The 115,343-nt window shown below is 64.1% G+C and carries 92 protein-coding genes, 1 tRNA gene and 1 other RNA gene (1 of these 94 running past the window's edge); 49 read left to right on the plus strand and 45 right to left on the minus strand.

Annotated elements, in window-relative coordinates:
* Positions 1-358 precede the first annotated feature (358 nt).
* The 6 genes from AC07NV_RS09045 to AC07NV_RS09070 all read left to right on the plus strand — a co-directional run bounded on the left by AC07NV_RS09045 (position 359) and on the right by AC07NV_RS09070 (position 8,212).
* A complete protein-coding gene (locus AC07NV_RS09045) occupies positions 359-2,704 on the plus strand; it encodes a bifunctional diguanylate cyclase/phosphodiesterase (RefSeq protein WP_495166019.1) in 2,346 nt (781 codons plus the stop codon).
* A 267-nt stretch (positions 2,705-2,971) separates the two neighbouring features.
* The gene (locus AC07NV_RS09050; RefSeq protein WP_495166020.1) at positions 2,972-3,517 is read left to right on the plus strand and encodes a Csu type fimbrial protein; all 546 of its coding nucleotides are present in this window, start codon (positions 2,972-2,974) and stop codon (positions 3,515-3,517) included.
* An 18-nt stretch (positions 3,518-3,535) separates the two neighbouring features.
* Positions 3,536-4,087, plus strand: a complete 552-nt coding sequence (locus AC07NV_RS09055) for a Csu type fimbrial protein (protein ID WP_495166021.1) — start codon at positions 3,536-3,538, stop codon at positions 4,085-4,087.
* Between the two features lie 22 nt (positions 4,088-4,109).
* Positions 4,110-4,859: a fimbrial biogenesis chaperone gene (locus AC07NV_RS09060; RefSeq protein WP_495166022.1), complete on the plus strand. Its 750-nt coding sequence runs from the start codon at positions 4,110-4,112 to the stop codon at positions 4,857-4,859.
* Positions 4,860-4,865: 6 nt separating this feature from the next.
* Positions 4,866-7,226 (plus strand): fimbria/pilus outer membrane usher protein, encoded by a 2,361-nt coding sequence (locus AC07NV_RS09065; protein ID WP_495166023.1) that lies wholly within the window; start codon positions 4,866-4,868, stop codon positions 7,224-7,226.
* A complete protein-coding gene (locus tag AC07NV_RS09070; RefSeq protein ID WP_495166024.1) occupies positions 7,214-8,212 on the plus strand; it encodes a Csu type fimbrial protein in 999 nt (332 codons plus the stop codon). The genes AC07NV_RS09065 and AC07NV_RS09070 overlap by 13 nt, the downstream gene beginning before the upstream one ends.
* 54 nt (positions 8,213-8,266) lie before the next feature.
* Here the strand turns inward: AC07NV_RS09070 and AC07NV_RS09075 are convergent, their stop codons facing one another.
* The 7 genes from AC07NV_RS09075 to AC07NV_RS09105 form a co-directional block, all read right to left on the minus strand.
* Entirely contained in the window at positions 8,267-9,571 is a 1,305-nt protein-coding gene (locus AC07NV_RS09075; protein WP_495166025.1) for a dicarboxylate/amino acid:cation symporter, read from the minus strand.
* On the minus strand, positions 9,568-11,970 hold the full coding sequence (locus tag AC07NV_RS09080; RefSeq protein WP_495166026.1) for a TonB-dependent receptor plug domain-containing protein: 2,403 nt from the start codon (positions 11,968-11,970) through the stop codon (positions 9,568-9,570). The genes AC07NV_RS09075 and AC07NV_RS09080 overlap by 4 nt, the downstream gene beginning before the upstream one ends.
* 56 nt (positions 11,971-12,026) lie before the next feature.
* Positions 12,027-12,659, minus strand: coding sequence for a peroxiredoxin (locus AC07NV_RS09085; RefSeq protein WP_495166027.1), 633 nt, complete (start codon positions 12,657-12,659; stop codon positions 12,027-12,029).
* Positions 12,660-12,858: 199 nt separating this feature from the next.
* Positions 12,859-14,076: a dipeptidase gene (locus AC07NV_RS09090; RefSeq protein WP_495166028.1), complete on the minus strand. Its 1,218-nt coding sequence runs from the start codon at positions 14,074-14,076 to the stop codon at positions 12,859-12,861.
* A 110-nt stretch (positions 14,077-14,186) separates the two neighbouring features.
* A complete protein-coding gene (gene epsC, locus AC07NV_RS09095) occupies positions 14,187-15,119 on the minus strand; it encodes a serine O-acetyltransferase EpsC (protein WP_495166029.1) in 933 nt (310 codons plus the stop codon).
* Entirely contained in the window at positions 15,116-15,250 is a 135-nt protein-coding gene (locus AC07NV_RS09100) for a hypothetical protein (RefSeq protein ID WP_495166030.1), read from the minus strand. Before AC07NV_RS09100 ends, epsC begins: the two co-directional genes overlap by 4 nt.
* A gap of 216 nt (positions 15,251-15,466) precedes the next feature.
* Positions 15,467-16,546, minus strand: a complete 1,080-nt coding sequence (locus AC07NV_RS09105) for an aminotransferase class I/II-fold pyridoxal phosphate-dependent enzyme (RefSeq protein WP_495166693.1) — start codon at positions 16,544-16,546, stop codon at positions 15,467-15,469.
* A 351-nt stretch (positions 16,547-16,897) separates the two neighbouring features.
* Here AC07NV_RS09105 and AC07NV_RS09110 point away from each other — a divergent pair, with 351 nt between their 5' ends.
* Positions 16,898-19,609 (plus strand): TonB-dependent receptor plug domain-containing protein, encoded by a 2,712-nt coding sequence (locus AC07NV_RS09110; RefSeq protein ID WP_495166031.1) that lies wholly within the window; start codon positions 16,898-16,900, stop codon positions 19,607-19,609.
* An 805-nt stretch (positions 19,610-20,414) separates the two neighbouring features.
* On the opposite strand, the gene AC07NV_RS09115 is transcribed toward AC07NV_RS09110, so the two are convergent.
* The 12 genes from AC07NV_RS09115 to AC07NV_RS09170 form a co-directional block, all read right to left on the minus strand.
* Positions 20,415-21,698, minus strand: coding sequence for a peptide MFS transporter (locus AC07NV_RS09115; RefSeq protein WP_495166032.1), 1,284 nt, complete (start codon positions 21,696-21,698; stop codon positions 20,415-20,417).
* Complete coding sequence (locus AC07NV_RS09120; RefSeq protein ID WP_495166033.1) at positions 21,695-22,705, minus strand: dipeptide epimerase; 1,011 nt, start codon at positions 22,703-22,705, stop codon at positions 21,695-21,697. The genes AC07NV_RS09115 and AC07NV_RS09120 overlap by 4 nt, the downstream gene beginning before the upstream one ends.
* Positions 22,705-24,690 (minus strand): serine hydrolase domain-containing protein, encoded by a 1,986-nt coding sequence (locus tag AC07NV_RS09125; RefSeq protein ID WP_495166034.1) that lies wholly within the window; start codon positions 24,688-24,690, stop codon positions 22,705-22,707. The genes AC07NV_RS09120 and AC07NV_RS09125 overlap by 1 nt, the downstream gene beginning before the upstream one ends.
* 2 nt (positions 24,691-24,692) lie before the next feature.
* Complete coding sequence (locus AC07NV_RS09130) at positions 24,693-25,988, minus strand: amidohydrolase family protein (RefSeq protein ID WP_495166035.1); 1,296 nt, start codon at positions 25,986-25,988, stop codon at positions 24,693-24,695.
* A gap of 29 nt (positions 25,989-26,017) precedes the next feature.
* Complete coding sequence (locus AC07NV_RS09135) at positions 26,018-27,028, minus strand: dipeptide epimerase (RefSeq protein ID WP_495166036.1); 1,011 nt, start codon at positions 27,026-27,028, stop codon at positions 26,018-26,020.
* Between the two features lie 26 nt (positions 27,029-27,054).
* Positions 27,055-28,494, minus strand: coding sequence for a serine hydrolase domain-containing protein (locus AC07NV_RS09140; protein WP_495166037.1), 1,440 nt, complete (start codon positions 28,492-28,494; stop codon positions 27,055-27,057).
* A 19-nt stretch (positions 28,495-28,513) separates the two neighbouring features.
* Complete coding sequence (locus tag AC07NV_RS09145) at positions 28,514-30,142, minus strand: N-acyl-D-amino-acid deacylase family protein (protein WP_495166038.1); 1,629 nt, start codon at positions 30,140-30,142, stop codon at positions 28,514-28,516.
* 41 nt (positions 30,143-30,183) lie between these two features.
* The gene (locus tag AC07NV_RS09150) at positions 30,184-31,263 is read right to left on the minus strand and encodes an alpha/beta fold hydrolase (protein WP_495166039.1); all 1,080 of its coding nucleotides are present in this window, start codon (positions 31,261-31,263) and stop codon (positions 30,184-30,186) included.
* On the minus strand, positions 31,260-32,429 hold the full coding sequence (locus AC07NV_RS09155; protein WP_495166040.1) for a YkvI family membrane protein: 1,170 nt from the start codon (positions 32,427-32,429) through the stop codon (positions 31,260-31,262). The genes AC07NV_RS09150 and AC07NV_RS09155 overlap by 4 nt, the downstream gene beginning before the upstream one ends.
* Entirely contained in the window at positions 32,426-33,472 is a 1,047-nt protein-coding gene (locus tag AC07NV_RS09160) for an N-acetyltransferase DgcN family protein (protein ID WP_495166041.1), read from the minus strand. Before AC07NV_RS09160 ends, AC07NV_RS09155 begins: the two co-directional genes overlap by 4 nt.
* Before the next feature lie 181 nt (positions 33,473-33,653).
* Positions 33,654-35,630 (minus strand): serine hydrolase domain-containing protein, encoded by a 1,977-nt coding sequence (locus AC07NV_RS09165; RefSeq protein ID WP_495166042.1) that lies wholly within the window; start codon positions 35,628-35,630, stop codon positions 33,654-33,656.
* A 241-nt stretch (positions 35,631-35,871) separates the two neighbouring features.
* Positions 35,872-36,534, minus strand: coding sequence for a helix-turn-helix domain-containing protein (locus AC07NV_RS09170; RefSeq protein ID WP_495166043.1), 663 nt, complete (start codon positions 36,532-36,534; stop codon positions 35,872-35,874).
* 304 nt (positions 36,535-36,838) lie between these two features.
* Between AC07NV_RS09170 and paoA the strand changes: the two genes are divergently transcribed.
* From paoA to paoC, 3 genes are read left to right on the plus strand one after another with little or no spacing between them, the layout of a single operon-like run.
* Positions 36,839-37,474 (plus strand): aldehyde dehydrogenase iron-sulfur subunit PaoA, encoded by a 636-nt coding sequence (paoA, locus tag AC07NV_RS09175; protein ID WP_495166694.1) that lies wholly within the window; start codon positions 36,839-36,841, stop codon positions 37,472-37,474.
* Positions 37,471-38,421 carry an FAD binding domain-containing protein gene (locus AC07NV_RS09180; RefSeq protein WP_495166044.1) on the plus strand — a complete coding sequence of 317 codons (951 nt, stop codon included), beginning with the start codon at positions 37,471-37,473 and terminating at the stop codon, positions 38,419-38,421. Before paoA ends, AC07NV_RS09180 begins: the two co-directional genes overlap by 4 nt.
* Positions 38,422-38,424: 3 nt before the next feature.
* Entirely contained in the window at positions 38,425-40,632 is a 2,208-nt protein-coding gene (gene paoC, locus AC07NV_RS09185; RefSeq protein ID WP_495166045.1) for an aldehyde oxidoreductase molybdenum-binding subunit PaoC, read from the plus strand.
* Between the two features lie 25 nt (positions 40,633-40,657).
* Here paoC and AC07NV_RS09190 read toward each other — a convergent pair whose 3' ends face one another.
* A complete protein-coding gene (locus tag AC07NV_RS09190) occupies positions 40,658-41,272 on the minus strand; it encodes a nucleotidyltransferase family protein (RefSeq protein ID WP_495166046.1) in 615 nt (204 codons plus the stop codon).
* A gap of 15 nt (positions 41,273-41,287) precedes the next feature.
* On the opposite strand from AC07NV_RS09190, the gene AC07NV_RS09195 reads away from it, so the two are divergent.
* Positions 41,288-42,265: an XdhC family protein gene (locus tag AC07NV_RS09195; RefSeq protein ID WP_495166047.1), complete on the plus strand. Its 978-nt coding sequence runs from the start codon at positions 41,288-41,290 to the stop codon at positions 42,263-42,265.
* Between the two features lie 13 nt (positions 42,266-42,278).
* Here the strand turns inward: AC07NV_RS09195 and AC07NV_RS09200 are convergent, their stop codons facing one another.
* On the minus strand, positions 42,279-44,054 hold the full coding sequence (locus AC07NV_RS09200; RefSeq protein ID WP_495166048.1) for a hypothetical protein: 1,776 nt from the start codon (positions 44,052-44,054) through the stop codon (positions 42,279-42,281).
* 246 nt (positions 44,055-44,300) lie between these two features.
* Between AC07NV_RS09200 and AC07NV_RS09205 the strand changes: the two genes are divergently transcribed.
* A complete protein-coding gene (locus AC07NV_RS09205; RefSeq protein WP_495166049.1) occupies positions 44,301-45,362 on the plus strand; it encodes a L,D-transpeptidase family protein in 1,062 nt (353 codons plus the stop codon).
* A 12-nt stretch (positions 45,363-45,374) separates the two neighbouring features.
* Here AC07NV_RS09205 and AC07NV_RS09210 read toward each other — a convergent pair whose 3' ends face one another.
* On the minus strand, positions 45,375-46,010 hold the full coding sequence (locus tag AC07NV_RS09210; protein WP_495166050.1) for a cation efflux transmembrane domain-containing protein: 636 nt from the start codon (positions 46,008-46,010) through the stop codon (positions 45,375-45,377).
* Positions 46,011-46,077: 67 nt separating this feature from the next.
* Between AC07NV_RS09210 and AC07NV_RS09215 the strand changes: the two genes are divergently transcribed.
* Positions 46,078-46,488 carry a MerR family transcriptional regulator gene (locus tag AC07NV_RS09215; RefSeq protein ID WP_495166051.1) on the plus strand — a complete coding sequence of 137 codons (411 nt, stop codon included), beginning with the start codon at positions 46,078-46,080 and terminating at the stop codon, positions 46,486-46,488.
* Positions 46,489-46,543: 55 nt separating this feature from the next.
* Here the strand turns inward: AC07NV_RS09215 and ssrA are convergent.
* Both ssrA and mscL read right to left on the minus strand, forming a co-directional pair.
* Positions 46,544-46,899, minus strand: a transfer-messenger RNA (tmRNA) gene (gene ssrA, locus AC07NV_RS09220).
* Positions 46,900-46,924: 25 nt separating this feature from the next.
* Positions 46,925-47,347, minus strand: coding sequence for a large conductance mechanosensitive channel protein MscL (gene mscL / locus AC07NV_RS09225; RefSeq protein WP_495166052.1), 423 nt, complete (start codon positions 47,345-47,347; stop codon positions 46,925-46,927).
* Between the two features lie 137 nt (positions 47,348-47,484).
* Between mscL and AC07NV_RS09230 the strand changes: the two genes are divergently transcribed.
* Genes AC07NV_RS09230 through AC07NV_RS09245 form a run of 4 tightly spaced genes read left to right on the plus strand, consistent with a single transcriptional unit; the run spans position 47,485 to position 50,190 of the window.
* Positions 47,485-48,087 (plus strand): LemA family protein, encoded by a 603-nt coding sequence (locus tag AC07NV_RS09230; RefSeq protein WP_495166695.1) that lies wholly within the window; start codon positions 47,485-47,487, stop codon positions 48,085-48,087.
* Position 48,088: 1 nt separating this feature from the next.
* Complete coding sequence (locus AC07NV_RS09235; protein ID WP_495166053.1) at positions 48,089-48,931, plus strand: TPM domain-containing protein; 843 nt, start codon at positions 48,089-48,091, stop codon at positions 48,929-48,931.
* 12 nt (positions 48,932-48,943) lie between these two features.
* Positions 48,944-49,630 carry a TPM domain-containing protein gene (locus AC07NV_RS09240; protein WP_495166054.1) on the plus strand — a complete coding sequence of 229 codons (687 nt, stop codon included), beginning with the start codon at positions 48,944-48,946 and terminating at the stop codon, positions 49,628-49,630.
* 11 nt (positions 49,631-49,641) lie between these two features.
* A complete protein-coding gene (locus tag AC07NV_RS09245) occupies positions 49,642-50,190 on the plus strand; it encodes an NUDIX hydrolase (protein WP_495166055.1) in 549 nt (182 codons plus the stop codon).
* Position 50,191: 1 nt separating this feature from the next.
* Here AC07NV_RS09245 and AC07NV_RS09250 read toward each other — a convergent pair whose 3' ends face one another.
* From AC07NV_RS09250 to carA, 4 genes are all read right to left on the minus strand, one after another.
* On the minus strand, positions 50,192-50,827 hold the full coding sequence (locus tag AC07NV_RS09250; RefSeq protein WP_495166056.1) for a rhomboid family intramembrane serine protease: 636 nt from the start codon (positions 50,825-50,827) through the stop codon (positions 50,192-50,194).
* Between the two features lie 13 nt (positions 50,828-50,840).
* Entirely contained in the window at positions 50,841-51,317 is a 477-nt protein-coding gene (gene greA / locus AC07NV_RS09255) for a transcription elongation factor GreA (protein ID WP_495166057.1), read from the minus strand.
* A 95-nt stretch (positions 51,318-51,412) separates the two neighbouring features.
* Positions 51,413-54,733: a carbamoyl-phosphate synthase large subunit gene (carB, locus tag AC07NV_RS09260; RefSeq protein ID WP_495166058.1), complete on the minus strand. Its 3,321-nt coding sequence runs from the start codon at positions 54,731-54,733 to the stop codon at positions 51,413-51,415.
* 292 nt (positions 54,734-55,025) lie between these two features.
* Positions 55,026-56,210, minus strand: a complete 1,185-nt coding sequence (gene carA / locus AC07NV_RS09265) for a glutamine-hydrolyzing carbamoyl-phosphate synthase small subunit (RefSeq protein ID WP_495166059.1) — start codon at positions 56,208-56,210, stop codon at positions 55,026-55,028.
* Positions 56,211-56,341: 131 nt separating this feature from the next.
* On the opposite strand from carA, the gene AC07NV_RS09270 reads away from it, so the two are divergent.
* The 7 genes from AC07NV_RS09270 to AC07NV_RS09300 all read left to right on the plus strand — a co-directional run bounded on the left by AC07NV_RS09270 (position 56,342) and on the right by AC07NV_RS09300 (position 63,842).
* Entirely contained in the window at positions 56,342-56,794 is a 453-nt protein-coding gene (locus tag AC07NV_RS09270) for a GatB/YqeY domain-containing protein (RefSeq protein WP_495166060.1), read from the plus strand.
* Positions 56,795-56,918: 124 nt separating this feature from the next.
* Positions 56,919-57,329, plus strand: coding sequence for a GIY-YIG nuclease family protein (locus AC07NV_RS09275; RefSeq protein WP_495166061.1), 411 nt, complete (start codon positions 56,919-56,921; stop codon positions 57,327-57,329).
* A complete protein-coding gene (dnaG, locus tag AC07NV_RS09280) occupies positions 57,326-59,227 on the plus strand; it encodes a DNA primase (RefSeq protein WP_495166062.1) in 1,902 nt (633 codons plus the stop codon). The genes AC07NV_RS09275 and dnaG overlap by 4 nt, the downstream gene beginning before the upstream one ends.
* A gap of 29 nt (positions 59,228-59,256) precedes the next feature.
* Positions 59,257-61,281, plus strand: coding sequence for an RNA polymerase sigma factor RpoD (gene rpoD, locus AC07NV_RS09285; protein ID WP_495166063.1), 2,025 nt, complete (start codon positions 59,257-59,259; stop codon positions 61,279-61,281).
* Between the two features lie 375 nt (positions 61,282-61,656).
* Complete coding sequence (locus tag AC07NV_RS09290; RefSeq protein WP_495166064.1) at positions 61,657-61,953, plus strand: PspC domain-containing protein; 297 nt, start codon at positions 61,657-61,659, stop codon at positions 61,951-61,953.
* Between the two features lie 274 nt (positions 61,954-62,227).
* Complete coding sequence (locus AC07NV_RS09295) at positions 62,228-62,899, plus strand: DUF6975 family protein (protein ID WP_495166065.1); 672 nt, start codon at positions 62,228-62,230, stop codon at positions 62,897-62,899.
* Positions 62,900-62,996: 97 nt separating this feature from the next.
* Positions 62,997-63,842: an AAA family ATPase gene (locus AC07NV_RS09300; RefSeq protein WP_447761464.1), complete on the plus strand. Its 846-nt coding sequence runs from the start codon at positions 62,997-62,999 to the stop codon at positions 63,840-63,842.
* A 12-nt stretch (positions 63,843-63,854) separates the two neighbouring features.
* Here the strand turns inward: AC07NV_RS09300 and AC07NV_RS09305 are convergent, their stop codons facing one another.
* On the minus strand, positions 63,855-65,252 hold the full coding sequence (locus AC07NV_RS09305) for a methyl-accepting chemotaxis protein (protein WP_495166066.1): 1,398 nt from the start codon (positions 65,250-65,252) through the stop codon (positions 63,855-63,857).
* A gap of 602 nt (positions 65,253-65,854) precedes the next feature.
* On the opposite strand from AC07NV_RS09305, the gene AC07NV_RS09310 reads away from it, so the two are divergent.
* From AC07NV_RS09310 to AC07NV_RS09320, 3 genes are all read left to right on the plus strand, one after another.
* A complete protein-coding gene (locus AC07NV_RS09310) occupies positions 65,855-67,033 on the plus strand; it encodes a vWA domain-containing protein (protein ID WP_495166067.1) in 1,179 nt (392 codons plus the stop codon).
* Between the two features lie 152 nt (positions 67,034-67,185).
* Positions 67,186-67,992 (plus strand): lipid II flippase Amj family protein, encoded by an 807-nt coding sequence (locus tag AC07NV_RS09315; protein ID WP_495166068.1) that lies wholly within the window; start codon positions 67,186-67,188, stop codon positions 67,990-67,992.
* Complete coding sequence (locus tag AC07NV_RS09320) at positions 67,985-68,839, plus strand: DUF817 domain-containing protein (RefSeq protein ID WP_495166069.1); 855 nt, start codon at positions 67,985-67,987, stop codon at positions 68,837-68,839. Before AC07NV_RS09315 ends, AC07NV_RS09320 begins: the two co-directional genes overlap by 8 nt.
* A gap of 44 nt (positions 68,840-68,883) precedes the next feature.
* On the opposite strand, the gene AC07NV_RS09325 is transcribed toward AC07NV_RS09320, so the two are convergent.
* Genes AC07NV_RS09325 through AC07NV_RS09335 form a run of 3 tightly spaced genes read right to left on the minus strand, consistent with a single transcriptional unit; the run spans position 68,884 to position 71,893 of the window.
* Positions 68,884-70,128 (minus strand): M24 family metallopeptidase, encoded by a 1,245-nt coding sequence (locus AC07NV_RS09325; protein ID WP_495166070.1) that lies wholly within the window; start codon positions 70,126-70,128, stop codon positions 68,884-68,886.
* Between the two features lie 14 nt (positions 70,129-70,142).
* Complete coding sequence (locus tag AC07NV_RS09330; RefSeq protein ID WP_495166071.1) at positions 70,143-71,348, minus strand: exo-beta-N-acetylmuramidase NamZ family protein; 1,206 nt, start codon at positions 71,346-71,348, stop codon at positions 70,143-70,145.
* Positions 71,345-71,893, minus strand: a complete 549-nt coding sequence (locus AC07NV_RS09335; RefSeq protein ID WP_495166072.1) for a DOMON-like domain-containing protein — start codon at positions 71,891-71,893, stop codon at positions 71,345-71,347. Before AC07NV_RS09335 ends, AC07NV_RS09330 begins: the two co-directional genes overlap by 4 nt.
* Before the next feature lie 41 nt (positions 71,894-71,934).
* Between AC07NV_RS09335 and tyrS the strand changes: the two genes are divergently transcribed.
* Both tyrS and AC07NV_RS09345 read left to right on the plus strand, forming a co-directional pair.
* Positions 71,935-73,161: a tyrosine--tRNA ligase gene (gene tyrS, locus AC07NV_RS09340; RefSeq protein WP_495166073.1), complete on the plus strand. Its 1,227-nt coding sequence runs from the start codon at positions 71,935-71,937 to the stop codon at positions 73,159-73,161.
* Positions 73,162-73,234: 73 nt separating this feature from the next.
* Complete coding sequence (locus tag AC07NV_RS09345) at positions 73,235-73,576, plus strand: PilZ domain-containing protein (protein WP_495166074.1); 342 nt, start codon at positions 73,235-73,237, stop codon at positions 73,574-73,576.
* A gap of 25 nt (positions 73,577-73,601) precedes the next feature.
* On the opposite strand, the gene recG is transcribed toward AC07NV_RS09345, so the two are convergent.
* Complete coding sequence (gene recG / locus AC07NV_RS09350; RefSeq protein ID WP_495166075.1) at positions 73,602-75,668, minus strand: ATP-dependent DNA helicase RecG; 2,067 nt, start codon at positions 75,666-75,668, stop codon at positions 73,602-73,604.
* 204 nt (positions 75,669-75,872) lie between these two features.
* Here recG and AC07NV_RS09355 point away from each other — a divergent pair, with 204 nt between their 5' ends.
* A complete protein-coding gene (locus tag AC07NV_RS09355) occupies positions 75,873-76,133 on the plus strand; it encodes a succinate dehydrogenase assembly factor 2 (RefSeq protein ID WP_495166076.1) in 261 nt (86 codons plus the stop codon).
* On the plus strand, positions 76,130-79,621 hold the full coding sequence (mfd, locus tag AC07NV_RS09360; protein WP_495166077.1) for a transcription-repair coupling factor: 3,492 nt from the start codon (positions 76,130-76,132) through the stop codon (positions 79,619-79,621). Before AC07NV_RS09355 ends, mfd begins: the two co-directional genes overlap by 4 nt.
* A gap of 86 nt (positions 79,622-79,707) precedes the next feature.
* On the opposite strand, the gene AC07NV_RS09365 is transcribed toward mfd, so the two are convergent.
* Positions 79,708-80,907 (minus strand): GGDEF domain-containing phosphodiesterase, encoded by a 1,200-nt coding sequence (locus AC07NV_RS09365; protein WP_495166078.1) that lies wholly within the window; start codon positions 80,905-80,907, stop codon positions 79,708-79,710.
* Between the two features lie 59 nt (positions 80,908-80,966).
* On the opposite strand from AC07NV_RS09365, the gene moaA reads away from it, so the two are divergent.
* The 3 genes from moaA to AC07NV_RS09380 all read left to right on the plus strand — a co-directional run bounded on the left by moaA (position 80,967) and on the right by AC07NV_RS09380 (position 82,934).
* On the plus strand, positions 80,967-81,983 hold the full coding sequence (moaA, locus tag AC07NV_RS09370) for a GTP 3',8-cyclase MoaA (protein ID WP_495166079.1): 1,017 nt from the start codon (positions 80,967-80,969) through the stop codon (positions 81,981-81,983).
* Between the two features lie 44 nt (positions 81,984-82,027).
* Entirely contained in the window at positions 82,028-82,798 is a 771-nt protein-coding gene (locus tag AC07NV_RS09375; RefSeq protein ID WP_495166080.1) for an NAD kinase, read from the plus strand.
* 61 nt (positions 82,799-82,859) lie between these two features.
* Positions 82,860-82,934, plus strand: a tRNA-Asn gene (locus AC07NV_RS09380).
* 516 nt (positions 82,935-83,450) lie between these two features.
* Here AC07NV_RS09380 and AC07NV_RS09385 read toward each other — a convergent pair.
* From AC07NV_RS09385 to AC07NV_RS09405, 5 genes are all read right to left on the minus strand, one after another.
* Entirely contained in the window at positions 83,451-84,347 is an 897-nt protein-coding gene (locus AC07NV_RS09385; protein WP_495166081.1) for a DUF4189 domain-containing protein, read from the minus strand.
* A gap of 73 nt (positions 84,348-84,420) precedes the next feature.
* A complete protein-coding gene (locus tag AC07NV_RS09390) occupies positions 84,421-85,107 on the minus strand; it encodes a hypothetical protein (RefSeq protein WP_495166082.1) in 687 nt (228 codons plus the stop codon).
* 103 nt (positions 85,108-85,210) lie between these two features.
* Entirely contained in the window at positions 85,211-87,631 is a 2,421-nt protein-coding gene (locus tag AC07NV_RS09395; RefSeq protein WP_495166083.1) for an ABC transporter permease, read from the minus strand.
* 2 nt (positions 87,632-87,633) lie between these two features.
* Positions 87,634-88,314: an ABC transporter ATP-binding protein gene (locus tag AC07NV_RS09400; protein ID WP_495166084.1), complete on the minus strand. Its 681-nt coding sequence runs from the start codon at positions 88,312-88,314 to the stop codon at positions 87,634-87,636.
* Positions 88,315-88,323: 9 nt separating this feature from the next.
* Entirely contained in the window at positions 88,324-89,571 is a 1,248-nt protein-coding gene (locus AC07NV_RS09405; protein ID WP_495166085.1) for an efflux RND transporter periplasmic adaptor subunit, read from the minus strand.
* Positions 89,572-89,785: 214 nt separating this feature from the next.
* Between AC07NV_RS09405 and AC07NV_RS09410 the strand changes: the two genes are divergently transcribed.
* Both AC07NV_RS09410 and AC07NV_RS09415 read left to right on the plus strand, forming a co-directional pair.
* Positions 89,786-90,325 (plus strand): response regulator transcription factor, encoded by a 540-nt coding sequence (locus tag AC07NV_RS09410; RefSeq protein WP_495166086.1) that lies wholly within the window; start codon positions 89,786-89,788, stop codon positions 90,323-90,325.
* Complete coding sequence (locus tag AC07NV_RS09415) at positions 90,315-91,634, plus strand: sensor histidine kinase (protein WP_495166087.1); 1,320 nt, start codon at positions 90,315-90,317, stop codon at positions 91,632-91,634. The genes AC07NV_RS09410 and AC07NV_RS09415 overlap by 11 nt, the downstream gene beginning before the upstream one ends.
* A gap of 150 nt (positions 91,635-91,784) precedes the next feature.
* On the opposite strand, the gene AC07NV_RS09420 is transcribed toward AC07NV_RS09415, so the two are convergent.
* From AC07NV_RS09420 to AC07NV_RS09435, 4 genes are read right to left on the minus strand one after another with little or no spacing between them, the layout of a single operon-like run.
* Positions 91,785-92,744: an ABC transporter ATP-binding protein gene (locus tag AC07NV_RS09420; RefSeq protein ID WP_495166088.1), complete on the minus strand. Its 960-nt coding sequence runs from the start codon at positions 92,742-92,744 to the stop codon at positions 91,785-91,787.
* Complete coding sequence (locus tag AC07NV_RS09425; RefSeq protein WP_495166089.1) at positions 92,741-93,775, minus strand: FecCD family ABC transporter permease; 1,035 nt, start codon at positions 93,773-93,775, stop codon at positions 92,741-92,743. Before AC07NV_RS09425 ends, AC07NV_RS09420 begins: the two co-directional genes overlap by 4 nt.
* Positions 93,772-95,007, minus strand: a complete 1,236-nt coding sequence (locus AC07NV_RS09430) for an ABC transporter substrate-binding protein (protein ID WP_495166090.1) — start codon at positions 95,005-95,007, stop codon at positions 93,772-93,774. Before AC07NV_RS09430 ends, AC07NV_RS09425 begins: the two co-directional genes overlap by 4 nt.
* Positions 95,004-97,094, minus strand: a complete 2,091-nt coding sequence (locus tag AC07NV_RS09435) for a TonB-dependent siderophore receptor (RefSeq protein WP_495166091.1) — start codon at positions 97,092-97,094, stop codon at positions 95,004-95,006. Before AC07NV_RS09435 ends, AC07NV_RS09430 begins: the two co-directional genes overlap by 4 nt.
* Before the next feature lie 460 nt (positions 97,095-97,554).
* Between AC07NV_RS09435 and AC07NV_RS09440 the strand changes: the two genes are divergently transcribed.
* The 6 genes from AC07NV_RS09440 (at position 97,555) to AC07NV_RS09465 (ending at position 106,204) form a co-directional block, all read left to right on the plus strand.
* The gene (locus AC07NV_RS09440) at positions 97,555-98,721 is read left to right on the plus strand and encodes an acyl-CoA dehydrogenase family protein (protein WP_495166092.1); all 1,167 of its coding nucleotides are present in this window, start codon (positions 97,555-97,557) and stop codon (positions 98,719-98,721) included.
* 31 nt (positions 98,722-98,752) lie between these two features.
* Positions 98,753-100,972, plus strand: a complete 2,220-nt coding sequence (locus AC07NV_RS09445) for a peroxisomal multifunctional enzyme type 2 (protein WP_495166093.1) — start codon at positions 98,753-98,755, stop codon at positions 100,970-100,972.
* 30 nt (positions 100,973-101,002) lie between these two features.
* Positions 101,003-101,500: a DUF4442 domain-containing protein gene (locus tag AC07NV_RS09450; protein WP_495166094.1), complete on the plus strand. Its 498-nt coding sequence runs from the start codon at positions 101,003-101,005 to the stop codon at positions 101,498-101,500.
* 53 nt (positions 101,501-101,553) lie between these two features.
* Positions 101,554-103,104, plus strand: coding sequence for a long-chain-fatty-acid--CoA ligase (locus AC07NV_RS09455; protein WP_495166095.1), 1,551 nt, complete (start codon positions 101,554-101,556; stop codon positions 103,102-103,104).
* A gap of 33 nt (positions 103,105-103,137) precedes the next feature.
* Positions 103,138-103,917, plus strand: a complete 780-nt coding sequence (locus AC07NV_RS09460) for an enoyl-CoA hydratase-related protein (RefSeq protein WP_495166096.1) — start codon at positions 103,138-103,140, stop codon at positions 103,915-103,917.
* Positions 103,918-104,047: 130 nt separating this feature from the next.
* Positions 104,048-106,204, plus strand: a complete 2,157-nt coding sequence (locus AC07NV_RS09465; protein WP_495166097.1) for a TonB-dependent receptor — start codon at positions 104,048-104,050, stop codon at positions 106,202-106,204.
* 50 nt (positions 106,205-106,254) lie between these two features.
* Here the strand turns inward: AC07NV_RS09465 and AC07NV_RS09470 are convergent, their stop codons facing one another.
* On the minus strand, positions 106,255-107,397 hold the full coding sequence (locus tag AC07NV_RS09470) for a CaiB/BaiF CoA transferase family protein (RefSeq protein ID WP_495166098.1): 1,143 nt from the start codon (positions 107,395-107,397) through the stop codon (positions 106,255-106,257).
* Between the two features lie 93 nt (positions 107,398-107,490).
* On the opposite strand from AC07NV_RS09470, the gene AC07NV_RS09475 reads away from it, so the two are divergent.
* From AC07NV_RS09475 to AC07NV_RS09500, 6 genes are all read left to right on the plus strand, one after another.
* A complete protein-coding gene (locus AC07NV_RS09475; RefSeq protein WP_495166099.1) occupies positions 107,491-108,384 on the plus strand; it encodes a LysR family transcriptional regulator in 894 nt (297 codons plus the stop codon).
* Between the two features lie 137 nt (positions 108,385-108,521).
* On the plus strand, positions 108,522-109,712 hold the full coding sequence (locus tag AC07NV_RS09480) for a lipid-transfer protein (protein ID WP_495166100.1): 1,191 nt from the start codon (positions 108,522-108,524) through the stop codon (positions 109,710-109,712).
* Positions 109,713-109,849: 137 nt separating this feature from the next.
* Positions 109,850-109,975 carry a hypothetical protein gene (locus AC07NV_RS09485; RefSeq protein WP_495166101.1) on the plus strand — a complete coding sequence of 42 codons (126 nt, stop codon included), beginning with the start codon at positions 109,850-109,852 and terminating at the stop codon, positions 109,973-109,975.
* A gap of 113 nt (positions 109,976-110,088) precedes the next feature.
* On the plus strand, positions 110,089-110,532 hold the full coding sequence (locus AC07NV_RS09490) for a hypothetical protein (protein WP_495166102.1): 444 nt from the start codon (positions 110,089-110,091) through the stop codon (positions 110,530-110,532).
* A 157-nt stretch (positions 110,533-110,689) separates the two neighbouring features.
* Positions 110,690-111,028 carry a hypothetical protein gene (locus AC07NV_RS09495; RefSeq protein WP_495166103.1) on the plus strand — a complete coding sequence of 113 codons (339 nt, stop codon included), beginning with the start codon at positions 110,690-110,692 and terminating at the stop codon, positions 111,026-111,028.
* Between the two features lie 84 nt (positions 111,029-111,112).
* Positions 111,113-112,033 (plus strand): M14 family metallopeptidase, encoded by a 921-nt coding sequence (locus tag AC07NV_RS09500; protein WP_495166104.1) that lies wholly within the window; start codon positions 111,113-111,115, stop codon positions 112,031-112,033.
* Between the two features lie 31 nt (positions 112,034-112,064).
* Here the strand turns inward: AC07NV_RS09500 and AC07NV_RS09505 are convergent, their stop codons facing one another.
* Positions 112,065-114,836, minus strand: coding sequence for a M13 family metallopeptidase (locus tag AC07NV_RS09505; protein ID WP_495166105.1), 2,772 nt, complete (start codon positions 114,834-114,836; stop codon positions 112,065-112,067).
* Positions 114,837-115,054: 218 nt separating this feature from the next.
* Here AC07NV_RS09505 and AC07NV_RS09510 point away from each other — a divergent pair, with 218 nt between their 5' ends.
* Positions 115,055-115,343: the 5' portion of an RNA polymerase sigma factor gene (locus AC07NV_RS09510; RefSeq protein WP_495166106.1), read on the plus strand. The gene runs 287 nt beyond the window's last position; 289 of the gene's 576 nt are visible here — the first part of the coding sequence; the start codon lies at positions 115,055-115,057; its stop codon lies beyond the right edge, outside the window.

Genomic DNA, 115,343 nt, shown 5'->3' on the forward strand with positions numbered 1-115,343 from the left:
TCAAGACCACCGAGCACGCCAGGACCCGCAACACGCGCCATCAAAGCTGACAATAATATGGAAAATGTCGTCATGCGGGGACAATCTCGCCAGCAGCGCCGCCCTGCGGATGGTTTGCCAAAATCCCTTGCATTCGTGGTGCGTTCAACCCCGACCTCCATTTGCTTAGTAAGCTAACTATATAGCTTGCATGTGCTCCAGGCAAGTGCCGAGGTGAACGGCCGACCGTGGCGAGGGGCTTCGTATCGAGACGGGAGGATCGAAACTTTGAATAGCGGATAAGACAATTTGAATATCCACTAAGGCAATATTTATACTTTGCGCGCAAAAGATGCAGTGGGGACCGGGGGGAACATATATGTTCAACGTTCTCGAATGCGTGGTCCATCAGCATGACCTGCGCCTCGTCTTGATCGCCGCGCTCGTCTGCATCCTTGGAAATATCTGTCTTTTCGTTGTACTTAACCGGTCGACGCACTGCGTCGACGTCCGCCGGCGCCATTGGCTGGTCGTCGCTGCGATTGCGGAAGGCGTCGGCGTGTGGGCGACCCACTTCGTCGCAATGCTCGCCTACCGGGGTTCGATGCCGATCCTGTTCGACGAGGGCCTCACCCTCCTCTCGGTCGCCATAGCGATCGGTTTTTTCTGGTGCAGCGTCCGCTGGCTCGGCCAAACACCCACCCCGGCGCGCTGCGCGGCCGCGGCGGCGGGTGCCGCAATCGGCGTTGCGGCGATGCATTTCACTGGCATGGCATCGATTATCGCGCCCGCACGGGTATCATATGCATGGACGCCTATCATCATCTCGGTGCTTCTGTCGTCGCTGTGCTTCTTCGCGGCGTTCCTAGCCTTCGCTCATTCCGCGGGCTGGAAGCGAGTCGCCCTGCCCGCGAGCTTTGCCGTTCTGGCCATCGTCGTCATGCATTTCACCGCAATGTCAGCCACGACGCTGATTCCCGATCCGACGCGCGGCGGCGCTTTTTCTGCAGCGGGCGGCCGCAACTGGCTCGTGCCCGCCATCGTTCTTGCCAACCTCATACTGATAGTGCTCGCCCTCACCGGATCACTTATCGACCGCTGGCTTACCGACGCGCACGGGCTCGCCGATGCAACGCTCGAGGCGCTGGCGATTACCCGCGATGACCAGATCATCGAAGTGAACGGGCGACTTTGCTCGCTCCTTGGTGTCAGCAGCGGGGCGATCATTGGCAGCAAACCATCCGACTGGTTCGTCGCAAGCGATGGCACGTCATTCGAGCCCCCGGACGGCCACTCCACCGAGGCGCGCCTGCGCAGCAGCAGCGATGACGACCATATATTGGAGATTGCGACGCAGACGATCGAGTATCGCGGCCGTCGCTGCAAGGTGCTCGCAATCCGCGACCTGTCCGACCGGAAGCGCGCGCAACGGGCGATCGAGCATCTGGCGTCACACGATGCCCTGACCGATCTGTCGAACCGGGCCCACTTCGTCCGGGCACTCGACACCGCGATCGCGAAAAACGAGCCCTTCTCGCTGCTCGCTCTCGACCTCGACCGGTTCAAGGCGGTGAACGACATATTCGGCCACGGCGCCGGCGACGAAATCCTGTGCCGTATCGCCGACATTCTCCGGTCGGCGGTGCGCGCCGACGACATCGTTGCCCGTGTCGGCGGCGACGAGTTCCTCATCATCCAGACCTCGGTTTCGGAACCGGACGAAGCCCGCAAGCTGGCCGGGCGCATCCTTGACATGCTGGCGATCGAAATGGACGTATCCCGCGATCCCATGGCGGTCGGGGTCAGCATCGGCGTTGCCCTGTTCCCGCAAGATGGGTCCCATGCCGAGGTGCTTCAACGCAATGCCGACACCGCGCTCTATCGCGCCAAGAATAATGGACGGGGAAGCGCAGCCTTTTTCGACCAGGAGATGGACGAGCTGGCGCAGGACCGCCGCGCGCTCGAACATGATCTGAAGCACGCCATCGCCCGCAATCAGCTGTATGTCGTGTACCAGCCGCTGGTTGCGACGGCCTTCGCTTCTGTCATCGGCTATGAGGCGCTGCTGCGCTGGGACCATCCCGAACGCGGCGAGATCATCCCCGACGACTTCATCCCGGTCGCAGAGGAAATCGGCGCCATCGTCCAGATCGGCGAGTGGGTGTTGCGCGAAGCCTGCAAGACGGCGGCACTGTGGCCAAAGAACATCTCGATCGCGGTCAATGTGTCGACGATCCAGCTTCAGGTACCAAACCTACCAGCCGTTGTTCGCGACGCGCTGTCGCAATCGGGGCTCGAGGCGAATCGGCTCGAACTTGAAATTACCGAGACGGCTTTCCTGCGAAACCGGCACAGCGCGTTGAAGGCTCTGCACGAAATCCGCGCACTCGGGGTACGGATCGCAATGGACGATTTCGGTACCGGCTACTCGTCGCTCAGCAATCTCAAGGCTTTCCCCTTCGACAAGATCAAGATCGACAAGAGCTTCGTCGCCTCGATTTCGGACGATGAGGCGGCGCGGTCGATCGTTCGCGCGATCGTCGGCCTCGGCCGAAGCTTCAATATGCGGATCGTCGCCGAAGGGGTCGAGACCGAAGCGCAGCGCCAGATGCTCCTCGACGAAGGCTGCCCACAGGCACAGGGCTATTTCTTTGGCCATCCCGCCAGTGATCCGTTTCAGTCACTGGAAACACCTGACGTCGATAGGCGCGATGCCGAAATGTAGCTCCTTGCCTGTCTGGCCAGATCCCGGCCCGACTTGCCTATACGGCCACAAATCCACTTAGAATACTAAATATGCACATATCAGAAATTCAATCAGTGATGTACAAACAAATAATCATTATATTTCATAGAACACTGTCCAACAATGCAACAACTTCTCCCATATTTCGATTTTTTGAGGCATGTTATTAACCTTATTCCATTATTAGACAACCACCCGGAAAACATAGTTACGTTTGAAGTACATAGTAGTAATTCAGGAGTTACCATGTCACAGAAAATGTTCATCCCGTTCGCCTGTCTTTCGACTGTCCTTTTCTCCGCTGCCCCGGCGCACGCCGACGTTACCGGGACCATCGACGCGACGATCACGCTTGAAGCGGGCTGCATCATCAACGGCCAGAATTATAGCAACGGTGCCGCGGGCGCCGATTTCGGCACGTTGAACTTCGGCACCCAGAACACGCTCTTCACGCAGGCCGATGCGCAGGTGTTGAACGGCGCGACCGGGTTCACGATCCAATGCAGCAACGGCGTCGCTCCCACCTTGTCCTTCGACTCGGGTCAAAATGACGGATCGGGTGCAGGAGCAGGTGTCCACGCAATGAAGCATCAGACCGCGGCCGGGCAGTTCGTGACCTATAATCTCTATTCGGACGCGGGTCGCTCGGCGATCATTCCCGTTGGCGGAGACATTCTTCTGCCCAGTGACGGGTCGACGCAGACCGTCAATGTCTATGGCCGTGCGTTCGGCGAGCCCGGCCTTACCGCTGGTGTCTACACCGATATCGTTACGGTCGTCGTCGAACTTTAACCTCGGCCGGATGCCGCCATGGGCCGCGCCGCTCATTCAAAAGCCCCCGCGCTTTTCGCCGCAACGCTGGTGTTCCTGACGGGTGGATTTCCCAGCGCGCGCGCTGAAACGACGGCACAATTCGACGTCACGGCTACTATTGTCGCGGGTTGCCTAGTCGATGGATTGGGGAGCAGCGGCAACGCCGGAACGATCGGACGGCTTGATTTCGGCGTCGATTCGACTTTCTCGACCGCTACGCACACCGCGACGACAACGACGGGACAAGCGATCCACCTTCGCTGTACGCCCGGGGTTAATGTGATGATGAGCATCGACGGCGGTGGCCATGCGGCCGCCGGTGCGCGGCACCTCCAGCGCAGCGCTGATACTTCGGCGCGCATCGCCTACGCGCTATGCCGCGACGCCGCCTGTACCCTGCCCGTCGCGATCGGGGGGTCGGCCGCGATCCCCGTCAGCAGCGCAAACAGCGAGGATGTGCGCCTCCCGATCTTTGGCTCGCTCATACTGCCGGGAACACTGCCACCCGGAACCTACACCGATACGCTGACGGTCACTTTGACTTGGTGACCGCGATTTCAGGAGTGGCTCTATGAAACGTCCTTTTCTGCCTTTCGCTCTCCTGATCGTCGCGCTTGTCCTGCTCTTCGCTGCACCGCACCCCGTGGCGGCGCAGTCCGCGCCCGGCTCGATCCTGATCTGGCCGGTCAATCCGGTGATCGAGGGTGACGCCCGCGCCGCCGCGCTATGGCTCGAAAATCCGGGCAAAACGCCCGTTACGCTGCAGGTGCGTGTTTATAACTGGGCACAGCTGGACGGCCGCGATGTCTATGCCCCGCAGGACGAGGTTTTGGGAACGCCGCCAATCGTCAGCATCCAGCCCGGCGAGCGACAGCTTGTCCGCCTGACACGTACAACCCCGCCGCCGGCCGTCGCCGAAAAACCCTATCGCGTCATCGTCGACGAAATTCCAACAAGCGATGGTATCGCGGCGCCCGGCGCGGCGGTCAGTTTTCGCATGCGCTATTCGCTCCCGCTTTTCTCTTACGCGAAGACCGAAGCCCGCAAGAGCAAACCGCCGGTACCGGCCCCCGCGCTCGCCTGGCGCACCGGTTCGGGCTTCCTGGAAATTCGCAACAATGGCGCAGGACACGCACGCCTTACCGACGTCGCCTTCGCAGGAAGCACTGGCAGATCAGCCGTAGCCGATGGCTTGTTCGGCTATGTCCTTCCCGGAGCGACGATGCGCTGGCCCTTGCCGCCCGGAACAACGGTGTCGGGCAACCTCGTCGCTGCGGTAAACGGCCAGCCGAGCGCGTCCATCGAACGCTTCCCGGAATGATATGGCATGGTACGCGGGACCTTATCTCTGGCACGCTTTCATTGGGCATGGGCGCCGATCGCTGCGCTGGTCGGCCCGGCGGTTGCGCACGCCGCCGACAGCAGCGGCACAAACGGCACACATTACGCCGGATATGCCGGCCTGCCTCCGCCGCCTCAGCACGCCGATCTGGCGTCCGATCAGCGGCTCGAACTCGAACTTTTCGTCAACGGTATGCGGACTGGGGTCATCGCGCCGGTCGTCAAGCAGGGCAATCGGTTTCAGCTTCGCGCCGAGGAGTTGCGCCGTGCGGGACTGTCGTTCCAAACACCCAGCGAAGCGCTTTTCCTCGACGAACTCGACGGGGTGCGCGCCGATTATGACGCACCGGGCCAGCAATTGCACCTGACGGTGGCGCCGGAATATCTGCCCACACAGCGCATTGGCGCCGATCGCCGCGATTTCCAGCCCGCGAAATACGATACGGGCGCGCTTCTCAATTACGACGCTTACGTCAGCGGCGGCGGGGACGCAAAGTCCCAGGCGTCGCTATGGCACGAGGCCCGCGTCTTCGGCTCCGCCGGCATTTTTTCGACGACGGGCGTGCTGCGTACGGGGAGCGGCAACCACTATACCCGCTTCGACAGCTATTGGCGCTGGTCTGACGAACGGACGATGACGACGATCGAGGCGGGTGACGTTATCACACGGACGCTGCCGTGGGCGCCCGCAGTTCGACTGGGCGGCATCCAGGTGTCGCGCGACTTTTCGGTGCGCCCCGATATCATCACCTATCCGCTGCCCGAATTCGCCGGCAGCGCCGCGCTGCCCTCGACGGTCGAACTGTTGGTCAACGGCCAGCGGGTAGCGGGAAGTCAGGTCAACCCCGGCCCCTTCGCGCTCGACACGCTGCCGCCGATCAACGGCTATGGTGAGGCCAATCTGATCGTCACCGACATGCATGGCCGCAGCGTCGCGGCCACATTGCCCTTCTATGTCAGCAACGCGCTCCTGCGTCCCGGCCTGACCGATTATTCCCTAGCCGTCGGAGCCTTTCGCCGAAACTATGCCATTCGCAACTTCGACTATGACGGGATCGCGGCAAGCGCATCGGCGCGCCATGGCGTGACCCCCGGGCTGACCCTCGAGGTGCGGGCAGAAATCGCCGACGACATGCGCCTTGCGGGCGGAGGCACCGTCGCCAAACTCGGCAATTTTGGGACCGTGAGCGCAGCCTATAGCCGAAGCTTCGGCGATGAGGGCAACGGTGGCCAGTTGACGCTCGGCTATGAATATCAGGCACGCGGCTTTTCAGTCACACTGCGCCATGTCCGGCAGGACAGCGATTATGTCGACCTCGGGCTGCTCGACCGTCCGAATCGCGGCGGCTGGGAACGGCTGACCGCCGCAACCGCCAGTATATCGCTCGCAGAAGCTGGGACGCTCGGCATCGGCTATTTCGAATTCCGGAAAGAGCACGGCCGCGACGCTCGCCTTGCCAATATCGCCTGGGCGATCCCGCTGTGGCGCGAAAGTCGGCTGCACGCGACGCTGTCCCGCGAGTTTGTCGAGCGCAACTGGTCGGGCGCTATGACGTTGAGTGTTCCGCTCGGCGGCGGAATGCTGAGCGGAGGCGTCGCGCAGAGCGAAAACGGACGCACCGGCGTGCGTGCCGACTATTCGCGGTCGGTTCCCAGCGAAGGAGGTTTTGGCTGGAACGCAAGCGCGGTCAGCGAAGGCGGAGACAGCCCCTTCCTGCGCGGCGATGTCGTCTGGCGCACCCGGCCCATGCAGCTCCGCGCTGGCGCCTATGGCCGCGACGACGTCACCGGCTGGCTCGGCGCAAGCGGGTCGCTCGTCATCATGGACGACGCAGTGTTTGCCGCCAACCGCGTTTCCGACGCCTTCGCGGTTGTCAGCACGGGCGAGGCAGGTGTCCCGGTACGCTATGAAAATCAGCTGATTGGCGAGACGGATCGCAGCGGCCGGCTGCTCATTCCTGCAGCAAGCGCATATTATCTGGCGCTCTACGACATCGACACGCTGTCGCTGCCTGCCAATGTGAAGACCCCCGTCGTCCGTCAGCGCGTCGCGATCGCCGCCGGCCGCGGCCTTGTCGTGCGCTTTCCCGTCGAACATCTGACCGCGGCACGGGCGACGATCAGGAACGCAGACGGCGAGCCATTGCCCGCCGGTGCGCCGGCGACGATCAACGGCACGGCGACAACCTATGTCGGCTGGGATGGTCTGCTCTTTATCGAAAGCATTGCGGCCCGGAATGACGTGGAAGTCAGCCTTCCCGACGGCACGACCTGTCACGCCCGCTTTGCCGCTAACCCGAAATCCGACGACATTATCGATCTGGGGACCCTTACATGCAAATCCTGACCCGCATCGCATGGGCTCTCGCCACGCTGGCCGCTTCAACGCTCGTCCCCGGCGCCGCCAACGCCGCCTGCACCACCGCGACAACCAGCACCGATCTCGGGAGTCTCAGTTCCTATACGGTCGCGACGACGCCGCAGCAGGGCAGCGGTTCGGCAGGTCTTTCATGCGACATCCTGCTCGCCGCATTGACCGCCCATTATGTTGCGCTGCGCGTCGACGCCTCGACCTTCCAGCTAACCGGACCGGGCGGACAGACGATCCCCTATGTCGCGTCGCTGACCCCGAACGGTACGCCGCTGACGATCGGCAATTTCGAGAATTTGTCGTCGCTCAGCCTGGTCAGCCTGTTTGCGGGTTCGAACAGCAGCGTTCCGATCTATTTCCGGACCCCCTCGACGCCGGGCCTGCAGGCCGGCACCTACACGGGTTTTCTCGACCTCCGCTGGTATCATTCGGTCTGTACGCTGGGTGTCGCAGTCTGCCTCAGCTATTCGAACAGCCCAGGTCTTGTGCGGCCGCTGCTCGGCACGCCCTCCAACTGGGGCAGCGGGACCGCGGTGCGGGTCAATGTCCAATTGACCATACTCAACGACTGCATCATCACCGCGCCCAATGCCACATTCGGTTCGGCGCCGCTGGTGGGCAGCTTCAATCCCGTCACCCGGACCATCCTCATCCGCTGCAGCGCGGGGGCGGCCTATACGGTCGGGCTGAACGACGGGAACAACCCTGACAACGGCGTGCGGCGCATGCGCAGCGGCGCCAATTATCTGCGCTACGAAGTCTACAAGACAGTTTCATCGACCGACCGCTGGGGTTCGATCGGCACCGCCCGTCGCAGCAGCGCCAGCGCCGACACCAACGCCGGCATTTATGATTCGGCGACAACGCAGGGCTATACCTATCGCGCAGCTATCCTTCCGGGCCAGACGACGCCGCCCGCGGGCAGCTATAGCGACACGATCAATCTCGAGGTCGCCTTCTGAGCAACGACGAGTGCGATCGATCAAGGGCACCGACCCGGACCGATTGGCTAATGCTCAGGCAAGAAGGGGTTCCTCGCTTCGCCGATCCCCCCTGACCTCCTCGAGAAGCCCGGCGCGCTTTGCGACAATCGTCGGGACGAGCGCCTGCCCCGCGACATTGACTGCGGTTCGGCCCATGTCGAGGATCGGGTCGATGGCAAGCAGCAGGCCGACGCCCTCCAGCGGAAGCCCCAGCGTCGAGAGCGTCAGCGTCAGCATGACGGTGGCGCCGGTCAGCCCCGCCGTCGCTGCCGACCCCAGCACCGATACCAGAACGATTAGCAGATAATCGTCGATCCCGAGCGCGATTCCATAGAATTGCGCCACGAAGATCGCGGCGATGGCAGGATAAATGGCCGCGCAGCCGTCCATCTTGGTCGTCGCGCCGAGGGGAACGGCAAAGGCCGCGTAGGCCGCAGGAACGCCAAGTCGGCGTTCCGCCACCTCCTGCGTTACGGGCAAGGTCCCGATCGACGAGCGTGATACGAAACCCAGTTCGATCGCTGGCCAGGCCGCGCGGAAGAAGCGCAACGGCGACAGGCCGTTCGCCCAGAGCAGTGCGGGATAAACAACCGCCACGACAAGGAACAGCCCCGTATAGATGGCGACGGCGAACTGGCCGAGCGAGCCGAGCGCGTCCCAGCCGTAACGCGCAATCGCGTCACCGATCAGCGCCGCAGTCCCGATCGGCGTCAGGCGGATCACCCACAACAGCAGCCGCTTGAAGATGGCGAGCACCGACGCGTTAAAGGCAAGGAACGCCTCGCCCGCAGCGCCGACGCGCACCGCCGCGGTACCGACCGCGATGGCGAGTATGATGATCTGCAGCACGTTGAAGGACAGCGCGGTGGATGGCGCGCCGTCCGCGAGCTTGGTCGAGACGGTAAGGCCGAGAAAGTTGGCGGGAATGAGCCCTTTCAGGAAATCGAGCCAGCTCCCCGCCGTCGACGGCACCGCGGCCGCCGACGGATCGATCCCGGTGCGGAAACCGGGTTCGAGGATGATGCCGAGCGCGATCCCGATCAGTACCGCAATCAGCGCAGTTGCCGCAAACCAGAGCAACGTCTGCACGACGAGCCGCGCCGCATTCGCCAGATCCTTGAGCGCGGCAATCGACGCGACGATCGCCGTGAACACGAGCGGCGGAACAAGCGCGCGCAGCAATTGGATGAAGATCGAACCGATCGTCTGCAAGCCTTCGCCCAGCGCGCTTCCCTCGCCCAGGCCTCGCGCCCAGAAACCGAGCGCCACGCCCAGCGCCAGGCCGATCAGCACCTGGACGCCGAACGACGGCGAGCGAAGCGACCGGACTGCCGTCACCAGGTCAGCCCGACGCGCGCATAGAGATATCGGCCGTTAAAGCCGAAAGGAGAGTAGTAGGGAAAGCCGACGACACCGGTGCTGTTGAGCGCGGCGGGCGTAGCGTCGGGATAGACGTCGAACAGGTTGCTGGCACCAACCGCCACCTGCGCGCCCTTCGTCGGCGCATAGCGCAGCTCGAGGTCGGTGACGACATGCTTGCCGGTCAGGATGTCGCCAGAACCGTTCGCCGCTGTGCCCGGCTGATTGACCTCGCCATAATAGGTCGCCCGCAGCGTCGCGCCGAGTGCATCGCCCGACCAGTCGATCGCACCCGTCACTTTTTCGCGCGGCGTGCCTTCCTCGATCGTGGCGAGACGGTTCCGCCCGAAGAGCGGCGGAGCGGGGTTGAGAACCGCGGTCGTGGTCGGAATGCGCAGCACATCGACGTCGTTGAAGTTGGCGGCAACGGTGAAGTCGAACGTCCCGACGCTGTCGGTCCGCGCCTTGTAATTCGCGACGACATCGACCCCGCGTGTCCGCGTCTTGAGCCCGTTGATAAAGAAGCGCGCCGCCGGCACGTTGAACGGCGCGAGGATCGTCGCGACCTGCGGGCTGAAGCTCGCCTGGATATTCTCCGAAAGCGCGAGCTGGTCGCGGATCTTGATCTGATAAGCGTCGACCGTCAGGCTGAAGCCGCCTGCACGGATAACCGTGCCGACCGAGAAGTTGGTCGACTTCTCCGGCTCGAGCGGCAGGCCACCGAGCGCTATCGCGACGGGGCTCACCGACGGGAACTGCCCAGTCAGCACAGGCGAACCGTTCTGAATCACCGAGGAGACCGAAGTAAAATACTGCTGCTGCAGCGACGGCGCGCGAAAGCCCGTCGATGCCGTGCCGCGCAGCGCGAACCAGTCGGTCGGGTCGAAGCGCAGCGACACCTTGCCGTTGGCGGTCGATCCAAAGTCCGAATAATCCTCGACGCGCCCAGCGAGGCCGAGAAGCAGCGACGGGGTGAGCTTCGCCTCGACATCGACATAGGCACTGGCGTTGCGGCGGCTCTTCTCGATCGCATTCAAAGGCGAGAAGCCGCCGAAGCCCTGTGCGCCCGGCGCCTGACCCGGGATCGCGCCGGTCAACGGATAATCATAGGATGCGCGTTCGCCCGCGGTGATCTTGTAGCCCTCGCGGCGGCCCTCGACGCCAAAGGCGACGTTCAGCTCTTCGAACACATCGAACCGGCGCGACACATCGAGTCCCAAGACCCACTGGTCATAGGCGACCGCGCCGTCGTAGAAGTTGGTCGGCGAATTATTGCCATAGGCGTAGTTCGCTGAATTCAGCGTCCGGAACTCGATGCGGTTGCGCCCATAGCTGAGGTTCAGGTCGACATTCCATTCCCCGATGTCGCCGCGCAGCCCGATCGCCGAATTGAGATCGCGCGACTTGGTGTTGATCAGCGGCAGGAAGCCGTCGGGCCAGATCTGCGACACCGCCGCCGCGGCCGCGGGAAGCCGCGGGAATGCCGCGCTCTTGCTGTCGCGGTTCTGATAGCCCGCCCAACCGTAAAGCTCGATTCCGTCGGCAACCGGCGTCCCGGCGTTGACCCACAGCGAATATTGTTCGACCTCGGGATCGCCGAAGCGCCCCGTAACGCGGTTCGGGGTCACGCGCGGGTCGAAATCTGCGCGATTGGTCGGCTTGCGATCGACATATTCACCCGAGATGGTGACATATCCTTCGTCGCCGAGCGCGATCCCCTGCCAGCCCGAAACGGTGAGTACGGGCTCGCCGGTAACCCTCCGGCTCCCGCGCGCGGTGTCGATATCGGTCGCATGGAAGCCATAGGTCGCGGATACGCCGCCGCCTTCGCGCGCTTCGCGCAACCGGATGTTGATCACCCCCGCGATCGCGTCCGACCCATATTGCGCCGCCGCACCGTCGCGCAACACCTCGATACGCTCGAGCGCCGAGGTCGGAATGGTGTTGAGATCGACAGCCGCCGAGCCGCGCCCAACCGACCCGTTGACGTTGAGCAGCGCCGACGTGTGACCGCGCGTACCGTTGATGAGCACCAGCGTCTGGTCCGGTGAAAGACCGCGCAACGTTGCGGGGCGGATCGCGTCGGTGCCATCGACCGCCGACGGGCGTTTGAAGTCGATCGATGGCGCGATCGTCGCGAGCGCCTGCCCCAGCTCGGTCGATCCCTGACGGCGAAGCGCCTCGCCGCTCAGCACATCGACGGGCGCCGGCGAGTCGAGCCGCGAGCGCCCCTGCGCGCGCGTTCCTGTCACGATGATCTCGTCGCCACCCGTGCTGTCGGCCGCGGCGACATCATTTTCCTCCTGCGCAGAGGCGGGTGCTGCCGTCACGACGGCAATGGCCAACAGGCTGGTGGAGACAAGACTGAAACGAAGCATGAGAGGTCCTCCTGAACGATAATTTTGTTTTGATTCCGATATTGAAAAAGGGCAGCTCAGCCAGGCTGCTTCACCGTCCGCAGATAAGGCTTCACGGTTGTCCAGCCGTCGGGGAACAGGGTCCGCGCTGCGGCGTCGTCGACCGCGGGAACGATGATGACATCGTCACCGTGCCACCAGTCGGCGGGGGTTGCGACCTTGTGCTTGTCGGTCAGTTGCAGGCTGTCGATCGTGCGCAAGATCTCGGCAAAATTGCGTCCCGTCGAGGCGGGATAGGTCAAGGTGAGCCGCAGCTTTTTAGCACCGTCGATGACGAGCACGGTGCGGACCGTGTTCGTATCCGACGCGTTCGGATGGATGAGGTCGAGCAGGTTGGAGACACTGCGATCGTCATCGGCGATCAGCGGAAAATTGAGTGCCGTTCCTTGCGTCTCGGCAATGTCGCCGGCCCAGGCATGGTGGCTCTCGACCGGATCGACCGAGAGGCCGACGAGCCTCACCCCGCGCTTCTCGAACTCGGGTTTCAGGCGCGCGGCGGTTCCGAGTTCGGTGGTGCAGACCGGGGTAAAATCCTTCGGGTGCGAGAAGAGCACGACCCAGTCATCTCCAGCCCAATCGTAAAAGTGAAAGGATCCCTCGGTCGATTCCTGCGTGAAGTCGGGGACGATATCGAAAAGCTTGAGCGACATGGGCGTTCTCCTGCGGCGCGGACAGTCAGCCGCGCGCGATATGGGGTTTCAGGATGGCAACGGCCGGTCGCCGGGGGTGCGGTAGAGGGGCCGTGGATGATCTAGCAGCCGCGCCCCCAGGGGCGCCGCTCAAGATTTCTTATTGAAACGGAAGAAAAACTATCATCTCAACTGATGAGATTGAGTTTGTTTCGCCGCATCACTTTCGCCCGCCCTCGGCCGCACCCAGCACGCGAAGAAAATTGCCGCCCCAGATCGCGCCGACCTGCGCCTCGCTGTACCCGCGGCGCAGCAGTTCGCGCGTCACATTGGGTGCCTCGGCGGCGCTGTCGAAGCCAATCACCCCGGCGCCATGATCGAAGTCGGTGCCGATACCGACGTGCTGCCAGCCAATACGCTTGGCTATATAATCGATATGGTCGACGAAATCGGCGATGCTCGCCTTCGAGCGCGCGGCGGAAATTTCGTCAAGGTAGGTGCCACGTCTGGCCTCGGGCAGCGCCTCGCTGCCGTCATAGGTCGAGGCATAATCGGCCGTAAGGCCATATTTTGCACGGATCGCCGCGAAACGCGCAAGGCTCGCGCGGTCCGGTAGCGTCAGATAGGAGGTGAAGGGCGTCACCTGTACGACCCCGCCCTTGGCCTTGATCGCATCGAGTTCGGCGTCACTGAGGTTGCGGCCGTTGTCGACGAGCGCGCGCGCCGCCGAATGGGTGGCGGCAACGGGGACGCGGCTGAGCGCGACTGTCTGGAGCAGTGCTTCAGTCGAAAGCTGCGACACGTCGATCAGCACGCCGAGGTCGTTGAGCTTTGCCACCGCCTCGCGACCGATCGGCGACAGCCCGCCATGCTCACGCGCCGGCTCGCCGGGTTGCGGTCGTGAGGAATCCGCAAAATCATTATGTCCGGCATGATTGAACGCAAAAACCCGCACGCCTTCGCCATAAAGCCGGTCGATCTGTGCCAGATCCTTGCCGATCGATCGCGCATTCTGAAAGCCGATGAGGACCGCGATCTTGCCCTCGCCGTTCAACCGGCCGACATCGGCGGCGCTGAGCGCAAGGCCGACCCGATCGGGGGCGGACGCGGCGAAGGTCTTGATGCGGGCCAGCTTCTCATCGGCCTCGCGCCGCGCCACGGCGATGCCGGCCGCGTCGCGCGGCCCGGGTCCCACCGCCACAGCCAGCACGATCGCATCGACGACGCCCTTCTCGAGGTGCGGCAGGTCGGCCCGCGAGCCGCCATCGGCAAGATAATAGCGTTTCGGTGTCGAGGGCAGCAGGACATCGGCGTGGCTGTCGAGCACCAATATGCGATCATGGATCGCGGCGGCCTCGGCGCCGGTCTGCGCCTGCACCATCGCCGGCATCGCGAACAAGGTGCCCGCCAGCAGCGCGGCTTTCCATTGTCCTGTCATGTAAAATCTCCTGTGACACCCGTCTGGCCGCGGTCGGCATCGAGGAGTGGAGGTCCGGTTCGGCCGCTTCGCGCCTCCCGGTCGACCGGGCACAGCGCCGCGTGGACCGCTTACGCGCCGCTGATACTGTTCTGCTCGCGCGCCTGAATGACACGGCTTTTCGCGGGAACATTGTGAGTCAGCCAGACGTTGCCGCCGATCTCCGACCCGGCACCGATGGTCACGCGGCCAAGGATGGTCGCACCGGCGTAGATCACGACATCATCCTCGACGATCGGGTGGCGCGGAATGTTGCGCACCATCACCCCCGCGTCGTCGGCGGAAAAGCTCCGCGCGCCGAGCGTCACGCCCTGATAGAGGCGCACGTTGCGCCCGAGGATCGCCGTCTCGCCGATCACGACCCCGGTGCCATGATCGATGAAGAAACTGTCGCCGATCTCCGCACCCGGATGAATGTCGATCCCCGTCTTGTCATGCGCCACCTCGGCGATGATGCGCGCGACAAGTCTGGCACCGTCGACGTGCAACTGGTGCGCGAGCCGGTGATGGATGATCGCGAGCATCGAGGGATAACAGATCAGTACCTCGTCGACACTGCGCGCGGCAGGGTCCCCTCGCCACGCCGCCTCGACGTCGGTGTCGAGCAGGCGGCGCAACGCGGGCAATCTCCGGGTGAAGGTGCTGACGATTTCACTCGCGCGCGCATCGACCGCATGGATTGTCTCGGCGGCCATCGCATAGATCAGCTCGAGCCGGACCTGTCCGTACAGTCGCGCGAGCGTCGTCTGCAGCGTCTGTTCGACAAAGACATGCTCGTTATGCGGACGCACGAAATCGGGACCGAGGCGCAGCGGATAGAGCGCACCGCACAGCGCACCGACGATTTTCCCGAGGTCGCCGCGCGACGGGAAGCCTTCGCTGCCATATTCGGCATTGTGCCCATAGGCGTCGCGCCACTCGCGGCGGATCTCGGCCAGTTCGGATGCGACCGCGGCGACGCCGTCGGTCAGTTCCGGCTGCGGGGCGTCGGCGGTGTCGATCACAGGCCGAGGCGCCGCCAGAATTCCTGCGCGGTCACGCCGCCGCCCTCGACCGGCGGTGACCAGGACGGATGAGGCAACGGCGGTTGCGCAGCGGAGCGTCGGCGGATCGGGGGGCGGGGTCGGTTTCGCATCTCGTATCTCCTTTTCACAGAAGCACGAATCCGACACGGGCCAGTCTTCGTGCGCTTTAGCCGTTGGTGACGCGGAGCAAGCTGACAGACATCAAAAGCCGCGAGATCCGAAGACCTGCCTTTTATCTACTTATTTGATTGAGATATGTCGTGCCAAGCTTTCTTGGCATCGCGAAAGGAAATATTTGGGCCGGGTCGCAAAACCCTGAGGGTGGTCTATGCGCTTCCCTCTACCGTCAGGGCGTCACGAAACCGGGCAAGCCGGGCGACCGCTTCGTCGAGGACCGCCGCATCCTTCGCAAAGCAAAGGCGCAGGATATGCCGCGGCCCCTCGCCTTCGAACAATGCCGATACGGGGATCGAGGCGACGCCTGCCTCGCGCACCGCTCGCTCGCTGAACGTCCGGTCGTCGAGCGCGACGCCCGATGCCGCAAGATCGATGCAGAGGAACCAGGTCGCCTCACTTGGCAGAATGACAAAACCGGCACCGGTCAGGCCGCGCGCCAGCCGCTCGCGCGCGGCCCGCCATGTGGCGCGTTGCGCCGCGAACCAGTCGTCGGGCCGGTCGAGCCCCTCAGCGACCGCCCATTGCAACGCTGGCGGCGTCGTAAAGGTCAGAAACTGATGCGCGCGCCCGATAGCGCGTGCGAGATCGAGCGAAGCGCACAGCCAGCCGACCTTCCATCCGGTGAGGCCGAAGATCTTGCCCGCCGACCCGATCTTTACCGTACGGTCCGCCATCCCGGGCATCGACTGGAGCGACCTGTGGCGTACTCCGTCGAACCGCACATCCTCCCACACCTCGTCGCATAGGGCGATCAGATCGTGGCACCGGCACGCATCGGCGATCATCGCCAGTTCGGCCTCGCTCGCGACCTTGCCGGCCGGATTGAGCGGATCATTGAACATCAGCAGGCGGGTGCGCGGCGTGATGGCCCGCTCGAGCGCCTCCGCATCATATCGCCAGTCGGGCGGGCTCAGCCCGACTGACACCGGCGTGCCCCCTGCTCGGCGGATGATGGGCGCATAGCTATCGTACGCCGGCTGGAAGAGAATGACTTCGTCGCCGGGTCGAACCAACGCGAAGAGCGACGCTGCGAGCGCCTCGGTCGCACCTGACGTGACGACGACTTGGTCACGCACAAGTTGCAGCCCCTGCCGCCGCAGATAGAAACGGCAGATCGCATCGCGCAGCTCAGCAACGCCGAAGGCGGGTGGATATTGGTTCGATTTCTCGCGCAAGGCGAGTGATTTCTCCGCCCCTGCGATGATCGCTATGGGGTCGACTGTAAAGATTGCTCAAGCTCGATAGCCGGAATCGCCGGACTGCGCTGCCGCCGACTTTCGGCGCGGCGACAACGAGTGCATTTCGGCGTCTGCAGCCTCGCTCGCCCCTCACAAAAAGATCGAATTGAAAAATTCCTTCAAGCCACTTGATTTGCTGGAAAATTGAGTCAATTCGAGAAACTCACCATAGAATAAGTTTCTATAATTGAAAATTTTGTCTCTGTTGGGGTTGATTTTTCCGATCAATCCGACTTTATAGAAATTCGCAAAGGCGAAGGCCGGTCGGGCCTGAAGGTGAAAACACAAAAAAACACCGGGCAGGCAGCAGAGCTTCGCCGTCCATTGGTAAAGGGGATATCTATGAAGGTCGTTCAATCCTGCTGGCTTGCCGGCACCGCACTCTCGATGCTGGCCAGTCTGAGCCCGGCCTATGCGCAATCGGGCGATCCGGCGGCCGAGACCGTTTCGGATAGCGAGATCATCGTCACCGGTTCGCGCATTCAGCGCTCGGGCTTCGATGCGCCGACGCCGACGACCGTGATCGGCGAGGCCGAACTGGCGCTGGGCAACCGTCCGAGCATCGCGCAGGTCCTGAACGACACCCCCCAATTCCGTCCCACCTCGAGCCCGACGACGACAACCGGCAACACGTCCAGCGGCGTTTCGACCGCCGACATGCGCGGACTTGGCGCCGTGCGCACGCTCACACTGCTCGACGGGCACCGCTTCTCGGGCGCCGCCGATCTCAACACCGTGCCGCAGAGCCTCGTCAAGCGTATCGACGTTGTCACCGGCGGCGCATCGGCCGCCTGGGGCTCGGGCGCTGTCGCAGGCGTCGTCAACATCATCCTCGACGACGATTTCACCGGCTGGCGCATGGGCGCCCAGACCGGCGTCTCGTCGCGCGGCGATGGCGCGCGCTATGGCGCCGACATCGCATGGGGCACGGACTTCGCAGGCGGCCGCGGTCATTTCATGGTCGCGGGCGACTATATGAATGAACGCGGCATCCTCAACCGCAAGAGCCGCCCCCAGCTCGAATCGGGGGTGTTCCTGCGCCCCGACAACCGGCTGGAACTGGTCAACGACCCCAATTCCACGCAGCTCTATAACGGCGGATCGATTCTGGGCCTCACCGGAGCTCCGTATAATCTGGTCTTCAATCCCGACGGGAACATCGGCCGATTCCCCTTCGGCAGCGTGACCCAGGGCGTTACGACCGTCGGCGGCGGCGGTCAGAACATCTTCGACTATGTCGCGGTCAGCACGCCCTATGAACGCATCAACGGCTTCGCGCGTGCCGATTTTGAAGTGACCGACTCGCTCAAGATCTGGGCCAATTTCAGCTACCACCGCATGACCGGCAACTATGGCTTCTTCCCGGAAACCCCGACGGCCGTGATCATGCCCGACAACGCCTTCCTGACGGCGGCGAACCGCGCCCAACTCGCCGCCGGCGGCGTCACCGGTCCGTTCATCCTCGGCCGCGTCCTCGACGATGTCGGCGCCGACAAGATCATGACGTTCAAGTTCAACCGCCGGAACCTCGAAGGCGCGATCGGCCTCGAAGGCAGCTTCGGCAACGGCTGGAAATATAACGCCTATTACGATCATGGCGAAGTCCGGATCAACCAGGGCCTCAACAACCAGCGGATCAAGTCGCGCTTCAACAACGGCGTCGACGCGGTCCTCGTGGGCAACACGCCAACCTGCCGCATCAACGCCGATGCTGACCAGACCAACAATGACCCCAATTGCGTGCCGATCAACCTGTTCGGCAATGGCAGCATCTCGGACAAGGCGGCGGCGTGGGCCTTTGGCGGATCGCATCTGATCGCCACCACCAAGCTCGACACGGTGGGCGCCAGCCTGTCGGGTCAGCCCTTCTCGACCTGGGCCGGCCCGGTCGATATCGCGATCGGCACCGACGCCCGCTGGGAAAAGCAGATCACCAACTATGTCGATCCGCTGTCGCTGGCGAACGCACTGGGGACGCTCAACTCGTCGGCGACCAACGGCAGCTTCAACGTCAAGGAAGCATTTGCGGAAGTGAACGTCCCGCTGCTCGACATCGCAGACGCCGTGAAGCTCGAAATCAACGGTGCCGCCCGCTATTCGGACTACAGCACCAGCGGCGGTATCTGGTCGTGGAAGACCGGCGGCACCCTGCGCGTCGTCAACGACCTGCTGCTGCGCGCCGTCTACTCGCGTGACATTCGTTCGCCCAGCATCACCGAGTATTTCCTCAACCGCTCGACCAATATCGGCAATGTCATTGACCCCTATCCCAATGCCGGCGGTGTCGTGAACCGGCCACAGAATAATGTGGTGGTCTATGGCGGCGGCAACCGGAACCTGACGCCCGAAATCGCCCACACGCTGACGCTCGGCGGCTCCTATTCGCCGCACTATATCCCGGGCTTCCGCCTGTCGGTCGACTATTATGACATCGACATCGACAATGTGATCACGACGGTAACCGCGCAGGATCTGCTCAACCAGTGCCGCGCCAACCTGCCGAACGATCCGACCTGCGGCGGTGTGGTGACGCGCAAGGTGAACGGCGACATCGAATCGATGACGAACACCTTCCGGAACCTCGCCAACTATCAGACGCAGGGCCTGGATATCGAAGCCTCGTACCGGATGGCACTGGGTAGCGGCAACCTGAGCTTCCGCGCGCTCGCCAACCATGTCTTCAACCTGAAGATCAACGGGACCGATGTTTCGGGCATCGTCGGCGGCGAAACCGCTTTCTCCACGCCGAAATGGCGCGGCAGCGCCACGGTAGCGTTCGACAATGACGATTTCGGCGCCAATGTGCGTGTCCGCTATGTCGATGGCGGCCTCTACAGCACGCAAAAGGGGCCGACCGGCGCGATGATCGTGAACAACAAGAACGGCAGCCGGACCTATGTCGACCTCGGACTGCAGTTCAAGGCGGGCGCGTTCACCCTGTTCGGCAACGTCAACAATGCCTTCGACGTCAAACCGCCGTTCACCCCCTATATCACCCCGAATTATGACGTCATCGGCCGTTATGTTTCGGGCGGCGTGAAGCTCAACTTCTAAGCCTCCAGTACAGGTAGTCCCGGAGAGGCAGCGGTATCGATGATATCGCTGCCTCTTTTTTTGCGCTGGCCTCGTCAGAAGGCGGCCCTGGATGAAAGCTGCGCCCGGCCGTGCCGGCGCTTAAAGCCGCAAAAGCCCCGCATATGCGCTCCGATTCTGTGTCGTTTGCGGCTTTAAGGCTTGTCTTCGCCGGGCTCGGAACCGGCTTAAAGCGACAAAATATACCGATGTGCACCGCCAAACTGTCTCCTTTGTCGCTTTAAGAGAAGTTTGCCGAAGTCGGCGATTTCAAAGAGCGGGCCAGAGCGATTTTTGTCGATCCGTCTGCGTCTGCTTTGGGGTAATGAAGAGCCATTGCCTTCTTTCGTCATCTTGGGTTGGATCCGGCCGATGCAGGGAGCGCGTCATCATTCCAAAGTTCAGGAAAGTTCAGCCCTGTACACGCCCCTGACGTGGACCGCGCGACCTGCTGGACGCGCCGGGCACGCCCCGCCGTAACCGCGGCAGTGACCGCTGTTATCCACCAAATGAAAGAGCCGGATGAAGGCTGACACAGCCGGATAATGTAGGAAAGGCCTATTTGAAGGCGACTGCTTTGGGGTGGGAAGCTGCCACTTGTGCACCCCGGCGAAAGCCGGGGCCCATGCGGAAACACGCGAGGTCCGCGTCAGGCTTCTGGACCCCGGCTTTCGCCGGGGCACACATCTCTATCGGCAGCAATCGGTCGACAGCGGACGCCCGGCAAATGCCGTTGCCGGCATATCCCGCGCAATCGCACTTGAGCCGGCCTTCATCGACGCGCGCGTCAGTCGCCCCGAGCGCCCCACGTCGGATCGACCCGCCGCACCGCGCGGTCGAGCGAGCGCAGCAACAGGGCGGCGGCCAGCGCGATCAGGGCGAGCATCGCGAAGAAGGGGCCTTGATCCATATGGCTCCACAGCATTCCGACGAGACCCGCCGACAGGCTGCCCGCAAAGGTTGCCAGAAACCACGTCGCAACCGTCGTCGCGCCGAGCCGTGGTGGCGCGAGCCGGGCAAAGAGTCCAAGGCCCGTCGGCAGGATCAGCAGTTCGCCGAAGGTGAAGACCGCAAAGAACATCACAAACCACAGCCAGGGCGCTTTCGCATCGCCGCTGCCCCATTCGACCGCGGCGAGCAGCATATAGGCGGCGGCGACGACCAAGGCGCCCAGCGCCATGCGGCGCGCCGGCGACGTATCTTTCCCGGCATCGGCGCGGCGATGCCAATAGGCGAGCAGCGGCGGCGTCATCAGCATGACGAGCAGCGGGTTGAGCGACTGGAACCAGGTCATCGGGATGGTGAAACCGCCAAGACCGCGGTCGAGGCCGGTATCGGCCCACAGCGCGACCGTATTGCCGACCTGCTCATAAGCGCCGCGGAACACGGTGACCGACAGTGCGACCGCCAGCAGCACCAGGAACGTGCCCTTGTGATCCGCCCAGCGCATCGGCGGCATGTCCGCCGTCGGCACGCGCGGCGGTTCGGGCGGCAGATAGCGCTGGCCGCAAAGATAGATGATGAGCCCGGCGAACATGCCGATCCCGGCAGCGCCAAAGCCATAGTGCCAGCCGTAGAGCTCGCCCAAGGTGCCGCAGATCAGCGGCGCGAGGAAACCGCCGATGTTGATGCCGACATAATAGACATTATACGCCCAGCCGCGCCGCGGATCGCCGGCCTTGTACAGGTCGTTGATCTGGCTCGGCAGGCTGGGAAGGAACAATCCGTTGCCGATCGCGATGGTCGCGAGCGCGAAATAAAACAGCGGCTCGAACGCCATCATGAAATGGCCGATCGCCATGATGGTGGCGCCGAGTACGACCGCGCGCCGCTTTCCGAGCAGGCGGTCGGCGATCACCCCGCCGACGATGGGCGTGAAATAGGCACAGGCGGTATAGGCGCCATAGACGAAGCTGCTATGCCCCTGCGTCAGCAGCAGCTCCTTGGTCATGTAATAGACCAGCAGCGCGCGCATCCCGTAGTAGGAGAATTGCTCCCACATATTGGTCAGGAACAATATGGTCAGCCCGCGCGGCTGACCGAACCATGTCGGCGCGCTCGCTTGCGTCATGCGTTGACGACCGCCCGCGCACCCCAAACCGCTTCGTCGCACCAGATCGTGCCATCACGATACACGACGCCGGGTGTCCGGTCCTGTTTCAGGAAGCTTGGTCCGTCGAGATCGACGAGATCGCAAAGCTGGCCGACGACAAAGCCCGGTGCGGCGCCGAGGCTGCTGCACACCATGCAACCGACCATCACGCCCAGCCCGGCTTCGCGCGCCGCGGCGGCGATCATCAGGCCTTCGGTCAGCCCGCCACACTTGTCGAGCTTGATATTAAACACGGCAAAGCGGCCCTTCAGCCCGGCAACATCGCCGAGCGTGAGCGCGCTTTGGTCGGCAGCGAGCGGAATCGGCGCGTCATAACCGTCGAGATCGGCCTCGCGCCCGCGCGCCAAGGGCTGTTCGATCAGCGACACGTCGGCGGCCACCATCGCGGCGACCAGCGCATCGAGATCGCCGATCGAAAAACCCTGGTTGGCATCGACGCCCAGCCACACGTCGGGCCGCGCCGCGCGGATCGCCTTGACGCGCGCGATATCGAGATCGAGTTCGCCGGTGAGCTTGACCTTGATCGAATTCGCGTCGCGATACGCTTTGGCATCGCCCGCCATCTTCGCGGGCTCGTCGGCGCCGACCGTGAAGGTCGTGCGCAGCGGCCGCGGCGCATCGAGCCCGGCGAGCGCCCAGACGGGCTTGCCCGCCCGTTTCGATTCCAGTTCCCACAAGGCCGCGTCGACCGCATTGCGTGCGCCGCCTGCAGGGAGGATCGATCGCAGCTCTTCGCGCGAGGGATGCGCCTCGATCGCGGCCCGGGCGTTCGCCAGCGCCGCAAGCATCTGTTCGAGGTCGTCGCCGACATAATAGACGCCGGTCGCTTCGCCCCGCCCGACATGGGCGCCGTCGTCGAGAGTGACGATGACGGCGTTCCGGCTGTCGAACACATGGCCCGAGATCCGGAACGGCGCGGCCAGTCGGAGCGGCTCGACCGAGACGCCCAGTTTCAGACGCGACATCAGTAATTCACCGTCATCGCTATCAGGCCGAAGGTCCATGCAACATAGAAGGGCATGAGAACGGCAAACAGCACAAGCAGCGCCCAGAGTGTCCGGAACCAGCCGCGCTTTTCCTGAGCGGCGGTGCGCAGGTTCAACGCCGCGAGTAGCGTTCCGCCAACGAGGATGATCAATCCGGCGATCTGGAGGAACCACAGCCACGGATCGTAGGAAGGCAGCGCCTTCAGCGTCGAGAGGCTGACGAGCCAGGCCGCGATCAACGCGAGTAGCAGCCCGGCAGCGACGCGGACGCCGCGATAGACGCGGAGCGAACGGCGCGAGAGCGTGAGCGGCGCCTTGTAATGGCGGCGGATCAGCGCCGAAACCGGCCACTGGAGCAAGGTAATCAACAGGACGCCGAGGCTGACATAGAGCGCGGGGATGATCCATGCCGAGGACTTCGACGCCGGTGCGCGATCGAACACCATGAAGGGCGAGATACCGTCGATGCTCCAGCGCACGACCTTGCCATCGACCACCTTCGCGGCGAGCCGGCCGTGACCGTCGGCATTATGCCAGACGAAGGGCGAGGTCTCGACCCACTTCGCCGGCTTTCCGCTGAGGTCGCGCCCGGCCGGAAGGATCAGTTCGCCCTTGGCGTTGACGCTGATCTTCACCTGACTGAGGAGCGAGGCGAGCGCGTAGAAATTCGTCTCTGCGCGGCGGCTGTTGAGCCAGTTTCCGACCAGCATTTTTGCGTGTTCGGCCGAGGTCTTTGCGTCGACGCGGGTGCCCGGCATTTCGTTGCCCGGAAGATAGCGATCGGCAAAATCCTCGAACAGCACGCGGCGAACGGGACCGACCGAAGCCGCCTCGCCCGTCGCGTTGAACGACATGTAAAGGCCGATATTCTCTTTGGTGAACAGGTGGAGCGCAGTGTGGAAGGCCTGCGTGTCGCCCAGATGTCCAATCACCTGACGGCCGTTGATGTTGGTTTCAAAGAAACCGAGCTCCATCCGGTTGAGCGGCGGCAGGATCGTCAGCGGCGTGTCGTGCATCATCCGTGCGGTTTCGGGCTTCATCAGACCGGCGCCCTGATTGAGGTGCGCGATCATGAACTTCGCCATATCGGCGCCGGTCGACGACAGGCCACCCGCCGGCGACGGACCGACGATTTCGAACTTGTACGGCCCGGTCGAAAGCTGGCGATAGCCCGTCGCCATCCACGGCGCAAACGCCTTGGGCAGCGGCTGGCGGAACGTCGACTGCGCCATGCCGAGCGGCTGGAAAATCCGCTGTTCGACATAATCGTCGAACGACATTTTCGATACACGCTCGACGATATAGCCCGCGAGCGCGGTGCCATAGTTCGAATAGGACGGGGTCGAGCCCGCTTCGTAAATACGGCTGGGAATGCCGCCTTTCACCAGATCGCCCAGCGGAATCTGGAATTTCGGATCGTCGAACATGGTCAGCTTGCCATGTTCCTCGAACCCCGACGTATGCGTCATCAACTGGCGCATCGTGACCGGCTTGCCATTCTTCAGCGGGATCTTGAAATCGAGGTAGATATTGACGTCGGCGTCGAGATCGATCTTTCCGGCCTCGACCTGCTGCATCACCGCGGTCCAGGTGAACAGCTTCGACACCGAACCGGGGCGGAAGAGCGTGCGCGCGGGATCGACCGGCGTGCGCTTGGCGGCATCGGCATAGCCGAAACCGCGCTGCGTCAGCACCTGCCCGTCCTTGACGACGACAACCACCGCACCGGCGAGATCGCCTCTGCGCAGCGCGAAGGGCATCATGCCGTCGAGCCAGTTGTCGACGTCCTGCTTCGTCAGATTTGCCGACGTCGGGAACACGGCGGGCGCGGACGACGCGGATTTTTGCGTCTCGGATGCCGGGGCGGGCGCCGTGATCGGCGCCAGCGGCGTGGCCGGCTTCGACGCCGCCGTCCCGACCATCATGATCAACGGCAACAGCGCAAACAGCTTGATCGACCGCATCTTCATTCTCCTGTCGTCCGCACCACGACGCCGCGTGCCATGACGAAGCCCATCGTTTCGAGGCTGCGCACATCGGTCAAAGGATCGCCCTTTACCGCCACGATGTCCGCCGACTTGCCGGCGGCGAGCGTGCCGATTTCCGTTTCGAGGCCGGTATGCGCGGCGCCCCAGACGGTGGCGGCCTTGATCGTCTCGAGCGGGGTCAGCCCCGCCTTGACCATCAGCGCAAATTCGCGGGCATTTTCGCCGTGCGCCGACACCGCGCTATCGGTCCCGAACGCGATGCGAACGCCGCTCTGATGCGCGCGGCGCAAGGCGTCGACCATGAGCGGCCCGACCGTCCGCGCCTTGGCGCGAACCGGCGCGGGCATCCAGTCGGCGGTTTCGGCCTGACGCACCACGGTGTCGCCCGCCAGCAAGGTCGGAACCAGATAGCTGCCCTTCGCCTTGAACAGCCGGATCGATTCCGCGTCCAGATAGGTACCATGTTCGACCGAATCGACGCCCGCGCGCAGCGCGGCGTTGACTCCGTCGGTGCCGTGGGCGTGCGCCGCAACCTTGCGCCCCAGCCGGTGCGCGGTGTCGACGATCGCGACCAGTTCGGCATCGCTCATCTGCTGGCCGAGCCCGGCCGCAGTGTTCGACATCACGCCGCCCGTCGAGGCGGTCTTGATGACGTCGGCGCCCTGCTGCACCGCCAGCCGCACCGCGCGCGCGCAGTCGTCTGCGCCCGAACACAAAGTCGGCGAGCGGAACAGGTCGATGATTTCCTGACGATAGCCGTGGACGTCGCCGTGCCCGCCATGCGCGGCGACGCCGCCTGCGGCGATGATCCGCGGCCCGATAACCTTGCCCGTCGCGGTGGCATCGCGCAGCGCGTTGATCGCTTGCGGATCGGACCCGAGGTCGACGACGGTCGTGAACCCGGCGCGCACCGTGCGCTTGGCAAAGACGACGCCGTCGAACGCCTGATCGACCGTCGACTTGGTCACCGCGTCGAGCCGGCTCGTCGGGCTCGATTCAAAGGTCAGATGGACATGGCTGTCGATGAAGCCGGGCATCACGAACTGGTCGCGCAGGTCGACAATCCGGCCCTCGCCGACAAAACCGTCGCGAATGGCCGCGATCTTGCCGCCTTCGACGACGATCGTCTTGTTGGTTTCCACCCGGCCGCTTGCCGGATCGGCGAGCAGCCGGCCGGCGTGGATATAGGTGGCGGTCGATGCCGATTTGTCCTGCGCCGCAACCGGCTGCACCAGCGCCACCAGCGCGAGGCCCGCGAATATCGTCTTTTTCATCTTGTCTCTCCCCTGTCCCGTTGCCGCTATCAGCCGACTTCGCGGCCCCAGATCGCTTCTCCGCACCATGCATTGCCATCGACATATTCGATCGACGGCGTGCGATCGGCGGCGAGGAAGATCGGCCCGTCGAGATCGACGATGTCGCAAAGCTGTCCGAGCACGAACGCGGGCGCCATGCTGAGGCTGGAGCCGACCATATTGCCGACCATCACGCCCAGGCCGAGTTCGCGGGCGCGTTTGGCGATTGCCAGCCCCTCGGTCAGCCCGCCGCATTTGTCGAGCTTGATGTTCACGACGTCGAAGCGGCCGACGAGCCCTTCCACATCGCCGAGCGTCAGGACGCTTTCGTCCGCCGCAATCGGGATCGGGCACTGGTAACCGGTCAGATCGGCTTCGCGTCCCCGCGCCAGCGGCTGTTCGAGCAATTTGACGTCCGCTGTAACCAGCGCCGCGACGAGCGCGTCGAGGTCACCGATCGCGAGACCCTGATTGGCGTCGACGCCGATCCAGCATTCGGGCCGCGCCGCGCGAACCGCCTGCACGCGCGCGATATCGAGGTCGAGGTCGCCGGTGAGCTTGAGCTTGAGCGCGCGCGCCTGCGCATAATCGCGGGCGCCCTGTGCCATCACGTCGGGATCGTCGGCGCCAAGCGTAAATGTGGTCCGAAGCGGGCGGGGTTCGGCGAGCCCGGCCAGTTCGCATACGGACACACCGCTGCGCCGTGCCTCCAGCTCCCACAAAGCGGCGTCGATCGCATTGCGCCCGCCGCCGGCGGGGAGCAGGCCTTGCAACTGCTCGCGCGTCACTCCGGCCGTCACCGCGTCGCGAATGCTTTCGATCGCGGCCGTCATCGCGGGAACATCGTCGTTCAGATAATAGACCCCCGACGCCTCGCCGCGCCCGACATGTTCGCCGTCCGAAAGCGTGACAACGACGACGGGTGCATCGGTGAAGACATGGCCCGAGATGCGGAAAGGCTTGGCCAGCGGAAAGGATTCGACCGCGAGATCGAGCGAGAGAGGAATATTGTTGGTCATTAAAATCTGTCCTTTATGAGCCGCGATCAGGGCGCGGTTGCCGCAGGTGCCAACGCGTTGGCGATCTGCGACAGATATTTGTTCCAGTCGAATGCCTGGCCCTCGGGTGTCCAGCCGAGGCGGACGATCACCGCATCCTGCGACGGGATCGCCGCCACGATCTGGAAGCTATGTCCCCGCGCCATCACGGTATCTTCAGGCAGGTCCGGGTAGAGTTTCCGGCGTTCGCCCTCGGCTTCGGCATGGTTCAGCCAGAGCTGCGCGCCATAGACCGGCCGCGGCGCGGCCTTGGTCGGCGCAACCGCAAAATCGAGCCATTCCTTGGAAAGCAATTGCTTGCCCCCCGCCTTGCCCTTGTTGAGGTGAAGCAGCCCGTAGCGCGCCCAGTCGCGCGCCGTCGCATAGGCATAGGAGCTGCCGACCTGCACGCCCGCTTCGTCGGGTTCGATCAGCGCGCTGGTCATGCCCGTGGGCTCGAACAGCCGCTTCTGCGCAAAGCGCGTCATGCCCTCCAGCGTCCCGCCGGTCGCGTGGAACACGATGCGCGACAGGATGTTGGTCGTGCCGGACGAATAGCTCCAATTCTTGCCGGGCTCGTCCTTCAGCGGCAGCGACGCCGCGAGCGCGCCCATGTCGCCGGCCCCGAACAGCATCTTGATCGAGTCATTGCCCGGGACATAGCTTTCGCTGAAGGCGAGGCCGCTCGACATCGTCAGCAGCTGGCGCAGCGTGATCTTGCCGCGCGGATCGCCCGCCCCCTGCCACTCGGGAACCGGCGCGGGTTCGTCGAGTTTGATCACGCCGTCATCGACCAGCATGCCGACCAATGTTCCCATGATGCTCTTGGACGCCGACCAGCCGAGCAGTTCGGTGTTGCGGTCGAAGCCGGGCGCATAGCGTTCGGCGACTATCGCCCCGCCCTGCACCACGACGATCGCCCGCGTGTCGGGATAGCCGCCCTTATTCTGCTCATCGAAGGCCGCCGTCACCGCCTTGTCGAGCGCGGCCCGGTCGAGCTTCGCTTCGGCGGCGGCTTCAAGCTTGCGGACCGGGGCGTCGCCGATTGGCCAAGGCTTCGCTGCGTTCCCCCGCGTGGGCTTGAGCCGTGCCGCCTGCGCGTCGAGCGCAGCGGTCGAAACATCACCGGTCAGCAGCGTGCAACCGGCCAAGGGCCGGTACAGCGCCGTGCGCGTCGCGGCGCCCGGCGCCGAAGCGGTAACGGTCCGCGCCTTGCGGTCGACCGCCAGCACGATCGTTTTCGTGAACGGTGCGAACCCATGGATATCGTCGCGCAGCACATCCGCCTCGGCACGCCCCGCCACAAAGATGCTCGCACAGGCGACCTGCGCCGACACCGCCGTCCCGAGATCGGCCGGGGTGGCAATCGAGGGAGCGGCGGCAAAGGCGGGGGCCGAGGCAGCGAGCGCAAGGCTCGTGCCCCAGAAGATCGAAACAGGCCGGATCATATTCCGTGTTTTCCTTGCCTTAAACGCCGCAGCTATGACGCAGTACGGCGCCGGCCTTGGCGCCGGTGTGCTTGCCGTTCGCAATTGTGACGACGCCGTTGACGATCACCGTTTCGATCCCCGTCGGCGACGCGGTGGGCTTTTCCCAGCTCGCAACATCGTCGAGCTTGTCGAGGTCGAACACGACGATATCGGCGCGCATCCCGTCGCGGATCAACCCGCGGTCGGTCAGCCCCATGCGCTGCGCGGGCCAGCCGGTCATCTTGCGCACCGCGTCCTCGAGCGACAGCACCGGGCGGCGTTTCACATATTCGGCGATGATGCGCGGGAAGGTGCCATAGGCGCGCGGGTGCGGGAGCCCCAGGGCGTCCATTTCGCCCGCTTTCTCCGACGCGGCCGCATCGCTTCCGATGCTGACCCACGGCTGTTTGAGCGCCGTCTCGATGTCCTGCTCGCTCATCATGAAATAGAGCGCGACCGAGCGGTTGGGCAGGCCTTCGAGCAGGATATCCCACGCCACATCGGCCGGATCGCGGTTCAGCGCCTTGCCGATCTCGGCGAGGCTCTTGCCATGATAGGGCTTGTATTTTTCGCTGAACCCGTTGGCGAGCCGGACGTTGGCGAAGCCGCCCGAGGCGTGGACGAGGTTCGACCAGCCGGGCATCGATCCCGCGGCGACCTCCTTCTTCATCCGCTCGCGCACCTTGGGATCGCGCAGCCGTTCGATGCCCTTCTGGACGCCGTCGGCCCACACCCAGCTCGGTGCGATGATCTCGAGACCGGTGCCGCCGGCGGTATAGGGATAAAGATCTGCCGCGACATCGACCCCGCGCGCGCGCGCCGCGTTGACCGCCGCCAGTGCCTGCGGCATCAGCTTGCCCCAGCCGGGCGCATAGGCGCCCTTGAGGTGGAAGATCTCGACCTTCACGCCGCCCTTTTCGCCGATCTCGATCGCTTCCTCGACCGCCTTGACCAGGCCTTCGCTCTCGTCGCGCATATGCGTGGCGTAAAAACCGTCGCACTGCGCCGCGACCTTCGCCAGCGTCACGAGGTCCGAGGTGGTCTGGAAGCTGCTCGGCGGATAGATGAGCGCACTGGTGATGCCGAACGCGCCATTCTCCATCGCGATCTTGACCTCGCGGCCCATGGCCTCGAGCTGCGCGGCGGTCGGCTGCCCGGCGCCGTCGCCCATCACCTTCACGCGCGCCTGCGTCGCCGAATAATAGGTGCCGTAATTGACCGAGATGCCCTGCTGTTCGAGCGTCTTGAAGTGCGCCGGAATCTCTGCCGCCTCCGCGGGCGGACCGCCTTCGCCGGCGATGACCGTGGTCACCCCCATCAGCAGCTTGTTCTCGGCCGCGCCATTTTTGAGCAACACGCGGCCCGACTGATCCATCATGTCGATGAAGCCGGGCGAGACATAGCGGCCCTTGGCGTCGATCTCCTTGGTGCCATGGCCCAAAACCCGGCCAATGCGGACCACCCGGCCATCCTTGACCGCGACATCGGCGCTGACCCACGGGCTGCCGGCGCCGTCGAGGACGCGCCCGCCGCGGATCACAATGTCATATTCGGGCGCCGGCGTGTTCGCGACGAGCAGCATCGGCAGCATCGACAAGGCACCAAAAAGGATCTTCCGCTTCATCATTCTTCTCCCTGTCGGCAGCCGGGGGCTGACGACTTTTGCTATCATTTCTTTGCGGCGGCCTGCGCATCGGCGCGCACCGTATCGACGACCTCATGCACAGCGGCGATCACGACTTCGGGACGATCGACCTGGATATAATGGGTCGCGTCGGGCACGATCTGCTGGCGCCCGCGGGTCGAAAAGGCCGCCTGCTCGGTGTGGAGCGTCTTCCACTCCTGCTTGAAGCGCGCGCCATCTTCGGCCTTCATGCTCAATCCCTTCAGTTGCTCGGGCGTCATCGGCGCCATCGCGGTCAGCACGATCAGCGGCCGGTTGCCGAAGCTGTGAACCGCGCGCGCCTGATCCATGGTGCGGTCGAAGCCGTCGAGTTCGGAGGCCGAACCGCGTATCGACGTGCTGGCATAGGCGGCCGATTTGACCAGCGCGTCGCCGAGCCTCTTGGTTTCGGCCGGGGTCCGGAGCTTCGGCTTTTCGCCGCGTGCAATGACGAAGCGGACGATGCCGGTCCACGCCAAGGCTTTTGCCGTGTGGATCAGCGTCGACGCGCGCTTGGGATGAACGTCGATGCTCACCACTTTCCCGAGCCGCGCAATCTGGTCGGGGTGCGACGGATCGACCATCACCAGCCCGGCGACCTGCTCGCCATATTTGCCGACATAGGTCCGCGTGTAGGGGCCGCCGATCGAGTGGCCGACGAGCACCAGCGGATCGGATATTCCCGCCCCCTTGAGCAGCTTGTGCAGATCCTCGGCCACCGCGGCGGCGTCCTGCGGCGTATCCTTGGCGTCGCTCCACATGATCCCGGCGCGGTCATAGGCACAGGTACGCGTGAACCCCGCAATCTCGTCGTGGACCAAGGTCCAGTCGGTCGTCCCGCCAGTGCCCAGCCCCGATTCCAGGATGACCGTCGGCGATCCGGTGCCGCGGCAATCGATGTGCATCTTGCGGCCGCCGATATCGACCAGCTTTCCGGGGGGAGGATATTTTTCCCGCGCATTCTTGCGTCCCAGCGCCTCGTAGATCGACCCGATCGCGATCAGCAACACCAGCAGCGCCAGAAGCCCCAGCAATATCCGCTTCGTCCAGCGCCGAACCCGCGCCCAACCCGTCACTTTTGTCATTTCGCGTTCCCCTGAACGGCGTGCTGAAGATCTTGTTCCCCGTTGCGAGCGCGGCCGCGAACCAGGCGGAACAGCCCGACGGTCAGAAGCGGCACGACATAAACGGCAAGAAAGGCGTATGAGAGGATCCGGTAACCGCTGGCGATCAGCGTCACGAGGCCGAAGCGATCGGCAAGGAACATGCAGCAGATAAGCAGCGCGGCCGCAATGCCGGCCCGTGCCCGCTTGCCGAGCGGCGCGCGGCCCCGCGCCCGGCCCGCAGCATCGACGCGCTCGTTGATCGCGTGCACCGACCCGGCGCCGCTTTCGAGCAACGCCGCAAAGATCATGAACTGGAACAGCAGGTGAAACAGCGGCATCTCGAGTTGCCGCAGCATGAAATCCGACGGCAGCGTCTCGTTCATGATGCCGGGATAGAAGGCGATCATCGCGACGAAGAAGAGGATGGCGGGGGCCATGGCGAGCGGCCCCGCGATCAAGCCTGCGACCACGGCATCGCGCTGGCTGGTCAGATGGCGGATCACCGGCAGGATCACGACGGCGCCGATGACATTGTATCCGGTATAGGTCAGCCCGCCGAGGATCCAGCCGTCCGACGGCGCCGGAATGGCAAAGCGTGCCGAGATCGCGTCACCGAAACTGCTCAGCGCAAAGACCATGAACAGCGCGTAGACAGCATAGAGCAGGAAGGAGACATATTTGAACAGGCCCTCGACCGATGCGTTGCCGAAGGTCACGAACAATGCGATCGATGCTGCGAGGAAGGCGGTTCCCGCGAGCGGCGGCCAGCCGAATATCGACGCGCCGATCTCGCCCGCCGCGGCGCCGAACACCGCGAGAACGAGCGTCACGAGCAGGACGTAACTGATTTCGAACAGGATCCAGCCGCGCCCGAGCAGCTTCTCGAAGAAGCTGCGATAGTCGAAGGCGCCGATCGCCCGCGCAAAGGCGAAGGTCGTGGCGCAAATAATGCTCCACAACAGCATCGCCAGCAGCATCGCCGCCAATCCGCCCCATGGCCCGCTCGGCAGGAAGAATTCCGCAAGCTCGCGTCCGGTGGCGTAGCCGCCACCGATCACGACGGCCTTGAAGGCGAAACCGGGCAACAGGAAACGCTGAAACCACGAGGATCCAGCCGCAGTCGCCGGGGCGGCCGCTGCACTCATGCGAGGCAGCTATCCACCAGACGGGCAAAGGCTTCGCCGCCGCGGATCGGGTCGGCAACCGGCAATCCCAACCTGCGGCTTTCTGCCGCCATCAGCGCGTTGGCCTCGTCTTCCCCCAGATGCGAGGTGTTGAACGAAAGGCCCGCGCAGCGGATCGCGGGGTTGGTCCGGGAGCCCAGCCGCAGGTTGAGGTCGATCGTGTCCTCGATGCTCGGCACCGCATAGCCGGGAGTCCCCAGCATTTGCTCGCGTCCGGGCTGATGGCACACCACAATCACATCGGGCTGGCTGCCGTGGAGCAGACCCAGCGACACCGCAGCATAAGCGGGGTGCAAAAGCGAGCCCTGTCCTTCGACCACATCCCAGTGCGCGGGATCGGCGTCTGGACTGAGCGCTTCCGCCGCACCCGCTTCGAAATCGGAGACCACCGCGTCCATCGGAATGCCGCCGCCCGCAATCATGATGCCGGTCTGGCCGCTTGCCCGGAAATCGACGTCGACCCCGCGATCGGCAAAGGCCCGCGAAATCGCCAGCGCGGTATATTTCTTGCCCAGCGCGCAATCGGTACCGACCGTCAAAAGCCGCTTGCCCGGCCGCTTGCGCCCGGTGCCGACCAGCAGCCCGCGCGGCGGATCGCGAACGTCGATCAGCTGGCGGCCAAGCCGCTCTGCCAGCGCCGCGAGACCCGGAACATCCGACAGCCGGACATGCATCCCGCTGACGATATCCAGCCCCGCCTCCAGCGCCTCGGTCAGTGCGGGAACCCAGCTCGCAGGAATGACGCCCCCGCTGTTGGCAACACCGATCAGCAGCGAACGCGCACCTTTCGCAACCGCATCGGCGGGCGTCAGGGCCGGCAGCCCGGTGCTGACCGTCGCGGCCGGCAGCGCATATTCGCCGACGCACTTTTCCGGCGCCCAGTCGCGAAGACCATAAGCCGTCTTCGCAAAGCCGCCTTCGGTCGTGTCACCGAGAAACAGCAGATAGGGCTGGGGCAATTGCAGTGCGCCAGCGGCAGTATCGAGGGATGTTTGAATGTTCACGTCTCTCACCAAAATCGGAAGGAGGAACGATCACCGCGCTATTGCGGCAACAGAATTCGGCCCCTTCGCTGTTGACCTGTACAGGACATTATTTTCTAATTTGGATAAATGCAACAAGAATGGAGAATTTTCTTCGATGGGCGGCGGGCGCGCACCGGATGCCGCGCCCGCCTCGCACGGATCAGAACTGGGTTCCGAAACCGATCAGGTGGAAACCCACGCCAATCCACAGGAGAACGACCGCACATATCAGCAGCACGAGGCTCCAGAATTTCGCGAACCGGCCGCGCTTGCCCGTCCAGACATGCCGGATATTCCAGAGCGCACTGCCCAGCAGACCGAAGAAAGCGATCGGGGTGGCGATCTGGAGCGCGATCAGCACGCCGTCGAGTTCGCCGCTGAGCGACGAAAAATCGGCCAGCAGCTTGGTCGCGAAGAGGAACCATCCGAGCATGACCGCGACGGCAAGCGCCGCAAAGCCGCGCGTTAGGCGGTAGCTTTTCCGTGCCGCGGGCGCGAGATCGGACTTCACACCATAGCGGCGGCGCGCCAACGCCGAGGCGGGCCAGGCAATCGCGGTGAGCAAGAGCGCGCCGAGGCTGACCAGCAGGGCCGGCGTGAGCCAGGCGCTCGACAGATGCCAAGGCACGCGATCGAACGCGATATAGGGCGACCCCGAATCGACGCTGAAACGCACGACGCGGCCATTTTCCACCTTGGCGGCGAGGCGCAGTTTGCCCCCCTGCTCGCGCCACACGAACGGCGCGATTTCCACCCATTTGCGCGGCTGTCCGCCGATACCCGACACGGCATTGAGCCGGATACCGCCGTCGCTGTCCAACGAGACTTTCGTCTGCCCGACCAGTTCCATCGCCTTGAGGAAGCTCGATTCCAACCGCCGCGTCTTGTTATAGGTGCCGACCATCATGCGCGCATGCTCGCGCGCGGTGGCGGCATCGACGCGGCCGTCGCGCTGTTCGGAAGGGAAATAGCGGTCGGCAAAGGCTTCGAACAGATAGGCGCGGATCGGGCCCGACACATTCTGTGTCCCGGCGGCGTTCATCGACATATAGATGCCGACCTTCTCTTCGGGGAATATCCAGAGCTGGCTGTGGAAATTGAGGCTGTCGCCGGCGTGCGACAACGCCTTTCGACCGTTGATATTCTGCTCATAGAAACCGAGCGCCATGCCGTTGAGCGGCGGGATCAGCCGCAGGATCGTGCCCTGCATCTGCATCGCGGTCGCGGGCTTCATGAGCACGCCGCCATCGGCGAGGTGCGCGATCATGAAGCGCCCCATGTCGGCACCCGATGCGGTCATCGCGCCCGATGGCGCGAGGCTGCTGAGCTCGAACCGCCCCGGCTGGCCCGAGCCCAGCATATATCCGCTCGCCATCAGCGGCCGGAGCGCCGCGGGAAGCGGCTGGCGGAAGGTCGATCGTGTCATGCCGGCGGGCGCAAAGATGTGCCGCTCGACATAATCATTATAAGGGAGCCCCGACACGCGTTCGACGATATAACCCGCCAGCGAGGTGCCGTAGTTCGAATAGGCCGGGGTCGTGCCGGGTGCGTAGATGCGATGCGGCACCTGCCGCTTGAGCGCATCGCCGAGCGACGGGATCTTCTTCGGGTCATAGCTGTTGAGCCCGCGCTGCACTTCGTCGAAGCCGCCGGTGTGCGTCATCAGATTGCGCATCGTGACCGGTCTGCCGGCGAAGGCCGGAATCTTGAAATCGAGATAGGCATTGATATCGCGGTCGAGATCGATCTTACCCTGCTCGACGAGTTGCATCACCGCGGTCCAGGTAATCAGCTTCGACACCGATGCCTGCCGGAAAAGCGTGGTTTCGGGATCGACCGGGCGGCGCGTCGCGACATCGGCATAGCCGAAGCCGCGCTGCGTCAGAACCTTGCCGTCCTTGACCACGACGACGACAGCGCCCGCCGCATCGCCGCGCTTGAGCGCATAGGGCATATAGCCATCGAGCCAGGCGTCGACGTCGCTTTTGACCATCGCGGGCGCAGGCAACGGCGCGGCGCGGTCGGGGGTCGTCACCACGGGCGCGGCGGCCGGGGGCGCTGCCGACGTGGCGGCCGGCGCCATAAGCGCGGCACCAATGGCGGCACCAAGCCACCCGCAGATATTCACGAACCGCATTCGCCTTCACCCTCCCGATATGGCGACCGCTGAGGGTCGCGCGTCAGAAATTTCTCATTCTGAAATATTTTCAATTATGAACATAGACATCCTGTTTGGAAATTTGTCAACGGTAGCCACGCGCCAACGGGCCCCGGCCGCGCGCCGCGATAACGGCCCGAGCGACGAAGCAATTTTCCAGAAATGTCGGAAGGTGAAACCCGGCAGGCCCAATCGCACCGCGACCGGGCCAGGCGCGGCTTTAAACGTCGATAGGGTGCAGTGCCGACTTCAGGTCGGCATCGGCCGCCGAACACACGGACAATATCCGGCATGGTCCATCGCCAACCGCGACGTAACCATGTCCCATCGACGCGTCAAAATAGACCGAGTCACCCGTTTTAAGGAGCGACGGCGCGTAAATATCGCTGTGAAACTCACACTCGCCTTCGAGAACGAGCACATATTCCTCGCCCGAATGCCGCATCAACTCGCCGAAATCGTCGATCGAACGCACCTTGATTTCGATAATCATCGGATTCAGGAGTTTGTTGAGCAGATCCGCTGACGGATAGGTGTAGTTATAGGTGGCGGTCTGGATCGAAGGCCCCTCGCCAAGCGGCGTGATGCTACGCCGTCCGCTGGCCGTATGCGTCGCTACGGGCAGCGATGCCGCGGCAGCGAACAGGTCTGTAATATCGATTTCCAGCCCGCGGCTGAGCCGCAGCAATTTTTCGTAGCTGAGCGACATCTTGCCTGTTTCAATCTTTGATAAGGTTGAAACAGGGATTCCCGTGCGCTCGCTGACCTCGGCGAGAGTCCACCCCTTCTCGGTCCGGAGTTCTCTCAGAAATATGCCGGGATTGCTGTCAACGGCGGTCCGTCGGTCGCTACCGGGCGCGCTCGCGTGGCGAGGTGCCGTCATCTGCATCCTTTCAATCAATTTTCTCTTCTAGCACATATTTGCTCATTTATCCTTTCGATCAAGCTGAACCGCATAAGGAGTCGTGACAATCGAGGAGAAATTTGTTGATTGGGTGCCTGCAGGTCAACGAGATCCCGCTCGACGAGGCGCTCTATTCCGAGACCGGGTGATATGATAGCAAGGCCCGCTAATCCGAAACTTTCTCGCCGAAGCGGCCCGGATAACCGCCGCACGGCATCGACTGCCTGTTCTTCCCGACGGTGCCTGCGCGCGCCTGAAACAGTAAGAGAATCGGAGATATATGATGCAGACTCCAGCGGATTTCGAACTGTCGCGGCGCGGTGTCATCGTCGGCGGGGCGGCGTCGGTCGCGGCCGTCACGATGGTGCCGGTAACTGCCGCCGAATCCCGTCAGGCGGCGCCTCCGCCCAACGCCAAGGTCTCGTTCGAAGTCAACGGAACAGCCCACGAGCTCACACTCGACACCCGCACCTCGCTTCTCGACGCGCTACGCGAACATCTGCACCTGACCGGAACCAAGAAGGGGTGCGATCATGGCCAGTGTGGCGCTTGCACGGTCATCGTCGATGGTCGGCGGATCAACAGCTGCCTCACGCTGGCGGTCATGCACGACGGCGACAGCATCACGACGATCGAGGGGCTCGGCACCCCCGACAAGATGCACGCGATGCAGACCGCGTTCGTCGAGCATGACGGTTATCAGTGCGGCTATTGCACGCCCGGGCAAATCTGCTCGGCCGTCGCCGTCCTGGGCGAGATAAAGGCTGGCATCCCGAGCCACGTCACTGCCGATATCACGGCCGCGCCAAAGGTCACCCCCACCGAGCTGCGCGAACGGATGAGCGGCAATATCTGCCGCTGCGGCGCCTATTCCAACATTATCGATGCCATCGTCGATGTGGCGGGAGCGAAGGCATGAAAAGCTTCACCTACGAGCGCGTCGACACCCCGGCCGCGGCAACCGCGGCCTTTGCCAAGGCGCCCGGCGCCCGCTTCATTGCGGGCGGGACGAACCTTCTCGACCTCATGAAGCTCGAAATCGAGACACCGGTGCATCTGATCGACGTCAGCCGCCTCGCGCTCGACAAGATCGAACCGACGAGCGCTGGTGGCCTGCGTATCGGCGCGATGGTCCGCAACACCGACCTTGCCAGCGATGCCCGCGTGCGGCGCGACTATGGCTTGCTGTCGCGCGCGCTGGTTGCCGGAGCGTCGGGCCAGCTGCGCAACAAGGCGACAACCGCGGGCAATCTACTCCAGCGAACGCGCTGCCCCTATTTCTATGACACCAACCAGCCGTGCAACAAGCGCAGCCCCGGCAGCGGCTGCGCTGCGATCGGCGGTTTCAGCCGCCTCCACGCGGTGGTCGGCGCAAGCGATGCGTGCATTGCGACGCATCCGAGCGACATGGCGGTCGCGATGCGCGCGCTCGACGCGGCAGTCGAAACGGTCGACGCCGCGGGCAAGACACGCAGCGTCCCGATCGCCGATTTCTACCGCGCGCCGGGCAAGACCCCGCATCTCGAAACAGTGCTGGCGCCGGGCGAACTGATCACCGCGGTGACGCTGCCCAAACCGGTGGGCGGCACACATATCTATCACAAGGTCCGCGACCGCGCCTCCTATGCCTTCGCCCTCATCTCGGTCGGCGCGATCGTCCAGCCGGACGGCACCGGGCGCGTCGCGCTCGGCGGCGTCGGCCACAAGCCCTGGCGGGTCGAGGCAGCCGATGCCGAACTGCCGCGCGGTGCCAAGGCGGTCACCGCCAAGCTGCTCGCCGGCGCGAAGACGAGCCATGAAAATGCCTATAAGCTGCCGCTGGTCGAGCGCACGCTCGCCAGTGTGCTGGCGCAAGCGAAAGGCTGAACGATGAAATTCGACACGCCCGCAACGACCAATCCGATCGACCAGATGAAGGTCGTCGGCAAACCCACCAACCGCATCGACGGTCCGCTCAAGACCACGGGCACCGCGCCCTACGCCTATGAGCGCCACGATGTCGCGGCAAATCAGGCCTATGGCTATGTCGTCGGCTCGGCGATTGCCAAGGGCCGGATCGCGTCGATGAACCTCGACGTCGCCAAAGCGGCGCCGGGCGTCATCGCGATCGTCACCGCCGACAATGCCGGCAAGCTCGCCAAGGGCGATTTCAACACCGCGAAGCTGCTGGGCGGCCCCGAGGTCGAGCATTATCATCAGGCGGTGGCGCTGGTCGTCGCCGAAAGTTTCGAGCAGGCGCGCGCAGCCGCATCGCTGGTTCGCATCGAATATGCGCGTGGCAAGGGCGCCTATGACCTGTCGGCGGCGCTCGGCACCGCGATCAAGCCCAAGGCCTCGTTCGGCACCGAGGCCGACACAAGCGTCGGCGATTTCGCTTCGGCCTTCGCCGCAGCGCCCGTCAAACTCGACGCGCACTATACGACACCCGATCACAGCCATGCGATGATGGAACCGCATGCATCGATCGCACAATGGGAGGGCGACAAGCTCACGCTCTGGACGTCGAACCAGATGATCGCCTGGTCGGTCGGCGACATGGCCAAGACGCTCGGCATCCCCAAGGAGAATATCCGTCTCGATTCCCCCTATATCGGTGGCGGTTTCGGCGGAAAATTGTTCAACCGCGCCGATGCGCTGCTAGCGGCACTCGGCGCCAAAGCGGCGGGCCGTCCGGTCAAGGTCGCCCTGTCCCGCCCGTTGATGATCAACAACACGACCCATCGCCCGGCAACGATCCAGCGCGTCCGGCTCGGCGCGACCGCCGACGGCAAACTCACCGCAATCGGACATGAAAGCTGGTCGGGCGACCTGCCCGGCGGCGGCCCCGAAACGGCGGTGGCGCAGACGCGCCTGCTTTACGCCGGCGAAAACCGCATGACCGCAATGCGTCTCGCCGTGCTCGACCTTCCCGAAGGCAATGCGATGCGCGCGCCGGGCGAGGCGCCCGGTCTGATGGCGCTGGAGGTCGCGGTCGACGAACTGGCCTGGAAGCTGGGCATGGACCCGATCGCCTTCCGCGTCCTCAACGACACGCAGGTCGATCCCGAAAAGCCGAGCCGCCCCTTTTCGCAGCGCCGGCTCAACGAATGTCTGCAAACCGGCGCCGACAAGTTCGGCTGGGCCAGGCGCAACCCGAAACCGGGGCTGACCCGCGACGGGCGCTGGCTGGTCGGGATGGGTGTCGCCGCGGCCTTTCGCAACAACCTCAACGGCCCCTCGGCGGCGCGCGTCCGTCTGGACAAATCGGGGATCGTGACGGTCGAGACCGATATGACCGACATCGGCACCGGCACCTATACGATCATCGCACAGACCTCCGCCGAGATGATGGGACTGCCGCTCGACAAGATCGTCGTGAAGCTCGGCGACTCGGCCTTTCCCGTATCCGCGGGTTCGGGCGGCCAGTGGGGCGCGAACAGTTCGACCGCCGGTGTTTATGCCGCGTGCGTGAAGCTGCGCGAGGCGGTGGCGCAGAAGCTCGGCATGAATACCGCCGATGCGGTGTTCGCGGGCGGCAAAGTCGCGTCGGGGCGCCGCAGTGCCGCGCTTGCCGATGCGGCGAAGGATGGCGAGCTCGTCGCCGAGGACATGATGGAATATGGCGACCTCGCCGAAAAATATCAGCAATCGACCTTTGGCGCGCATTTTGCCGAAGTGGCAGTCGATGCGGCGACCGGCGAGATCCGCGTCCGCCGCATGCTCGCCGTGTGCGCCGCGGGCCGCATCCTCAACCCCAAGGCGGCGCGCAGCCAGGTGATCGGTGCGATGACGATGGGCGCCGGGTCGGCGCTGATGGAGGAACTCGCGGTCGACAAGAGGTTCGGCTTCTTCGTCAATCACGACCTCGCGGGGTACGAGGTTCCTGTCCATGCCGACATCCCGCATCAGGAGGTCGTCTTCCTCGACGAGACCGACCCGACGACGTCGCCAATGAAGGCGAAGGGCGTCGGCGAGCTCGGCATTTGCGGCGTTGCCGCCGCGATCGCCAACGCCGTCTATAATGCGACCGGCATCCGCGTGCGCAACTACCCGATCACGCTCGACAAGCTGCTCGACAAATTGCCGGACATGGCATGACGGGATCGCTTTCCCGCATGCGCGGTCACGCGCCGGGAAGATCCTCCGGCCGGTCGATGTCGACAAGCTCGTCCGGCCCGGCAGGCACCAGCACCGCGCCCGCGAGCAGCGCCTTGCCGCCGCGATCGCCCTCACCCGCTTGCAGCCGGTCGAACAGCGATCGCGCGAACAGGGCGGGCGGCATCGCAGCATCGCCATTCGTCGACGCGACGACCGGCGCATCGACCGGATCGAACCGCGCCAGCAATTCCTTCAGATGGCCGATCGTCACAAAGGGCATGTCGGCGAGGCAGATCAGCGCCGCGGTTTGCGCCCCGCGCGCCGCCTCGGCGATGCCGCATGCCAGCGACCGGGACATGCCGAGTTCCTCGTCGGGATTTGCTACAATCTCGAAGCCTTGCGCCGCAAGCCGCTGTGCGAGGGAGCTCTCGTCATCCGGACAGACAGCGATCCGGCGCCCTGGCATCATCTCTGTGATCCTTGCCGCCGCGTGGAGCGCCAGCGGCTCGCCAGCGACCGGTGCAAGCAGCTTGTCGGCCACGCCAAAGCGCCGCGACCGGCCCGCAGCCAGCAGGATCGCGCAGATGTCCCCCGCCTCGATCATCGCACCATCTTCTCCTTCGAATGTCCGTGCGAGCATGAACGCAATGCCGTCATGATAGCAACCACGCCCGCCGACATATTGCGCTTCGCTCTCGCGCGGGCGGAGGAAGGCGTCGACACCATATTGGTGACGCTGACCGGGATCGAGGGCTCGTCGCCGCGCGCGATCGGGGCGCAGATGGCGGTCGCCGCCGACGGACGATATGTCGGCTCCTTCTCGGGCGGCTGCATCGAGGCGGCGGTGGTGGCGGAGGCGATCAGCACCCTCAGCGACGGACGGGCCCGGCTGGTCCGCTTCGGCGCCGGGTCGCCGTATCTCGATATTCGATTGCCGTGCGGCGGCGGGATCGACCTGCTCTTCAATCCGCGTCCCGATCGCCGCGCACTCGCCGAAGCCCTGTCACGCCACGATCGCCGCGAGGTGGCAGTGTTGCGGTTGTCCGAAGATGGAATCGCAACAAATACTGAAACGGATTTGCACCGGAGCACAGGTTGGCGGGGAGCCGATTTCTACCTCTGCTACGCGCCCGCGCTCCGGATTATCGCGCTCGGACAAGGCGACGACCTTCTTGCGCTGGCACGGCTCGCTAAGACCTTCGGTGCCAGCATTTGTGCGCTGTCGCCTGAACGGCGCGCCCTGCTCGCGCTTGCAGCCGAGGGCTTCGAAGCCGCCGAACTTCGGTCGCGCACCGACTTGCCCGCATTCAAGAGCGACCCCTGGACCGCCATCGTCTTTCTGTTTCACGACCGCGACTGGGAGGAGCATCTGCTACCCCACGCGCTGAACGCCCCCGCCTTCTATGTCGGCGCCCTCGGGAGCCAGCAGACGCAGCGCCTCCGGATCGCTGCCCTCGAGTCTGCGGGGGTCTCGACGGGCCTTCGCGACAGGCTTCGCACCGCAATCGGCCTCATCCCCGCAACGCGCGATCCCGCGACACTCGCGCTGTCGATCCTCGCCCAACTGGTCGAGGAATATCGCCTCGTCGATTCTGCATGGGTTTCCAAAGCAACGTGCAACGCCGCGCGGTGAATGTTGCCAAGGCCTAAAGGCGCTCCATGCGCAGCCATTTCCGGTCCCCCAGCCATTCGCGTTCGAACGCCCGGCGTGCAGCCGCGGCTTCCAGAGGACGGGCCTGCGCCTCCTCGCTGCGGGTAAGGCCGTAGAGCGCCCAACCGTTTCGCGGCGTTTGCCGGAGCGCCGCGCGAAAGGCCTGACTGGCCTCGTCATAACGCCCGGCCTCGAACAGTGTCGCACCCAGCGCCTGGCTGACCGGGTAATACCAATAGGCCGGTTCCTGATAGGGAATCTTGCTCTCGAAAACGATCGCTTCGCGGTAGTGCCGTGCCGCCTCGTCAAAGCGTCCTTCGGCGCGCGCGAAGCGCCCCCGCGCCACCGCTTCTGCCAGCGAAAGAAGATCGGGCGCGGGCACCCCCTGCTCGATCATCGACGCAAAGGCATCCGAATTGCGCAGCGCCGTCAGCGCCGCGATTTCGCGGTCGAACGCTGCGCGGTCATGCCGTTCGGCCTGCGCCACGGCGCGGGCATAGTGACGCATCGCTACGGCGTAGGGAAGGCGCGGGTCCGCAGGCGGCATGGCGAGGATCTCCTGGGGCCGCGCAAACTGCGCCATGGCAAGATAGGGCGCGGCATCGATCGCCTGAATCCATGCGATCCGCGCCGATGTTTCGGGGTCGAGCACGGTGCGCAGGCGCTTCGCTTCGCGAATAGCGGTGCCCATGTCGCCCGCCATCTGCGCAGATGTCACGATGAAATGGACGTTGTGCGGATAATAGCCGTAGCGAACGAGCCCGCGATCATCGGTGTCGCGAATAAACGCTTCGTCGGCGCGCGCCGCCGCGATGTTGACGCGCATCGAATCCGCATAGCGGCCTCTGACCTGATAGATATGCGACGGCATATGGACGAGGTGCCCCGCGCTCGGCGCGCGCGGCCGGGCGAGCCGGTCAGCTGCCGCTTCGGCGCGCTGCGGATCGGCACTATTCTCCATCAGATGGACGTAGAGATGCGCCGCCTGAAGATGGTCGGGATTGCGGGCGAGCACGCCCTCGACCAACCTCACCGCTTCGCCGCTGCGTCCCACCGGTGTCCGCTTGTCGGCTTCCCAATAATTCCACGGGCTGGTGTCCATCACGGCCTCGGCCGCGAGCACAGCGACATCGTCGTCTTCCGGGAAACGGCGCGCAACACCCAGCATCGCATCGGCATAAGCGGCGTCGAGCGCGACACGGTCGGCTTTCGGATCGCGCACATACCGTTGGGCGATGGCGTCGATCAGCGCTTGCTCAAGCGGCGACGCGTGCGAGCGCAGCGCCTTGGCCCGGTCCATCGCGGCCAGCGCCGCATCGCGGTCACGGTCGTCCATCGGGGCGTTGATGTTCGGCCCCAGTGCGAGCGCTTCTCCCCACCAGCACGCGGCGCATTCGGGATCGAGACGCTGCGCTTCGCGGAACGAGCGAACCGCGCCAGCATGGTTGAAGCCATATGTCAGAAGCAAGCCCTGGCTGAAATAATCCCGCGCTCGCGCGTTCGCGGTCGTGACCGGGAAGCGCAGCATTGCAAGGTCGCGATAAAGCGGCATCGCGCTGGCGGCCGCACCAATCGGCCCTGCTGCCGTCGCGGCGAATGCGAGCTTCTGGCGCAGCGTCACCATGGCCGTCCTGCTCCCGCAGGACGATGAGGCCAACCGTACGGGGTCGAGCATCGCGAGCGCGTCCGGCGAAAATCCAATGCCGGAAGAGAAGCTTGTTAAGCTGACCGCACATCCGATAAGTATAGTTACTTTCAACAACTTGCGCATATAGATATCCTTTCGGAAATTTGTGCACAATTGATCGGATCAAATTATCATTTTTCCTTACCGATCTCAATATGGAGGAATTTTTATCACGTCGAAATCATTCTATCCTGCCGATACATTCTGACGGCGCGCGACAGTACGGGAGAAACGACGCCGATCGCCTTCCTCGCTCGCTTCAAGCACATGAAATGGCATCCTTTCGCAGCCGTCGACGTTGATCCCGGGCATCAGCGAGAGGATTTGAGTTTGAGAATATCGCCCTGTTTTGCCGCTGCCCTCCTGCTTGCGGGCTGCAATTCGTCTTCCGACAGACCGTCCGAAAAGCCGGCCACCGCGGCCCCTTCGACAGGCGCGCCGCTCGCGTTCCAAACCGCGAAAGCGGGTGCCCCCTTCACCGAAACCCCTGCCCTGCGCGCGCAGGTAATCCTCGACCATCTCGGCTTCTCGCCCGGCCCGATCGACGGCAAGGACGGTCAATCCTATGCCGCGGCGCTTCGGGGTTTTCAGGCGGCAAACAAGCTGACGGAGAGTGGCAAGCTCGATGAGGCCACGCTGGCCGCGATGGCACAGTGGCGCGACGTTCGCGCGACGCGCCTCGTCATCATTCCCGAAGCCTTCGCCAAGGGCCCCTTTGTGCCCGATTTTCCGGCCGACGCCGCCGAGCAGGCGAAGCTTCCCGCGCTCGGGTACAAAAATCTGATGGAGGCGCTTGCCGAGCGTTTCCACACGACCCCCGAGACGATCGTCGCGCTCAATTCGGAAACGACGCCCGTCGGCGCTGGCAAGACGATCCGCGTCCCGAATCTTCCCGATATCGACGCACCGGCGCCCGCGGACGACGCGCGCGGCTGGCACGATACATTGCTGCGCCTCGGCGTGTCGCCGGCGCAGCCAAAGGCTTCGAAGATCGTGGTCGACAAGTCCGAGGGCGTGCTCAAGGTCTATGGCGCGAACGAGCAGTTGATCGCGCAGTTTCCGGCGACGATGGGCAGCGAAAAGGATCCGCTGCCCATCGGCGAATGGAAGATTCAGGGGGTCAGCCGCAATCCCGACTTTCACTATAACCCGAAACTCTTCTGGGACGTCAGCGACAGCAAGGAGGCACAGCTTCTACCGCCCGGCCCGAACAGCCCGGTGGGCGTCGTCTGGGTTGACCTGAACAAGCCGCATTATGGCATTCACGGAACAAGCGAGCCGCACACGATCGGCCGTGCCGAGAGCCACGGCTGCGTCCGCCTGACCAACTGGGATGCGGCGCGCCTTGCGCAGATGGTGAAGCCCGGAACTCCGGCCAGCTTCCAGCCATAGGCCGGGCTTGGATCAGGCGGCCTCGCCCGCCGGAACGGTCGCCAGTTCGCCGCGCGCTTGACGGAACACCTCGATGCTGCCCCAGATGGCGAGCCCGGCCATAATCGCCGCGACCGCGAGATCGGGCCAACTCTGTCCGGTGCCGAAGACGCCGAGCGCAGCCCCCATCACCGCGACATTGCCGATCGCATCGTTGCGCGAGCAGATCCACACCGAGCGCATGTTCGCATCACCCGTGCGATAGCGATAGAGCATCAGCGCAACCGCGACATTGGCGGCGAGCGCGAGCGCGCCGATCAATCCCATCGTCTCTGCATGCGGCGTCGATCCGCTGACGAAGCCCCAGACCGCCGATCCGAACACCCACAAGCCAAAGGCGAGCATCGTCGCCGCCTTGGCGAGCGCAGCGCGGGCACGCCACGCCAGCGCCATGCCGGCAACCCCCAGGCTGATCGCATAATTGGCGCTGTCGCCCAGAAAATCGAGTGCGTCAGCCTGAAGCGCGCGCGAATCCGCCGCAACGCCCGCGACGATCTCGACGCCGAACATCGCGCCGTTGATGAGGAGTGCAATCCACAGAATGCGCCGCCACTTGGGGTCGTTGAGTGCGGTCTTGCCGCTTTTACCGGCACAGCATTGATCGGCCACTTCGAGGCTCCTTGGTTCTTCGAGTCGGCACCCTATATGCACCCTGTAGCAACTACAGGGTCAAGAGATGAAAATCGGCGAGCTGTCGCGGGCGACCGGGACCAATATCGAAACCATCCGCTATTACGAGCGCATCGGGCTGTTGCCCGAGCCCGATCGCACCGCGGCGAACTATCGCAGCTATGGCGACACGCACCGTGCGCGGCTGGCGTTCGTGCGCCATTCGCGCGACCTGGGGTTCACGATCGAGGAAATCCGCTCGCTGCTCGATCTGTCGGACGATCCCTCGCGCGATTGCAGCGAGGCCGACCGGATCGCGAGCGCACATCTGGAACAGGTCGAGGAAAAGATCGCCCAGCTCACGCTGCTGCGCAACGAGCTGACACGCATCGTCGGTCGCTGCCGCGGCGGCGTTGCAGCCGATTGCCGCGTGATCGAAGCATTGGGCGACCACGCGCACTGCGAAAGTGCGCATTAATATCGATTTCAGGAAAGGTGGGACGATTCTGTTGCCCGGCTCGTCCCCAGCCGCTGGTATCCGATTCTGTTGCCCGGTTCGGTCCGAACCGCGCTCTCTTTGAATAACTTTCGGCCGTGAGGCCTAAAGGTTACGCAGCCAGAGCGAGTGCTTCGTTATCGTTAGCACCTATTGGTTTTGAGCCTTGAACGGGTTACTCAGCCCGGGCAAAAATATCGTCTTTGAACACACGTCGATCCTGGTTCGGCCCCGTCAGAAACCCGCGCGCCCATCAAGAAGCGCGGGTTTGTGGTGGAGCCGCCGGGTACTGCCCCCGGGTCCGCTGTGTCTATTCCACGACACCATTTATCACCATAGTCGGCCGAAACCGACCTGACTGATATAGGGTGCCCGCGCGCCGATGGAAAGGGCGCGCGTGCATTTCATCGCGGATAGATCACGCCTTCTTTCTCAACTCGTCCCGGATTTCGGTAAGGATATCAACCTCGGTCGGGCCGGCGGGCGCCTCTTCGGCCGGCTTGATGAATTTGCTCGCTTGCCGCACCAGCAGAAACACGACGAAAGCGAGCAGCAAGAAGTTGATCACCGCGGTAACGAAGCTGCCGAGCGCCATCACGTTCGCGCCGGACGCCTTCGCCGCGGCGAGCGTCATGCCTGCGGTTACTTTCTCGCCGCCCGACAACACCAGATACTGGTTGGTGAAATCGACCCCGCCGCCGGTGACGAACCCGATGAAGGGCATCAGCACATCGTCGGTCAGCGACTTGACGATCGTCCCGAACGCCGCGCCGATGATGACGCCGACCGCCAGCCCCATCACATTGCCCTGGTTCAGGAACGCCTTGAAATCCTTGATCATGTATCAACCCCTTTTGGTCGCTGTGCTTATGGCCCCAGACTGCATGACACGATTATCCGCGTCAATGATTGCGGGCGGGCGGGCGTCTTACTATATTAAGTCAGTTGGCGCGGCGCCGTGCCGCGCGGAGGGAGTGCCTGACCATGACTTTGCGTTCTGCCCGTTGGCTGATTGTGCCCGTCGCGGCGATGAGCCTGTCCGCTTGCGGCATCAACAGCGTTCCCACCAAGGAAGAAGCCGCCAAGGCCAAATGGGCCAACGTCGAGGCTGCCTATCAGCGCCGCGCCGACTTGATCCCCAATCTGGTTGAAACGGCCAAGGGTGCATCCAAGATCGAGCAGTCGACCCTCGAAGGCGTGATCCAGGCGCGCGCGTCGGCGACGCAGGTCAAGCTGAGCACCGACGATCTGAACGACCCCGCGAAGGTGCAGGCGTTCCAGCAGGCACAGGGCAATGTTTCGGGCGCGCTCGGCCGCTTGCTCGTCACCGTCGAACAATATCCCGACCTGAAGAGCCAGGCGCGCTTCGCCGACCTGATGACCCAGCTCGAGGGCACTGAAAACCGGATCAATGTGACGGTGCAGGATTATAATGCGGCGGTGCAGGACTATAATACGACGATCCGTACCTTCCCCGACATCATCGGCGCCAAGATCGTCCACGGCGCGCAGCCGATGACGCCGTATCGCGCGGTCACGCCCAATGCCAATCAGGCGCCGAAGGTCGACTTCGGGAAATAAGGTGGGTCTGCCCACGCTTTTCCGTCCGCTGGCAACAGCAGCCCTGACCGGACTGCTGTTGCTGTCGGCGGCCCCCACCGCGGCGCAGACCTTTCCGAAGCTCGCCGGGAACCCGGTCGTCGATCAGGCTGACGTCATTCCCGCAGCCGAAGAGGCGGCGCTCAATACGCAGCTGCTCGAGTTGGAGAAAAAGACCGGGCACCAGCTCGTCGTTGCCACAGTCAACGACCTCGAGGGCCGTGACATAGCGGACTATGGCTATCAGCTCGGCCGCGCGTGGAAGATTGGCGATGAGGCCAAAGACGACGGTGTTGTCTTCCTGATCGCGCCGAACGAGCGGCGGATGAACATTTCGGTCGGCTACGGCCTCGAACCCGTGCTCACCGACGCGCTGTCGGGGCGGATCATCCGCGATATCGTAACGCCGAAATTCAAAGCGGGCGACATGCCCGGCGGCATTCAGGACGGCGTCAATGCGATATCCGAGCAGATCCAGCTGACGCCCGAGGAAGCGGCAGCGCGTGCAGCCGCCGCCGACAAGGCCGAGCGCGACCGCGCCGACGACGGCAATTTCGGCGGGCTGTTCTTCATCGGCTTCATCTTCTTCATCTTCTTCGTCATTCCCTGGCTGTCGAGCCGATCGCGGCGCGGCAAGAAGCGCGGCAAGGATCGGCCGTGGGATGCGCCGATCATCATCTGGGGCGGCGATGACGACGACGACCATTGGGGCGGCGGCTGGGGTGGCGGCGGCGGATCGAGCTGGGGCGGCGGCGGTGGCGGCTTCGGCGGATTCTCCGGCGGCGGCGGTTCTTTCGGGGGCGGCGGCGCCTCCGGCGGCTGGTAGGGGACGCAGGACATGCCCAAAAAGATCAGCCATGTAAGCGAAGCCGATCACGATCTCGTGACTGCGGCCGTCGCAGCAGCCGAGGCGCAGACGAGCGGCGAGATCGTCGCCGTCGTCGCGGCGAAATCCAACGATTATGACGATGTCGCGCTGGTGTGGGCGAGCATCATCGCCTTCCTCGCCATGTCGGTGATCGCGCTGTTCCCCGAATTTTATCGCGGCCTGTACGACTGGCTGACCGGCGGCTGGGGGCATGAACTGACCGCCAATCAATGGCTGGGTACGGTCATTGCCATCGGCGTGATCAAATGGATCGGCATGTGGCTGATCCTGCTGTGGCGCCCCTTGCGGATGGCGCTGACGCCGCGGAGCATCAAGGCGCAGCGCGTGCGGGCGCGGGCGATCGACCTGTTCAAGGTCGGGACCGAAGGGAAAACCGTCGGCCGCACCGGGGTGCTGCTTTATCTCAGCCTGAAGGAGCACCGCGCCGATATCGTTGCCGATGAAGCGATCGCCGCGAAGGTCATGCCGGAGATATGGGGCAATGCCATGGCCGCGCTGATCGAACGCGTGCGCGCGGGCCGGCCCGGCGAAGGCATGGCCGAAGCGGTGCACCAGATGGGCATCGTGCTGGCCGAACATTTCCCGCGCGGCAGCGAGAATCCCAATGAACTCCCCGACCGCCTGATCGAACTTTAGAAGGACTTACCATGACCCGCGCCGGCCCCGACACGCCCATCGAGACGCGGTGGGAAGGCCGTTTCATCACGGTCAAGCAACAGGGGACATGGGAATATGTCTCGCGTTCGCGCGGCATCCATGCCGCGGTGATCCTCGCGATCGACGCGGATGCCGATGGCCGCCACGTCATTCTGGTCGAACAATATCGCGTGCCGCTGAAAGTGAATTGCCTCGAACTGCCCGCCGGGCTGGTTGGCGACGACACCGCGGGTGAGGCGCCCGAAATTGCGGCGCAGCGCGAACTCGAAGAGGAAACCGGCTATCGCGCCGGCAATTGGCGCACCGTGGGCGAATTCTACAGCTCGCCGGGCATGGTCAGCGAAAGCTTCACCCTGCTGATTGCGACCGAGTTGACCAAGGTCGGTGAAGGCGGCGGGGTCGATGGCGAGGATATCGTCGTGCACCGCGTGCCGCTGGACGGTATTGCCGATTTCATCGCGGCGAAACGCGCCGAAGGCTGCGGAATCGATGTGCGCGTTGCGATGCTGCTGGCGGGTGGGTTACTCGCCCAGAGCTGAATCAGCGCGCCCCGAAACGCCAGCGCAGCAGCGGGCGCGCGAGGATCAGGCCGGCAAGGAAGCCGCCGACATGCGCCCAGATGGCGACCGCGCCAAAGCCGCCGCCGCCCGTAAACCCGATCAGCAGCTGGAGGGCGATCCACGCCGCGGCAAGCCACAACGCCCGCACCCAATGCCCCGGGATCGGCCCGATCGCGGGCGCCTGCGAGCGGCTGAAGATCAGGGCGAACACCGCGATCAGCGCAGAGATCGCCCCGCTGGCGCCGATCATCGGCACCGCCGACTGCGGATCGGCAAGAAATTGCGCGAGCGCGCCACCATAAGCGCCCGCAAGAAGCAACACCGCCATCGCCTTCGACCCCAGCGGCGCCTCAAGCTGGCGACCGATAAAGAGCAGCACGACGATATTGAAGACGATGTGCAGCACCCCGCCGTGCAGGAAAGCGGACGACAATGGGGTCAGAACGAAAGGAACCATCGTCCCCGGCGGAAGGATCAGCTCGTTACCGAAACGCGCCGGGATAAACCCAGCGCGTATGATCGCCTCGACATGAAACCCGGTGATCCACAACAGGGCAAAGACGATGACGCAGACGAGCGCATAGCCCGTGACCAGCGGCGCTTCGTGCGGCTTCATCGTCAGCGACCCATCAAATGAATTCGATTTTCTTCACCAGATAATATTTGTCGCCCGCGGGCACGGTGACCTCGATCTCGTCTTCGACGCGGCGACCGATCAGCGCGCGCCCAAGCGGCGAATTATAGCTGATCTTGCCGACTTTCGCGTCGGCTTCGGCCTGACCGACGATCTGGTAACGCACCGGCTTCTCGTCCTCGTCGGCGAGGGTCACGGTCGCGCCGAACACGATACGATCGCCCGACAGCATCGTCGGGTCGATGACCTGCGCGCGCGAAAGCTTGTCTTCCAGGTCGCCGATCGTGGCTTCGACCTGGCCCTGACGTTCCTTCGCGGCGTGATATTCGGCATTTTCCGAAAGGTCGCCATGCGCGCGCGCTTCCTCGATCGCATCGACGATCAGCGGTCGCTCGGCTTTGAGAGTCGCGAGTTGCGCGTTCATCTTCTCATAGCCTTCTGCCAGCATCGGCACCTTTTCAACGCTTGCCATTATCCTGTTGTCCTTCGTCAATAATCCAGCGCCGGCGAAGTTTCGCCGGGCGGCTACGCCGCTGTTCCGTCAATGTCGGGGGGTGGAGCGGTGGTTCAATAATAGTCCTGAAGCGGCTTCACTTCAAGGGAGTGCGAACGCAAAGCCCCGATCGCCTGCGTCGCCGCGTCGCTTGCCGCGGCGGTGGTGTAATATGCGATGTCGGCCGCCAGCGCCGACGCGCGGATCGACTGCGAATCCTGCAGACTCTGCCAACCTTCGGTGGTGTTGAAGATCAGTTGCACATCGCCGTCCTTGATCCGGTCGACGATATGCGGGCGCCCTTCGGCGACCTTGTTGACGCGTTCGACCTCGATACCTTCGGCCACCAGATAGTCGGCAGTGCCGCCGGTCGCGATCACCTTCCAGCCCCACGCCGTCAACAGGCGCACCGCGCCGAGAATACGCGGCTTGTCGCTGTCCTTGACCGATACGAAGACGCGGCCGTCGGTCGGTAAACGGTCGCCCGCGCCGAGCTGTGCCTTGGCGAAGGCGAGATTGAAATTGCTATCAATTCCCATGACTTCGCCGGTGGACTTCATTTCGGGCGACAGCACCGGATCGGTACCGGGGAAGCGCGCGAAGGGGAAGACCGCCTCCTTGACCGCGACATGTTTGATGTCGCGGTTGATCTTCGGCAGGTCGGCGAGTTTCTCGCCCGCCATCACGCGCGCCGCGATCTTGGCGATCGGCGAGCCCACCGCCTTGGCGACGAAGGGCACGGTACGGCTGGCGCGCGGGTTGACCTCGATCAGATAGACCTCGTCGCCCTTGACCGCGAACTGGATGTTCATGAGGCCGCGGACTTCGAGCGCCCGTGCGAGCGCTTCGGTCTGGCGCTCGATTTCGGCGATGATTTCGGCCGACAGGCTGTACGGTGGGATCGAGCAGGCGCTGTCACCCGAATGGACGCCCGCCTCTTCGATGTGCTGGAGCACGCCCGCGACGACCACGTCGGTGCCATCGCACAGCGCATCGACATCGACCTCGATCGCGTCGCGCAGATAGCGGTCGATCAGCACGGGCGAGTCGCCCGACACCTGCACCGCAGTCTCGATGTAATTTTCGAGCTGCGCCTGGTCGTCGACGATCTCCATCGCGCGGCCACCGAGCACATAGCTCGGCCGCGTGAGTACCGGATAGCCGATGCGCGTGGCGACCGCGATGGCCTCTTCGCGGCTGCGTGCGATGCCGTTTTCGGGCTGTTTCAGGCCCAGTTTGTTGACCAGCGCAGCGAAGCGCTCGCGGTCTTCGGCGAGGTCGATCGCGTCGGGCGAGGTGCCGAGGATCGGGATGCCTGCGTCCGAGAGCGCCTGTGCAAGCTTGAGCGGGGTCTGACCGCCGAACTGGACGATCACGCCGACGAGGGTGCCATTCTGCTGCTCGACGTGCAGGATTTCGAGCACATCTTCGGCGGTCAAGGGTTCGAAATAAAGGCGGTCCGACGTGTCATAATCGGTGCTCACCGTCTCCGGATTGCAGTTGATCATGATCGTTTCATAGCCAGCCTCTTCGAGCGCGAAGCAGGCATGGCAGCAGCAATAATCGAACTCGATCCCCTGCCCGATCCGGTTCGGACCGCCACCCAGAATGACGACTTTCTGCCGATCGGTCGGGTTCGCCTCGCACTCGGGCTGTCCAAAGGTCGGGGCTTCGTAGGTCGAATAAAGATAGGGTGTCTGCGCCTGGAATTCGGCGGCGCAGGTGTCGATCGTCTTGAACACCGGGCGCACGCCCAGCTTGTGGCGCAAGCTCCGCACTTCGGCTTCGGTCACGCCGCCGGTCATCGCCTTGACCGCTTCGTGGATCAGCCCGCTGCCGCGCGCGGTCGCGCGCTTCGATCCCGGGCGCAAATTCGCCGACTGGAGCGCGAGATAGGCGAGCCGCTTGTCCGAAAAGCCCATGGCTTTCAGTTTGCGCAGCCCTTCGGCGTCGCGCGGCAAGCCGTTTGCGCAAACTTCCTGCTCGGCAGCGACAATCTCCTCGATCCGCTCAAGGAACCACATGTCGTAACCCGCGATGCGGTTGATCTCCGACAAGGGCAAGCCCTCGCGGATCGCCTGCGCGGCGTTGAGCAGCCGGTCGGGGGTCGCCTTGGCGAGTTCGCTCCGCAATTGGTCATGCGTCGCGCCCTTGAGCCGATCGACGAAGTTGAAGCCCGAAAGCCCCGTCTCCAGCCCGCGTAACGCCTTTTGCAAGGACTCATGGATCGTGCGGCCGATCGCCATCACTTCGCCGACCGACTTCATCGCGGTCGACAGCACCGCTTCGGCGCCCTTGAATTTTTCGAAGGCAAAGCGCGGAATCTTGGTGACGACATAGTCGATCGTCGGCTCGAACGACGCGGGAGTGACCCCGGTGATGTCGTTCATGATCTCGTCGAGCGTGTATCCGACCGCGAGCTTCGCCGCGACCTTGGCGATCGGGAAACCCGTCGCCTTCGACGCGAGCGCCGACGAGCGCGACACGCGCGGGTTCATCTCGATCACGATCAGGCGGCCATCCTTCGGATTCACCGCGAACTGCACGTTCGACCCGCCTGTTTCGACCCCGATTTCGCGCAGCACCGCGATGCTCGCGTTGCGCATGATCTGATATTCCTTGTCGGTCAGCGTCAGCGCCGGCGCGACGGTGATGCTGTCGCCGGTATGCACGCCCATCGGATCGACATTTTCGATCGAACAGATGATGATGCAATTGTCCTTGCGGTCGCGCACCACCTCCATCTCATATTCTTTCCAGCCGAGGAGCGATTCCTCGATCAGGACTTCGGTGGTCGGCGAGGCGATCAGGCCGCCGCGGACGATATGCTCGAACTCCTCGCGGTTATACGCGATGCCGCCGCCGGTGCCGCCCATGGTAAAGCTGGGGCGGATGATCGACGGCAGGCCGGTGCGTTCGAGCACCGCGAACGCCTCGTCGAGCGTGTGTGCAATGCCCGAGCGCGCGCTTTCCAGCCCGATCTTGTCCATCGCGTCGCGGAACTTGATGCGGTCCTCGGCCTTGTCGATCGCCTCGGCATCGGCGCCGATCATCTCGACGCCATATTTCGCCAGCGTGCCGTCGTTGAACAAAGCCAGCGCGGTGTTGAGCGCGGTCTGCCCGCCCATCGTCGGCAGCACCGCGTCGGGGCGCTCCTTCGCGATGATCTTCGCGACGATCTCGGGCGTGATCGGCTCGACATAGGTCGCGTCGGCGAGGTCGGGATCGGTCATGATCGTCGCCGGGTTGGAGTTGACGAGGACGATGCGATAGCCCTCCTCCTTCAACGCCTTGATCGCCTGCGTCCCCGAATAGTCGAACTCGCACGCCTGGCCGATAACGATCGGGCCGGCGCCGATGACGAGGATGGATTGGATGTCGGTTCTTTTGGGCATTATTTCGTCTTCAATCCGGAGGGTTTCGCATAAAGGCGATCAGGTAGAGTTTCTACCGCCTTGGCTATACAGGCGCGGCGCTTTGCGGTCGTTTCTTCAGGAACGACGATCTCAAATTGTGCGCCGTCGTGGAGGACAACGACTTCACCGCCAGAATATGGTCGGACGTCGATCTCGACCTTACACTTTGCAGCGTCGTCTCGAAGCAACTGATGTGACGACGTGCACGCCGACGTTCTCGTCGAACACGTCATGACGAGCGGGTCCGTTAGCAACATTAGCGTTGCAAAAATCACTTCAACCCACCCACAAACTTCTCGAACAGATAGAAGCTATCCTGCGGCCCCGGGCTCGCCTCGGGGTGATATTGCACGCTGAATGCGTTCTTCCCCGTGATCGCAATGCCGCAGTTCGATCCGTCGAACAGGCTCTTGTGCGTCTCGACCACGCCGCCCGGCAGCGTCGAGGCGTCGACCGCGAAGCCGTGGTTCATGCTGGTGATCTCGACGATGCCATCGTCGGCGCGCTGGACCGGATGGTTCGCACCGCGATGGCCCTGATGCATCTTCACCGTCTTCGCCCCCGCGGCGAGCGCGAGCAGCTGGTGGCCGAGGCAGATGCCGAAGATCGGCACATTGCGTTCGAGCAATCCCTTGATCACCGGCACGGCGTATTCGCCCGTCGCGGCGGGATCGCCGGGGCCGTTCGACAGGAACACCCCCGCGGGGCGCAGCGCGACAATCTCTTCGAGCGCAGTCTTCGCGGGCACCACGGTGACGCGCGCGCCGGCCTTCACGAGGTTGCGAAAGATATTGTCCTTCGCGCCATAATCGACCGCAACGACATGCGGCGCGGGATCGCCTTCGCGCTTGTGATCCGACGCTTCATAGCCCGAGCCGAGGTGCCACACGCCCGCATCCCACGCCCCCTGGCGTTCGCGCGTGACGGTCTTGGCGAGGTCCATGCCCTCCAGCCCCGGCCAGCCCTGCGCAAGCATCAGCAGCTTGTCGATATCGAACTTGCCCTCGGGATTGTGCGCGACGACGCCGGTCGGCGCCCCCCCGTCGCGGATGCGGCGGGTCAGCGCGCGCGTATCGATGCCGGCAAGCCCGATCAGCCCCTGCGCCGCCATCCACTCGGGCAAAGTCTGCACGCTGCGAAAATTGCTCGGCAGCGTCGGCAGTTCGCGCGTCACACAGCCGATCGCGGCGCGCTTTTCGCGCTCCATATCCTCGGGGTTCGCGCCGACATTGCCGATATGCGGAAAGGTGAAGGTGATGATCTGCCCCGCGTAAGACGGGTCGGTCAGGATTTCCTGATAGCCGGTCATCGCGGTGTTGAAACAAATCTCGCCCACACCCGCGCCGGCCGCGCCATAGCCGACGCCCCACAGGATCGTGCCATCGGCAAGGACGAGGACGCCGGTGGCGCCCGTTGGCTGGGCCGCAGGCGCGGCAGAGGGGTTGGCAGGTGCCATTCAACATGCTCCGGACGGGGGGCTAAACGGCCGACCAAGTAGGCGGCAAAAAAGTGATTCACAAGCTATCGGATTCCGAATCTTGCCGCTAGAGAGGGCCTTTCCGAAATTTGCAGCGCATGGGGACACGTATGATTCGTGATGACATCAAGGCTGCGCAGGTGGCCGCGATGAAAAGCGGCGACAAGGCGCGGCTCGGCACCATCCGGCTGATGCTGGCCAAGATCAAGGACAAGGACATCGAACTGCGCACCGGCACCGCGCCGGCCGACGACGATGTGCTGGTCACCGACGTGCTCCAGAAAATGGTCAAGCAGCGCCGCGAGTCGATCACCATGTACGAACAGGGTGGCCGCCAGGAACTCGCCGATATCGAGGCGGCCGAGGTCGTCGTGATCGAGGACTTCCTGCCCGCGCAGCTGAGCGACGACGAAGCGCAAGCCGCGATCAAGGCGATCGCGGCCGAACTCGGCGCGACCAGCCTGAAGGATATGGGCAAGGTCATGGCCGCGGTGAAGGACCGCCACGGGTCCGAGCTCGACATGAGCAAGGCGAGCGGCTGGGTGAAGGCGGCGTTGAGCTGATCTTTCGGCCGAAAGCGCCCTCTCCCTTCCCGTTCGTGTCGAGCGAAGTCGAGACACCCATCAGTGTGGCGCAAGGTCGATCGGTATCTCGACTTCGCTCGATGCGAGCGGGTAGAGAAGCGGGATGGCTTTCTGGACCTACATTCTGCTCTGTGCCGATGGCCTGTACTACACGGGTCACACGGACAATCTTGAGTATCGGATCGGTCAACATCAGTCGGGCGCGATCGAAGGCTTCACCTCGTCACGCCTTCCCGTGCGCCTGATGTGGTCACAAGATTTCCCGAGCCGCTATGAAGCCCTGGACGCCGAGATGCGGATCAAGAAATGGTCGCGCGCGAAAAAGGAAGCGTTGATCCGGGGCGATTGGAGTGAAGTGAGCCATTTCGCCAAACCTCCCCGCGAACGCCCCCCCTCTCCGTTCGCATCGAGTAAAGTCGAGATGCCGGGAGATCGTGGACGAACGATGGGTGTCTCGACTTCGCTCGACACAAGCGGGTGTAGGGATACATCCGGGCGGGAGGGGGACACTTGACCCTCACCCCGCAATGGCTGGACGAACTGCGATCGCGGATCACGCTGTCGACGCTCATCGGGCGGACGGTGAAGGTCACGCGTGCGGGGCGCGAGTATAAGGCATGCTGCCCTTTCCATAACGAGAAGACGCCCAGCTTCACGATCAACGACGAAAAGGGCTTCTACCACTGCTTCGGCTGCTCGGCGCATGGCGATGCGATCCGCTGGATGACCGACCAGCGCGGCCTGTCGTTCATGGACGCGGTAAAGGAGCTCGCCGCCGAAGCGGGTATGGACGTCCCCGCCGCCGACCCCCGCGCCGCGAAAAAGGCCGAGGAGCAGGCGAGCCTGCGCGACGTCGTGCAGGGCGCGGCCGACTGGTTCACCCAGCAGCTCGGCAGCAGCAATGGCGCCCCCGCACGCGAATATCTGGCAAAGCGCGGCATTTCGGACGCGACCCGCGCCGCTTTCGGCTTTGGCCTCGCGCCCGACAGCCGCAGCGCGCTGAAGGAAGCGCTCAAGAAATTCCCGACCGCCATGCTGGTCGAATCCGGCATGCTGATCGCAGTCGAGGACAAGGAACCCTACGACCGTTTCCGCGGCCGCTTGATGATCCCGATCCGCGACGCGCGCGGGCGGGTCATAGCCTTTGGGGGACGCATCCTCGGCGACGGCGAGCCCAAATATCTGAACTCGCCCGACACCCCCCTCTTCGACAAGGGGCGCGTTCTCTATAATATCGACAAGGCCAGCCCGGCATCGCGGCAGACCAACCGGATCATCGTCGTCGAGGGCTATATGGACGTCATCGCGCTCGCCGAGGCGGGGATCGGCGATGCGGTCGCGCCGCTCGGCACCGCGCTGACCGAGGCGCAACTCGGGCTGATCTGGCGCATGGTACCCGTGCCGGTGCTCTGCTTCGACGGCGATGCCGCAGGACAAAAGGCGGCGATGCGCGCCGCGATGCGCGCACTGCCGCTACTCCGCCCCGGCTTCAGCCTCGCCTTCGCGACGCTGCCGGCGGGTCAGGATCCCGACGATATCGTTCGCGCGCGCGGCGCCGAGGGATTCAACGCCATTCTCGACGAGACGCAGCCACTCGTCGAACGCCTTTGGGCGCATGAGGTCGCGGCGGGCCCCCTCGCCACCCCCGAGGAGCGCGCGGCGCTCAAGACACGGCTGCTCGCGCATGCCGATGCGATCGAAGACGCCGACGTCCGCCATCATTATCGCGAAGCCTTCCGCGAGCGGCTCGACACGCTGTTTGCGCGCAAGCAGCCCGAGCGCGCGCAGCGCCAGCCGTGGACGCCCAACCCGCCGCGCGGCGGACAATTTGGGGGAGGCAATCGCCGCTTCGGCCCCGACCCCCGCTTGCAACCTCCGGCCGACGAGACGCGTTCCATCGGTCAGGCCGGGATTTCAGCGCCTTATGTCGCGGCGTTGATCGGTGGATTGCTGCGTTTTCCCGAAGCGCTCCGGCGTAACGAGGAAGCGCTGACACGGTTGCCGGTCAGCGATTCCGGCGACGCAGAACTGCTTGGCGTAATGCTTGACAGCGCAATGCGTCAGGAAGGGCTTGATTGCGAGGGGTTGCTTGCCATATTGGGGCCAATGAAAGTGTATAATAGGGCTATGACATTGCTCAGAGCCGACGGAATGCACTTCTCGTTCAATCGCAGGCTGGAAAGCAATGACGAGGCCGCAGCGGCGCGGGAAACGGCGCTTCGCGACCTTGACGAATATATCGGCGTGCTGGTGACCCAGCCCGAAATCCGGGAGCGGCTCGCCGAAGCCACCGCGGATTTCCAGCGCACGATGGACGACGAAGGATTTGCGCGGCAGCAGAAGCTGTACGCCATGGACAAAGAATTGACCCGCCGCCTGGCCGCGCTGTCCGAAGACAGCAACCAGAGCTGAATGATTACGCCCTTAGGCAGGAACCACGAATGGCCACCAAGAACACCGCCGAAACCGAAACCGATACCGACGGCCCGCTGATCGACCTCAACGAGGCCGACGTCAAAAAGCTGATCGCGCGCGGCAAGAAGCGCGGCTACCTGACCTATGACGAGCTGAATGCGGCATTGCCGCAGGACGAGATGTCGTCCGAGCAGATCGAGGATATCATGTCGGCGATCTCCGACATGGGCATCAACATCGTCGAAAGCGACGAGGATGTGCAGGAAGAGGCCGACGCCGAACCCGACGACGAAGTCGATGTCAGCGCCGGCACCGGTTCGGTTTCGAACCCCGCCATCGAAAAGAAGAAGGAAACGGTCGATCGCACCGACGATCCCGTTCGCATGTACCTGCGCGAAATGGGCGCGGTCGAGCTGCTCAGCCGCGAAGGCGAAATCGCGATCGCGAAGCGCATCGAGGCCGGCCGCGACACGATGATCCTCGGGCTTTGCGAAAGCCCGCTGACCTTCAACGCGATCATCGACTGGTCGAACGCGCTGAACAATGGCGAGATGCAGCTGCGCGAGATCGTCGATCTCGAAGCGATGCTCTCGAAAGACCCGGTTCCCGAGAATCTCGAGGAAGAGGGCGCCGAAGATAACGGCGAAATCAGCGAAAAAACCGCCGGCGTTTCGTTCAAGGACGAAGATGAGGTCGAGGAAGAGCCCGCCGCCGATTCGGATGACGAGGATGGCGAAGGCTCGTCGGGCAAGCGCGAGACCTTCGAAGAGGATGAGGAAGACAACACCCTCAGCCTCGCGGCGATGGAAGAGCTGCTGAAGCCCGACGCGCTCGAAAAGTTCGCGAACATCACCAAGAGCTTCAAGGCCTTCTCGAAGCTGCAGGACGCGCGCCTCGAATCGCTTTCAGGCGGCGAGGAATTCCCCGCAGCGTCGGAGAAGAAGTACCACAAGCTGCGCGAGGAACTCACCGCGCAGGTCGAAAGCGTGCAGTTCCACAACACCAAGATCGAATATCTCGTCGATCAGCTCTACAGCTACAACCGGCGCCTGACAGCGCTCGGCGGCCAGATGCTGCGCCTTGCCGAACGCCACAAAGTTCCGCGCAAGTCGTTCCTCGACAATTATGTCGGGCGCGAGCTCGAAGAAAACTGGATCGATGGCGTCAAGTCGATCGACAAGAAATGGGCCGCCTTCGCCGAAAATGAAGCTGGCGCAGTCGATCGCATCCGCATCGAGATTTCGGAAATCGCGCAAGCCGCAGGCATGAGCCTGACCGAATTCCGCCGCGTCGTGAACATGGTCCAGAAGGGCGAGCGCGAAGCGCGTATCGCCAAGAAGGAAATGGTCGAGGCGAACCTGCGTCTCGTGATCTCGATCGCCAAGAAATACACGAACCGCGGTCTGCAATTCCTCGACCTTATTCAGGAAGGCAATATCGGCCTGATGAAGGCCGTCGACAAGTTCGAGTATCGCCGCGGCTACAAGTTCAGCACCTATGCGACCTGGTGGATCCGTCAGGCGATCACCCGCTCGATCGCCGATCAGGCGCGCACGATCCGTATCCCGGTCCATATGATCGAGACGATCAACAAGCTGGTGCGCTGCAGCCGCCAGTTCCTCCACGAAAGCGGCCGCGAGCCGACCCCGGAGGAAATGGCCGAGCGCCTGTCGATGCCGCTCGAAAAGGTCCGCAAGGTGATGAAGATCGCCAAGGAGCCGATCTCCCTCGAAACGCCGATCGGCGACGAGGAAGACAGCCACCTCGGCGATTTCATCGAGGACAAGAATGCGGTCATCCCGGTCGACGCCGCGGTGCAGTCGAACCTCAAGGAAACGGTTACGCGAGTTCTCGCGTCGCTCACCCCGCGCGAAGAACGCGTGCTGCGCATGCGCTTCGGCATCGGGATGAACACCGACCACACGCTCGAAGAAGTCGGCCAGCAGTTCAGCGTGACGCGCGAACGTATTCGCCAGATCGAGGCGAAGGCGCTCCGCAAGCTGAAGCACCCGAGCCGCAGCCGCAAGATGCGCAGCTTCCTCGACCAGTAAGCCCTTCGGGTCTTCCGGACATCAGACACCCCGCCCTCACCGGCGGGGTGTTTTGTTTTGCGCTTTCGATCAACGTGTTGCTCTAATGCTGCGCTGCACAATATTTTTGGCCGGCGCTCTTTAAATCTTCATATTTCCCACCCAGATAGCGCTCGTCACGCGACGCGGGGGCTTCATGAACGGTTCAGGCACCACCCATCAAATGGCAATCATTCCCATTCAATGGGAATCGATCCAGAATTCAGGGCCGGCGAGCGATCTCGACCGACCCCAAAAAGCCCGGAAATTCGGGGACTGCTAAAATTGGCACGGCCTTTGCGATGCATTCGGCATCGGCGCGGGGCAGTGCTCGCAGCCAAAGGGAAAGACAAAAAAATGGACAACGAAACCACCAATCTCTTCCAGCGCCGCGACACCTTTTTCGGTATCTGCGAGGCTGTGGGCCAGGATTTCGGCTTCAACCCGCTGTGGCTGCGCCTTGCCTTTGTCGCGCCGCTCTTCTTCTTCCCGGTTCAGACGTTCGTCGGCTATTTTGCCCTCGGCCTCGTCGTGCTGGCCTCGCGCCTGCTCTTCCCCGCCAAAACGGCCTCGTCGGCCCAGCCGGCGCTGAGCACGGCCGAACCGGCCGAACGGCATGCCGACAAGGCCGAGGAACTCGCCCTCGCAGCTTGAGCGAAACCGGCCGGACGGCCCTCTCCCCAAGTCCGGCTATCCGCTCGTCCGTTATGGCGTCCACTGGCGCCATAGATGGGACCGGCAAGCTTTCCCCGGGGCTTGCCGGTCCCTTTGCTTTTGCCCGCGCTCGCTTTTGTCCCTGACTGGAACAGACGCCGGGAAAATCGATCTTCGCTTATAAACGGGACGTTTACGACGTTACCCTATGACTGATCGCTGCAATTCCATCGGCTGGGGTCCTGCAGACCCCGGCCACAGCGAGGATCAAGCGTTGAGCCAGTCGACCCAGCCCAAAGTGCAGACGCGCGACGTCGCCGAACTGCTCGATTCGCTGGTCGCCAGCGGCGGCACCGGCGCGCATCCACACGTCCGTTCGGGCGCCTTGTCGAGCGGGCCCGAGGCGATGCGCAACCTGGCCGACGCCGTCCACTTCCTTTGCCTGCTTCATGGCCGTTATCCGGGCGTGATCGACAATGCCGCGCGCAAGGCGGTCGACCCCGCTTCGCGCCAATGGATGGACGAAGCCGCCAACGCTTTTGCCCAGGAACGCGCCTTCCTCTCGAAAATCGCGTCCGCGGTCGGCCCGGTGCCGAGCACGCAAGGCCAGGCGCAATGCGAGGCTGCCGTCTCCGCGCAGCGCAAGGCGATCGACATGCTCGCCGAGTCGGACCGTCACGGTTGCGCCGTCGGCGCCGCGATCGCGCTGACGCTCGACTGGCGGACGATCCGCGTCCTCCTCGACATCAGCGCCCTGCGGCTCGACCTGGCCCCGCCGACCTGCACCCTCCCCGACCTCCGCGAAACCGCCCGGCTCGCCGCCGCGGTCGGCAATACACCGGCCGTGGAACGTGCCATGGTATTCGGCGCCCAACAACTGATCACCCAGCACAGCGGACTCTGGGATCTGATGTCGACCCGCGCCGCCAGTCGCGCGCACAGCTAGCTCCCCCCTCCCCGAGCCTGCTGTTCGGGCACGCTTGCACCCTTCCTCCGCCCCCGCTATGCCCGCTTGACGTTCACGTTAAGGGAAGGCAGCGAGCATGCGTTTCGAAGGTACCAGCGCCTATATCGCCACCGACGACCTGAAGGTCGCAGTCAACGCCGCGACGCTGCTGCGCCGTCCGCTGCTCGTTAAGGGCGAGCCCGGTACCGGCAAGACCGTGCTGGCCGAGGAAATTGCGAAGGCGTTCGACGCGCCGCTGATCACCTGGAACATCAAATCGACGACCAAGGCCCAGCAAGGCCTGTACGAATATGACGCGGTCGCGCGTCTACGCGATGGCCAGCTCGGCGAAGAGCGCGTCCACGACATCCGCAATTATATCCGCAAGGGCAAGCTGTGGGAGGCGTTCACCTCGCCCAAGCTCCCGGTGCTGCTGATCGACGAGATCGACAAGGCCGACATCGAGTTCCCGAACGATCTGCTTCAGGAACTCGACCGTATGGCGTTCCATGTCTACGAGACCGACGAGACGGTGACCGCGAAGGAACGCCCGATCGTCGTCATCACCTCGAACAATGAAAAGGAACTGCCCGACGCCTTCCTGCGTCGCTGTTTCTTCCATTATATCAAATTCCCCGACCGCGACACGATGGCCTCGATCGTCGATGTCCATTTCCCGGGGATCCAGAAGACGCTGGTCAGCCGCGCAATGGATATCTTCTATGAAGTGCGCGACGTGCCGGGACTCAAGAAGAAGCCGTCGACGAGCGAACTGATCGACTGGCTGAAGCTGCTGCTCAACGAGGATATGCCGCTCGAAGTGCTGCAGAACCGCGACGTCGGCAAGGCGATCCCGCCGCTCCATGGCGCACTGCTCAAGAATGAGCAGGACGTGATGCTGTTCGAAAAGCTCGCCTTCATGGCGCGGCGTCAGGGCAGCTGAGCTACAGCCGGTCTAGAGCTGGTACGCCACCTCGACGTCGCCCCAGCGGCGACCGTTGATGACCGCGGGCATATAGACGTTGCGCACAGTGACATAATTGATGCCGTCGCCTTCCTGGCGATAGACCGTCATGAAGAAGGGCGCGGCGCTGCGCTTCGCCGCAGCGTCGGTCTCGTCATAGAGGATGCGCCCGTTGCGGCAATGCGCGGTGTCGTGTTCGATGTCGCCGGTCGGCGCGTGCGAGCATTCGGTGATGTGCGTCGGCAGAAAGCCATTCATATCGCCCGCCGACGACATTTTGATTTCGGGATGCTCGGCAACGATGCGGTCGAACAGCGGGCGCCAGTGCGCATCGGCCCAATCGCAGAGCGTCGTGCGGAACCGTTCGGGGTTCGAATTCGGCACGCGAACATAATTGGTATCGAAAAGCTGCTCCATCGACAATTCGCCGCGCTCGACCGCACGCTCGGCCAAGCCAACGAACTCGTCGCGCACCTTTGCCGCCAAGGCCACGATCGCCGAATCCAGAGGAGACACGCCTGCCGAGATCACCGCGTTGAACATGCGATTCGACACATGCTCCATCGACAGGATCGAATCGCGCGTGCCCACCAGCGTCGAACCATTGTCGCGCACCGACCCGACAACACGGTCGAGCGCCTCGCGCACCTTCGCACCATTGGCATGCACCATCGCGCTCGATTGCGCGATGCGGTCGCTCTGATCATCGAGCAGTGCGACGAGGTGTGTGGCGTCGTGCAGCGCGTCGGTGATCGTTTCGAACTGCGCCTCGGCGCGGCTCGACTGTTCGACCCCCGACTGGATTTCGGTGACGAGCCCGTTCGCTTCCGCCGCCAGGCTGCCGATACTGCGGCGGATTTCGTCGGTGGCGCCGCGCGTATTCTGCGCGAGTTTTTTCACTTCGGCGGCGACGACAGCGAAAGTGCGCCCGGCATCGCCGGCGCGCTCGGCCTCGATCGCGGCATTCAACGCGAGCATGTTCGTTGTCTTGGCGATCTGTTCGATCGACTGGCTGACCTGCTGCACCTGTTCCATCACCGCCGCGAAATTGGTCACATGCTGCCCAAGCCGCGCGACAAGATCGATGACCGAGCGGAATTCGGTGACGGCGGCGTTGACGCGCTCGGCGCCGGTGTCGAGCTGTTCGCACGCGCGCGCCGAGAGCAATTTCGCCTCGTCGGTGGAATCGGCGATCTGGCGTTGGTCGGCCTCGAGGCTGACGACATAATCTTCGAGCCGGCCGAGTTCGCCGATCTGCCGGTCCATCTGATCGGTCGCAATCTTGATCCGCCCGGCCGCATCGCTGCACCCTACGGCGAGTTCGCCGCAGTCGCTCGCTACCGACTGGTCAAGCATCGGCGCTGCGGGGTTGATCGGATCATATTTCATTGACTTGCCCACGTCCCGGAATGATCGAGGAGATATGCCGGACAATGGTTAATGGGGCGTCAATGGGCGCGGGACCGGAGGATGTGGGCTTTGCGGCGATCGGCAGACACCCCTCCCTTTGCATCCTGGGTTGGATCCACAATGCGATCGGCGCAAGGGCTGCGTAATAGTCCCAAAGTTCAGTAAAGTTCAGCCCTGTGCGCTCCCCTGACGCGGACCTCGCGGCGTGCTGGACGCGCCGGCACGCCCCGCCGTGGCCGCACCCGCAAGCCGGGCAACGATCGCTTTTGTCCACCAAATGAAAGAGCCGAACGAAGGCTGGCACAGCCGGATAATGTAGGAAAGGCTTATTTGAAGGCGGCGTTGGCTTTAGATGGTGAGCCGACGTTACCTCACCCACCTGCGTCATTCCGGACTTGATCGGGGATCCACCGCAGCGCTGAAATCATGGACCCCGGATCAAGTCCGGGGTGACGAGGAGGCCAGGACCACAATCGATCGTTAGCGACATTCGCGAGCCGCCATCCCAGCCACCTCCACCCACACTTTACGTTCACGTAAAGTGATTGCACCTACTGCCCGAACGCGATACGTCAGCAGCCATGTTTTTCGGCTTTCTCGACGAGCTTCGCGCCGCGGGCATTCCCGCCAGCCTGAAAGAGCATCTGATGCTGCTGGAGGCGCTCGACCGCGAGGTGATCGACCGCAGCCCCGAGCAATTCTATTATCTGTCCCGCGCGATCTACGTGAAGGACGAGGGGCTGCTCGACCGCTTCGACCAGGTGTTCAACAAGGTCTTCAAGGGCATCATCTCCGATTACGGCCAGAACCCCGTCGACGTGCCCGCCGACTGGCTGAAGGCGGTCGCCGAGAAGTTTCTGACGCCCGAGGAAATGGCGGCGATCGAGTCGCTCGGCGACTGGGACAAGATCATGGAGACGCTGAAGGAGCGGCTCGAGGAACAGCAGAAGCGCCACGAAGGCGGCAGCAAGTGGATCGGCACCGGCGGCACCTCCCCCTTCGGCAATTCGGGTTATAACCCCGAAGGCGTGCGGATCGGCGGCGAGAGCAAGCACAAGCGCGCGCTGAAGGTCTGGGAAAAGCGCGAGTTCCAGAATCTCGACAACACCAAGGAACTCGGCACCCGCAACATCAAGATCGCGCTCCGCCGCCTGCGCAAGTTCGCGCGCGAGGGCGCGGCGGACGAGCTGGACATCCCGGGTACGATCGACGGCACCGCGCGGCAGGGCTGGCTCGACATCAAGATGCGCCCCGAACGGCGCAACGCGGTCAAACTGCTGCTCTTTCTCGACGTCGGCGGATCGATGGACCCGTTCATCAAGCTCTGCGAGGAATTGTTCAGCGCCGCGACGACCGAATTCAAGAATCTCGAATTCTTCTATTTCCACAATTGCCCCTACGAAGGCGTGTGGAAGGATAACAAGCGCCGCTGGTCCGAACGGCACCAGATGTGGGACATTCTCCACAAATATGGGCATGATTACAAAGTGATATTCGTCGGCGACGCGTCGATGAGCGCCTATGAAATCACCCATCCGGGCGGCAGCGTCGAACATTTCAACGAAGAATCGGGCGCGGTCTGGCTCCAGCGGATCACCCATGTCTATCCCGCTGCGGTGTGGCTCAACCCGGTGCCCGAGGCGCATTGGGGCTACACCCAGTCGGTAAAGCTGATCAAACAGCTGATGAATGACCGCATGTATCCGCTCAGCCTTTCCGGGCTGGACGATGCGATGCGCGAGTTGACTCGAAAGCATTGACGCGGCTGGCCCACTTAGGCCGTGACGATTTCAAGCCAATCCCCTAATCCCGTTCGCATCGAGCGAAGTCGAGATGCCCATCGGCCGTGCACGCCTTCGGGGTGTCTCGACTTCGCTCGACACGAACGGATTTCTCCGTATTAGGCGCCGCCATGATCGACCTCCCCCTCGTCACCATCCTGCTGCTCACCGGCTTCATCAACCTGATCGGCGCGCTCGCCTATGCGGCGCGGATCGCGGGGGTGCGGACGCGGCGGATCGCGATGTCGTTCGCGCTGTTCAACATCCTTGTGCTCTTCTCGCGCACGTCGAACAGCTTCCTCGGCCCCTTCCTCGCGAAGCGGATCGAGACGCGCATCCACGACGGCAGCGGCGCTTCGCTGTTCATTGACATGCAGTTCGTGCTCGCCGCGGCGAGCGTCGCGACGCTGATCGGCATCCTGCTGGTCCCCACCGGGCAGCGCATGTTTGCCGCCGCGATCGGCTGGTACCAGACCAACCGCTCGACGACGAAGCTGGCGCTCAAGGCGATGAGCCCGAGCGGGCTGCGCACCTTCCGCCAGTCGCTGAGTTTTCCCAGCCTGGCGCATCTGCGCGGCTGGCACATGCCGAAGGGGATCAGCTGGGGCGTGCTGATCGCCAACTGTCTTGCGCAGTCGCTGCTCGCCGTCGGGGTCGTCGCCTCACTTTATGCCGGCTATCTGGCGCCCGAATTCCGCGTCACCGCGTCGCAGCTGTCGGCCCTGATCAACGGGTTCGCGACGATTTTGCTGTTTGCCTTCATCGACCCGCAACTCTCGGTGATGACCGACGATGCGGTCGAGGGCAAAGTCGCCGAAGGCGAGTTCCGCCGCGCGATCATGCTCATTTCGCTGAGCCGCCTTGCCGGCACCATTCTCGCGCAACTCTTGCTGATGCCTGCCGCCCTGCTCATCGCCTACGTCGCCGTGCATGTCTGACACGCCGCAGGGTCACAGTCGCTTTCACGCCGTCAGATCGCGGCTGGAGGCGATGGCGATCACCCCGGGGCCGCGCGGCTGGTTCCTCGAATTCCTCGCCTTCGGTTTCAAGCAGGGTTGGGCGTGCCTGTTCGGCGGGCTAATGCTCGCGTTGCTGCTCGGGACGCATCTCTTCTGGCCCGTCGATGCCCCGCTGCACCGTTATGATGCGATCACGATCGGCGCGGTGCTGATCCAGCTCGGCATGCTCGCTTTCCGGCTCGAAACGCCGAAGGAAGCGATCGTCATCCTGATCTTCCACATCGTCGGAACGGTGATGGAGCTATTCAAAACCGCCGCGGGATCATGGCAATATCCCGAGGCGAGCCTGCTCCACATCGGCGCGGTGCCGCTCTTTTCGGGGTTCATGTACGCCGCGGTCGGTAGCTATATCGCGCGTGTCTGGCGCATTTTCGACTTCCGCTACACCGGCTATCCGCCAGTTTGGGCGAGCTATGCGCTTGCCGCGGCGATCTACGTCAACTTCTTCGCGCACCATTGGCTGCCCGACATTCGCTGGTTGCTGTTCGCAGCAACAGCGCTGCTGTTCTGGCGCTGTCAGGTGTGGTTCCGTCCGCTCCACGTGCATCGCCGGATGCCCTTGCTCGTCGGCTGGGGCCTCGTCGCGCTGTTCATCTGGTTCGCCGAGAATATCGGCACCTTCGCCCGCGCCTGGACCTATCCGAGCCAGGACGACGGCTGGCACATGGTCGGCATCGACAAGCTTGGCAGCTGGTATCTGCTGATGATCATCAGCTTCGTACTCGTGAGTCTGGTCCAGCGGCCGAAGGAGCCGGATCACTCGTAACGCCGCCGCCTTTCTCTCCCCTCCCTGAAGAAGGGAGGGGAGCTTTAAGCGAGCGGTTTGTCGATCGACGGCGGCGGCTCGCTGAACCATTTCGGACCGCTATCGGTCATATAGAAACAATCCTCGAGCCTTATGCCGAACTCGCCGGGGATATAGATGCCGGGTTCGTTCGAGAAGCACATGCCGGGTGCGAGTGGTGTCGTTTCGCCGTGCACGAGGTTGACCGGCTCGTGCCCGTCGAGGCCGATGCCGTGCCCGGTGCGGTGCGACGTGCCGGGCAGCTTGTAGCCTGGGCCCCAGCCAAGGCTTTGATAATAGGTGCGCACGGCGTCATCGACCTTGCCCGCGGGCGTACCGAGCCGCGCGGCGGCGAAGGCGACATCCTGCCCCTTGCGCATTTGGTCCCAGACCTGCCGCTGGCGCGCCGTCGCCTTGCCATAAACGAAGGTCCGCGAGATGTCGGATTGATAGCCGTGCACCGTTGCACCGCAGTCCATCAGCACGACTTCGCCGCTCTTCACCGCTTGCGGCTTGCCGCTCCCATGCGGATAGGCGCTCGCCTCACCGAGCAGGATCAGCTCGAACTCGCTCTTGCCGCCGAGCGCCTCGGTCGCGCTTTTCATGATCGCGCCGATATCGGCTGGGGTCATCCCCGCTTGGATGCGCGGCGCGGTGTGGCGATAGGCGGCGATGGTGATGTCGGCGGCAATCTGCATCAGCGCGATTTCGGCGGGCGACTTGTGCATGCGGCAGCCACGCACGACCGGCGCGCCGTTGACAATGGTCGCGCCCGGCATCGCCTTTTCGAGGCCATCGACCGCGAAATAGCGCACCGTTTCCTCGACACCGATCCGGCCTTTTGCCAGCCCGCGCTTGCCGAGCCACGCCGCGACCGCTGCCAGCGGATTCTCGTCTTCGTTCCACGTCAGCACCTCGGCATCGACTGCCAGGCTTTCGCGCACCGAGGGCTCCTCGAAGAAGGGCGTCACCACTGCGAACTCGCCGTCGCGCGTCAGCACCGCGGCGGTCAGCCGCTCGCTGCGCGACCAGCGCACTCCGGTAAAATAGATCAGGCTCGACCCCGGTTCGATCAGCAGCGCCCCGATATCGCTCGCGCGCATCAACTCCTTCGCCTTGGCGATCCGCGCCATACGCTCGGCCTTGCCGATCGGCACCGCCTTGGCGGCGAGGTCGGGAAGCGCCGCGGTGTCGGCCGCGAGCACCGGGGCGGGCAAAGTCGCAGCGAAGCCGGCGAGCGTCGCAGTTCCGAGAAATTGCCTCCGGTGCATGGTCGTCCCCTTCGTCAATAAATGAGCAGGTCGGCGATGTCCGCGCGCCACGCCGCCTCGTCGGGCAGCGCCAGTGCATCGAGATCGCCCGCCGCCGCGCGCGCATCATCGACCCATAAGCGCAGTCCCGGTCCGCCGTTGATCACGTCGATCGCGAGCACATCGTCGGTGTACTCATATTTGAAATCCTTGCCGCGCCAGATCGGATAGTCCGGATAGAGGCTGCGGATTGCCTTGAACCCCAGCGCCTGCACGCGCCACGGCTGGAATGCCCTATCGTCGTACCACGGCCCGTCGGCATGGATATGGACGCCGCTGTTGAGCTGGCCGACATGCTTGTGAAAGGTCGGCTGGAACCAGATATCGCGCAGCTTGCACCCACCGAGCCAGTGCGGCGCGAGACGCTGCATCTCGGCGATCACTGCCTTCGCGTCGATATCGGGGGCGCCGAACAGTTCGAGCGGGCGGGTCGTGCCCCGGCCCTCGCTCAAGGTCGCGCCTTCGACCATCACGGTGCCGGCATAGGCGCGCGCCATATTGACGTTGGCGGCGTTGGGGCTCGGGTTGATCCAGACACGATCGGTCGGCCAGCCGAAGCCGGGTCCTTTCGGGTCCCAACCCTCCATCGCGATCACACGGTAATCGACGTCGAGGCCGAAGTGGCGAATGAACCAATGCCCGATCTCGCCCATCGTCAGCCCGTGGCGCATCACCATCGGCCCCGCGCCGACAAAGCTCTCCCAGCCGGGTTGAAGCAGCGTACCCTCGACGGGACGGCCCGCGGGATTGGGCCGGTCGAGCACCCACACCGCCTTGCCATGCTGCGCCGCGGCTTCGAGGATGTAGAGCAAGGTCGTGACATAGGTGTAGATGCGGCAGCCGAGGTCCTGCAGGTCGACCAGGATCACATCGAACGTATGCATCGACTGCCCACTCGGCCGGCGCACCTCGCCATAGAGGCTGAACACCGGCATGCCATAGGTCGGATCGGTGAAGTCGGGCGACTCCATCATATTGTCCTGAAGATCGCCGCGGACGCCATGCTGCGGCCCGAACACCGCAGAGATATCCAGCCCCGCGGCGACGAGCGCATCGACGCTGTGCGTCAGGTCGGCGGTGACCGAGGCCGGATGCGCGAGCAGCGCGACGCGCTTGCCTTCGAGCGGTTTGCGAAGCGCCGGATCGGCGAGCAGGCGGTCGATGCCGAAGTGAACAGTCATGCCGCGTCGGGTGCCCCAAGCGTGAGTGCAAAGCAATCGGGATGATGGAAGTCGGGCTTGCCGGGCGGATGCGCGAGCGCCCAATAGCTTTTGGTGCCGTCGAGTTCCTCGATTACCGCAGAAAGGGCCAGCTTCGCGCCATTGTCGGGAAAAATCCCCGGTTCGACGCGCAGCGAATAGCTTTGATCGCCCTTTTCCGCCGCCATTTCCCACGGCGCGAGATCGTCCGTCCGCAGCAGCGAACGGTAATCGTCAAACTGGTAACAGGCCCAGCGGCCGTCGGGGCTATAGTTGAATTCGGTATAGTCGGGCTCACCCTCCTCGGTCAGGAAAGCCTCGAAACAGGTGCTTTGCCACAGACCGTCGGTCGCGCTGTCGGCGATGACGAGTTCGCCCTGCCCGTCGGGCAATACCAACGCGGCGATCGCCCCGTCGACGACGAAGCGCAGCGCAAAACCGTCTTCGAACGACAGGCTGACCTCGACCGCGACCGCACGAACGGCCGTAGCGGGAGTGCCGGGGTGACAGATCAGCTCTTTGCGCATGCTATCCAAATATCAAACCCCATGCTAAGCGCCGCGCCGCTATGACCAGTTACAAATCCGACCTGCTGCGCCTGCTCGACGAGCGAGGCTATATCCATCAGACGACCGACGCGGAAGGCCTCGATGCACTTGCCGCGAAACAGGTCATCCCGGGCTATATCGGTTTCGACGCAACCGCGCCGTCGCTGCACGTCGGCAGCCTCGTCCAGATCATGATGCTGCGCCGCCTCCAACAGACGGGGCACAAACCCGTCGTGCTGATGGGCGGCGGCACCACGCGGATTGGCGACCCGACGGGCCGCGACGAAAGCCGCAAGATGTTGTCGGACGAGACGATCGCCGCAAACATCGCGTCGATCTTCAGCATCTTTCAGCAATATCTGACGTTCGGCGACGGCCCGACCGACGCGGTGATGGTCGATAATCAGGACTGGCTCGGCCAGCTCGGTTATATCGAGCTGCTGCAGGAAGTCGGCACGCACTTCACGATCAACCGCATGATGACCTTCGATTCGGTCAAGCTGCGGCTCGAACGCGAGCAGCCGATGACCTTCCTCGAATTCAACTATATGATCCTGCAAGGGTACGACTTCCGCCACCTGTCGAAGGACATGAATGTCCGTTTGCAGATGGGCGGATCGGACCAGTGGGGCAATATCGTCAACGGGATGGAGCTGGGCCGCCGCATGGACGGCGCCGATCTCTATGGCCTCACGACTCCGCTGCTCACCACCGCGGCGGGCGCCAAAATGGGCAAAACCGCCGCCGGCGCGGTCTGGCTTAATCCCGAACAGCTGTCCCATTTTGACTATTGGCAATATTGGCGCAACTGCGACGACCGCGACGTCGGCAAGTTCCTGAAGCTGTTCACCGACCTGCCACTCGACGAGATCGCCCGGCTCGAGGCACTCGAGGGCGCAGAGATCAACGAGGCGAAAAAGATCCTCGCGAACGAGGCGACCGCGATGTGCCGCGGCGCGGATGCCGCGCGCACCGCTTCGGACACCGCCGCGCAAACCTTTGAAAAGGGACAAATTGGCGGCGACCTTCCGCAAGCCGTCGCGCCCGCCGAAGGGATCAGCGTCGTCGATGCCCTGCGCGAACTCGGCTTCGCGGGCTCGAACAAGGAGGCACGCCGCAAGCTCGAAGAGGGCGCGGTAAAGGTCGACGGCGCGGTTGTTCGTGACCCGCAGCACCTGATCCAGCCGGGCACCCAGCCCGTTCCGCTCAGCCTCGGGTCAAAAAAACATGGCCTTGTGATCAGTTAGTGCGCAGAATGCGTTTACCTGTTCTTCAGCAATCGAGTGGATCGTCATGACCAAACCAACAAGGTCCACAAAAATGCGCAAGATTGACACGAGCAAGGCCCATTATGTCGGCCTCGACCAGCGGATCGCTCCGCGTAGCGACGTCTATTGCCGCCTGCCCTTCGTCATGCCCGACGGGCGGCAGGAAATGTGCACCTGCGTCAACATCAGCGCCGACGGCATGTTGATGCGCTTCGAACGCGGGCTGGAGATCGGCGACCTCGTCGTGTTTCGCATGCCGATCATCGGCCGCACGTCGGCGAAGGTCGTCTGGTCGATCGGCGGCAAGACCGGTTTGCAGTTCGACAAGTCGATCTCCGTCGAGGATTATCTGCCGATGATCCGCGCTATGGGCGCCAGAGGCGACGTAAACTAAAAACTCGCGCCAGAAGCGACGTCAACTAACCGCTTCGCAGCAGCGGCACCGCCGCATCGCGTTCGAACAGATAGAGGCACAGGCGCACCGCCTCGGCCCGCCCCCCCTCCATCCCGCCGTCGCGCTCGATAAACAGCCGCGCATCGTCATGCGCGACGGGCAAGAGCCTCACGAGCTGTTCGGGGGTGGCGAGGCGATAGTCGGCATCGCCCGACTGTTTCAGCCCGAGCAATTCGCCGCCGCCGCGCAGTTCCAGATCCTTCTCGGCAATCACGAAACCATCGTTCGTCTCGCGCATCAGGGCCAGCCGCTCGCGCGCGGTCTCCGACAGACTTTGCGAGCGCAGCAGCAGGCAGACCGATTTCGCGGTGCCGCGCCCGACACGGCCGCGCAGCTGGTGAAGCTGTGCGAGTCCGAAATTCTCGGCATGCTCGACGATCATCAGGCTGGCCGCGGGGACATCGACCCCGACCTCGATCACCGTCGTCGCGACGAGGACACCGATTTCGCCTGCCTGAAAGCGCGCCATGACCTCGTCCTTTTCGGGCCCCTTCATCCGCCCGTGCACCAGCCCGACGCGCGCATCGCCCAGTCGTTCGCGAAGCAGCACGGCACGGTCTTCCGCAGCTGCGAGCTCGCTCCCCTCGCTCTCGGCAACGAGCGGGCAGACCCAGTACGCCTGTGCGCCGCTCGCCAGATGACGGTCGAGCCCGTCGACGATCTCGTCGAGCCGGTCGACCGAGACGACTCGCGTGTCAATCGGGGTGCGCCCCGGCGGCATCTCGTCGATCTGCGACACATCCATTTCGCCATGGTTGGCAAGCTGGAGCGTCCGCGGGATCGGGGTCGCCGTCATCACGAGCAGATGCGGCGGGCGCGTCGCCTTTTGCGTCAACATCAGCCGCTGCGCGACGCCGAAGCGATGCTGTTCGTCGACAACGACAAGCGCGAGATCCTTGTACGTCACCGCCTGCTGGAAAATCGCATGCGTGCCGACGAGAATGTCGATGCTGCCGTCGGCAAGCCCCATCAGCGTCGACTCGCGTATCTTGCCCTTGTCGCGCCCGGTGAGGATCGCGAGGTTGATAGGCAGGCCAACGAGCATCCGCTGCAACGTCGCAAAATGTTGGCGCGCCAATATCTCGGTCGGGGCGAGCAGCGCGGCCTGTGTCCCCGCCTCGACCGCCGTCAGCATCGCGCGGAGCGCGACGAGCGTCTTGCCCGATCCGACGTCACCCTGCAGCATCCGCAGCATCGGCGTGTCCTGCGCCATGTCGCCGGCGATCTCGCGCCCGACACGCTCCTGCGCACCGGTCAGTCCGAACGGCAGTTTCAGCGCTCCGGTCAGCCGCCCGTCGCCGACGATCGCCCTGCCCTTGCGCGTCCGCAGGCCCTGCCGGATCAGCATCAGCGCAACCTGGCTCGCGAAAATTTCGTCATAGGCAAGCCGGTCGCGCGCAGCCTCGTCGCGCGGGCTGGCATGGGCGCGCTCCATCGCCTCGCGCCATGCGGGCCAGCTCCGGGCGGCGAGCAACGGCGCATCGACCCATTCGGTGAGGTCGGGACGCCGTTCGAGCGCGACCTGCGCAAGCTGCGACAGCCGCGCGTTAGTGAGGCCCTCGGTCAGCGGATAGACCGGTTCATGCTCCGCGATCCCCGCCTCGTCGCCCGGCTCGGCGACATGATCGGGGTGGACGATCTGGCGCATGTCGCCATATATATCGAGCCGGCCCGACACGCGCCGCGTCTCGCCGAGCGGGAAGAGCTTTCGCGCCAATCCCGAGGCGCGTCCGAAATAGACAAGCCGGACATGGTCTCCCGCGCTGTCGAACGCTTCGACACCGAATGGCGCACGCGGGCTGCGGCCCGGCCGGTAATCCTGCGCGGTCAGTTCGACGATGATGGCCTGCCCGACCTGCGCCTGATCGAGCCGGTCGACCGGGAATCGCGAGATCAGACCTGTCGGCAGATGGAACAACACGTCGACCACGCGTTCCAGCCCCAGCCGTGTCAGCGGCTTGGCAAGCTGGGGTCCGACGCCTTTCAGGTCGGTCAGCGCGGCAAAGAGCGGATTGAGTATATCGGGTCGCATGGCTAGGGCGTGTCTAGCCCCCACATTCCGTTCGTGTCGAGCGAAGGAAAAAGCAAATCTCTCTTCCGTTCGTGCTGAGCTTGTCGAAGCACCGTATTTCTTTCGGGCGTCGCAAAGAAAAACGGCCCTTCGACAAGCTCGGCGCGAACGGTGAAGGGGGAACGGTTGGTTGCCACATCATCCGTTTTGTCTAAAAGGCCCGCCATGCAAGATCGCCTCAAACGCCTGAAATTCCGCGCCTGGCACCGCGGCACACGCGAGGCTGACTATATGATCGGCGGCTTTTTCGACCGTTATTCAGCCGCGTGGAACGAGGAAGAGATCGCCTGGTACGAAATCGTCGTCGAGGAAGATGACGTCGACATCATGGCATGGGCCTTGGGCACGAGTGAACCGCCCGCGCATCTGGATCGCCCCGCGATGATCGCCGCGATGCGCCGGCTGGACTATATCCCGCTGCCATGACGATGCCCGCCGCTTACATTTTCGCCGCCATCGGGTCGGCATCGGCGCCGCTGACGCTCGCCCGCGCCGCCGACGGCTTCCTGCCGCTGCTGCTCGCCGACTTGGCGCGCGCAAGCGACAAGCGCCTTGTCTATGTGGCAACCGACGATACTGCGATGCAGGCCATCGCCGACGCCGCGCCCTTCTTTGCGCCCGACCTCACCGTCCATCGCTTTCCGGCATGGGATTGCCTGCCCTATGACCGCGCGGGGCCGTCGATGCGCGTCAGCGCCGACCGGCTTGCGACGCTGTCGGCGCTTCAGCTCCCCGCAAAGCGCGGCGAACTCATCCTCACCACCGTCGCGGCGATCACCCAGCGTACGCTGACGCCGTTCCGCATCCGCCAGCTTGCAACGACACTCGCGGCGGGGCAGCGGATCGACCGCGATGCGCTCGCCGAGCTGCTGGTATCGAACGGCTTCAGCCGCGTTGACACCGTTGCGGATCAGGGCGAGTTCGCGGTGCGCGGCGGCATCCTCGACCTGTTTCCCGCGGGCGAGGAAACCGGGCTGCGCGTCGATTTCTTCGGCGACGAGATCGAGAGCATCCGCCGCTTTGACCCCGCCGACCAGCGCAGCCTTGGCCCCGCCAAGGCGCTGCAGCTGCTTCCCGCCAGCGAGACGCTGCTCGACGAAGCGACGATCAAGCGTTTCCGTTCGGCCTATCGCGACCTGTTCGGCGGACAGGCGACGGGCGATCCGCTCTATCAGGCGGTGAGCGAAGGCCGGCGGCAGGCGGGGATGGACCATTGGCTGCCGCTGTTCGAGGAACGGCTGGCGACATTGTTCGACCATATCGATCCTGCGACCCCGGTGCTGCGCGGCCACCGCACCGAGGCGACCGCCGAGACGCGCTTTGCCGCTATCGCCGATTATCATGCCAACCGCGTCGCCGCAGAACGCGAATCGCCGGGCAGCTACCGCCCGCTCGCGCCCGAGACGCTGTATCTGACCGAAGAAGAATGGGCCGGCGCATCGGCCGAACGCCCGATCCATATCGTCACGCCCTTCGATGTTCCGCCGAGCCCTGCCGTCGTCGATCTCGAAACCTTCGCGGCGCGCGATTTCACGCCCGAACGCACCGCCGACCTCAATGTTTACGACAAGGTCGCCGATCATCTGTCGGATGAGCGCCGCAAAGGCCGGCGGACGATCATCGCCAGCTATTCGGGCGGCGCGCGTGAACGCCTGTCGGGGCTGCTGCGTGACCATGGCGTCACCTCGCTTGCGCCGGTCGACAGCTGGCAGGATGCGCTCGGCACCGCCTCTGCGGAAAGCGGCGGCGCGACCGCGATGGTCGTCCTGCCGCTCGACCATGGCTTTGCCAGCGATGCGATCAGCCTGCTCACCGAACAGGATATTCTCGGCGAGCGCCTCGTCCGGCGGCAGAAGCGCCGCAAGAGCGCCGACGCTTTCCTCGCCGAACTCGCGACGCTCAGCGTCGGCGACATGGTCGTCCATCTCGATCACGGTATCGGCCGCTATGAGGGGCTGACCCAGATCCCCGTCGGGAGCAGCCCGCACGACTGCGTCGCGCTGACCTATGCGGGCGGCGACAAGCTCTATGTCCCGGTCGAAAATCTCGACGTCCTCTCGCGCTACGGTGGTGAAAGCGACGGCGTCGCGCTCGACCGGCTCGGCGGCGAAGCATGGCAGCGCCGCAAGGCGCGGATGAAGGAGCGCATCCGCGAGATCGCCGGCGAACTGCTCGCGACCGCGGCGCAGCGCGCCTTGCGTTCGGGCGAACTGCTCGCGCAGGATGCCGCGTATCCGGCCTTCGCCGACCGCTTCCCCTATCAGGAAACCGACGATCAGGACCGCGCGATCGGCGACGTGCTCGCCGATATGGCGTCGGGGCGTCCGATGGATCGCCTCGTCTGCGGCGACGTCGGGTTCGGCAAGACCGAGGTCGCGCTGCGCGCCGCCTTTGTCGCCGCGATGGCGGGGGTGCAGGTCGCGGTGGTCGTGCCGACGACTTTGCTCGCGCGCCAGCATTTCACCAATTTCACCGAGCGCTTCAAAGGCTTCCCGGTCAACATCGGCCGCCTGTCGCGCCTCGTCCCCGCAGGCGAAGCCCAAAAGACGCGCGAAGGGCTCGAAAGCGGTCATATCGACATCGTTGTCGGCACCCATGCAGTGATCGCGAAATCGGTCGAGTTCAAGAATCTCGGACTTGTCATCGTCGATGAAGAGCAGCGTTTCGGCGTCGTCCACAAGGAGCGGCTGAAGCAGCTCAAGACCGACGTCCATGTGCTGACACTGACCGCAACGCCGATCCCGCGCACGCTGCAAATGGCGATGTCGGGGCTGCGCGAACTCAGCGTCATCCAGACGCCGCCGGTCGACCGCCTCGCGGTCCGCACCTATGTCGCGCCGTGGGACGCCGTGGTGCTCCGCGAAGCCTTGCTGCGCGAGCATGACCGCGGCGGGCAGAGCTTCTTTGTCGTCCCGCGGATCAAGGATCTGCCCGATATCGAGGAATTCCTGCGCAACCGGGTGCCCGAAATCAAATATGTCGTCGCGCATGGCCAGATGACCCCGACCGAGGTCGAGGACCGGATGAGCGCCTTCTACGATCGCAAATATGATGTGCTGCTGTCGACCACCATCGTCGAAAGCGGGCTCGACATTCCGAGCGCGAACACCCTGATCATTCACCGCGCCGATCGCTTCGGGCTGGCGCAGCTGTACCAGCTGCGCGGCCGCGTCGGGCGCGCCAAGACCCGCGCCTACGCCTATCTCACGACCCCCGAGCATGGCGCGATCACCGACACCGCCGAAAAGCGGCTGAAACTGCTCGGCGACCTCGACACGCTCGGCGCGGGGTTCCAGCTTGCCAGCCACGACCTCGACATTCGCGGCGCGGGCAACCTCGTCGGCGACGAACAGTCGGGGCATATCCGCGAAGTCGGCTTCGAACTTTATCAGTCGATGCTCGAGGAGGCTATCCTTGTCGCCAAGGCCGAGGGTGCGGGCACGCTGCCGCCGCGCGAAGCCTTGTCGCCCACGATCACCGTCGATGCGCCGATCCTGATCCCCGAGGATTATGTCCCGGACCTGCCGCTGCGCATGGCGCTCTATCGCCGCCTCAACGATGCCGAAGACCGCCCCGCGCTCGACGCTTTTGCGGCCGAGATGATCGACCGTTTCGGCCCGCTGCCGCCCGAGACCGCGAACCTCGTCCAGCTGATGGAGATCAAGGCCAATGCGAGACTGGCGGGCATCGCCAAGCTCGACGTCGGCACGAAGGGTGCGCTGGTGTCGTTCCACGGCGACCAGTTCGCAAATGTCCCCGGGCTGATCGCCTATGTCGAGCGGCTGAAAGGCCGCGCGCGCCTTCGTCCCGACAACAAGCTGTCGATCAGCGGCGATTGGGTCAGTACCGGCGCCCGGCTCAACGGCGCGCTGCAATTGTCCAAGGGGTTGGGCAAGCTGGCGAAGCAAGCCTGACCGTCGCCCCCGCGAAGGCAGGGGCCGCTGGCAACATTGCGCCGCACCGACAACAGCCCCCGCCTTCACGGGGGCGACGTGATTTTTCAGACTTCCATCAACGCCAGCAACTGATCCGCGGGCACAGGCCCCGACTTCAGGAACCCCTGCCAGGTCGCGACGCCCAGCTCGGACAGGCGCGCCAGCTGGCGCTCATTCTCGATCCCCTCGGCGACCACCAGCAAGCCCAGCGCGCGCGCAAGGTCGACGATCGCGCGCACGACAATGCGGTCGCGGTCGCTGCCATCGATCGTGCGGGTGAAACCGCTGTCGATCTTGAGATAATCGATCGGCAAGCGCGCGAGCAGCGACAGGCTGGAATAGCCGGTTCCGAAATCGTCGATCGCGACCGCGACGCCGAGCGCGCGGATCTGTGCCAGCTGGTCGGCGGCACTCGCGGGATCGCTGAGCATCGCCTGTTCGGTGAGCTCGAGCGTCAGCCGGTCGGGGTCGATTTTCGCCGCTTTCGCCATGGCGGCAAAGCGGCCAGCGAATTCAGGGTCGCCCAGATCGGCGGCGGTGATGTTGAGCGAGACGCGCAGCTTTGCCAGCGCCTTGGGCCAGGTCGCCATTTCGGCGAGCGCGACGCGATGCGCATGTTCGGTCAGTTCGCATTCGAGCCGCGCCGCACGCGCGGCGGTCACCAGCGGCCCGGCGCCGAGCAGGCCAAGTTCGGGATGCTGCCAACGGAGCAGCGCCTCGACCCCGGTCATCTCGCCCGTGCCGACGTCATACTGCGGCTGATAATGGATCACGACTTCGTTGCGCGACAGCGCGGCATGAACCATCACCCCGTCGCGCGCCGAGGCGGGCCGTGCGAGTTGATCGCTCGCCTGCATCAACTGCTCCGCCACCGACTCGTCGCGCGTGACGAGCGCCGCAGCGATGCGAATCGACAGGCGACCGTTCGGATCGCCGACGATCGGTTCCGCGAGCGCGACGTGCAGCGCCCGCTCCTGCGCGCGCAGGGCGCCGAGCGACAAGGGCGTCGAGGGAACGATCAGGAACCGCGGCCCGTCGAGACGGTCTACGCACGACCCTTGTCCGAATTCGTCGCTGGCGAAATTTTCGAGCCGCCGCCCGATTTCATCGAGCACCGCATCGCCCGTCTCGGTCCCCGCACTGTTGTTGATGCGCGCCATCTGGTCGACCTGGACGAGGATGACGCCAACGTCGGCATCATGCTGCGCGTGCAGGGTTTCGAGTTTGCGGACACAGGCGGAAAGGGATTCGGACGGGCGATTCATCGGGTTTCCCTAGCAGGCTTTGCTTGCCAAGCTCTTGCCTTTTGCATCAATATGCGCGCGTGGCTGCCACATTATCCCATCGTGCCGCGTCTGCGGCACCTTTGATCGACGGCCATGGCCGACGGATCAGCTATTTGCGCCTGTCGGTTACCGACCGCTGCGATCTGCGTTGCCGCTATTGCATGGCCGAAGACATGACTTTTCTGCCCAAATCGGCGGTGCTCAGCATAGAGGAAATGGGCGAACTTGCCGAGCGTTTCGTCGCGCGCGGCATCCGCCGCATCCGCCTCACCGGCGGCGAGCCGCTCGTACGGCGCGGGATCGATACGCTCGCGATGCGGCTGGGTGAAATGATCGGCCACGGACTCGACGAACTCACGCTGACCACCAATGCGATGCGGCTCGCCGAACATGCCCCGATGCTGGCGGCCGCGGGCGTTCGCCGCATCAACGTCAGCCTCGACACACTCGACCCGGCCGCCTTTCGGCATATCACGCGCGTCGGCGATTTGAGCGTGGCGCTGCGCGGGGTCGACGCGGCGCGCGATGCGGGATTGGCGGTCAAGATCAACATGGTTGCGCTCGCCGGTCTCAACGACGACCAACTGCTGCCGATGCTCGATTATTGCGGCGCGAACGGCTGCGACCTCACCCTCATCGAAACGATGCCGCTCGGCGAAGTCGAGGAGGACCGCAGCGATCATTATATCCCGCTCCACCATTTCATTGCGCCGCTCCGCGAAATCCGCGCAATCTATCCGGTCGACCAGCGCACCGGCGGCCCCGCGCGCTATTTCGCGGTCGAGGGCAGCCCGGTGACCCTCGGGCTGATCACCCCGCTCAGCGACAATTTCTGCACAAGCTGCAATCGCATCCGCCTGACGGTCGAGGGGCGCATCTATATGTGTCTTGGTCAGGACGACCATGTCGACCTGCGTGCGGCGCTGCGCGACGGCGGCGACGTCGACGGCTTGATTGATGGCGCATTGGCTGGCAAACCCCGCGCGCATGACTTTCAAATCGACCGAAAGTCCAAACCGGCGGTCGCGCGTCATATGAGTGCAACGGGCGGCTGAAATAGCGCCCCGATTTTTTGAAGGCACGGGGGAACCGGACCAATATGCATCGCAAGATCGCGCTTGTCGCATCGAACGCGCCCGCAGCCATGGAAGCGGAAGCCGAACTGCGCCCGCTCTACGACTTCGTCGATCTGCACGAAGCCGATTTGCTGATCGCGCTCGGCGGCGACGGCTTCCTGCTGCATATGCTGCACCAGTTGCTCGACCAGCGCCGCAGCATGCCCGTTTTCGGTATGAACCGCGGCACAATCGGCTTTCTGATGAACGAATTTCGGATCGAAGGTCTGGTCGACCGGCTCGCCGCCGCGCGCCCCTTCCTGATCCATCCTCTGAGCGGCGATATCACGACGATCAGCGGCGAACGGCATATCCTGCCCGCGATCAACGAGATTTCACTGCTGCGCGAAACGCGCCAGGCCGCGAAGCTCGAAGTGATCATCAACGAAAAGACCATGCTCGAAGAACTCGCGTGCGACGGCGTGCTCGTCTCGACCCCTGCGGGATCGACCGCCTATAACCTCAGCGCCAATGGTCCGATCCTGCCGCTCGAATCGGAAATGCTCGCGCTCACCCCAATCAGCCCCTTTCGCCCTCGCCGCTGGCGCGGCGCGCTCGTCCCCGAATCGACGAGCATCCGCTTCAACGTCCGCGAGGCGGCAAAACGCCCGGTCAGCGCCGTCGCCGATCAGCGCGAGATCCGCGATGTGAAGACGGTTTTGGTCACCACCGACCGCAGCCGGCCGCTGACTTTGCTGTTCGATCCCGACCAGGGGCTCGACGAACGCATCGCAATGGAACAATTTATCGTTTGAGGTCTTGCAAATTGCGCCAAGCGACGGCAAAGGGACCGCCTTGCCCGCGTCAGCGGCGTGTTCCTCGGTAGCTCAGTGGTAGAGCAATCGACTGTTAATCGATCGGTCGTAGGTTCGAATCCTACCCGGGGAGCCATAATCTTTGTAAATCGCGATTTCTCGAAAAGAGTTCGAATCCCGTCAGGGTGTTCAGGGTTTTCTTGAACTGATCGGCTTTTTCTTGGAGATTTTTGTCGGCGCCGCACCGCGGCCGCGGAGAATATGGCAAGGCATTCATCGCGACTGTCGCCGCAATCATTCTGATGCAGGCCCTTGTCGCGGCCACATTCTCATTTTTGGCGTTGGCCGGCTAGCGCGACACCAAAGTCATAGCGGCGGCTAGCTAGTCGACATTTAGATAATAAGTGCCATTCGGCATCAGCTGGCCGGTACCGGACAAGCAGCGGTCGCGCGCATCCCCGACAGAGCGGACATTCCACCGCAGACCCTCTCGATGTATACGAGAGGATCTGCGGCGGCTGGCAATGTTCGATCGCGGCCATCTTTGTTTTTCCCAAGCGGCAGACAGGCCAAAACGCAGTCGACTGACTGCGTTTTGCACCAGATAATTTGTCCAGACCGCCCGGGCAGCGACAGGCCGCAGAGGGCGGCCCTATTCCCCCTTGCCCGCTGCGAAATCATGCACGAACAGCCCCGGCTTGCGGCTGTCGAACACCGCCTGAAGGTCGCACTTCTTGCTCTTCTGCTGCTTGCAATCCAGCTGAGCCGCCTGCTTCGCCCGCTGGGCCGAGGTTTCCGCTATTCCGGATTCGCTGCTGTCCATTCGAACAGCCTGGATAAACCCGTTGCCGCTCCAGGTATTGATTTCGCATTTGCGCGACGTCGCATCGCTGCACGCCTTGATCGCCGCCGCGGACGCAGCCTCATAGCTGCGATGGCCGCTCGCGACATAGAGCTTGTTATCATATCCGCTGCTCTTGTTGCCGACGACCCATGCCGAGACTGCATAATATTTGCGCGCCTCGGCGCCGGGGTTGCGGCTATCGGTGCTCGACCGGATCGTCGCGAACACTTCGCAGGGCAAAAGCTGCTTCGCCGAACAGTCGTCCATCGCCTGCTTGCGTTGAGCGGCGTCGCCGCCCATCCACATATTGTAGAAATCGCCGTGGCTGTTGCGAAGGATCTTCATCGACGAATTCCACCATTTGCCGCCCGTCTCACAGCCGCCGCCCATCACCCGGTTGCACATCTCTATCGAATTGGTTTCGGCGTCATTATAGGCACCCGAATAATTGCCGTCGACCCAGATGTCGGCGGCATCGGGGTGCCGTGCGATCGCCACATGACTGTTAACGCCCGACGAGCTGGGCGCCGGGGAGCTGCCCCCGGAATAATCGGATATCGGAATGCAAGGCTGGGCCCCGCCCGGGCCGCCCGGATTGTAGGTCGTTCCTGCCGGACAGCTTTGGGCGCCCGCCGGCGCTGTGCCGACGAGGCCGGTCAAAAATGCCGCCGTGCAGATTGCCGGCGCAAGCGCGATCTTCTTCATGCTGTCATTCCTTTTTGCCATTCCTTTTTGCCTGTAAATCGGCCGGGGCCCGGAGCCCCGGACTGGAGCGGGGTCATTGTCCTCTTTTGCGGATCAATTGCTGCGTGACCGCCTTGTCCTCTTCGATGATCTGGCCCGCCATCGCTCGGGTGAGCGTGATGATGTCCTGGATATGCTTGAGGCTTCTTTGGGTCTCTTCTTCGAGTTCTTCGGGCGTGCGCGTTTCATTGTGTGGCGGCCGCGTGCCGTCGGGCCATATGGCTTTCCACGTCAGGTCGGCGACGCCCTCGATCGAGAACTGCCCGAGGTAGAGCAGGCCGCGTTCCATATTGTCGACCTGGCGATAGGCAGCACGCTGCTCTTCGGTCTTCAGCCCCATTTCGCAGCCGAACTCGAGGAGCTGGCGCTCGACCGCGTCCTTGGGCGCGCGCGCGGGTTGGTCCGGCGCCCGCTGCAACGGTCCGCCGCGCGGCGAGATCTGGATCAGCTTTTCCTCGATCGTTTTGCCAACACAGTCGACAATGACGTTCGAGGTGATCCAGTCGGGGCTCTTTTCATTTTCAAGGATCGCCAGCGTCTCGAGCTTGAAAACGCCGCCGAAAAACCCGGGTTGACTGATATAATCCTCGTCGATCGCGACGACGAGCCGCGCCGGCTTCTCGCCGCCCATGAATACCAACCACCATTCGTCGGCCATGGCGGGCGTTGCCGCCAGGGCCGCCAGAGCGCCGGCGACCAATCCCAATTTTCGTGTTCGCACGGAAAACCTTCTCCTTTCTACGATTGCCGCGGCCTGCACATGCGAGACTTCCTCAGCGGACAAAACTTCGTAAAACCCTGAGACCTGCCGGCCCGCGACCACATCACTCGTAGCGGAGCGCATCGACGATGCGCCCGCGCGCCGCCGCCATGATCTGCGCAGAACTGACGAGGATCGCGACGAGGACCGTCGCGCCCGCCACGCCTGCCAGCAGCCAGACCGGCAGGTCGGTCCGCGCCGCGAATTGTTCGAGCCACTGGCGCATGACCGCGTAGCCGGCACCGAGACCCACGGCGCATGCGACGAGGACGGGCAGCAGGAATTGCCAGAGCAGCAGGCGGACGATCTCGCCCGGCGATGCCCCCATCGCGCGGCGAATGCCGATCTCCTTGCGGCGGCGGTCGGCGGAAAAGGCGGATAGCGCGAACAGCCCCATCGCGGCGATCACGAGCGCGACGAGCGCGCACGCCCCGATCACGCGCCCCTGCACGATCGTCGTACGGTACCGGTCCGCCTCGATCTGCGACAGCAACCGCGCCTCGAGCGGCCCGCCGTCGCCCATCGCCTGCCACAGCCGGTCGAGCCGCGCGCGCGCGTCAGAGAGCGCCGCGGGGGCCGTTTCGACCGCGAGCACGCCCCATTTGGGCGACCCGGCGCTGTAGATCAGTTCACCCGCAGGCTCGAGCACGCTCGCCGACGCATCGCGGACCACCCCGATGACCGTGTAGGGCGTCGTCGGCGGATTGGGGCCGACCTGCAGCGAAATGCCCAGCGGCTGGCCGATCGCCGCCTGTGGCGAAGCGAAACCGAAATGGCGCGCGGCGGTCTGGTTGATGACGACCTCGCTCCGGCTGGCGCTGCCGTCGCGCGCGGGCACGAAGCCCCGGCCGGCGAGCGGATCGAGTCCGGCGAGTGCGAAGAAATGCGCGTCGACCTCGACGAAGCCGGGGGTGAAGCGTTGCCCTTCGCGGTTGATCGCGGTGACCGCGCCGTGCGGCGCGAGGTTGAAGGCGCCGCCGGCCGAACAGCTTGCACCGCGCACGCCGGGCAACTCGCGCGCCGCCTGCGCCAGCCCCGACCGGCATTGCGCAATGACCGTCAGCACCGGCCCCCGTCCGGCGCCCAGCGCGCGATCGATCGCGAAATCGGTCTGCCGGTATACCGTGATCGCGGCGACGAGCAGTCCCGTCAGCGTCGCGAACTGGACAATCACCATCGTCCGCCCGATCCACGCTGGCGCAGACAGGCCGGTCGCACCGCCGCCGAGCGCCGCCGTCGGCCGGAGCGACGACAGGATGAAGGCCGGATAGAGCCCCGACACCACCCCGATCACGAGCCACACGGCCAGAAGCGGCAGAAGCAGTCCTGGCTCGCGCGTCAGGTCGAAGGCGAGCGACAAGCCGAGCATCCCGTTCACCGCGGGCAGCGCCAGCTCGACGATCCCCATGCCAAGGACCAGCGCGACAAGCGTGACGAGCAGGCTTTCGCCGAGGAACTGGGCGATCAGTTGTCCCTGCCCCGCGCCGCACGCCTTGCGCACCGCGACCTCGACGCCGCGCCGGCCGGCGCGCGCGGTCATCAACGCGACATAGCTTGTCGACGCCATGAGGAGGATCAGCGCCCCGACCGCGCCGATCGCCATGACAACGGCCGGGTCGACGCTCGGCTTGCCGTGCGGACTGTCGTCGGGCGGTCCGAAGTGGATGTCGGCAATCGGCAGCGCATAGCCGCCGACCTTCGTGCCGCTGGCCGCCGCCATCGCCTGAAACGGGCGAATGACATCGTCGAGCGCGGGCTGAAGGTCGGCGGCACGCGTCCCCGGTTTGCCGCGAACATAGGTCAGAATGGGCAGGTTGATCGTCGGCACCGGGCTGGCATCGGCGCGCGCGAGCGGCGACACTGCGCCCCGACCCGAAGCGACGAACTGCAGATCGAGGTGCGTCCGCGCGGGCAGATCGGCGAACACCGCCGTCACCCGCAACCGCCGGACCGCGCCGTCGGCGCCGACGATCTCGATCGCCGCGCCGCGCGGCGGGGCCCCGCCGAACAGCTTGCGCGCGCTGCCTTGCGACACCGCCACCGTGTCCGGCTCGGCGAGCGCGCCGGCCAGCTGCCCGCTGACGGACGCAAGCGGCAGGACCTCGAAAATAGCGGGATCGGCCCACACGAACCCCTGCGCGCGGATCGGCGGGGCATCGGCGCGCGCGCGGACGACCGGATTGTCCTGATAGATACGGGCAATCGCCTCGATCCGGTCGCTCCGGCCGGCCAGCGCCTTCGCGAGGATCGACGGCGTCACCGCCGACACGCGCTCGGGCTGTCCCGGCTGGGCGACGGTGCCGGTCATCCGGAAAACGCGCTCATATCCCGGAATGAAGTTTTCATAGGCATGCTGCTGGCGCACGAACAACCCGGTCACGATCGCGGCGGCAAGCGCCAACGCCAGCCCGGCCAGCGTCACGACCGCATAGAGCCTGCCGCGCGCGAGCTGCCCGCGGGTGGAAGCGAAGAGGCTGCGCAGCATGGTCAGGCGCCCAGCTGCGTCTGGCTGACGACCCGGCCATCGAGCAGCTGGATCTTGCGATCGGCGCGGTCGGCCTGCGAAAGCGAGTGGGTCACCATCACGACGCTGGTTCCCTGTCCGACCGCCTGCTGAAGCAGGTCCATCACCGCCTCGCCGTTGGCGGTATCGAGATTGCCCGTCGGTTCGTCGGCGAGGATCAGGCGCGGGTCGGACACGATCGCGCGCGCGACCGCCACGCGCTGCTGCTGGCCGCCCGACAGCTGTTTGGGCAGATGGCGGGCGCGATGCGGCATGCCAACCCGGTCGAGCGCCCGCTCGACGCGTTCGCGCCGTTCGCGCGCGCTCGTTCCGCGATAGAGCAGCCCGAGCTCGACATTCTGCGCCACCGTCAGTTCGTCGACCAGGTTGAAGCTCTGGAACACGAAACCGATCGCGGCGCGGCGCAGACGGGTCAGCTCGCGCTCGCTCGCGCGGCTCACGTCCTCGCCGAGCAATTCGATACGCCCGCCGTCGGGACGGTCGAGCAGCCCGAGTATGTTGAGCAAGGTCGACTTGCCGCAGCCCGAAGGCCCCATGATGGCGACAAATTCGCCCTCGCCGACGGTCAGCGACACATCGCTCAGCGCATGCGTACGCACCTCGCTGGTCTCGTAATTTTTCGAGATGGTCTCCACGCGCAGCATGATTGTCTCCTATCGAAGGTTGATGCGCCGATACGCGTCCCAGCCATCATAGCTGGACGTGATCACGCGGTCGCCGGGCGCCAGCCCCGCCAGAATTTCGACCTGTTCGGCGTTACGCCGGCCGATCCGGATCGACCGGCGTTCGGCGCGATCGCCCCCGGGTGCCATCACGAAGACCCAGCGGCCACCCGACGCCTCGAGAAAGACGCCGGCGGGAAGCAGCAGCGCCGGTCGATCGGCGCCAAGCGACAGGCGGCCGCGAACGGCCTCACCAGCGACAAGCCCCGACGGCTCGCCGCGTACGAAATCGAGGTCGACCCGGAACGATCCACCGGTCACCTGCGGATAGATGCGCGACACCGCCAGTTCGGCGCGGCGCCCGTCGACCTCGGCGCGCTGCCCGACGTGCACACGCCCCAGATAATATTCGTCGACGCGCGCGGACACGCGAAAGCCCGTATCGAGCGCCAGCTCGCCCAGCCGGTCGCCGCGGTTACGATTCTCGCCAAGCTTGACGTCGAACGCCGACAGGCGCCCCGCCGCGGGCGCCCGCACGGTCAGATCGCCAAGTTTTGCACGCGTAACCGCGAGGCTCCTGCCCAGCGTCGCAAGCTGCGTTTCGATCTGCGGCGCCTGCAGCGTGCTCAGCCGGCCCTGCCGCCGCCCGCGCGCTTCCTGGATCGCCTGCCGGTCGGCGACAGCGCGCTGCTCGTCTTTCAGGCTGTCGATCGTCTTTGCCGGCACGAACCCCCGCGCCGCGAGTGGAAGGCTGCGGCGAAGATCGCGGTCGACGCGTGTGCGGTCGTAACGGGTCAACGCCAGCGCCTGCGCATTGTCGCTGCGGTCCTGTTCGAGTTGTTGCTGATACGCCTGAAGCTGGGTGATCGATTCGATCAGCCGCGCTTCCTGCGAGAGGATATCGAGCTCAAGCGTCGTGTTCGTGAACTCGACCAGCGGCTGGCCTTCCGCAACATGGTCGCCCGACCGGACGAACAGGCGGCGCACCCGCCCGCCCTCGGCGGCGTCGAGATAGATGATGTCGCGCGGTTCGATCTGCCCCTGCAGACTCGTCATGTCGCGAAACAGGCCGCGCTCGGCGCGCGCGACGGCGACCTCACCCGCCGGCACCGCCAGCGACGGCGTCGCGAACTGGCGCACGCCGATCACAAGGGCCAGCGCGGCGACCATCAGCCCAGACGCCAGCCCGGCTCCGCGGCGATGACGCCGCAGCCAGTTTTGCCGCAAGGGTTCGTCCATGGGGTCACAAGCTCCTCATGCCTCCAGTATCGCTTGGCCAGGCAAAAACAGGAAATTCAACATTATCAACTACTTGACTCGAACGCTCCATATCTTTCGACCGGACCGGTGTCCGGGATCGGACAGCGCCATCGCACGATTCGCCGGTCGGCCCCCGCAAGCGCCTGCTTTTGCTCAGGTTCCCTGCGCGCGCGGGCTCCGGTAAGATCGCGCGATGGACAGCCCCCGAATCCTGTTGATCGAAGACGATCAGGCGATCGCGCAGGCGATCTGCCTCGCGCTCCGCGGCGTCGCCGAGGTCGAGCATGTGCCCGGCCCCGATGCGCTTCCCGATCCGATGCCGCTCGGCGATTATGCCGCGATCCTGCTCGACATGAACTTCCGCCCCGACCAGCGCGACGGCCGCGCCGGGCTCGGTGCGATCGACCAGCTGCGCATCGCCGATCCCACGCTGGCGATCGTCGTGCTCACGGTGTTCGGCGGCGTCGCGATCGCGGTCGAGGCGCTCAAGCGCGGCGCGTGCGATTTCCTGCTCAAACCCTGGCGCAACGACCGGCTTGTCGCCGCCATCGGCGCAGCGATCGAGCTGACCGCGCGCCAGCGCGCCGGCGCGGCGATGAGCCTCGAGACGATCGAGCGCCACGCGATCGAACGCGCGATCGAACGCGCCGACGGCAATATCAGCCGCGCCGCAGCGGCGCTCGGCATCACCCGGCCCGCCCTCTACCGACGCATCGAGAAACATGGACTCTAGCGGCGAACGCGGCGGCAAGCGCCACTGGTCGTTCGCTGCCGGGCTCGCCGCGCGCGGGCTCGCCGCTGGCTGTTTCGCGGCAGGCAGCGCTGCGCTGCTCCTCTCGGGCAGACCCGCGCTCGCGCTGATCGCCGGCGGAGTCGCAATCACCGCGCTGTTCGCGCTCGTTCGCGCCGCGCGCCAGGCCGAGCGGGCGATGCGCGAACTCGCCGATCAACTCGCGATCGCGGTCGACGACCGGCCGTCGGCCCTGCCCTCGGCTTTCGCCGATCTCGATGCCGCGATCGTCCGCGCGGTCGATGCGATGCGCCAGCGCGAGGCCCGGCATCGCACGCAGGCGCATAGCGACGACGCCCTGCTCGACACCGTCCCCGCCGCACTGTTCCTGACCGACGCTGCGGGCGGCCTGCTGCGCACCAACCGCGCCGCGCGCGCGCTCGCGCCGGCAGCGCCCGCGCGCTTCGCCGATCATCCTGCCTTCGTCGCCGCCGACGCCGCGACGCTGCTCACCGGCCCGCCCGAAGCGGGCCGCCTATTGCGCCTGACCGACGGGCGCAGCGCGCACGCCTCGGTCGGGCTCTTCGACATCGCCGACGGATCGCGGCGTCGGCTGATCGCAGTGCAGACCGTCGCCGAAAAGCTCGGAGCGGTCGAAACCGACGCCTGGCACCGGCTGAGCCGCGTTCTCGCGCACGAGATGATGAATTCGCTGAGCCCGGTGATCTCGCTCGCCGAAAGCCTCGCCGCGCTCGATCCCGCCGTCCCTGCCGATCGCGCGCAGGCCGCCGCGGCCGCCGCCACGATCGCGCGGCGCGCGCAGCATCTGATGGGTTTCGTCGAACGCTATCGCCAATGCCTCGCCATCCCCCAGCCGCGCCCCGAGCCCGTCGACCTTGCGGCCTTCGGCGCCGACATGGTCGCACTCGCGCGGGGGTTCAACCCGTGCGCCGCGCTGCGGATCGACGCCGCCGCGCCCGGCGCCGTCGTCGCCATCGACCGCGAGCTCGTCGAACAGGCGCTGCTCAACTTGCTCAAGAACGCCGTCGAGGCGGCAGCGGACCGGCCACAACCCGTCGTAACCTTCGGCTGGGACATCGCCGGAGACATGCTGTGCTTCACCGTCGAGGACAACGGCCCCGGCCTTCCCCCCGACGCCGAAGACATCTTCCTCCCCTTCTACACGACCAAGGCCGACGGCGGCGGGATCGGGCTCACCATCGCGCGCCAGATCGCGATCTCGCACGGCGGCGCGCTGACCGCCGAGCCGCTGCCAGCCGGGACGAAGCTGTCGATGCAACTGCGTGTGTAATGCAAACGGAATGAGCCGATTGCAGTCAGGCGGCTCTCAGGTCGAAGATGGCGAAAGCAGACGCAATATGCGTTGCTTCGAACTATGGGTGTGGGTGAGCGCCCGCGGGCACAGCGAAACAGAAGGACTCGAAGTTTGGGCCCGCGCGGATCATGAGCGGGCGAGTTCAGCGAGCATCGCGGCGACACTATCGAAGCGCACCGCACCGACGGTCCAACCATCAGCATCGACGGAGATCCGCAGCGTCGCCGCAGGATCGATCGCGAAGCCCGTCCGGTCGAGCGCCCGGCGCGTCCACGCCGCGCGGGCGCCTTCCCCCTCCAACGCAACATACCGGTTTGCCGGCCGCCGCAGCTCAAAATGGCCTACAGCCTCGTCGAAGCTCACGCCGTCTCCCGCAAATATCCGCGCAAAATCGCCTGAAAGAATGAGATCCTCGGGCGCGCCGTCGAGAAGGCGTGTTCCGTCATAAAGCCAGAGCCGGTTCGCGCAGCGCAAGGCGAGTTCAAGCTCATGGGTCGAGATGACGATTGCATAGCCTCGCTCTTCGGCAAGCTCGCCAAGCATGGAAAAGAAGGCGACGCGCCGTGGCAGGTCGAGGAAGGAGGTCACTTCGTCGAGGAGGAGCAGCCGCGGCTGCTGGGCGAGAGCGCGCGCCACCATCACGCGCTGGCGTTCGCCGTCGGAGAGCTGGGCCACGGCCCTGTTACGAAACCCCGCAGCTCCGACAAGCGCCAGCGCCTTGTCGACAATAGCGACATCATCCGCCGTCAGCCGGCCCTGCCAGCCGGTATAGGGATAGCGGCCGGCCGCGGCGAGCTCGAAACCAGTGAGATAGCCGGTCTGAGGCCGCTCGGTGAGCACGACCCCGAGTCGCCGCGCCTTCTCGCGCGCCGACAGCGTGTGGAGCGGTTCGCCGCCCAGAGCGATCGATCCGCTTAACGGCGCGAGAAGGCCGGCAAGGGTTCGCAGCAGCGTCGTCTTGCCCGTTCCATTGGGCCCGATGAGCGCAACAACGTCGCCCGGGTTGAGCGCGAGCGAGAGATTTTCGGCGATACGGCGCCCCGGATATCCGATCGCCAGCTCGTCCATCGAGAGGATTGCGCTCATGACGCCCCTCCAAAGCGGGCATGGCGGCGGAGCAGCACCCAAAGGACGATGGGGCCACCGATCAGCCCGTTGACCGCGTTAAGGTGTAGGAGATGGCGCGCCCAGGGAAGGTGGGTGATGAGGTCGGTTGCGAGCGCCAGTGCACCGCCCGCGAGAGCCGAGGCGGGAAGTAATATTCGATGATCTTCAGTCCGCAGCACGCCGCGGGCAACATGGCCTGCGATGAGCCCGAGGAAATTGATCGCGCCGCAGAAGGCAGTAACGGTTCCCACCAGAAGCGCGACGACCGCGAAACAGGCGTAGCGCAGTCTCTTCAACGGAACGCCGAGGCTCTGCGCGTAGATGTCGCCGAGCATGAGGATATCAAGCGGCTTCGCGAGCGCCATGAGGACCAGAAGCCCGAGGCCGCACGCAGGCAGCAGGATCATGTGCTGCGCCCAGGTGACGCCTGCGAAGCTTGCATCATCCCAGCCCTTGAAAGCCGAAGCCTGCGTCTCGTCGATGAGGTGCAGCGACAGGCTGATCAGGCCCGCCGCGATATAGCCGAGCATCAGACCTGCAAGCAGCAATGTCACATTATCGACGCGTCGCGCGAGCAGCGTGAGCAGCGCCATCACGGCGATCGTCCCACCCGAAGCCGCGACCGCCAGGCCGATGTCACCGACGAGGCCGAAGGATTCAGCGAAAGCCGGACCGGCAAGTCCCGTCGCGACGACGAGCAGCGCGACCCCGAAACGCGCGCCGTGCGCGATGCCAAGGACAAAGGGGTCGGCGAGCGGATTGCGGAACAATGTCTGGAGCATGAGGCCGCAGGCGCCGAGGCTGGCGCCGCCGACCAGCGCCGCAACCGCCCGCGGAAGACGATATTCGCGGACGATATGCCCCCAACCATCCTGTCCGATATCGCCGCCCGAGAGGCTCGCGGCGACAGCGCCAAGCGGTATGTCGACGACGCCGAGCGCGAGTTCGCCAAGGAAGAGAATCGCGACGATCAGGACCCCGAGCATCGCGAAGGGAAACGGCCGGATCATGCCGCACTGCCCGGGATCTTGCGGATGAAACGTATTGGTGCGGGGACAGCAAGCCGGTCCGGATGCAGGATCGCAATAAGCTCGGCGAGCGTATCTTGCGGTTCGGTCATGCCTTGGTCGGACCAGCTGTTCGCGAACGGTCCGACCTTTCCGGCATCGAACCAGTAGACGCGTCGCGTTCGTACCGCGCGCAACCAGGCCAGGCGCGGATGGTCGCGGCGGAGCGCGGCCATATCGGCTGCGCCCGGCATGAAATTGCCGAGCCAGACGTCGGCGCCTGCTGCCCGGTCGAAGAGCTTTTCCATTGGCGCATAGGTCAGGCTTCCGGCGATGCGGTTGTCGTGCCAGGCGTGACGCCCGCCGGCATCCTCGACCATCCGGTAGAGCTGATTATGCCCGCCGGCCTGGCTCCACTCGTCGCGGCTTTCGGGATAACCGAGCTGAACGAGCGGCCGTGCGCGCACATCGGCGACGCGCGCACGCAGTGCCTCGTACCGCGCGGCGCGATCGGCGAAGATCGCGTTCGCCCGCGCCTCGCGATTAAAGAAGAGAGCCAGATATTTGATCCACTCGGCGCGGCCGAGCGGGGTCGGTTCGGTGTGGTCGGACTGGGGTGCAGAGACGACGCCGAGCCGCTTCAACAAGGGATGAATATTCGCGTCGGGATAAGCCGAATAGAAGGTGAAGAAGAGGTCCACGCCGAGTGCAGCCGCCTGCTCGCCGTTTCCGTGTTGCGCTGCATAGATAGGCACGGTCTGGCCGTTTTCGATTCGCGCGGCGATCGCCGGGATCGAGACATTGCGCGTCGGCACTCCCTTCAGCCGGTCGTCGATCCCGAGCAAATGGCTCGCGCCAAGCAACGACACATTGGCAGTGGCGAAATTGCGGACGGGAATTTCGACGAGCGTGTCGCGCGGGCCGAGCCTGGGCGGCGGCGTCCCGCACTGGACGAGGACGAGACTCAGCGTCTCGCGTGTGTCGACGGCGGGCGTGAAGGTCACCCGTTTCCAGTTGGCATGATATTCGATCTTGAGTTGCGCCGAATGATCGAAACGGGCTTTGTCGGGGAAATAGTCGGCGCCCGGCTGATAATCGGCAACGCAGCCCGCCGCGAGATTGGCGGAAGGTGCCGGTCCGACCTCAACCGCATCGCGCGCGGCAGGTTCGCGCAGCGCGATTGGCGCGCAAGCGGCAAGCATCACAGCCGCCCCGATTGCGGACAACAGCCTCACCGCTTCCCTCCGAACCGGCACGAGACGCTCGCGGTGATTGTCCGCGGCGCGCCGGGATAGAGCGGAATGAAGGCGCCACCGCTGTCATAATAGAAAGTGTCGAACAGGTTGAGGATGTTGAACTGCGCCCGCAGCGGACCGAAGCCCGCGTCGAAGTCATATGCGAGATTAGCGTCGACGCGCGTATAGGCGGGAAGCAGGATCGAATTGTCGGTGTTGCCCGCCCGGCTCCCGATATGCTGGACGCCGAAGCCGACGCTCGCACCCTTGAGGCGGCCCGCGAGATCATATGTCGTCCAGAGACTCGCCGAATGGCGCGGCGCATTGACGAGCCGTGAGCCCGGCACGGCAAAGCTGTCCTCCAGCACTTTCGCATCGAGATGGGTGTAGTTGGCGATCAACCGCCATTGCGGCGTCAGCACGGCCGGAAGCTCGACCTCGATTCCGCGCGAGCGCGACTTGCCGATCTGGATCACCAGATCGAAATCGACGGGGTCAGATACTGCAACATTCCGGCGCATTATGTCGAAGAGCGCGAGGGTTGGCGCGAGTCTCCCGTCGAAAAGCTCCGCCTTGGCGCCAATCTCCCAGCTTTCGCCGATGAGCGGCTTGGGAAGAGAGCCGTCGCGAAGCCGTCCGACATCGACCTGCGCGCGGAAAGAGCGCGCCCAGCTGCCGTAAAGAGAAAGCGCAGGCGTCGGCGTCCAGGTCAATCCGGCCCGCGGAGAAAAAGCGCCCCGCTCGGTAGCCTCCTCGCCCGACCCCACCAAATAGTCGCGGTTCCTGAGCCGGTTCCAGTCATAGCGCCCGCCGACGAGCAAGCGCCAGTTGCCGAGCTTCAGCTCATCCTGCGCATAGAGCGCCGTAGAGTCGCTATCCCATGCGCCGTCCGAGACGAGCAGCGTCGGGGTGGCGCGCTGCCCGTATACAGGATTGTCGAAATCGATCGGGATGTTGACGCCGAACGGCGGATTACGAACCTCGAAGCGCCAATGATCATAGCCATATTCGATCCCGGTCAGTGCCTTGTGCTCGATCGCCCCGGTCGCGAAACGGATATAGAGCTCGGCCTGAGCGGTCAGGTCCCGCTGTCGGTCATAGGCAAGGCTGGTGCGACGGTTGACCTTGGGATTGGCCGGATCGGTGCGGCTGACCGGCGGGAAGCCGAAGGCATAATAATAGCTATCCTTCGTGAAGTCCGAATAGCCGAGCGCCACACGTCCTGACAGAGCCCCCGAGAAGCGGTGGTCGACGAAGAGGCTCGCGACCCCGCCCTTGTTGGTATAGCGTGCATCAGGCTCCCCGAACTGCCGCTCGCGCGGGGCCTCGAGGAAGAGCCGATCGTTCGCGAACCCCCGATCGAAGTAACCGCGCTTGCGGGCATATTCCCCCTCAAGGGTCATCCTTGTCGCGTCAGACGGTTTCCACTGGAGTACTGGCGCGATGAAGGTACCGCGCGTGAAGACGAAGTCACGAAAACTATCGCGATCATCGTGCGAGACATTCACCCGGAGGCCTAGCGTCCTGGAAAGTGGCGTCGACAGATCCGCGGTGAAGCGCCGCTGATCGGATGAGCCGTAAAGCGCGCTCACTTCCGCAAACGGTTCGTCGAGCGGCTTCCTGGTGATGAAGTTGACGACGCCGCCAGGCTCGAAGCGACCGTAAAGTGCCGAGGCAGCCCCCTTCAACACTTCTACCTGCTCGACATTCTGCAACTGCTCGTCGGGGGCATAGGCTGCGCGCCGCAGACCGTTTTTGAGATTATAGGGCGTGATGAAACCGCGAATATAGAAGCGGTCATTGCTCGCACCGAAACCCACTTGCGGACTGAAGCCCGGGACATAACGCAGCGCTTCGCCGATGGTTGTGATGCCCCGGTCGCGAATAAGCTCGCGGGTTACGACCTGAACCGAATAGGGCGTTTCCTTGATCGGCGTATCGGACTTGTTGGTCTGCGGCGCAACGGTCGCGCGATAGCCCTGCTCCCGGGTGCCGAGCACCACAATCTCGTCGTCGCCCGCCGCTTGTGCAAATGCCCCCGCCGGCGCCGCAACGGCGGCCCCGACAGCCAGAAAAATCCGCTTCATTCAATCCCCCTGGTTGCTCTGCAGCCACCCTGCCGGCGACACTCGCAACCGCCACTTCACCGAATCACGATATGTGATATCATTTCATTTGGCGAAAGCATTTCGGGATGTCCAGCTTCGTTCTGCCGAACCTTCCAGCCAGGCGATCCACGCGCTCCGTTCGCCGCCGGAACGGCAGGTCTTTGGGCAGAATCGGGAAAGCCCGCCCTTCACTTGAAACTCAGACACTGGTCCGGCAGCCACTAGCAGGGGTCGATCATACAGATCGCCGTCGCCTTTCTCCATTTGGCACGGAGGATAGGGAGCGCCGCATCCCCGTGACGCTTGCGTGTATACTATTCCCGGAAGGCATAAGATCTCACAAGAATGAATTGGACTGCCTCCCCGCTTTCCAACACCTTCCGGCCCATTCGCACATGCTGTCACGACGACGGACAAAGACGATGGGTTTGGAGAGTTGATGTCGGAAGATAATCGCCCCTGGATGGATGAAGAGCTGTTGCTGCTGCGCGACGCCGCGTCGCGCTTTCTGGCGCAGGAAATGATGCCGCAGCGCGAACGCTGGGAAGCCGAAGGCATTGTCGACCGGGCGTCATGGCGCAAGATGGGCGAAGCGGGCCTGCTATGCGCGAGCATCCCCGAAGCCTATGGCGGCGCGGGCGGTACCTATGCCCATGACATCGTCATTTTCGAGGAAATGGCGCGGGCCGGCCTGACTGGCGGCCTCGGCGGCGGGGTCGGCGTGCATGCGGGCATCGTCGCGCATTATATCCTCTCCTACGGCAGCGAGGAGCAGAAGCTGCACTGGCTGCCAAAGCTCGCCTCGGGCGAGACGATCGGTGCGATCGCGATGACCGAACCGGGCACCGGTTCGGACCTCCAGGCGATACGCACCACTGCGAAGCGCGATGGCGATCATTATGTGATCGACGGGTCGAAGACCTTCATCAGCAACGGCCAGAATGCCGACCTCATTATCGTCGTCGCGCGGACCGGCAGCGAAGCGGGTGCGAAGAGCCTGTCGCTGATCATTGTCGAGGCCGACGATCCCGATCAGGCTGGCGGGTTCCGCCGCGGCCGCAATCTCCACAAGATCGGGATGAGCGCCCAGGACACATCCGAGCTGTTCTTCGACGGCGTTCGCGTGCCCGCGGGCAATTTGCTCGGCGAGACCCCGGGCCAGGGCTTTACCCAGCTCATGGTCCAGCTTGCGTGGGAGCGGTTGCAGCTGGCGATCATGGGTGCGGTCCATATCGAGGAAGCGGTCCGCATGACGACCGCTTATACCAAGGAGCGCAAAGCGTTCGGCAAGCCGCTTTTCGACTTCCAGAACAGCCAGTTCAAGCTGGCCGAATGCGCGACCGTCGCCAGTGTTGCGCGAACCTTCGTCGATCAGATGATCGTGCGCCTGCTCGCGGGTGAACTCGACGCCGAAACCGCCGCGATGGCCAAGCTCTGGGTATCCGAACAGCAATGCCAGGTCGTCGACGAGTGCCTGCAGCTGTTCGGCGGCTATGGTTATATGACCGAATATCCGATCGCGCGGCTTTACGCCGATGTCCGCGTCGGCCGCATCTTTGGCGGCACCAGCGAAATCATGAAGACCATCATCGCGCGCTCGCTTTGACGCGCCCCCTTTGCATGAAATGGACGGAAAAATGACTGAGCAACTTCGTTTTGACAACAAGGTCGTGATCATCACCGGCGCAGGCGCGGGTCTGGGGCGCCAGCACGCGCTGATGTTCGGTGCACGCGGCGCCAAAGTCGTTGTCAACGATCTGGGCGGCGATATCGCAGGTGGCGGCAAATCCTCCGCCGCGGCCGACAGCGTCGTCGAGGAAATCAAGGCGCTGGGCGGCGAAGCCGTCGCCAATTATGACTCGGTCGAGGATGGCGCAAAGATCGTGCAGACCGCGCTCGATGCGTTCGGGACGGTCGATGTGCTGGTCAACAACGCTGGCATCCTGCGCGACACCAGCTTTGCCAAGATGACCGAGGCCGACTGGGACCTGATCCTGCGCATTCACCTCGGCGGCACCAAGGCGGTGACACAGGCCGCCTGGCCGATCCTGCGCGACAAGGCCTATGGCCGCATCGTGATGACGACGTCGGCCGCGGGCATCTACGGCAATTTCGGGCAGGCCAATTATTCGGCGGCGAAGCTCGGCATCTATGGCCTCGCGAACACGCTGGCCGAAGAAGGGCGTGCGAAGAATATCCTCGTCAACACGATCGCGCCGATCGCCGCCTCGCGGCTGACCGAAACCGCCTTTCCCGAGGAATTCCTCGCCAATCTCAAGCCCGAAGCGGTCAGCCCGCTGGTCGGATGGCTCGCGCACGAAAGCTGCACCGAAACCAAGGGGCTGTTCGAGGTCGGCGCGGGCTATATCGCGAAGCTCCGCTGGGAAAGAACCCGCGGCCACAGCTTTGGCACCGACCGCGCCTTCACCCCCGACGATGTCGCGCGGTTATGGGGCAAGATCGGCAATTTTGACGACGCCGAGTATCCGGTGACGGTCAACGACACCTTCACCGCGGTGATGCAGGCAGTGAACACCAAGACATTGGGCGGTAATGAATTTATCGACCTCGATGTGGCGACGCGCGAGGAGCTGGTGCTCGAATCCACTTATGACGAGCGCGACCTCGCGATCTATGCGCTGGGCGTTGGTGCCGCGCGCGATCCGATGGACGATGACGAGCGCAAGTTCGTCTACGAACTCGGCGATTTTCATGCGCTGCCGACGTGGGGGGTGATGCCGCAGTCGAACGCGATGCTGGCGCAGGCAAAGGACGGCGGGCTGAAGCTGCCGGGGATGAATTACGGCTTCGACCGCGTGCTCCACGGCGAGCAATATACCGAAGTACGAGGGCCGCTCCCCAAGGCGGCGAAGCTCAAGCATATCTTCAAGTTCAAACACGCTTATGACAAGGATCCGCACGCGGTTGTCGTGTTCGGCGTCAGCACGGTCGACGAGCATGGCGAAGAGATTGTCTACAACGAAATGACGACCTTCGTGAAAGGCGCCGGCGGCTGGGGCGGCGATCGCGGCCCGTCGGCCGACATCAACAGCCCGCCCGATCGCGAACCCGATGCGGTGATCGAGGAAGCGACCGACGTCAACCAGACGCTGCTCTATCGCCTCTCGGGCGACTGGAACCCGCTCCACGCCGACCCGGCGTTCGCCAAGGCCTTTGGTTATGACAAGCCGATCCTGCACGGCCTGTGCACCTTCGGCCATGTCGGCCGCCATGTGGTGAAGGCAATGCTGGGCAATGATCCGCGCAAGTTCAAGAGCATCAAGGTACGCTTCGCCGAGCCGGTCTTCCCCGGCGAGACGCTGGTGACGAAGATGTGGAAGGAAGCCGGCAACCGCGTGATCGTCGAGACGAGCGTCAAGGAACGCGGCAAGGTGGTGATCAAGAACGCCGCAGTCGAATTCTATGACGAAATACCCGTTCGCAAATCGAAGGATGCGGCCCCGACCACCGCAGCTGAGCCCGATAAGGTAATCCCCCAGGACGTGTTCGCGGTGATCGCCGACCATGTTGCCGGGAATCCCGACTTGGCTGCCAAGGTCGGCACGGCGTTTCAGTTCAAGCTCAACAATCCTGCATCGAACTGGATCCTCGACCTGACGACCGGCGCCGACGCCGTTCGCGAAGGCATCGCCGACAAGGCCGATTGCACGATCGAACTCGACGCGGACCTGTTGCATACCGTCGTGACCGCGCCGCTCGCCGACGTCCAGAAGCTGTTTTTCGGCGGACAGATGAAGGTCGGCGGCGATATCATGGCATCGAACAAGCTCACCGAACTTTCGGTGATCGATCCGGCCCGGTATGAAGAAGCGAAAGCTCGACGCTTGGCGGTTTGACCCCGTGCGCCGGCTTTCGGAGGAGAGGCGATGATGTTCGATGAAGCCAGTGTGGAAGCCGCGCTCAGCCGCCTCTGCCCTCTTTACGCGCATATCGACCTTCGCGTGGAATCGGTCCGCGACGGCATCTATCGCTGCCGCGTTCCGCTCAACCCCGCGAACGGCAATCATCTCAACACCGTCCATGCCGCGATCCAGTGGGCAGCGGCGGAGATGCTGGGCGGTCTGGTGGTGATGCGCACCTTTGGCCCCGAACGCCTTGCGTCGATGTATGGCGCGGTTCAGTCGGTCTCGATCGATTTCAAGCGCCCCGCGCGATCGGCGATCATTGCCGAAGCGATGTTCGACGAGCAGGAAGCCGAAAAAATCGGCACGCTGATGGATGCCGGCGAGGACGCTAGCTTTCGCCTCCACGCCGTCGTTCGTGATGAAAGCGGAGTCACCGTGGCGGTGACCGAGGCGGTCTATATCGTGCGCCCCCTGCGCCCGGCCGCGCCCGATCCCCGGCTGGATCAGGCCGCAGTGTAAAAGCGAAACGACATAACCGACCGCCACAAGCGCGGCTGTGGAGAGGAAGAACCATGTATCTGACGCAAGGCGTTCATCGATCGGTCCAGATCAACGGCAACCGCACCGCGACATCGTTCAAGGGACGCAAACGGAACTGGCGCGAATTTGCCGACCGCGTCGCGCGGCTGGCCGGGGCGCTGCGGGCGCTCGGTGTCGGGCCGGGCGACCGCGTGTCGATGCTGGCGCATAATTCGGATCGCTATGTCGAGCATTATTATGCGGTGTTCTGGATCGGCGCAGTCGCGGTCCCGGTCAACACGCGCTGGAGCATGGCCGAAATCCTCTATTCGCTCGACGATTCGACGCCGTCGGTGCTGCTGTTCGACGATAGCTTCATCGATCAGGCAGCCTCGCTCCGCGACGAGGCCCAGTCGTTGCAGCACTATATCTATGCGGGCGAAGCCGCGGCGCCCGACTGGGCGCATGACTATGAGCGGCTGGTTGCCGACACCGCGCCGGTCGAAGACATAAGGCACGGCGGCGAAGCGCTGGCGGCGATCATGTACACCGGCGGGACGACGGGTTTCCCCAAGGGCGTCATGCTGAGCCACGCCGGGCTGATCTCGAGCGTTCAGTCGATGGGCGCGATCACGCGGCCGAACCGCCACTCGGTTACCCTGCACGCCCCGCCGCTGTTCCACATGGCCGCAGCGGCGATGATGTTTTCGACGACCTTTTTTGGCGGATGCCATTCGATCATTCCCGGATTTGTCCCTGCCCTCGTCTGCGAAGCAATCGCGACCGACCGGATCACCGACGTCCTGCTGGTCCCGACGATGGTGAAAATGCTGCTCGATCATTGCGACGAGTATGGCGGCGACCTGTCGTCGATCCGAACGCTCGTTTATGGCGCTGCGCCGATGCCCGAACCGGTGCTCCGCCGCGCCATCGCGGCCCTACCCGACGCGCAGATTTTTCACGGCTATGGCCAGACCGAATTGTCGCCGGGGGCGACGATCCTGTCGCCCGAATATCAGCGGCTCGACGGGGACACGTCAAAGCTCGGCTCGGTCGGCCATGCGCTCCCCGGGGTCGATGTGAAAGTCGCCGCCGACGACGGCAGCGAGCGCGAGCGCGGCGAGGTCGGGCATGTCTGGGTTCGCGGGCCCAACAGCATGATGGGCTATTGGAACAAGCCCGACGTCACCGCCGCTACGATCGTCGACGGCTGGGTGCTCACTGGCGACGCGGGCTATATGGACCCCGACGGCTTTTTGTTCATCGTCGACCGGGTCAAGGATATGATCATCTCGGGCGGCGAAAATGTCTTTTCCGCCGAGGTCGAAAATGCCGTGCTCAAACATCCCGCGATCGCCGATTGCGCGGTAATCGGCGTGCCCGACGACCAGTGGGGCGAGCGCGTGCATGCGATCATCGTGCCGCGCGCGGGACAGAGTATATCCCTCGATGTCCTGACTGCGCACTGCAAGACGCTGATCGCGGGCTATAAATGCCCGCGCTCCTGCGACGTCCGCGAGGAGCCCCTCCCCCTCTCGGCAGCGGGCAAGGTGCTGAAGACCGAACTGCGCGCACCCTATTGGGCGAAACAGGACGCGGCCTGACGCCACCCCCAATGCCGAAAGCGAGATGCGATCATGTCTGACGCCATCCTGTACGCCCTCGATCGCGATGTCGCGACGATCACCTTCAACCGCCCCGAGCGGTTAAATGCCCTGACCTTTGGGATGATCGACGATTTGTCGGCAATGCTCGATCGCGCAGTCGCAGAGGGCGCGCGGTGCCTGCTGCTGACCGGCAACGGGCGCGGCTTTTCGACCGGCGCCGATCTCCAGGATATGGATCTCGATGCCTTTGCGCAGGACATCGATCAAATATTCGTCGACCAGCTCAATCCGGGCTTCGAGAAGCTCGCGAACCTGCCCATTCCCATCGTCACCGCGGTGAATGGCCCGGCGGCAGGCGCGGGTTGCTCGCTTGCCCTTTACGGCGATTTTGTCATCGCCGCGCGATCGGCTTATTTCTATCAGTCGTTCGCCAATATCGGCCTGGTACCCGACGCCGGGGCAACATGGATCATCCCGCGGCTGATTGGACTCCAGCGCGCAGCCAGGATGCTGCTGCTCGGCGAAAAGATCGGCGCCGAGCAGGCCTCTGAATGGGGTATGATCCATGCCTGCGTCGACGATACCGAGCTTGCCGACACCGCGCGCGCATTGGCGGATCGTCTCGCGATGGGGGCGACGACGTCCTACCGGCTGATCCGGCATGGGATGCGCGCGGCGCTCCATTCGAGCTTCTCGGACGCACTGGCGATGGAGGGCGAGAACCAGCATGCGGCCGCCCAGACCGCGGATTTCCGTGAAGGCGTCACGTCTTTTCGCGAACGCCGTTCGCCGAATTTCTGCGGCGCATGAGGATAGCACGCCCTACGTCGCGATATGACTAACAGGAATAACTCAGCAGCAGTTTGAATTGGACGCTTTTCATCCCGCGCCCGACACTCAACCCTCGAAAAAATAGAATATCGAGGGAGAGGAATTGCTGATGAGGAATATCTGGCTGCTGGCGGGCGCATCGTTGCTCTGCCCCGGAACGGCGTTCGCGCAAACCGGAACCGATCCGGAACCGCAAGGCTCGACCGCCGCACTCGCGGACGAGATCATCGTGACCGCCACCAAAAAGGGTTATGGCGAGAATGTCCAGGATGTGCCGATCGCGGTGACCGCTTATGGCGAAGCGCAGCTCGACGCCAAATTCGTCCAGAACCTGCAAAGCCTGAGCTACGACGTTCCCAACGTCCAGCTCGAGGATGTCGGCACGACCCCCGGCTATGCGAATTTCTCGATCCGCGGGCTTGGCATTAACAGCTCGATCCCCTCGATCGACCCGACCGTCGGGGTCTTCATCGACGGCGTCTATCTCGGCATCAACGCGGGTGTCGTCTTCGACAATTTCGACATCGAAGGGCTCGAAGTGTTGCGCGGCCCACAGGGGCTGCTGTTCGGACGCAACGTCACCGGCGGCGCGGTCGTCGTACGCACCTCGCGGCCGAGCTTCGATTTCGAATTCCGGGGCAAGGCCTCGGTCGAAACGGGGCTCAAAAAGACCGTCAGCGGCGTCGTGACGGGTCCGATCGTCGGCGACGTCGTCGCAGCAAAACTGGCGGTCTATTACAGCGACGACAATGGGTGGCATCGCAACCGCTTCGACGGCAAAAGCTTTGGCAAGGCGAAGGACCTGATCATCCGCCCAGCGATATCGATCCAGGGCGGCGAGGATTTCCGCATGGATATCCGCTACGAGCATGGCGAGGCCAAGGGCGACGGCCCCGCCGGCCAGAACCATGGATTGTTCCGCCCCGGCAGTTTCGATTTCTCGATCAACAACCGCGGTTTCTATGACAATAGGTGGGACCAGGCGAGCGTCGAGACCAATATCGACGTCCGTTTCGGCGAAGGCGTCATCACCAATATCGCGGGCTATCGAAGCTATCGATCCAACGGATCGTCCGACATCGACGCGACCCCCAATTCGCTGTTCCACGCGAACCTCGCAATCGACCAGAACCAGCTCAGCGACGAGCTCCGCTATGCGGGCAAGTTCGGCAAAGTCGATGTCACCACCGGGCTCTATTATTTCACGCAGGACATCCGCTACGGCGAGTATCGGAGCCTCTTGGGTGGCCGCCAGATCGTCTCGGGCGGCGGCGCGCAGGACCAGACGACGTGGGGTGTCTTCGCTTCGGCTGACTGGCATTTGAACGACACGCTGACGCTGAATATCGGCGGGCGCTATACCTGGGAACGCAAGGCGGTGCAGGTATCGACGCTCCGCCCCAATGGGTGCAATCTCGACACGCTGATCTGCGCGACCAATTTTACCGACAGCGACAAATGGAAGGGCTTCACCCCGAAGATCGGCCTGCAATGGCAGCCGAGCGAGGATACGCAGGTCTATGGCCTTTACACCCGCGGTTTTCGCAGCGGCGGCTATAATCTGCGCAACACCGACCCCAGCATAGCGCCGGGACCGTTCGATCAGGAAACGCAGGACAGTTTCGAACTCGGCGTGAAACAGCAGTTCGGCCGCAACCGGATCAATGTCGCCGGCTTTTACAACCGGCTGAAGGATCTCCAGCGCGAGATCAACTTCCCGGGGCCGCTTGGCGTCAGCCAGGTGATCCGCAACACCGCCGATGCGACGATCAAGGGGATCGAGGCCGAGGCGCTGTTCTTCATCCTGCCGAACCTCGCGCTGTCGGGGCAGTTTGGCTATGTCGACGGTCAGTATCGCAACGTCCAGTTCGACATCAGCGGCGACGGCGTCATCAACGACATCGATCGCGGGCTGAAACTGCCGCGTCTTGCCCCGTGGACCTATGGCGCGGGACTGACCTTCGATCAGCGCATCGGTTCGCTCGGCACCGCGACCGCGCGGGTCAGCTATAACCATCGCGATGCATCGGCCTTTACCGACAATAATCTCGGCCTGCTTCTGGGTGCCGATATGGTCGACGCCAGCCTGACGCTGGCGACTGCCGACAGCCGCTGGAAATTCTCGATCTACGGCCGCAACCTGCTGAACGAAGCGACGATCGGCGGCGACACCCAGCTTCCAACCGCCTTTGGCGGCATCGGCGCCAGCTTCTCGCCGCTCAACAAGGGACGCGTGATCGGCGGCGAGATCGCGGTCAGCTTCTGACCTGGTGAAACGAGGCGCGGTCGCACATTGCGCGACCGCGCCTCGTTCGCTTATTTGCCTATGATACCGCCAGCCTCCAGCTCGGCGATGCGCGCGGGAGAGTAGCCGAGCTTGGCCAGCATCTCGGCCGTATCTTCCCCGGCCCTTTGCGACATCCGCGGCAAGTCATTGGGCGTTCCGGCATAGCGCGGCGCGGGCGCAGGCTGGGTCCTCCCATCGATCGTCAGAAAGGTTTCGCGTTGCCGGTTATGCGGATGCAATGGGGCTTCGGCCAACGACAGGACCGGCGCAAAACAGGCGTCACTTCCTTCGAGCAAGGTGCACCATTGATCGCGGGTGCGGGTCCGGAAAATCCGGTCGAGCGATACGCGCATCTCTGGCCATGTCTTCGCGTCGAAATGATTACGCGGCAGGTCGGTCGCCTCCGCCAGCCTGAGCAATTCCTGATAGAATTGCGGCTCCACCGGCCCAATCGCGATGAACTTGCCGTCGGCGGTTTCATAGCTGTCGTAAAATGGCGCACCCGTATCGAGCAGATTGGCCCCGCGCTCGTCGCGCCATTGCCCCGCCCCATACAGCGACCAGGTCATGCTCGCCAGCACCGCCGCGCCGTCGACCATCGCGCAATCGATCGCCTGCCCCCGCCCGCTTTCGCGGGCATGGAGGATCGCGCTGACCATCCCGAAAGCGAGCATCATTCCGCCGCCGCCGAAATCGCCGACCGCGTTGGCGGGCGGGGTCGGCTTGTCGCCGGCGCGGCCATAGGTGTGGAGATTGCCCGACAGCGCAATATAGTTGATGTCGTGCCCTGCCGCCTGCGCATAAGGGCCTTCCTGCCCCCATCCCGTCATCCGGCCGTAAACCAGCCGGGGATTGTCGTGCAGCAGGATGTCGGGGCCAAGGCCCAGACGCTCCATCACCCCCGGGCGAAACCCCTCGATCAGCCCATCGGCATCGCGGCACAGGTCGCGGACAATCGCGACGCCTTCGGGCGACTTCAGGTCGATAGTGACCGATCGGCGCGAGCGCGCCAATATGTCGGTAGCCACCCCGGGAGCGAAGGCGGGCCCGCCGCCGGGGCGCTCGATGCGGATCACCTCGGCGCCATGATCGGCGAGCATCATGCCGCAAAAGGGTCCCGGTCCGATGCCGGCGATCTCGATAATACGCAGTCCAGCCAAGGGGCCCGCCATAATCTCTCTCCTCGTTGAAAGCGGAAAGATTGGCGCAGCAACGGCCCTTGCCCTAATTCATTATCTTCGCGAATCATGCCTCGGAGGAATGATATGCTCGATTCCCGGTTAAAACATGCGGTGGCGGTGGGAAGGCTCGGTTCCTTCTCGCGCGCGGCGGACGATGTCGGGGTCACGCAATCGGCGGTGACGAAAAGCGTTGCCGATCTCGAGCGGCAGCTTGGCTATCCCTTGTTCCACCGAACCTCGCGCGGTGCGCTGCTGACCGAAGAGGGGCGCGATTTCATCGACCGCGCCTCGCGCCTCCTGTCCGACGCCGCCGAATTGGTGGGCGACACCGAACGGAGCGCCGACCCGTATAAAGGGCTTTTGCGGATCGGCATCTTTCCCGGCTCGCTCGAATGGATGCTCACCGAACCGCTGATGGCGCTGCTGCGCCACCGCCCCAGCATTCGGATCGAAATGGTGACGGGGACCAGCGAACGCGGCATCCAGCTCCTGACCCGCGGCGATATCGATGTCGCATTCGGCATGCACGCGGCGTTCGCCAACTGGGCCCAGTTCAAGTGCGAGAAGATGGGCGTGCTCGACGCGATCCCCTTTGTCCGCCGCGATCATCCGATCCTGGCGATGGGACCGGTGACGGTGGACACGCTCACCCAGTTCGATTTTGTCGTGCCCTCATCCTCGGAACCTTACACAACCGCGGTGCGCCAGATGTATGAAGCCAGCGGGCAAGCCTTGGGCGATCGCCTGCACGTTATGGATTTCTTCCCTCTCATCCTGCGCTTGGTCGCCTCATCGGATACGATCGGTTTCGTTGCGGCTGAGGTTGCGAACAGTCGTCGATTCCAGGAGCGGTACGTGGCGCTGAGCGGCACATACCTCTTTCAAGGCCCGACGGTATGCTGCGCGGTCCGCGCTCGCTGGCCCGCAAAACCGGCAACCCGCGCGATGATCGCACAGGTCCGTCAGATGCTCGGTTAAGCCGCAGAGTCGGTGGCCGGCTCCCTGCGACACATTATTCCAGTGAAGAATAGTGCGGCACCGTTTTGAATTGGACGCACGCTCCTCGCGCACCCGATAAGCTCGGAAGAAATAGCAACTCCGACGGAGAGTATGAAATGGCGAAATCTGAACGCGAAGTCCTTGTCGCCGGTGTTGGCATGGTCCCCTTCACCAAGCCGGGCGCGGGCCCAGCCTATGACGAAATGGGGCCGCAAGCGATCCGCCTCGCGCTCGCCGACAGCGGCATCGACTATGCTGATGTCGAACAGGCTTATGCCGGCTATGTCTATGGCGACAGCTGCTGCGGCCAGCGCGTCGTCTATCAGGTCGGGCTGACCGGCATCCCGGTGTTCAACGTCAACAACAATTGCTCGACCGGCTCGACCGCGCTCTATCTGGCGCGGCAGGCGGTTGCCAGCGGCGCGGTGGATTGTGCCATCGCGGTCGGCTTCGAACAGATGACGCCGGGCGCGCTCGGCGCGACCTTCACCGACCGGCCCAGCCCTTTCATCGATTTCAACACCGCGACCGATGCGCTCGTCGACACCGAACTGCCGCTCGCGCTCAAATATTTCGGCGGCGCCGGTCTGTCGCATATGCAGAAATATGGCACGACGATGCAGGATTTCGCCAGGATCCGCGCCAAGGCGAGCCGCCATGCGGTGAACAACCCGCTCTCGGTCTTCCGCAAGGAGATGACCGAGGAGGATGTGCTGGGCGAGCAGCTGATCTGGCCCGGCGTGATGACGCGCCCCATGGCCTGTCCGCCCACTTGCGGCGCCGCCGCCGCCATCCTCGTCTCACCCGAATTCGCGAGGCGCAACGGTTTGACGCCGGGCGTGCGGATCGCCGCACAGGCAATGGTCTCGGACCAGCCGTCGACCTTCGATGCCAACGACATGATGCAGGTCGTCGGTTATGACATGACCGGCCGCGCGGCGCGGCAAGTCTATGAGGCCGCCGGCGTCGGTCCCGAGGACATTCGCGTCGTCGAACTGCACGACTGCTTCGCGCATAATGAGCTCATCACATACGAAGGGCTCGGCCTGTGCCCCGAGGGCGGGGCGCAGAAATTTATCGCCGATGGCGACAACAGCTATGGCGGGCGCGTCGTCACCAATCCGTCGGGCGGACTCTTGTCCAAGGGCCACCCGCTCGGCGCCACCGGCCTTGCCCAGTGCTATGAACTGACCCACCAGCTACGCGGTTCGGCCGAAGCGCGCCAGGTCGATGGCATAAGCCATGCCCTGCAGCATAATCTGGGCCTCGGCGGAGCGTGCGTCGTCACGCTCTACGAAAGGATCTGAGAAAAATGGTCGAGGGCTCGGCATCGTGACAAACCATGCTAATCGACGCCGCGCCTCGCACACGCTGGAATTCTCCGCTCGTCGAATGCGACATGGAGCTTATTGCAACGTGGATCGTGACGTCCTGAACTGGTTGAATGAGCGGCTTCAAAGGCGGTTGGATTCGTGCCGGAATGGCCATGACAAAAGGGCCGGCGGTCGTTTTCGCGTACCGCTGGAATGACCGCTTTCGGGCGCAAGTCCATCATCGCCTGAACGACTGACATCAGGCGCGAAGCAGACGTCCTTCTTCCTCGCTTCTTTCGAAAGCCTGGCGACAGCGTCAACGGCTCGCATGCCGACGGACCGCCAGGCAACAAATTGCGCACGTGGGTCCTTGCTGATCGCACGGCGCATCGGCATGGTGAGTCACGAGGCTCACCCGAAAGAGGAGAGCGCTGCCCGGAACCGGGTTAAGGATAGGAGGATGCGAATGAATGTCCCTGCAAGGGGCGATGCCGCAGCACGCGAGCGTCACCGGACTTTGGACTTTATCGGGCTTCGGGCTCACGCGACCGCCGTCGGCCTGATCCAGCTTTGCGAAGAATTGCTGAATGCTGGCGTATTGAGCGCCGAGGGTCTCGACCGCATCAAGGGCGCGATCTGTTCCGAATTGGCTGTCGGAAAACGCGCCCGGGTTTCCGAACAACGCGAATTCGACGATGTGCTGCGGCGCCGGATCGACGCGGTCTTTCCCATCGCACCCGGCGAACCGGCTCGCGACAATATCGGACCTCTCGAAGAGTTCGAGGATGCGCTTGGCGGATATCACGGCGCCTGACCCTCGCGCCGCGGAACGGGTGTGGATATTCTATCGGCGGGAATGAACCGCTGACGTCAGGCCCGTTGCGAACTCCCGGGTTGAAGATGCCCTTGTGGTAATGCTGGCCACATCCGGATAGGGGGGCGGCGTACGTTCAGGCAATTCAGGCAGACACATGGCCCGCAAACATTCGAAACATGATCCCTATGGAGACTTGCACCGCGAGGAGAAGCCTCCGGCGGAAATCATATCCTGCTGGCTCTGCGGCCGGCCGACGGGCAAGACCATTGTCTGGCATCATCCTGTACCGAAGAGCCGCGGCGGCCGCGATGTCGTTCCGATGCACGCTATTTGCCAGCAGACGCTGACCGCGAATTTTACCAATTCCGAACTGCAGCGCCACGGGATGGACGTGGAGGGCCTGCTGGCCCACCCAAGCGTGCGCAAATTTGTCGATTGGGTGGCGAACAAGGACCCCGATTTCACAGCGACCACGGCCAAGAAGCAACGCTGATCAGCCGGCGCCTTCTGGCGGCGAGCAGACTGGCTTCGTGCGCAGGATCGCCTTCCCGATACCCGCAATTTCGGAGAGAATGAGATGAGCAGTTCCAGCCTTTATCCTGTGGGGACCTCGGGTCAGCCGTGGGGCAAAAGCGAGATTGACCAATGGCGAGAGAGGCAATCGCGCCAGCGCCGCTACGACGTCGATGTCGTACCGCGCATCGACGGTTTGGCCGATCGCTACGAGAAGCTGGCTTATGGTCAGCTCGACTATGCCGGGGAGCGGTACACGCTGTTCGCGCTCCGCGATCGAAACTTCGATCCTGCGCTACCCACAGCACTGGTGACCGGCGGCGTGCATGGATATGAAACCAGCGGCGTCCTTGGCGCGCTCGAATTTCTCGAGACGAGCGCACCTGACTATGCCGGCAAGATCAACCTTCTGGTAGCCCCTTGCGTCAGCCCGTGGGCCTATGAGCGCATCAATCGCTGGAACTATGACGCCATCGATCCCAATCGGAATTTCCGTGCCGATGGACCGGCGCGCGAAGCGACCGCGCTGATCGAGCTCGTCCGGTCCGTGCAGGGTCCGTTTCTGATGCACATCGACCTCCACGAGACGACGGATAGCGACGCCAATGAATTCGGCCCCGCGCTCGCCGCGCGCGACGGCAAGGGTTACCAGACCGAAACCATTCCCGATGGCTTCTATCTGGTCGACGACAGCGAAAATCCGCAGCCAGAATTCCAGCAATCGATTATCGCCGCGGTTGAACGAGTGACCCATATCGCCCCCGCGGATGCGGATGGCGAGATCATCGGTTCGACCGTCGTGGCAAAGGGCGTGATCGAATATCCGCTGAAAAAGCTGGCACTATGCACTTCGATCACCGGCGCGCGCTATACGACGACGACCGAGGTCTACCCCGACAGCCCGCGCACGACGCCGGAGGAATGCATTCAGGCGCAGGTGGCATCGGTCCGCGCGGCGCTGGACTTCGCCCTGACACACCCCTGACGAGGCCAACCACGCCGCCGCGCTGGCGTCGTCACCAGATCCGTACCCGTTCTTCCGGAGGCACATACATGGCGTCGGAGGGGACCACACCAAACACATCGTACCAGGCGTCGATGTTGCGCACGACGCCGTTGACGCGAAACTGTTCGGCCGCATGCGAATCGAGCAGGATACGCAGCCGCGCCGTCTCGTCACGCTGGCGCGAACGCCAGAGCTGGGCAAAGGCATGGAAAAAACGCTGGTCGCCGGTCAGGCCGTCGATCACCGGTGCGGGCTTGCCGCCCAGCGACATGCGATAGGCGTCGAACGCAAGGACCGCGCCGCCGAGATCGGCGATATTTTCGGCCATGGTGAGATCGCCGTTGAGCGGAAAACCGGGGAGCGGTTCATAGCGCGAATATTGCGCGCCCAGCTTCTTTGCCTCGGCGTGGAACAGTACGTCGTCGCGCGCCGTCCACCAGTCGCGAACGGCACCGCTGGCATCGTAGCGGCGACCGATCGTATCGAAGGCATGGCTGAGCTCATGCCCGATGACCGCACCGATCGCGGCATAGTTGGCGGCAGGATCGGCGGCGGGATCGAAGAAAGGCGGCTGCATGAGCGCTGCGGTGAACAACACTTCGTTGCGGCTGCCGTTATAGGTCGCATCGACCAGCGCGGGGGTGATCTGCCACTCGGACCGGTCGACGCGGCCGCCAAGACGGCGGACACGATAGTCCCAGTCGAACGCCCTACCCCGCCGCAGATTGCCATAGGCATCGGCGCCGTCGACTTCGAGCCCGGCATAGTCGCGCCAGTTGTCGGGGGAGCCAATCTTGCGAAGCAGGCCGGCCAGCTTCGCTTGGGCTTCCCGGCGCGTTTCGGGCTCCATGCGATCGAGCCGATCGATCCGCGCCGCCGCCGCCTTTTCCAGATTCGCCAGCAACTGCGTCACCGCCTGGCGGGTCGCCAGCGGCAGGTGCCGTTCGACATAGCGCCGGTTCAGCGCATCGCTCATCATTCGATCGAGCGTCACGACCGCGCTGCGCCAGCGCGCCGGCATCGTCGGCGTACCCTGAATGGCCTTGTCGCGGAAGGCAAAGCGGGCGTCGCGAAAGCGCTTCGGCAAGACGTCCGCCGCATTGTCGGCCATCGCGAAGGCCTGCCAGGCCTGCAGCGTCTCGACCGGCGTGCGCGCGAACAGCGCGGCGAGCGAGGCGATCGCGCTGTCCTGCGCCAGCACGATCCGCTCGACCTTCTCCAACCCGGTCCCGGCGAGGAAGCCGCGCCAGTCAAAGCCCGGCGCCGACGCCTCCAGCTCCACGAGCGACATGGGATGATGATTGCGGGCGGGGTCGAGGCTGTCGACGCGGCTCCAGCTGTTGCGTGCAACCTCGGCCTCCAGCGCCGCGACCGCCTTCGCGGCGCGCGCGGGCTGCTTCCAGCCCGCCAGCTCGAGCATGGTCGCGACATAGGTTTCGAACCCGCGGACGTCCTCGGCGTAGCGCGGATCGAGATAATAATCGCGGTCGGGCAGTGACAAGCCACCTTGCAGAATCTGGACGGCGTAGCGGTCGGAATCGTCCGCATCGGCGCGGATGCGGAGCTGGAAGAGCGAGCCTGCGAAGCTGCGGTTGGCCCGGCCCATAAGAGCGGCCAGCGTCGCCCGGTCGCGCGCGGCGCGGACAGGGGCAAGATCGGCATCGAGCGGCGCGGTTCCCAGCATCTCGATCCGCGCTTCATCCATATAGGCGGCATAGAAGCGGCCGAGCGCATCCGGGCTGGAGGCACTCGCGGCGTCGACCAGTATCGCGTTCTGCCGCTCGCGCGACAGATCGTCGAGAATCGAGAACCAGTTCTGGCGCGGTCTATCGGCCGGGATTTCGAGCCCGGCAACCGCGGCCCCCTGCGCGAAACGATAGAAATCGTCGCCCGGACGGACTCCCGCCTCGCCCGCGCCGGGTTCGAGCCCCCATGTGCCATAGGCAGGCGACGCCGATGCGACCGGCTTCCCGGCGGCGAGCGTGTCATGGGCAATTTGCTGCAGCGCCTTGGCCTGTGCCGGCGAAATGCCGAGTTCGGACGCCGCCTGCTCCTTCTCTCCCAATATGCGCGGGTCCTTTCCGGTCACGCTGCCAAAGACAACCAGCGCTTCGAGATAGTAGCCGTGGGTGCTGCCATGATAATGGTCGGGTGCCCATAAATCGACCTGACCGGGGGTGATGCCGTCATAGGGATTGGGGTCCGCGACACCGCTCTCCATCGCCCGCGTCCACGCCTCTCCGACCGGAATGACACCGCGGATCGCGGGGGTGCGTGCCGCCGCAAGATCATAGGCGCGGCGGATATCGAGCGCCATCGCAGCGATCGGCTGGCCATACCAATGGCCGCCCGGCACATGGGTCTGATCGGCGCGCGACCAGGTCGCGGTCAACCGCACCTGCACGCCCGGATTATATCGCTGGACAAGCTCGGTGAGGCGTCCGGCATAGACGATCGTCGATTCCGGGTCGCCGGGCTTTTCTTTGTCGAGCATACTCTGGCCCTGCAGCACAACATGATCCCACGGCCGACCGACCACTTCCGCCTTTTCGGCCAGGTGGAAATCGAGTCCCTTGCTGGGCGCCGTCTCCAGACTGACGTCGAAGTCGAGCCCGGCCTGACGCGTGAACATTTCGAACAGCGCGGGGACGCCGCCGATTCGTTCGCCGTTGAGATCGGTCACGATGTCGGGGCGGTACTGCTGGACCGGCGAATAAGCACCATAGGTGAAACTGTTGCCGACAAAAAGGATCGTCTCCGCTCCAGCAGGGCTAGCGCACAAAGTAGAAATTAAGGCAGAAGCGCATAGTAAAATTTTGATATTCATCGATAATCCCGCAGATTTCGGCGTTGAATTGTACCAAGCATGCTGCCCCGAAATCCCCCGATCAAGACCCGAAAAAATATAGTCGATTTGGCTAAGGAACCAGCTTCGCCGTTCGTCTAACAAGATCAGCCCGTCGAAATTCGGGGCGGAATTCAGGAGGGCGGAACGGACGGATGAGCGAGCGGCATCAGCGCCTTGTGGCCTGGGTTTCGTCCCAGGTGATGCCGCACGAGCCAGCGGTCCGCGCCTGGCTTAAAAGGTCGATGGTGTCGGGAGAGGATGCCGACGACCTGATTCAGGAAGCTTATGCGAGCCTCGCGTCGCTCGACGCCTTCGAGCAGATTGTGCGACCCGACGGCTATTTCTTTCAGATCGTTCGCAACCTGCTCACCGACCAGATCCGCCGCGCGCGCATCGTCCGCATCGAGAGCGTAGCGGAAATGGACACGCTGAAGGCGCCAT

It is taken from the genome of Sphingopyxis sp. GW821-FHT10B01 (assembly GCF_059415685.1).

Coding starts and splice junctions, on each gene's coding strand:
- AC07NV_RS09060 (WP_495166022.1), top strand. CDS start 4,110: ATGAAACGTCCTTTTCTGCCTTTCGCTCTCCTGATCGTCGCGCTTGTC.
- AC07NV_RS09120 (WP_495166033.1), bottom strand. CDS start 22,705: ATGTCGCGTCTGAAACTGGGCGTCTCGGTCGAGCCGCTCCGACTGGCC.
- AC07NV_RS09180 (WP_495166044.1), top strand. CDS start 37,471: ATGAAAAGCTTCACCTACGAGCGCGTCGACACCCCGGCCGCGGCAACC.
- AC07NV_RS09335 (WP_495166072.1), bottom strand. CDS start 71,893: ATGCGCAAAGAGCTGATCTGTCACCCCGGCACTCCCGCTACGGCCGTT.
- AC07NV_RS09485 (WP_495166101.1), top strand. CDS start 109,850: ATGAGCGGCTTCAAAGGCGGTTGGATTCGTGCCGGAATGGCCATGACA.
- AC07NV_RS09085 (WP_495166027.1), bottom strand. CDS start 12,659: ATGTCGCTCAAGCTTTTCGATATCGTCCCCGACTTCACGCAGGAATCG.
- AC07NV_RS09140 (WP_495166037.1), bottom strand. CDS start 28,494: ATGATCCGGCCTGTTTCGATCTTCTGGGGCACGAGCCTTGCGCTCGCT.
- AC07NV_RS09500 (WP_495166104.1), top strand. CDS start 111,113: ATGAGCAGTTCCAGCCTTTATCCTGTGGGGACCTCGGGTCAGCCGTGG.
- AC07NV_RS09470 (WP_495166098.1), bottom strand. CDS start 107,397: ATGGCGGGCCCCTTGGCTGGACTGCGTATTATCGAGATCGCCGGCATC.
- AC07NV_RS09045 (WP_495166019.1), top strand. CDS start 359: ATGTTCAACGTTCTCGAATGCGTGGTCCATCAGCATGACCTGCGCCTC.
- AC07NV_RS09305 (WP_495166066.1), bottom strand. CDS start 65,252: ATGAAATATGATCCGATCAACCCCGCAGCGCCGATGCTTGACCAGTCG.
- AC07NV_RS09375 (WP_495166080.1), top strand. CDS start 82,028: ATGCATCGCAAGATCGCGCTTGTCGCATCGAACGCGCCCGCAGCCATG.
- AC07NV_RS09245 (WP_495166055.1), top strand. CDS start 49,642: ATGACCCGCGCCGGCCCCGACACGCCCATCGAGACGCGGTGGGAAGGC.
- AC07NV_RS09445 (WP_495166093.1), top strand. CDS start 98,753: ATGACTGAGCAACTTCGTTTTGACAACAAGGTCGTGATCATCACCGGC.
- AC07NV_RS09215 (WP_495166051.1), top strand. CDS start 46,078: ATGAAAATCGGCGAGCTGTCGCGGGCGACCGGGACCAATATCGAAACC.
- AC07NV_RS09240 (WP_495166054.1), top strand. CDS start 48,944: ATGCCCAAAAAGATCAGCCATGTAAGCGAAGCCGATCACGATCTCGTG.
- AC07NV_RS09425 (WP_495166089.1), bottom strand. CDS start 93,775: ATGATCCGGCCGTTTCCCTTCGCGATGCTCGGGGTCCTGATCGTCGCG.
- AC07NV_RS09415 (WP_495166087.1), top strand. CDS start 90,315: ATGGACTCTAGCGGCGAACGCGGCGGCAAGCGCCACTGGTCGTTCGCT.
- AC07NV_RS09455 (WP_495166095.1), top strand. CDS start 101,554: ATGTATCTGACGCAAGGCGTTCATCGATCGGTCCAGATCAACGGCAAC.
- AC07NV_RS09440 (WP_495166092.1), top strand. CDS start 97,555: ATGTCGGAAGATAATCGCCCCTGGATGGATGAAGAGCTGTTGCTGCTG.
- AC07NV_RS09115 (WP_495166032.1), bottom strand. CDS start 21,698: ATGACGCAAGCGAGCGCGCCGACATGGTTCGGTCAGCCGCGCGGGCTG.
- AC07NV_RS09070 (WP_495166024.1), top strand. CDS start 7,214: ATGCAAATCCTGACCCGCATCGCATGGGCTCTCGCCACGCTGGCCGCT.
- AC07NV_RS09080 (WP_495166026.1), bottom strand. CDS start 11,970: ATGCTTCGTTTCAGTCTTGTCTCCACCAGCCTGTTGGCCATTGCCGTC.
- rpoD (WP_495166063.1), top strand. CDS start 59,257: ATGGCCACCAAGAACACCGCCGAAACCGAAACCGATACCGACGGCCCG.
- AC07NV_RS09480 (WP_495166100.1), top strand. CDS start 108,522: ATGGCGAAATCTGAACGCGAAGTCCTTGTCGCCGGTGTTGGCATGGTC.
- AC07NV_RS09165 (WP_495166042.1), bottom strand. CDS start 35,630: ATGCGGTTCGTGAATATCTGCGGGTGGCTTGGTGCCGCCATTGGTGCC.
- AC07NV_RS09145 (WP_495166038.1), bottom strand. CDS start 30,142: ATGATGAAGCGGAAGATCCTTTTTGGTGCCTTGTCGATGCTGCCGATG.
- mscL (WP_495166052.1), bottom strand. CDS start 47,347: ATGATCAAGGATTTCAAGGCGTTCCTGAACCAGGGCAATGTGATGGGG.
- AC07NV_RS09300 (WP_447761464.1), top strand. CDS start 62,997: ATGCGTTTCGAAGGTACCAGCGCCTATATCGCCACCGACGACCTGAAG.
- greA (WP_495166057.1), bottom strand. CDS start 51,317: ATGGCAAGCGTTGAAAAGGTGCCGATGCTGGCAGAAGGCTATGAGAAG.
- AC07NV_RS09050 (WP_495166020.1), top strand. CDS start 2,972: ATGTCACAGAAAATGTTCATCCCGTTCGCCTGTCTTTCGACTGTCCTT.
- AC07NV_RS09155 (WP_495166040.1), bottom strand. CDS start 32,429: ATGAGTGCAGCGGCCGCCCCGGCGACTGCGGCTGGATCCTCGTGGTTT.
- AC07NV_RS09170 (WP_495166043.1), bottom strand. CDS start 36,534: ATGACGGCACCTCGCCACGCGAGCGCGCCCGGTAGCGACCGACGGACC.
- AC07NV_RS09190 (WP_495166046.1), bottom strand. CDS start 41,272: ATGCTCGCACGGACATTCGAAGGAGAAGATGGTGCGATGATCGAGGCG.
- AC07NV_RS09135 (WP_495166036.1), bottom strand. CDS start 27,028: ATGACCAACAATATTCCTCTCTCGCTCGATCTCGCGGTCGAATCCTTT.
- mfd (WP_495166077.1), top strand. CDS start 76,130: ATGACGATGCCCGCCGCTTACATTTTCGCCGCCATCGGGTCGGCATCG.
- AC07NV_RS09275 (WP_495166061.1), top strand. CDS start 56,919: ATGGCTTTCTGGACCTACATTCTGCTCTGTGCCGATGGCCTGTACTAC.
- AC07NV_RS09345 (WP_495166074.1), top strand. CDS start 73,235: ATGCGCAAGATTGACACGAGCAAGGCCCATTATGTCGGCCTCGACCAG.
- AC07NV_RS09365 (WP_495166078.1), bottom strand. CDS start 80,907: ATGAATCGCCCGTCCGAATCCCTTTCCGCCTGTGTCCGCAAACTCGAA.
- AC07NV_RS09195 (WP_495166047.1), top strand. CDS start 41,288: ATGATAGCAACCACGCCCGCCGACATATTGCGCTTCGCTCTCGCGCGG.
- AC07NV_RS09090 (WP_495166028.1), bottom strand. CDS start 14,076: ATGACAGGACAATGGAAAGCCGCGCTGCTGGCGGGCACCTTGTTCGCG.
- AC07NV_RS09385 (WP_495166081.1), bottom strand. CDS start 84,347: ATGAAGAAGATCGCGCTTGCGCCGGCAATCTGCACGGCGGCATTTTTG.
- AC07NV_RS09055 (WP_495166021.1), top strand. CDS start 3,536: ATGGGCCGCGCCGCTCATTCAAAAGCCCCCGCGCTTTTCGCCGCAACG.
- AC07NV_RS09110 (WP_495166031.1), top strand. CDS start 16,898: ATGAAGGTCGTTCAATCCTGCTGGCTTGCCGGCACCGCACTCTCGATG.
- tyrS (WP_495166073.1), top strand. CDS start 71,935: ATGACCAGTTACAAATCCGACCTGCTGCGCCTGCTCGACGAGCGAGGC.
- AC07NV_RS09405 (WP_495166085.1), bottom strand. CDS start 89,571: ATGGACGAACCCTTGCGGCAAAACTGGCTGCGGCGTCATCGCCGCGGA.
- AC07NV_RS09410 (WP_495166086.1), top strand. CDS start 89,786: ATGGACAGCCCCCGAATCCTGTTGATCGAAGACGATCAGGCGATCGCG.
- AC07NV_RS09100 (WP_495166030.1), bottom strand. CDS start 15,250: ATGCGAAACCGACCCCGCCCCCCGATCCGCCGACGCTCCGCTGCGCAA.
- AC07NV_RS09315 (WP_495166068.1), top strand. CDS start 67,186: ATGATCGACCTCCCCCTCGTCACCATCCTGCTGCTCACCGGCTTCATC.
- AC07NV_RS09200 (WP_495166048.1), bottom strand. CDS start 44,054: ATGCGCAAGTTGTTGAAAGTAACTATACTTATCGGATGTGCGGTCAGC.
- AC07NV_RS09355 (WP_495166076.1), top strand. CDS start 75,873: ATGCAAGATCGCCTCAAACGCCTGAAATTCCGCGCCTGGCACCGCGGC.
- AC07NV_RS09330 (WP_495166071.1), bottom strand. CDS start 71,348: ATGACTGTTCACTTCGGCATCGACCGCCTGCTCGCCGATCCGGCGCTT.
- AC07NV_RS09465 (WP_495166097.1), top strand. CDS start 104,048: ATGAGGAATATCTGGCTGCTGGCGGGCGCATCGTTGCTCTGCCCCGGA.
- AC07NV_RS09420 (WP_495166088.1), bottom strand. CDS start 92,744: ATGAGCGCAATCCTCTCGATGGACGAGCTGGCGATCGGATATCCGGGG.
- AC07NV_RS09495 (WP_495166103.1), top strand. CDS start 110,690: ATGGCCCGCAAACATTCGAAACATGATCCCTATGGAGACTTGCACCGC.
- AC07NV_RS09125 (WP_495166034.1), bottom strand. CDS start 24,690: ATGCGGTCGATCAAGCTGTTTGCGCTGTTGCCGTTGATCATGATGGTC.
- AC07NV_RS09250 (WP_495166056.1), bottom strand. CDS start 50,827: ATGAAGCCGCACGAAGCGCCGCTGGTCACGGGCTATGCGCTCGTCTGC.
- paoA (WP_495166694.1), top strand. CDS start 36,839: ATGCAGACTCCAGCGGATTTCGAACTGTCGCGGCGCGGTGTCATCGTC.
- carA (WP_495166059.1), bottom strand. CDS start 56,210: ATGGCACCTGCCAACCCCTCTGCCGCGCCTGCGGCCCAGCCAACGGGC.
- AC07NV_RS09460 (WP_495166096.1), top strand. CDS start 103,138: ATGTCTGACGCCATCCTGTACGCCCTCGATCGCGATGTCGCGACGATC.
- AC07NV_RS09310 (WP_495166067.1), top strand. CDS start 65,855: ATGTTTTTCGGCTTTCTCGACGAGCTTCGCGCCGCGGGCATTCCCGCC.
- AC07NV_RS09435 (WP_495166091.1), bottom strand. CDS start 97,094: ATGAAGCGGATTTTTCTGGCTGTCGGGGCCGCCGTTGCGGCGCCGGCG.
- AC07NV_RS09450 (WP_495166094.1), top strand. CDS start 101,003: ATGATGTTCGATGAAGCCAGTGTGGAAGCCGCGCTCAGCCGCCTCTGC.
- AC07NV_RS09320 (WP_495166069.1), top strand. CDS start 67,985: ATGTCTGACACGCCGCAGGGTCACAGTCGCTTTCACGCCGTCAGATCG.
- AC07NV_RS09395 (WP_495166083.1), bottom strand. CDS start 87,631: ATGCTGCGCAGCCTCTTCGCTTCCACCCGCGGGCAGCTCGCGCGCGGC.
- AC07NV_RS09130 (WP_495166035.1), bottom strand. CDS start 25,988: ATGAAAAAGACGATATTCGCGGGCCTCGCGCTGGTGGCGCTGGTGCAG.
- AC07NV_RS09400 (WP_495166084.1), bottom strand. CDS start 88,314: ATGCTGCGCGTGGAGACCATCTCGAAAAATTACGAGACCAGCGAGGTG.
- AC07NV_RS09325 (WP_495166070.1), bottom strand. CDS start 70,128: ATGCACCGGAGGCAATTTCTCGGAACTGCGACGCTCGCCGGCTTCGCT.
- AC07NV_RS09475 (WP_495166099.1), top strand. CDS start 107,491: ATGCTCGATTCCCGGTTAAAACATGCGGTGGCGGTGGGAAGGCTCGGT.
- carB (WP_495166058.1), bottom strand. CDS start 54,733: ATGCCCAAAAGAACCGACATCCAATCCATCCTCGTCATCGGCGCCGGC.
- AC07NV_RS09290 (WP_495166064.1), top strand. CDS start 61,657: ATGGACAACGAAACCACCAATCTCTTCCAGCGCCGCGACACCTTTTTC.
- AC07NV_RS09270 (WP_495166060.1), top strand. CDS start 56,342: ATGATTCGTGATGACATCAAGGCTGCGCAGGTGGCCGCGATGAAAAGC.
- AC07NV_RS09150 (WP_495166039.1), bottom strand. CDS start 31,263: ATGACAAAAGTGACGGGTTGGGCGCGGGTTCGGCGCTGGACGAAGCGG.
- recG (WP_495166075.1), bottom strand. CDS start 75,668: ATGCGACCCGATATACTCAATCCGCTCTTTGCCGCGCTGACCGACCTG.
- paoC (WP_495166045.1), top strand. CDS start 38,425: ATGAAATTCGACACGCCCGCAACGACCAATCCGATCGACCAGATGAAG.
- AC07NV_RS09065 (WP_495166023.1), top strand. CDS start 4,866: ATGGTACGCGGGACCTTATCTCTGGCACGCTTTCATTGGGCATGGGCG.